Here is a 112,105-nt window from a genome sequence, read left to right as displayed (position 1 = left end):
GCGGAACGAGGGGTCCTCGCGAGCGAGGCGGTTGAGCGCGACGCCCATCTTCTCCTGGTCGGCCTTGGTCTTGGGTTCGACCGACAGCTCGATGACCGGCTCGGGGAATTCCATCCGCTCCAGGATGATCGGCGCGCTGATGGCGCAGAGCGTGTCACCGGTGGTGGTATCCTTCAAACCCGCCAGCGCGACGATGTCGCCGGCATAGGCCTCCTGGATGTCCTCGCGGCTGTTCGCATGCATCAGCAGCATGCGGCCGACCTTTTCCTTCTTGTCCTTCACCGAGTTCTGGACCTGGCTCGCCGCCTCCAGCTTGCCCGAATAGATGCGGGCGAAGGTCAGCGTGCCGACGAAGGGATCGTTCATGATCTTGAACGCCAGCGCCGAGAAGGGCTCGGTGTCCGAGGACGGACGCTCGTCCGGCGTCTCGCCGTCGAGCTTCACGCCCTTGATCGCCGGCACGTCGAGCGGCGACGGCAGATAGTCGACGACCGCGTCGAGCAGCGGCTGCACGCCCTTGTTCTTGAACGCGGAACCGCAGACGATCGGGACGAACGACATGCTCAGCGTACCCTTGCGGATCAGCTTCTTCAGGTCGGCGACCGACGGCTCGTTGCCCTCGAGATACGCTTCCATCAGCGCATCGTCCTGCTCCACGGCCATTTCGATCAGGTCGCTGCGATACTTCGCCGCCTTCTCGGCCATGTCGGCCGGGATGTCCTGATATTCGAACTTCGCGCCCAGCGACTCTTCGAGCCAGATGATCGCGCGGTTCTCGACCAGGTCGACCAGACCCTTGAAGCCGCCCTCGATGCCGATCGGCAGATACAGCACGGCTGGACGCGCGCCCAGACGCTCGATGATCGAGTCGACACAGAAATAGAAGTCGGCGCCGGTGCGGTCGAGCTTGTTGACGAAGCACATGCGCGGCACGCCATATTTGTCGGCCTGGCGCCACACGGTCTCCGACTGCGGCTCCACGCCGGCGACGCCGTCGAAGCACGCGACCGCGCCGTCGAGCACGCGGAGCGAACGCTCCACTTCGATCGTGAAGTCGACGTGGCCGGGCGTGTCGATGATGTTGATGCGATGCTCGAGGCCCTGGCCCTCATTGGCCTTCCAGAAGCACGTCGTCGCAGCCGACGTGATCGTGATCCCGCGCTCCTGCTCCTGCTCCATCCAGTCCATGGTGGCGGTGCCTTCGTGCACTTCGCCGATCTTGTACGACTTGCCGGTGTAATAGAGGATACGCTCGGTCGTGGTCGTCTTGCCGGCGTCGATATGCGCCATGATGCCGATGTTGCGATACTGTTCGAGCGGATGGCTGCGGGCCATGATCGGTGCTTCCTTAGCGATGTGGGGAGCAGGGCAATGACGCCCGCTCCCCACGATATAGGTGCAATTGCTGCCGGTGAAAAGCCGTCGGCGTCAGCTCCGGGGAACCATCGCCGACGCGGCCCTTACCAACGATAGTGCGAGAAGGCGCGGTTCGCTTCCGCCATGCGGTGCGTGTCTTCGCGCTTCTTCACCGCGTTGCCGCGGTTGTTGGCGGCGTCGAGCAGCTCGCCCGACAGACGCGCCGACATGGTGTTCTCCGAGCGGTTGCGCGCCGCGGTGATCAGCCAGCGGATCGCCAGCGCCTGGGCACGCTCGGGGCGCACCTCGACCGGCACCTGGTAGGTCGCACCGCCGACGCGGCGCGAACGGACCTCGATGCCCGGCTTGATGTTGTTGAGCGCGTCATGGAACACGCCGATCGGCTCGCGCTTGGCGCGGGCTTCGACGGTTTCCAGGGCACCATAGACGATCAGCTCGGCGACGGACTTCTTGCCGTCCATCATGACCGAATTCATGAACTTGGAGAGGACCTCATCACCGAACTTGGGATCCGGCAGGATGATGCGCTTCTCGGGGCGACGACGACGTGCCATTTCTTCTTCCTTCTAACTTCAGCCTTGGGTGGTCAGCAGCGTGACCGGCTTACTTCGGACGCTTGGCGCCGTACTTGGAGCGGGACTGCTTGCGATCCTTCACGCCCTGCGTGTCGAGAACGCCGCGCAGCACGTGGTAGCGCACGCCGGGAAGGTCGCGCACGCGGCCACCACGGATCAGGACCACCGAGTGCTCCTGCAGGTTGTGGCCTTCGCCCGGGATGTACGAAATGACTTCGCGCTGGTTGGTCAGGCGAACCTTGGCCACCTTGCGCAGTGCCGAGTTCGGCTTCTTCGGGGTCGTCGTATAGACGCGGGTGCAGACGCCACGCTTTTGCGGGTTCTGCTCCATCGCAGGGACCTTGGACTTGGCCTTCTGCGGCTCGCGGCCCTTGCGGACCAGCTGGTTGATCGTGGGCATTGAAGCCTTCACCTTTCAAGTGGTTACTTTGCTGGAGCCATCCAGAATACAAAAGGAGCCCAGGAGCGCACCATCGGGGGGCCCAAGGCTCGTTTTCATTCCAGCAATGTTCAAGCGTGCCTTCCGGAACCGGAGTCCCCGAAAACAGGCGCGCCCTATACGGAAGCCGTGCCGCCGGGTCAACCGCCCGACCTCCCCCTTCACATCGCGTGAAGAAGCCGCTTGCATCACCCCCGCCGTGGCGCTAATGCCCGCCACCGCACAGGGGTGTAGCTCAGCTGGTTAGAGCGTCGGTCTCCAAAACCGAAGGCCCTCGGTTCGAATCCGAGCTCCCCTGCCACTTCCCGATTGCAGTTATCCATCCGACGCCGGACGCCTTTGCGTTGCGGCGTTTTTCGCGTCTGGCTGCGCGGCGAGCCACAAGGCGATCCCCATGACGCCATCGGCTCGACTTGGGCGTTCGATCATGGTGACTGATGCCATGCCTTCTCCTGCCAATGCGATCCCCGCCGCGACCATCGTCATCATGCGACCCCGAGGCGACGGCCCACCCGAATTGCTGATGGTCGAACGCGCCGCCACCTTGGCCTTTGCCGGCGGCGCGATGGTCTTTCCCGGCGGGCGGGTCGATCCCGGCGACCATCGTCTCGCCGAGCGCGTCCCGGACCTTGTCCAAGACGAAGCCGCCGCCCGAGTCGCGGCGATCCGCGAGACGCTGGAGGAAACCGGTCTAGCGATCGGCTTCGGCGCCGATCCCGACTTGGTGGCGGTGATGCGCCAACGGCTCCATGCCGGTACGCCCTTCGACACGCTGCTGGACGACGCCGGGCTGGAACTCGATCTGTCGGTCCTGATCCCGTTCGCGCGCTGGCGGCCGGAGCCGACCGAGGAGCATGGCCTGTCACGCGTCTTCGACGCCCGCTTCTATCTCGCCACGCTTCCGGCCGATGCCCCCGCCCCAACCGTCGATCATAGCGAAAACGTCCGGCTGGTCTGGATCAGTGCCGCCGACCTGCTCGCCGAGGCCGATGCGGGGCGGGCCGCGATCATCTATCCGACCCGCCGCAATCTGGAGCGCCTGGCGCGCTTCGCCGATTTCGATGCGGCGGTGGCGGACGCGGCGCGGCACCCGGTGCGCGCCATCACCCCGCGAGTCGAGCAGCGCGACGGCCGTGCCTGGCTCTGCATTCCCGACGATGCCGGCTATCCGATCTGCGCCGAGCCCTTCGCGGCGGCGGTGCGCGGCTGATGCGGGCGCTGCGACGGATCGCGGGCGTCGTGATCCTGGGCGGCCTCCTGCTGTCACTGGCCTTCCTGCTCTGGGCAGCGTTGCGCGGGCGGCCCCAGGACCTGCCATGGACGCCGCTCGACCTCGGGGCGCCGGTCGGGCTGTTCACCGGTCGCAAGCTGACCGCGTTGACCGAAGACGCTCCGGCCTGTGGCGCGCTGCTCGATAAGGCGGGCGTGCGCTATACCGCATTGCCGCCCCGGTCCGATGGCGCCCAGTGCGGCTATGACAATGCGGTCCGCTTCACGGCGGGCGGCGCACGGCGGATCGCCCTGGCCCCGGCCGGACTCGGCACCTCCTGTCCGGTGGCGGCCGCTCTGGCGGTGTGGGAATGGAATATCGTGCAGCCTCAAGCGGAGGCGATATTGGGAAGCCGGGTGGTCGCAATCCGGCATTTCGGCAGCTATAGTTGCCGGCGTCTCTATGGCCGCGACCAGGGAAATTGGAGCGAACATGCCCGGGCCAATGCGGTCGACATCGCCGGCTTCCAACTGGCGGATGGCCGCTCGATCAGCGTGGTGAAAGACTGGAACGGTGATGCGCCTGCCGCCCGCTTCCTCCACGCGGTGCGCGACGGGGCGTGCGACCTGTTCGCGACCACCCTGTCACCGGACTATAATGCCGCGCACCGCGACCATCTCCATCTCGACCAGGCGGCGCACGGCGCACGGGGCTGGCGCGCCTGTCGCTGACGACGCGCCATTCGAGTAAGTGATCAGTTGGCGAGCGACTGGCCGCCCTCGACCTTTTCCACCCAATGCGGAAAGAAGCTCGGCTGACGGTTCGACCAGCCCGATGCGGTCGCCGCCGCCTCGCTGATCGATTGTAGCAGCGACCGGCGATTGTCGGGGTGAAGATGCGGCAGCGCCGCCGCCGCGCAGAACGCCGCCGGCAGCCAGGGACGCGACTCGGCCCCGATCAACCGCTCGTAGAGGAACCGCACCGCCGAGAAGGTCGTGAGTCGCCCCTGCCCCAGATCGAACGCGACGACCGTGACCAGTGGCGCGAGGAACGGCTCGACCGCCTCCAGGCCGCTATCGTCGGGCACCCGCTCGCGCAGTTCGGGGAGCGCGCGATAGAGCCGCGCCTGCGCCCGGATCGAGGCGGCCTCGACCACGTCGCGCGACCAGCGGCTCATCGCATCGTCGCGGTCCAGTCCGATATCCAGCGAGCGTCGGATGTAGCGCTGCGTCGCGGCTGGAAAGCTTGCGAACTCCTTCATTTCGGCCAGCGCCATCGCGCCTTCTGCCGGTCTGCTCCGAGATGCCATGATATCTACCCCGCCCAGCTACTGTCGCCAATCCGGAATAGCGCAAGTTGGTTAACAGCCCGCTTAACGGCATCCGACCGACGCCACGAAAACTGCGCAAAACATTGCCGCAACGCAACATCGGATGCGACGAGCTGCGTATCTGCGCAACCATCGCATCCGACGCTGTCACCAAAGGGCAACAATTCGGCTAAGGGCCGGCGGGATCAGGCGTTGTCCTGGTCCTTGCGCGCGCGTTCGCCGTCTTCGTCATAGCCGGAAGAGGGCACCGGCTCGCCGCCATGGGGTTCGGAAATGGCGACGGGGTCGCTGCCGTCCATCGTCTCGTCCAGGCCGTTGTCGAGACGGGCGTCGACGCTGTCGGGGTTCTTCTGCAAGCGCTTGGTGATCGACTTGTCCTGCCCCGCATCCTGACGGGGATCGCGGCCCTGGTTGCCCGCATCGGGGGCATCCGGCGCGACCGACAGGCTGTCGAGCGCGCGATCGTCGATGGCATTCATATCGGCTCTCCCACATGTCCGTTCCGCCAACAGAACGAGCGGTGTCGCGGCGCGTTCCTGCCGCCATGATCCAGATGAAGGCGAATGCGCCTCAGCCGAGCCGCTCGACCCGGACGCGTTGCTCGATCAGTTGCGCGGCGCCGAACACGGTCATGAAAGCGATGTCGGTGGCATCGCGGCCGATACAGATGCGCGCGGTCTCCGAGGGATCGGCCATGCCGGTCGCGTCGACCAGATGCCAGCCGCCATCCAGCCACAGCTCCGCCACCGCATGGAAGTCCGGCGGTGTCACGTCGGGCGCATAGGCAGCGACGCACCGCGCCGGGATCTCCGCGGCCCGGGCGAGCGTGACGAGCAGATGCGCATAATCGCGACACACCCCTTCCCGGCTGGCGAAGGTATCGAGCGCCGTCGTCGTGCCGGTGCTGCCGTTCGAACTGTAGCGAAGCGAGCGTGCGGTCCACTCGGCCAGTGCGGCGGCCAGGGGACCACCGCTCAAGCCCGCGAACTCGGACCGCACGAAACCCTCCAGCTTGTCGGAGGGGCAATAGCGGCTCGGCATCAGATAGCCGACCACCGCGCCCGGCAGGTGCCGCACGGCCGTCGGCGGCAGATGGTGGAGGGGGCGGACCAGGCGATCCACCACCACGGTCGCCGCATAGCGCGCGGTGAAGCGGCCGACCGCATGCGACCAGCAGCGCTGGCCGATCCCCTCCTCGCCCGGCACGGCGGCCAGCGGCAGGTCGGACCAGACGTCCAGCCGTTCGGCCTCGATCCACTGGTCGGGCAAGGCCGCCGCCGCGATCTGGAGCAGCACATCGGCCGGCTCGGGCAGGCCATAATCGAGATCGACGGTGATCGACAGGCGGACGGGCATGACGGGCTTTCGGGCGGAGGGCATGAAAAAAGCCCGGCGGATATGGTCCGCCGGGCCCGGATGGTTCGGTCCTGTCCGCGCGATCAGTCGCGCGAGCTGCCGAACAGACGCAGGATGAACATGAACATGTTGATGAAGTCGAGATAGAGGCTCAGCGCCGACATCACGACCACCTTGCCCTCATATTCGGTGCCGGCGACCTGGTAATAGAGGCTCTTGGTGCGCTGCGTGTCATAGGCGGTCAGACCCGCGAACAGCAGCACGCCGACGAAGCTGATCACCAGGCCCATCGGCCCCGACTGCAGGAACATGTTGATGACGCTCGCCACCAGCAGGCCGACCACGCCGATGATCAGGAAGGTGCCGAACGCCGACAGATCACGCTTCGTGGTATAGCCATAGAGGCTGAGCGCCGCGAAGCCCGCCGCCGTCGCGAAGAAGGCCTGCGCGATCGAGGTGCCCGAATAGACCAGGAAGATGGTCGACAGCGACACGCCCATCAGCACCGCGAAGCCCCAGAACAGGCCCTGCATCGTGCCCGTGGACATGCGGTTCTGCCCGAAGCTCATCGCGAAGACGATCGCCAGCGGCGCGAACATCACGACGTAGCGAAGGATGCCGCCGTTCACGAAGACCTGCGCGGCCAACGAGTCCCGGCCGCCCGCGGCGAACAGCATCGCGACGATGCCGCTCAGCAGCACGGCCGAGGCCATGTAGTTGTAGACGCGCAACATATAGCTGCGCAGGCCCGCGTCACGGGCCGCATCACCCGCGGACGCGAACGTCCTGCCGAACGGCGCGGCGTTGGGGCGTGGATCGGACCAATTCGCCATGGTGAATAAAACTCCCTCCCCGGCATGATGCCGGATAGGCCGTATATCGGCCCGAACGGTGCATGTTTCAAGCGCGGGACGATGACAGCGACCCGTCCGACGGGTTAAGGTGGCGCCATGATCCGGCTGTTCGTCGCCCTCCGCCCGCCGCTCGCGATCCGGGACTCGCTGGCCGATCTGATGGACCATGTGCCCGGCGCCCGCTGGCAGTCGGACGAGCAGTTGCACGTCACGCTGCGCTTCGTCGGCGAGGTCGACCGGCACCAGGGCGAGGACCTCGCCGCTGCGCTCGCCAGCCTTCATGCGCCCGCGCCGCAGGTCGCCCTGTCCGGCGTCGGCCAGTTCGGGCGCGGCGGGCGGGCGGATACGCTCTGGGCCGGGCTGGCCCCCGCCGCGCCGCTCGCGCATCTCGCCGCCAAGGTCGAGCAGGCCTGCCGCCGCGCCGGACTGCCGCCGGAGACCCGCGCCTATCGGCCGCACGTCACGGTCGCCCGCCTGCCCCGCTCGCTTGGTGGCGCGCCGGAGGTGGAGCGTTGGTGCCGCGACCATGCCGGGCTGGCGAGCGCGCCGTTCACGCTGCCGCACCTGATCCTCTACCAGAGCCATTTGGGGCATGAGGGCGCGATGTACGAACCGGTGGCGCGCTGGCCGCTGGAACCGGGACCGGACCCGGAACGATTGACCATGGAATCACAGGGAGAGCATTGATGTACAAGGGGATCGCACTGATCGGACTCGCCGTGGCGGCCGTATCCGCTTGTTCGCAGGATCGGACGGCGGTGGGCGAGGCGGTGCCGGGCGGCCGTACGGCGACCGCGAACCTGCGCACGGCGGCCGGCGGCGACGCGGGCCGGGCGACCGCGACGGAGGTGGCGGGCGGCCTGCGCGTGACGCTCGACTCCCAGGGCCTGCCGCCCGGCACGCATGGCGCGCATGTCCACACCACCGGGCGTTGCGACGCGCCCGACTTCACCACGGCGGGCGGCCATTGGAACCCGACCGCGATGAAGCATGGCAGCCAGAACCCGCAAGGGCCGCATGAGGGCGACCTGCCCAACCTCATCATCGGCACGGATGGTCGCGGCACGCTGGGCGTGACCGTGCCGGGCGCGACGCTGGACGGCCTGCTCGATACAGACGGCAGCGCGATCATCGTCCATGCCGCGCCCGACGACCTGAAGACCGACCCCTCCGGCAATAGCGGCGGCCGCGTCGCCTGCGGCGTGTTCATGCCGGCCTGAACCCAGCCGGGAGAGGCGCGGGGCCTCTCCCGGCTGGACTACAGCAACTCGCCCGCCGCCCGCGCCCGGTCCTCGCGCGTGCGCTCGGCGGCGGGCACGAGGCGGAAGGCGGCGATCGCGGCGGCCAGCGTGATCGGCGCGGAAGCCAGCAGCGATAGCATTCCGACCGACAGGCTCCCCGACAGGGTCGACACCCGCCCCGCCAGATAGGGCCCCAGCGCCAGCCCCAACAGCGTCGTGCCGATGAAGAAGGTCGCGGTCGCGGTGCCGCGCATCCGGGGCAATACCAAGTCCTGAGTCGTCGCCGCCGCCGCACCCAGCGCCACGCTGGCGGTGACCTGCGCGGCGAACAGCATCGGGTAGAGCAGCGCGGTCGAATCGGCGGTGAAGGCCAGCGCCAGGAACGGCAGCGGCACGACCGCACCGAAGATCACCACCATCAGCCGCCCCGCCGGATGGCGACGGCGCAGGCGATCCGCCGCGATCCCGCCCAGCGTCACGCCCAGGAAGCCGCCCAGCGCCCCGCTCGCCCCCAGGAAGAAGCCCGCCGTGGCCGGCGACGCCCCCAGCACCCGCAAGGCATAAGGGGCCGCCCAGAAGCTCGCCGCATAGGCAAGAAAGGCATTGAGGCCATACGCGACCACCGTCAGCACGAAGGCGGGCGTGCCGACGATCAGCGCGAAGGTCGGCGGATCGCGCCGGCGCAGCGCACAGGCCCAGGAAAAGACCGCATAGACGCCGATCCCGACGGCAGTCCATTGCGGCCAGGGCTCGCCGATCGCGATCAGCCCCGCGACGGCCGCCACCGTCAGTCCGGCGGCGAGCAGGTTGACCATCAGCGCGCGCATCCCCCCCGCCAAGGCGCCGATCAGCGTCAGCGGCGGGATGATCGTCACCAGTTCGGACAGGAAGGCGCGGAAGGGTGCGGGGTGCGGCGCGGGCGGCGGCAGCCCCTCGACCGCGCCGCGCACCGGCTCGCGCAAGGTCGCGATCCAGGCCGCGACCAGCAATCCCGGCACGCCCACCGCCAGGAACGCCGCCTGCCAGCCGACCAGTCCCCAGGGGCCGCCGCCCGGATAGGCGCGGTTCCAGCCCTGCACGATCAGCCCGCCGATGAAGAGCGAACAGCCACCGCCGACATAGAGGCCCGCCGAATAGATCGACAGCGCCGTGGCGCGCAGCCGCTTCGGGAACCAGTCGGAGATCAGCGAATAGGCGGAGGGGCTGGCCGTCGCCTCGCCGATGCCGACGCCGATCCGCGCCGCCGCCAGATGCCCGCCGCTACGCGACAGGCCGGACAGAGCGGTCATCGTCGACCAGAGCGCCAGGCCGATCACCATCAGCCGCCCCCGATGCCAATTGTCCGCCAGCCGGCCGAGCGGGATGCCGAACAGCGAATAGAAGACCCCGAAAGCGGTGCCGTAGAGGAAGCCCAGATCCTCGTCGCGCAGCCCCAGGTCGCGCTTGATGTCCTCCGCCAGGATCGAGATGATCTGCCGGTCGACGAAATTCAGAACATAGACCAGGAACAGGATGAACAGCACGTACCAGGCGTAGCGCGGAGCGGAGGCGGTGGCTGGCGGAACGCCGCCCGGATCGGCGGCTTCTGGTGCGTAGGCCATGCTCTCTCCCGCTCTGGTTCGTGCGGTCAGGCTATCAGAGGACGGCGGCCAATCAATGGTTTTCGTGTGTCGGGTATGGGCGCTCGATCGACATCGCCCGGCTTGTTGCTTCATTTGACCATGCCGTTCGTAGTTTCGGCATCCCGATACGTGGCAATCAGCCCTGCTTCATCCCGGCGGCGCCCCGCTCCAGCCGCGCCAGCAGGGCGGCGATGCTCGGCTCCGCGCCGGGCTCCTCGGGAACCGGCATTGGGACATGGCGTTTGCCGAAGGAGGACAGGTTGTTGTTCATGTCCACCGAACGCAAATAGGTGATCGCGTCCTCGCCCAATCGCGGCGGCTCGCTAGTGCGTAGGCTGGCGATCGGCAAGAGATCGACGGGGGCTTCCGCCGGATCGACGGCTGTGGCCGGCGCATGATCTGCGACCACCGCGCCTGTCCCCTCGTCCACCTCCGTCTCCCGACCGCCCTTGGCGGCGCAGAGTTGCGGCGGCGACGGCATCGGCACGGGTTGCAACGGCACGACGGGCAAGGCATCCGGGTCGAAGGCCGATAGCGGCTGATCGAGATCGCGCGGCAGCCTCCGTTCCTCCTCCGGAAACGGCTCCAGACCCGCACCCCACACGGCGGCACGCGCCCGCTTGCCCTTGCGCACCAGGGCGCCACCATGACCAAACAGCAGGTAGAGGCTGGACCAGACGAAGCCGGCCACCAGCAGCGCGGTGACGATCATCGCCAGACCCGTCAGCCCCCGCACCGTCCCCAGCACCGGTACCAGATCCGATGCGCCCGTCGGTTGCACTACCGCCGCCATCCACACCGGCGGCACCTCCGCCGCCACGGCCGCACCGATCAGCGACGCCAGGCCGGCCGCGATGAACGGCAGGGTGCGGATCAGGGGCGTGCGGTGGAAACGATGCATGGCAAACCTTTCGATGCCATGTCTTGCGGGAAATGGTAAATAAAAGTGAAACGGCAATGGTGGCAATCACCTGTGGCCAACGCCGCCGGTTGGGCCCGGCGGCGTTGATCCGTCCTGCAATTTGGATATATTATCTAGTTTATTCCGACACTTCCTCTTCGAGCGCCGACAGGATCGCCTGGTTGAAGGCCGGAATATCATTCGGATTGCGGCTGGTGATCAAATTGCCGTCGATCACCACTTCTTCATCAACGACCTCGCCACCGGCATTTTCCAGGTCGGTGCGAATCGAAGGATAGCTGGTGAGTCGCCGACCGTCGATCACATCCGCCTCGGCCAGCAACCAGGGGCCGTGGCAGATGGCGGCGACGATCTTGTCGTCCTCCATGAACTCCGCGACGATCTCCACCGCCCGCTCTTCCAGGCGCAGCTTGTCGGGGTTGCAGGTGCCGCCGGGAATGACCAGCGCGTCGTAATCGTCGGTGTCCACCTCGGCCAGCGTCAAGTCGGGCGTCGCCATCTCCGCCTTGTTGATGTCCTGCTCCATCCCCTGGATCGGATCGCGCTTGATCGAGGCGAGCGTGACGGTGGCGCCCGCCGCTTCCAGCGCCTTTTTCGGCTCGAACAACTCCACCGTCTCGAAGCCATCGGCCGCGATCATCAGGACGCGCGCGTTGGAAAGGTCGGCCATGTCATTACTCCTGTGGGGGAACCTGTCGCCGAGAACCCTCGCGGACCGCGCCCGTTCCGGAACGAAGGCGGGCGGACGCGCATTTGCCAAAGGGAACGAAGGAGATCCGGGTGGTTGCGCGCATCGTCTACTGTGATGATTCCAAATCCGGGATCACCCGCCGCAAGGTTCGCGACCAGTGGGAGTATCGCGATGCGGCGGGCGAGCGGATCACCGATGCGGACGAGATCGCCCGACTGAACGCGATCGGCCTGCCCCCCGCCTATGAGCGCGCCTGGTTCTGCCCCAAGGCGAATGGCCATATCCAGGCGATTGGCTGGGACGAGAAGGGCCGCAAGCAATATCGCTATCATGTCGACTTCCGCGCCGCGCAGGAGGCCGCCAAATATGATCGGTGTTGCGAGTTCGGCACCGCCCTGCCCCGCCTGCGCAAGCAGGTGGAGGCCGATCTGAAGCGCCGTGGGCTGTGCAAGGAGCGTGCGGTCGCCGCCGTTGTCCGCCTGCTCGACATCGGTCATCTGCGCGTCGGCAACGAGGCCTATGCCGAGGCCAACCAGTCGTTCGGTGCGACCACCCTGCGCAAACGCCATGGCACGGTGAAGGGATCGACGCTGAAGCTGCGCTACAAGGGCAAGTCGGGCAAGATGCGCGATGTCGCGATCACCGACCGCGCACTCGCCGCCACGGTGCGCCGGATGGAGGATCTGGACGACCAGCATCTGTTCGCCTGGATCGATGCCGAGGGGGAGGCGCATCCGGTCACCTCCTCCGATGTCAACGCCTATATCAAGGCGGCGACGGCCTGCGACTTCACCGCCAAGCATTTCCGCACCTGGGGCGCGAGCGTCGCGGCGTTCGAGGCGCTCGCAGAGGCCGAGGAGGATCTGAGCCTCAAGGCGATGCTGGAGCCGGTGGTCGAGCGGCTGGGCAATACGCCGGCCATCGCCCGCAAGAGCTATGTCCATCCGGCGCTGATCGCGCTGACCAAGACCGGCCAGGCCGCGTTCCGCCGGGCGTTGCGCCTGCCCCGCTCACGGGCCTATCTCAGCCGCACCGAACGCGGCCTGATCGCTTTCCTGGAGACGGGCACGCCACCGGCCGCCGCCTGACACCGTATCGCTGACGAGGTTTCCATGTCCAAATCCCCGCCTGCCAATGCGCAGGAGCCGATCTTCGACGCGGCGGCGCTGTCGACGCAGACGCACGGCCTGATCGCGGCCTCCACCGAATGGCTGCGCGAGCATTGGCTGCAGATCCTGATCGCCTTCGCCATCGGCACCGTGATCGTGCTGGCGTTGCATGCCGTGCGCCGGATCGGCGCGAAACTCTGCGACCGGCCGCATTGGGCCGCCGGCTGGGGCGTCGTGCTGGGCCGCACCGTGTCGCGCACCGGCAATATCTTCATCGTCATGCTCGCCGCCAAGCTGGTCGTCGGCTATGCTGGCGCGCCGGCCCAGGTCGAAAGCACGATCAACTTCCTCTTCACCATCGCCGCCGTCTTCCAGGCAGCGCTCTGGGCACGCGAGCTGATCCTGGGATCGATCGAGCACCGCACCTCCGCCGCCAATTACCAGGGCGAGGCCCTGTTGTCGGCGATGGGGCTGATCCGGCTGCTCGTCACCTTCGCGCTGTTCGCGATCGCCTTGGTCGTGGTGCTCGACAATCTCGGCGTCAACGTCACCGGCCTGGTCGCCGGCCTGGGCGTCGGCGGCATCGCCATCGGCCTGGCGGCGCAGGGCATCTTCGCCGATCTGTTCGCAGCATTGGCGATCATTTTCGACCGGCCCTTCCGGCGGGGCGACAAGGTCAATTACGACCAGACCAGCGGCGTGATCGAGGGGATCGGCCTCAAGTCCACCCGCATCCGCGCCTATACCGGTGAGCTTCGCATCATCTCCAACCGGCAATTGCTCGACAAGGAGATCCAGAACATCACGGTGCGCGATCATATCCGCATCGGCTTCACCATCGGCGTCGCCTATGAGACGCCACCCGATCTGCTGGAACGCGTTCCCGCGATCCTGCGCGAGATCGTCGAGGCGGAGGGCGGCACGGTCGCGCGCGCCGGCTTCGAGACGTTCGGGGCGAGTTCGATCGACCTGTCGCTGCTGTTCGACGTGCCCGGCGACGATTGGAACAAGGCGCATCCGATGCGCGACCGGATCGTGGTGTCGATCATGCGCCGATTCGCCCGTGAGGGAATCAGCATCCCCTATCCGACCCAGACCACCTATACAGCCGCGCCCGACGGCCGGATCGTCATGCCCTATCCGGAAGTCCAGCCCGTGCATGTCGAGAACGCCCCAAGTCGTTGAGCAGGCTTCGATGACAAATAGGCCATCCGCCACCTGACCGCCTTGCCGCAGCCATGATCGCGCCCTAACCGGCACGCTCATGCGCTCGGCGTATCTCCAGCCCGATCCCGATCGTCCGGACGCATCGCCGCGTCGCCGCGCGGGTGCGTTCATCCTGACGGTATTGGCGCATCTGCTGCTCCTGCTGCTGTTGCTCCGGCTCGCCCCCCCGCTGAGCGAGCGCAAGCCGGAAGAGCCGCCGACCAGCTTCTCGCTGCTCCCCGATCGCGGCGAAGCTCCCAAGCCGGCGGCGCAGGGCAAGACCGCCAAGGTCCAACCGCAAAAGAGCGGCGACTCCGCCAAGGTCGACACGCCCCGCCCCGTGGCGCAGGCCAAGCCCGTCGAAACGCCCGTGCCGCCCCCCTTTGCGCCGGGCGTGATCCCGAACAGCAAGGCGCTGTTCGACTCGTTCGACCTCGCCAAGGTCCAGGGGTCCGGCGGCGGCCGTACCGGCGACAATGACGGCGAGGCCGGCGACGGCAAGGACAGTCGCTCCGTCTACGGGCCAGGCGAGGGATCGGGCGGACAGCGGCTCTACAATGCCGAATGGTATCGCGAGCCCAGCAACAGCGAGCTGAACGGCTATCTGCCCGCCGACGCGCCGCCGACCGGCTGGGGCATGGTCGCCTGCCGGACGATCGAGGATTACCATGTCGACAATTGTCGATCGCTGGGTGAGTCTCCGCTCGGCTCCGGCTTCGCCCGCTCGCTGCGCCTTGCCGCGTGGCAGTTCCGCGTGCGCCCGCCGCGCCTGGGCGGCAAGCCGCTGATCGGCGCCTGGGTGCGTATCCGGATCGAATATACGCAGGGCAATGCGGTGCTGAAATAGCGGATCGGACGTCGCACTCCCGGTTTTAGAATATCGGGTTCGTCCGTGAGCGCGGCAAACCTGATGCTTTCCGCTACGACGCTCGATGGAATTGAATGAACGGTGCGCCGAGGCTTGCAGTCCCGGCAAAGCTCGTCCTAGAAGGAGCGCGCGCAGTGCAGCGCCCAACGACAGGACGAGCCATGGCGACGGTCACCCCCGCGCAGATGAAGGAGAGCATCGGCACGGAGCATGTCTCCGCCTGGGTGGAGGTCACCCAGGCGATGATCGACCGGTTCGCCGAAGCGACCGGCGACGACCAGTTCATCCATGTCGATCCGGTCCGCGCGGCCGAGACGCCGTTCGGCGGCACCATCGCCCATGGCTTCCTGACGCTGTCGATGATGCCGATGCTGTCCGCCCGCACCGACCTGCCCCGGCTGGAGGGTGCGCGGATGGGCGTGAACTATGGCGGCAACAGCGTCCGCTTCCTGTCCCCCGTCCGGTCCGGGGCGTGGGTGCGCGGACGCTTCCGCCTCGTCGACTTCATCGAGAAGCGGCCCGGCCAATATCAGCTCACCCACGCCTTCACCGTCGAGATCGAGGGGCAGGACAAGCCCGCGCTGATCGCCGAGTGGATCGGCCAGACCTTCACCTGATTTCGCTTTTCCTTCCCCCATAGCCTTGAGGATTGCCATCCATGCGCTCCGCCGTCATCGTCTCCACCGCTCGCACGCCGATCGGCCGCGCCTATCGCGGCGCGTTCAACGCCCTGCCCTCGCCGACGCTCGCCGCCCATGCGATCCGCGCAGCCGTCGAGCGCGCCGGCCTTTCTGGTGAGGACGTGGATGATGTCGTCTGGGGGGCCGCGCTCCAGCAGGGTTATCAGTCGCCCAATATCGCCCGCACGTCGTTGTTGCGCGCCGGACTGCCCACCACGGTCGCAGGCATGTCGGTCGACCGGCAATGCGCCAGCGGGCTGATGGCGATCGCCACCGCCGCCAAGCAGATCATGATCGATGGCATGGATGTCGCGATCGGCGGCGGCGTCGAGTCGATCAGCATGGTCCAGACCCCCAAGATGAACGTCGCACCCGATCCTGAGCTGCTGGCGATGCACCAGAACATCTACATGCCGATGCTCCAGACCGCCGAGGTGGTCGCGAAACGCTATGGCATCACGCGCGAGCAGATGGACGAATATGGCCTCCAGTCGCAGCGGCGCACGGCGGCGGCACAGGCGGCTGGCAAGTTCGACGACGAGATCGTGCCCGTCACCGCGACCATGGCGGTGGTGGACAAGGCGACCAAGGAGGTATCGCATCACGAGGTCACCCTCGCCAAGGATGAGGGCAATCGCGCCGATACGACGCTGGAGGGGCTGTCGGGCCTGAAGACGGTGATCGACGGCGGCACGATCACCGCCGGCAATGCCTCGCAGCTGTCGGACGGCGCATCCGCCTCGGTGCTGATGTCGGAAGAGGAAGCCGCGCGGCGTGGCCTCGCCCCGCTCGGTCGCTATGTCGGCATGGCGGTGGCGGGCACCGAGCCGGACGAGATGGGCATCGGCCCGGTCTTCGCCATTCCCAAGCTGCTGGCGCGCAACGGGCTCACGATGGACGATATCGGCCTGTGGGAGCTGAACGAGGCGTTCGCGGTGCAGGTCCTCTATTGCCGCGACAGGCTGGGCATTCCGAACGAGCTGCTCAACGTCAATGGCGGCGCGATTTCGATCGGCCATCCCTATGGCATGTCGGGCGCGCGCATGACCGGCCACGCGCTGATCGAGGGCAAGCGGCGCGGCGCGAAATATGTCGTGGTGACGATGTGCGTCGGCGGCGGCATGGGCGCAGCCGGGTTGTTCGAAGTGCTGTGATGTCGGCAATGTAGGTTTCGGAGCCCCGCCCGCACTGGCGGCCGGGGCTCTTTTCATGTGGGCCACGGCGACGCCTTGCTCTGCCGCAACCAACCCCCCGCCGCCACGTTTCCCCTTGCGAACGCATCAAAGGAGAGACGGACCATGGCCGACACCGACAGCCCGCAGGAAATCGCCGCGACCTTCATCGACAAGCTGAAGGCCAGCCCCTTCGTCATGCTCGGCCTGATGGACGGCCAGCATAGCGAGCCGATGACCGCGCAGCTCGATGACGACCAGCCCAACACGCTGTTCTTCTTCGCCGGCAAGGATAATCGCGCGGCCAAGGGCGGCGACGCGATGGCGCAGTTTGTCGGCAAGGGCCATGATTTCTTCGCCTGCATGGCGGGCACGCTCAGCCAGCAGAACGACCGCGCGCAGATCGATAAGCTGTGGAATAACCAGGTCGAGGCTTGGTTTCCCGGCGGCAAGGAAGACCCGAACCTGGCGCTGCTCCGCTTCGACATCGACTCGGCGGAATTGTGGGAGACCGACATCTCGCTGTCCGGTCGCGTGAAGATGCTGTTCGGCGGCACGATCCGGGGCGATGAGTCGTCCAGCCATGCGGTGGTCGGCTCGATCGCCTGATCGAAGGACTGACGCAAAAACAAAAAGGGGGCGGTGGTCGATGCCACCGCCCCCTTTTTTGGCTCAGCGGCCGCCGGCCGGATCAGCCATTGGCGGTCATGAAGTCCTCGCATACCGGCGCGATGCGGTTGCGCCACTTGGAACCGTTGAAGATGCCGTAATGGCCGACCCCCTCGGCCATCAGATACCGCTTCTTCTCGGCGGGCAGATTGGTCGCCAGCGTCAGCGCCGCGCGCGTCTGGCCCAGGCCGGAGATATCGTCGCGCTCGCCCTCGATCGCGAGCAGGCCGATATCGGTGATCGCGCCCGGATCGACGCGCTTGCCGCGGTGCAGATACTCGCCCTTGGGTAGGGCGTGACGCTGGAACACCGTCTCGATCGTCTGGAGATAGAATTCCGAGGTCATGTCGCAGACCGAGCGATATTCCTCGTAGAAGCGCTTGGTCGCCTCCGCGCTGTCGCCATCGCCCTGGACCAGATGCTTGAACAGCTCCCAATGGCTGATCAGGTGGTTGCCCAGGTTCATCGACATGAAGCCGGCAAGCTGGAGGAAGCCCGGATAGACCTGCCGCCCCGCGCCTGGATAGGTCATCGGCACGGTGACGATCACATTCTGGCGGAACCAGGCATGGGGCCGCTCGGTCGCCAGCGTGTTGACGGCGGTCGGCGCCTCGCGCGTGTCGACGGGGCCACCCATCATCGTCAGCGTCAGCGGGCGATTGGGATGCCGGTCCGCGCTCATCACCGCGGCGGCGGCATAGGCGGGCACCGAGGGCTGGCACACCGCCAGCATGTGCGAGCGCGGCGCGTCGTCCGTGCCCATCGCCGCCAGGAACTCGACCAGATAGTCGATATAATCGTCCAGGTCGAAGCGACCGTCGCTCAAAGGCACCAGCTTCACATCGCGCCAATCAGTGATGTGCACGTCGGCGAAGGGCAGCATCCGTTCCACCGTGCCGCGCAGCAGCGTGGCATAATGGCCCGACATGGGGGCGACGATCAGCAGCTTGGGGCCGCCCTCCACGCCTTCGCGGCGGAAGCGCTTGAGCTGGCCGAACGGCTTGCGCAGCACGATCTCCTCGACGACCGCCACGTCGCGGCCGTCGATCGTGGTATGGTCGAGGCCGAAGGCGGGCTTGCCGCGCGGTGCGGCGGCATGGGCGAAGACCTCCAGCGCCGATCCCACGATCGCGCCGCCGCCCAGATAGGCGAACGGGTTCGCCGGGTTCTGGAGCAGGCCCGCACCGAAATTGGCCATCGCGCTGGCACCCGCGAGCATGGAGCGCTGCATTTCGTAAGCGTCGTAGAGCATCGGGTATCCTTACCCCCATTTGGGTTGCCAAAGCCGTAACGCAATCTGACCGATTGGCAATGCGGCCGGCGGCGCGGTGATCATGCGGTGCCGCACAGGTCGTATAGACGTTTCCTGCCCGTTGAGCGGCCGGATAGCCACTGCTAGGCGGGGATCATGGCTAGAACTCCCCGCCCGCCCATCGGCTCCCCCGACCAGCGGGAGGATGCGGCGAAAGGCCCCGAGCGTCGCCGGCTGGGTGACCTGTCGATGGTCTGGCACCATGCCCGCCGCTATCCCGGCCGCATCGCCATCGCCGGCGCGGCGCTGGTCACCACCTCGGCGGCGACGGTCGGAATACCCTATGGCTTCAAGCGGGTGATCGATCGCGGCTTCGGCAACACGACCAGCGAGACGGCCTCCCTCGCCTCTTCCTTCCATTATCTGCTGATGATCGTCGCGGTGCTGGCGGTCGCCACCGCGATCCGCTTCTATTTCGTGTCGTGGATGGGCGAGCGGGTGGTGGCCGATATCCGGCTGGAGGTGCAGCGCAACCTGTTGCGCCTGTCGCCGCGCTTCTTCGAGGAGAACCGGCCGTCCGAGATCGCCTCGCGCCTCACCTCGGACACCGCGCTGATCGAGATGATCGTCGGCGGCACCGTGTCGATCGCGTTGCGCAACGCCTTCACCGGCGTCGGCGGGATGATCTATCTGTTCGTCATCTCGCCCAAGCTAGCCGGGCTGCTGTTGATCGGCATCCCGCTGATCGTGCTGCCGATGACTCTGCTCGGCCGCCGCGTCCGCAATCATTCGCGCACCTCGCAGGACCGGGTGGCGGAGGTCGGCACGCTGACCACCGAGGTGCTGGGCGCGATGCGAATCGTCCAAGCCTTCGGGCAGGAGGGGCGCGAGGCCGGCCGCTTCGGCACGGCGGTGGAGGCGACGTTCGACGCCGCGCGCCGGCGCAACGCGCTGCGCGCCGGCATGACCGCGATCGTCATCGCGCTGGTCTTCGGATCGATCACGCTGGTGCTGTGGGAGGGGGCGGTCGACGTCGCCGCCGGACGCCTGTCGGGCGGATCGATCGCTGCCTTCGTGCTGACCGGCGGCATCGTCGCCGGGGCGTTCGGCGCGCTGACCGAGGTTTACGGCGACCTGCTGCGCGGCGCGGGCGCGGCCAGCCGCCTGTCCGAACTGCTGCGCGAGGTGCCGGCGATCGCCGCGCCCGCCCGGCCGGTCGCGCTGCCCGTGCCCGCACGTGGAGGCCTGCGGTTCGAGGGCGTCGAGTTCCGCTACCCCACCCGGCCCGACATGGCGGCGCTGCACGACTTCACGCTCGACGTACGACCGGGCGAGACGGTGGCCGTGGTCGGCCCCTCCGGCGCGGGCAAGTCGACGCTGTTCCAGCTCGCCGAGCGCTTCTACGACCCGCTAGCCGGCCGAGTGCTGGTCGACGACGTGCCGCTGACCGAGGCCGATCCGGCGGAGCTGCGCGCGCGCATCGCCATGGTGCCGCAGGAGACGGTGATCTTCGCCGCCTCGGCCCGCGACAATCTCCGCTATGGCCGCTGGGACGCGGACGACGACGCGCTCTGGGCCGCCGCCGAGGCCGCCAACGCCGCCGAGTTCCTGCGCCGCCTGCCGGACGGTCTCGACACCTATCTGGGCGAGGGCGGCGCGCGCCTGTCGGGCGGGCAGCGCCAGCGGATCACCATCGCCCGCGCCCTGCTCCGCGACTCGCCGATCCTGCTGCTCGACGAGGCGACCAGCGCGCTCGACGCGGAGAGCGAACGGCTCGTGCAGCAGGCGCTGGAGCGACTGATGACGGAGCGGACCACCCTGGTCATCGCGCACCGGCTCGCGACGGTCCGCGCGGCGGGGCGGATCATCGTGATGGACGAAGGCCGCATCGTCGAACAGGGCACACATGGCGAGCTGATCGCGCAAAGCGGTCTCTACGCCCGTCTCGCCAGCCTGCAATTCCACGACGCCTGACGGCGTAGGGACCATCGCTCGGACGAGGACGCGGAGAAAATCCTCCCAGTGGTATGCGGGACCGTCGCAGAAATCGCCACCATGCCCCCGCAGACGCAGGAGCCCCGGGGTTACGGACACCCAAAAGGCGTTGCTTTGCCTGGCTCCAGGCTTCTGCATGCGCAGCAGCCCAGGCCTGTCCGGCCTGTTCGCCCGAGGTTTGGGAAAATCGCGCGGCACGCCGGCCTATCTGCCGCAGCCGGATGATGCTCCAGACGCGTGCTACATCAGGCTCGGCGCGCCACTAGCGCTTGCGTCCCTGGTGCCGGATATTGCCCGGCCGCCCCCGCCGCTTGAGCACGCGCGGCGCCTTGGCCTTGCCGCCCCGGTCATTCCGCCCGAGCGACGCCGCATAACCACCCCCGCCCCCGCCCGGCAGGTCGAAGCGCAACGCGCCCGACACCGGATTGGCATCCGCCAGCGTAAGCCGCAGCCTTTGCCCCAGAGCATAGACATCGCCGCTGCTCTCGCCGATCAGCCGCCGGCCGGCTTCGTCATAATGGAAATACTCGGCGCCGAGTTCGCGCACCGGCATCAACCCGTCGCCGCCGACGCCCTCCACCGTCGCGAAGAAGCCGAAGGCCTGCACGCCGGTGATCCGCGCATCGACCTCCTCGCCGACATGCTCGGAGAGGTAGGCGGCGACATAGCGGTCGATCGTGTCGCGCTCCGCCTCCATCGCCCGGCGTTCGAGCTGGCTGATCCCCTCGCCGATCCGTTCCATGTCCGCCGCCTCGGGCAGCAATCCGCCCTCGCCCAGCCCATAGGCGCCGACCAACGCCCGGTGGACGACCAGATCGGCATAGCGGCGGATCGGGGAGGTGAAATGCGCGTAGCTGCCCAGCGACAGGCCGAAATGGCCGTGATTGGCGGGCGCATAATAGGCCTGGGTCTGGGTGCGCAGCACCTGCTCCATCACCTGCGGGCGGAAAACCGCCGCGCCGATCCGATCGAGGACATGGTTGAACGTCGCCGGCCGGATCACCTGGCCCAGTGCGAAGGCGACGCCATAAGTCTCCAGATAATCCTTCAATGCGGAAAGCTTCTCGCGCGCGGGCGCTTCGTGGACACGGTACATGACCGGGGCCTTCTTCGCCTCCAGCGCCTTGGCGGCGGCGACGTTGGCGGCGATCATGTAATCCTCGATCAGCCGGTGCGCATCCAGCCGCGCACGCGGCGCGACCGAGAGGATGCGCCCCTTCTCGTCCAGCACCACCCGTCGTTCGGGCAGGTCGAGGTCGAGCGGCTCGCGCGCATCCCGCGCCTTGGCCAGCGCCCGCCAGCAGTCCCAGAGCGGCCGAAGCGCTGTATCGACCAAGCCGATGTCCCAATCGGCGGTGCCGGTGCCGTCGATCGCGGCCTGCGCCTCCTCATAGGCCATGTTCGCCGCGATCCGGACCAGCGCGCGGGTGAAGCGCCAGCCTTTCAGCGCCCCGCTCTTCGTCACCTGCAAGTGACAGGCGAGCGCCGCACGATCCTCGCCCTCCTTCAGCGAACACACGTCCGCCGACAGGATCTCGGGCAGCATCGGCACGACCCGGTCGGGGAAATAGACCGAATTGCCCCGCTTGCGCGCCTCCACGTCGAGCGGACTGGCCGGACGGACATAATAGCTGACATCGGCGATCGCGACGATCGCCTTCCACCCGCCCGCATTGGCCGGATCGTCGTCGGGCGCCGCCCAGACCGCGTCGTCATGGTCGCGCGCATCGGCGGGATCGATCGCGACGATCGGCAGGTGGCGCAGATCCTCGCGCCCCTCGCCCAGCGGCCGCGCCGCCGAGCGCGTCGCATCGTCCAGCACCGCGTCGGAGAAGACGTCGGGGATGCCGAGCTTGTGGATCGCGATCAGCGAGAAGCTGCGCGGCGCGAAGGGATCGCCCAATCGCTCGACCACGCGCACGGTGATGCGCGGCGGCCGGCCGGCGAGCTCGCACATCACCAAGTCGCCCGCCTGTGCGCCGCCCGCGTCGGACACGGGATATTCGCGCCGGTCCTTCTTCTCCACGCCGGTCAGCCACAGCCGGTCGCCCTCGCCGCGCAGCACGCCCAGCACCTGTTCGGACGATCGCGCCAGCACCTTCATCGGATGCGCGATCCAGCCCGAGCCTGCCTCCTCGGTGCGGGCCAGGATACGCTGGCCGATGCCCAGCGCCCCGCGCTTGCGCTCGCGCACCCGCAGGCGGGGGGCCGGCGTCTCCGCCTCCCACTGGTCCGGCACCGCCCAGACATTGCCGCCGTCATCGACATCGGCGATGCGCAGCACCGTCACCTTGGGCACCCCGCCCATGCGGTGGAAGGCACGGCCGCCCGCCCCGTCGATCAGCCCCTCATCGGCCATGTCCTTGAGCAGCGCCTTCAGCCCGATCTTCTGCTGGGCGGTCAGGCCGAAGGCGCGGGCGATCTCGCGCTTGCCCACGGGCATGTCGGCGGACTGGATGAAATCGAGTACCTGCTGCGCATCGGGCAGGCCGGGGGAAGGCTTTCGCATCCCCATCAGATAGGGATGCGGAGCCGCCGCGTCATCCGCCAAGGTCAGGTTGCGCGCTGGATCAGCTCGATCACCACGTCGCCGGGCTGGATTGCCTCCGCCTCCCGGTCCCAGATGCCGAAGGCGCGGTCGCCGCGATAGAGGCGCACCACCTGCGTGCCGACCAGGTCGCGCACGCCGCGGCCCAGTTCGTCGGGGCGCACCGGCCGCTCGCGCAGCTCGACCGATCCGCCGCGCGTCACCAGGTCGGCGACATAGTCGGCGACGTGCGGGCCATTGGTGCATTGCGCCAGCAACTGCCCGCCGAAGCTGACCGGATTGACGATGATGGACGCGCCGGCGTCGCGCGCCAGATCCTCATTCTCGATCTCGCCGATCGCCACCGCCACGCCGGCATGGGGCGACAGGCGACGGACGCTGAGCACGATCAGCACCGCCGTATCGTCGCGGCCCGGCGTCACGATCACCGACTGCGCCGTCTCCACCCGCGCGATCGACAGAACGTGGTTGTGCGTGGCGTCCCCCTCCACCGTGGCGATGCCGAGCTCCTCGGCCTGGCGCAGGCGGTCGGCGCGTTCGTCGATCACGACGATGCCGTCGGGCGCATGGCCCCGCTCCAGCAGTTCCGCCACCGCCGCGCTGCCCGACCGGCCATAGCCGCAGACCAGCACATGCCCCTTCAACTCGCGTCGGATCAGACCCATGCGCCACCTTTCCCAGCCTTGCCGCAGCATGAAGCTGTACGCGCTGCCGAGGAAAATGAGGAACACGAAGATACGGATCGGCGTGACGACGAAGGTATCGAACATCCGCGCCGATGCCGATACCGGCACGATATCGCCATAGCCGACCGTGGTGACGGTGATGACCGTGAAATAGACGATGTCGAGAAAGCCGATCGGGCCGCCGCTATTATCGCGCAGGCCGTCCCGGTCCAGCCAGTGACCGCCCAGCGCGATGCCGATCAGCACCAGCACCGCCGCCGCCCGGATGGCCAATGTCGCCGCCGGTCCCAGCTTGCCGGGGCGGTAAAAGCGCGGCCGCGCGACCTGCGCCGCCGCCCGCGCCGCCAGCCGCCCCGGCAGGGGCGCGGGACGGTGGTGGCGATGCGGCGGGTGCCTGGGCGCAAGGGACATGACGGCTCCGGCTCGGGTTCGGACCGCCAGCCTAGGCCGGCGGCGCGATCGAGGCCAGTGGCCGCCGTCCGGTCAGAACTCGCTCCATTCCTCCGCCGGCCGGACCATCGCGGGCAGCACTGCCGCCGGCAGCGGCTTGATGCCGGACGAAGGCAGGACGCGGGTCATCAACCCATCCATCCCCGCCGACTGGCCGCTGGTGCGGAAGCGGCTGGCCTGTTCGGACAGCTTGCCGACTTCGGAGGCCAGGCTGCGCGCGGCGGCGGAGGTCTGCTCGACCATCGCCGCATTCTGCTGGGTGGAGCGGTCCATCGCGGCGATCGCGGCGGAAACCTGGGTGATCGCGGCCGATTGCGCCTGGTTGTCGGTCGCCATCGTCGCCAGCAACTGGTGCACCTGCTGCACATCGTCGGTGATGTCGACCAGCGCGCCGTCCACCTTGGTCACCGCGCCCACCGCCGTGGCGATATCGGTCTGGGTCAGGGTCAGCTGGTCGCGCGCGCGCTTCGCCTCTTCCTCGGCGCGCATCGCCAGCGCGGACACCAGGTCGGCGACCACCGCGAAGCCGCGTCCGGCATCGCCCGCCCGGCCCGCCTCGACCGCCGCGTTCATCGCGAGGACGCGAGTCTGGAAGGCGATCTTGTCGAGCCCTTCGATCACCGAATCGATGCCCTTGGCGCTGTCCGACACGCGACCCATGGCCTGCACTGCCTCGTCCGCCACGGCGCGACCGCCCATGACCGTGGCGATCGTCTCGTCCGCCCGCTCCACCGTCCGGTTCGCCGAATGGACCGAGGCATGCAGCCGCTCGTCCATGGTACGGGCCGACGCGGCGGTCTGCTCCAGCGAGGCGGCATTGGTTTCGGTACGCCGCGCCAGATCCTCCGACGCCTGGGCGATCTCGGTCGAGCCGCTGCTGATCAGCCGGGCGCTCTCCGACACCGCGCCGATCATCGACCGCATATTGGTGATCGCGCCGTTCAGACTGTCCTTCAGCGCGGACAGGCCATCGGGGAAATCCTCGTTCAGCATCAGCGTCAGGTCGCCGGCTGCCATCGCGTCGGCGACGCGGGTGATCTGCTCCACCGCGCCGCGCTGCTGCTCTTCGAGCGACTTGGCGACATGGACGTCGATCAACGATCCACAAAAGCGGCGCGAGCGGCCATTCTGGTCGCGAATGACCCCGCCCATCGCGCGCACCCAGCGATAGCTGCCGTCACGCACCATGATACGGTAGGTCACGTCATAGGGGACACCGGTATCGACCGAAGTCGCGAACACCTGCCCCACGCGCTCCGCATCCTCGGGATGGAGCCGGCTGGACCATGATTCGGCGACGTTGGGAAAATCGCGCTCGTTCGTGAAACCCAGCATCTTGCGGAATTCGGCCGACCAGGTCCAGATCGTGTCGGGATGCAGCGCCTGCCCGTTGGGGAAGACCGCGTCCCATAAGCCAACCCCGCAGGTCGTCAGCAGCATGTCGTGCCATTCCAGCGCGCGCTGCCGATCCCTGCCGATAACCTGGATCATCCTATCATCCCATCTGACCAAATAGCTCCATTATAGGAGCCGACATGGTCATCCGGGGCGATGCCGCCGGTAAAACAGACCGGCGCGACGGCCGCCGCCGCCGCGCCGTCCGATCAATAGGCGCGGCCGATCAGCACCCGCTCCACCGCCGGTTCGCCGGTGAAGACGCACGGTCCCTCGTCGCAACCGGTCTGGCCCAGCGGCGCGTTGCGGATCGTCAGCTTCAGCGCCTTGATCCGCTCGACCACCGCGTCCAGGCCCGCGCCGGTCGGACGCGACCAGCGGACATCGACCCAACCCGGGTTCTTCACGCCCTCGGCGAAATGCGCCTCGACCGCCGCCCAATCGTCCAGCGGCACGATCTGCGCACGCAGGGCCTCGGTCGAGCGGGCGAGCAGCCCCGCCTGGATCTCCGCCAGCAGCGCCGCCGCCGTGTCGACCAGCTCGCCGCGCGGCATCACCCGGCTGTCGAGCTTGCCATCCTCGCGGTACAGACGGTCGCGGCGGATGACCGAGACATTGCCGCCGGCCACGTCGCGGCCGCCGACCTCGATCACGATCGGCGCGCCCTTCTTCACCCAGCTCCATCGCTTGGTCGCGGCCTTGGCGGGCTTCAGGTCGAGCAACGCACGGACCGGCTCGCCCAGCGTCGACAGAGCACCCAGTTGCTTCTGCAGGTCGCGGCAATAGTCGACGATCCCCTGGTCCTCGGGCTGGTCGCGCAGCATCGGCACGATCACCACCTGCCACGGCGCGATGCGCGGCGGCACGCACAGGCCGTCGTCGTCGCCGTGCACCATGATGACGCCGCCGATCATCCGCGTCGACACGCCCCAGCTGGTCGTGTTCGCCAGTTCCAGCTCGCCGCTGGCATTCTGGAAGCGGATATTCTGGGCCTGGGCGAAATTGGTGCCGAGGAAATGGCTGGTGCCGGCCTGCAGCGCCTTGCCGTCCTGCATCATCGCCTCGATCGAATAGGTCGCGACAGCGCCGGGGAAACGCTCATTCTCCGGCTTCTCGCCGGTGACGACGTGCATCGCCAGACAGGTCTCGGCGAATTCGCGATACACCTCCAGCATCTTCAACGTTTCCTCGCGCGCCTCCTCGGCGCTGGCATGGGCGGTATGGCCCTCCTGCCAGAGGAATTCGGCGGTGCGCAGGAACATGCGCGTCCGCATCTCCCAACGGACGACATTCGCCCATTGGTTGATCAGCACGGGCAGGTCGCGCCAGGACTGGACCCAGCGCGAAAAGGCGGTGCCGATCACCGTCTCCGACGTCGGCCGGACGACCAGCGGCTCCTCCAGCTTCGCGGTCGGATCGGGCATCAGCCCGCCCTTGCCGTCCGGCACCAGGCGATGATGCGTGACGACCGCCATCTCCTTGGCGAAGCCGTCGACATGCTCAGCCTCCTTCTCGAAATAGGAGAGCGGGATGAACAGCGGGAAATAGCAGTTCTCGTGCCCGGTCGCCTTGATCCGGTCGTCGAGCAGGCGCTGGATCCGCTCCCAGATGCCATAGCCCCAGGGGCGGATGACCATGCAGCCGCGCACACCGGATTCCTCGGCCAGGTCGGCCTCGGCGATGACGGATTGATACCAGGCGGCGAAATCCGCCTCGCGGGTGACGGGGAGCGCATGCTTCATGGTCGCGGCTGGTAGCGCGGCGGATGCCGCCCGTCACCCCTTCTGTGGACCGGCCGGGGTCGCCAAGCGGTCGCGCCGCCGCTACCGCCCCTTGCGTGACGCCCTCCTCCTCCCATCACGACGCCCTGTTGCCCGCGATCGGCCTGCGCCTGCTGTCGGTGCTGCTGTTCGCGGGCATGAATGCCAGCATCAAGCTGGCGCAACAGGGCGGCGCGGCGCTGGGCGAGATCCTGTTCTTCCGCCAGTTCGGCGCGGCGCTGCTGGTGACGACGGTGATCGCGGCCGGGCCGGGACTGGCGTCGATCCGCACCCGGCGGCTGGGCGCGCACGTCACCCGCGCGACCGTCGGCGTGATCAGCATGGCTTTCACCTTCGCGGCGCTGATCGCGCTGCCCCTGGCGGAGGCGACGACGATCGCCTTCACCGCACCGATCTTCGCCACGGTGATGGGCGCGCTCGTGCTCGGCGAGCCGACCGGCTGGAAACGCTGGGCGGCGGTGACGGCGGGCTTTGCGGGCGTGCTGATCGTGGTGCAGCCGGGCGGCCATGCCATTCCGCTGGTCGGCGGGCTGTACGGCCTGGTCGCCGCCTTCCTGACCGCGATCGTCTTCATCCTGCTGCGCCAGATCGGCCGGACGGAGAAGGCGCAGACCACGGTCTGGTGGTTCTCCGTGCTGTCGCTGCTGCCGCTGGGGATCGTCTTCGCGTTCGAGGTCCACGCCCTGCCCGCCCGCACCTGGGCGACGCTGGCGATGGTCGGACTGTTCGGCGGGGGCGCGCAGCTGGCCATGACCAGTTCGCTGCGGCGGGGCGCGGTGTCGCTGGTGGTGCCGTTCGACTATACGTCGCTGCTCTGGGCCAGCCTGCTCGGCTGGTGGCTGTTCGGCACCATCCCGCGGGAGACGACCTGGATCGGCGCGCCGATCATCATCCTGAGCGGCCTCTACATCGTGTGGCGAGAGCATGTCCGCCGCCGCGAACAGGCCACCGCCGCGATCACGCCCGACTGAGCCGGGCCGCCATCAGCAACCGCTTGCCGCGCAAATACATTTCCAGCCGCTGCGCCGCGATCAGCCCCAGGGCGAGCGCCATCAGCATGTCGGTGACCGCCCAGACATCGAGGTGCAGCCACCCCGCCCCGCCGCGCGCGCCCTGGCGCAGCAGCACGATGGCGAGGATGAACAGCATCGCCGCGGGCGACGAGGTCTGGCGGAGCGCATGGCTGTCCGGATCGACGCGGATCGTCATCATCCGCCCGCGCTGCCAGCCCAGCGCCGCGCCGATCGCCAGCGCGACCGCGCAATAGAACCAGCCGGCCCCCGATGGCGGCCGCTCCGCGAGCACGAACGCGACCAGCGCGGCATAGAAGGCCGGCAGCATCCACAGCCGCTCCAGCCGCAACAGCGTCTCGCGCCGCATCCGTCGCCAGCGCACGGCGAAGACGATCGCGATGATGATCCCGGTGATCGCATAGGTGATCAGCGTGGCGGGCGGCTGGTTCATGGGTCAGCGGCTCCAGAGCGTCGGATGCGCATCGACATAGCCGGCCACCGCATCGGCGATTCGCCGGTCGTCGGCGACCGTGGGATGGCTGTTGCATCCGCCGAAGCTCAGTCCCTTGAGCGTCGCGAAGCCGATATCGGCGATCCCCTGGGCGCGAAGCTGCTCGACCACCTTGCCCGCCTCCGCCGCGATCTCGCCATCCGCCTTGTCGGTCGCCCAGACAAAGATATGCGCGCGCGGATTGGCCGCGTGCAGATCGCGCAGAAAGGCCGCATAGCGCGTTTCATAATCACGGTGCAGCGCCGCACGGTCGGCCCAGGCCTCGCCCTGGTGCAGCGCTGTCGAGAAGTCGTTGGTGCCGAGCGCCACGACATAAAGCTGCGGTCGCCAGCCGCGATCGTCGGCGGCGTGGTCATGGTCGAACAGCGTATAGCGATAGGCAGCCGGCAGCGGGTCGGCGGCGAAGCCATTATAGTTGCGCACCACGCCGCGCCCGGAGATCGCGTTCACCCGGTAATCGGCATCGTAGCGGCGGCCGAGCTGCCCCGCGATCCCCTGCGACGTGTCGGTCGTGTCCCAAACCTGATCCGGCGTGCAGGTCTGGCCATCGGCGGTGTTGCCATAGCCGACCGTATGCGAATCCCCGATGAACTCGATCCTGCGCGCACGCGGCCGGACCGGCAGCGGGTGGCGCGCATAGACGCCGCCCAGCAAGGTCGCCCCCGCCTGGCTCTCGCTCCCCACCTCGACGCGCAGGCGGTGCTGCCCCTTGCCCAGACCGGTCAGGCGATAGAGGCCCGGCTTCGGCTTGACGAGCGTCGCCGCCGGCCGGCCGTCGACCAGGATGTGGAGGCGGACATCGCCCGGACCGATGCGGAGATCGGCGCTGTCGTCGGCAAAGCCGGCCTCGATATAGCTGCCCGGCCATTGCCGGCGGAGGACGTCGCCCTGGATCAGCCCGCGCCCGCCGACGTGCAGGGGTAGGGACGGTCCCTGTGGCGGACGATCCGCGGGGACCGGCTCGATCCGGACCGGGGCCGGCGCGGTGGCTCCCATTGTCAACATCGCCAATGCGGCCAGCGCCGTGCGATTCCCCTGTCGTGCCATCGTCCGCCCATCCATTTCCGCTCGTGGTCCGGCACGTTGGGGGCATGACGGGATCGGATCAATAGCTTCGGCCACGCTTTCTACCGCGATGAAAGATCGCCATTTGCTCATTCTCGGCTGGGTCGCGACCGCAACCGCCGTGGCCATGTACCTGTCCTATATCGACCAGATCCGCCTCAACCTCGCCGGCGACAGGGGGTCGGTCCTGCAACCCCTCGCCGCCGTCGTGAACTGTTCGCTCTGGGTGGCCTATGGCCTGCTGCGCGAGAAGCGGGACTGGCCGATCGTCTTCGCCAACGCACCGGGCGTGCTGCTCGGCGCGATCACGTTGGCGACCGCGCTCTAGGAACCTCAGATGCGGTGGGTGGGGCGCGGACCGAAGTCGAACCAGCCACGCCGCTCGCCGACCGGATAGGCGGGCCGCGCGGCGCTGGCGGCGCGGCTGGTCACCGGCGCGACGCGCTCGCGATGGCGGGGATCGGTGACGACCGCATCGTCGACGACGCGTGCGTGCTCCGCCACGACCGGCGTCGCGGTGCGCAGCCGCTCCTGCTCGCGTTCCAGCTCGGCATTGCGCGTCTCGGCGGCGGCGAGGCGTGCCTCGACATCCTTGCGGTGCACGGCATGGGCGTCGCGCTCGGCGGCGTAGCGCTGCTTCCATTTGCCGCCGCCTGGATGACTGGCGAGGCCGAGCAGCCAGCCCGCGACCAGTACCAGGCCGAGTACCGCAAATTGCGTGGGTGTGGTGAACAGCATCGCATCCCTCCTGTGGTGCGCCGACAACGAGCGGCGCGTCACCGGGTTGCGAGGTGCGCCGTTCACTTGCCCGCGAGCATCGAGTCCTTGATCGAACAGGCCGCCGGACCCAGGATGACGACGAACAGCACCGGCAGGATGAAGCAGATCAGCGGCACGGTCATGATCGCCGGCAGCCGTGCGGCCTTCTCCTCCGCGCGCATCATCCGCTCGTTGCGGAACTCCGCCGACAGCACGCGCAGCGCCGAGGCGAGCGGCGTGCCGTATTTCTCGGTCTGGATCATCGTCGTGGTGACGCCCTTCACCGCGTCCAGATCGACGCGCATCGCCAGATTCTCGAACGCCTGACGCCGGTCGCTGAGAAAGCCCAGCTCGATCCCGGTCAGGGTGAACTCCTCGCCCAGCTCCGGATAGGCGCGGCCCAGCTCGCGCGCCACGCGGTGGAAGGCGGCATCGACCGTCAGCCCCGCCTCCGCGCAGATCACCAGCAGGTCGAGCGCATCGGGCAGCCCCTTGCGGATCGCATGCGATCGCTTGGTGATCTTGTTCTTCAGGAAGATGTCGGGCGCCTTGTAGCTGGCGATCAGCGAGACGGCGACCAGCGCATATTTCTTGAGCGGCGACCATTCGGCGAAGCCGTCGGTGCCATAGACCCAGATGGTCATGAACCCGCCGATCAGGATCGGCAGCACCAGCCGGCCGAAGATCACCGCGACCGCCCATTCCTTCTTGCGGATGCCGGCCTGGAGCAGCTTGATCTGCGCGGCCTTGACCTGGCTGTCCTGCAACACCTTCATCGACGACAGGATGGTGCGCATCCGGTCGGCGGCGTCGTTGCGCTGGACCAGCTGGGCGCGCCGCTTGGTGGAGGCGGTGATGCCCGCCTTCAACTGTTCGCGCCGGTCGTTCAGCGCCTTGACCCGCTTGGTCATCGGATCGCGCACGGTGGTCGCGGCATAGAGCGCGACCATCACCGCGAAGGCGGCGATCCCGGACAGGATCGTCGCCACCCACAGCACGTCGACCCCCAGGATCGTCGGTCCGGCCGTTTGGCCCATCATCCGCCCCTCAAATCTCGAAACTGACCATCTTGGCCATGATGAAGCCGCCGATGCCCATCCACAGCAGGCCGCCCATGCCGACCACCATCAGCCGTTCGTCGGTGAAGAAGTTCGCCATATATTCGTGGTTGATGATCGAGATGAGCGTGAACACGATGAAAGGCAGCGCGCCGACGATATAGGCCGACGCCTTGGATTCCGACGACATGGCGCGGATCTTCAGCTTCATCTGCCCACGCTTGCGCAGCACGTCGGCGAGATTGGCGAGCGTCTCGGCCAGATTGCCGCCCGTCTCGCGCTGGATGGCGATGGTGATGACGAAGAACTGGAATTCCGGCGTGCCAAGCCGGTCCGCCGTCTCCTGCAACGCCGCGTCCATCGACCGGCCGATCTTCATCTTGTCGGACACGGCGCGGAACTCCTCGCCCACCGGCCCCTCGACCTCGGCACCGACCACGCCCATCGTCTCGCTGATCGGCAGGCCCGAGCGCAGGCCGCGCACCAGCAGGTCGATCGCATCGGGAAAGCGCAGCGTGAACTTCGCGACGCGCCGCGAAATCACGCGCCCGACGACGAAATGCGGCACGCCGCCGCCCACCACCATCATCGCGAACAGCGTCAACAGCAGCGGCGCGCCCTTCATCAGGAGCAGGAGCAGCGTCAGCAATCCCAGGCCGGCCGTCGCCAGGCCATATTGCCCGACCGTCCAGTCCTTGCCCGTCATCGCCAGCCGCTTGGCGAGCAGTGCCCGATTGGGCAGCAGCCGCCCGACCGCCACGTCCATCCGCGTGTCGCGCACGGCGGCGATGCCGCGAGTCTGTGCATCGACGACGACGTCCCCCCGCCCGTGCCGCTCGCGCAGCGCCGCGATCCGCCGCGTCTGCGCGCGCGAGGCCGACGGCCCGGAAAAGGCGAGCACCAGCATCGCCAGCACCAGCCCCGCGCCACCGGCGATCAGGATCAGCGGCAGCATCGTGTTCAGGCCTTCTTCGCCGGCCGCTTGGCGACCAGCGCGCCGAGCTTGCCGATCAGCGATCCCGATCCGCCTGCCCGCTTCAGCCCGACCCCCGCCGCCTCGCCATCGACCGTGGTCAGGATCGCGGTCATCAGGTCGCCGAGCGGCGCCACCGTCTTGCCGCCCTTGCCGACCTCGGCGATCGGCTTGCCGAGCTTCGCCGCCTGCGCGACCAGCTTCTGGTCATAGGGCAGGACATGGTCGAGCTTGCGTTCGATCGAGCCCTCGAAATCCTTGCGCGCGATCTCGGGCTGACCGTTCGCGATCATGCGGTTGCAGAGCAGATGGACCTGGGTCTGCGGCGCATGGGTCTTCAGCCAGGACAGCAGCCGGATCGTATCGCGCGCCGCCGCCAGCGTCAGTTCGGTGACGATCACCGCGATCGGCACATCGGCCATCAGGGTCGGATACTGCACCAGCATCGCACGCGGCAGGTCGACCACCGTCGTCTCGAACGCGGCGCGCATCTCCTCCTGCAACTGGCGGAAGACGGTGCCGTCCGTGGCGGGCGGCGCGTTGATCGGCGCTTCGGCGGACAGCACCGCCAGCTTTTCCGAGGCGCGCACCATCGCCCGCTCGATGAACAGCCCGTCGATGCGGCTGGGATTCTCCATCGCATCGGTCAGCCCGCGCCCCGGCTCCAGGTCGAGCGCCAGCGCGCCCGTGCCGAAATGCACGTCCAGGTCGAGCAGCGCCGTGCTGCGCCCCGCCTGTTCCGCCATCAGCCATGCCAGCGAGGCCGCGACGGTCGATGCGCCGACCCCGCCCCGCGCGCCGATCACCGCCACCGCGCAATGCGGCCGCTCGACCGCACCGTCGCTCGCCTTGGGCGCGTTCAGCATCGCCAGCGTCTGGGCAAGCGCGTCGCGAAGCATCTCTGGATGCAGCGGCTTGAGCAGATAATCGTGGATGCCGCTGGCCAGCAGGCCACGATACAGCCGCACATCGTTCACCTGCCCCAGCGCGATCACCACCGTGCCGGGCTCGCACACTTCGGCCAGGCCGTTGATGTCGTTCAGCGGATCGCCCGATCCGGTCAGGTCGACCAGCAGGACCTGCGGACTGGCGCTGACCGCCAGCGACTGGATCGCCGCGCGCAGGCCGCCGCCGAACACCTTGTCGGGCGACCAGCCCATCTCGCCAGCCACGATGCGCACGACATCGGCGGTCGCCTCGTCGCCGACGAAGCAGGAGAAGGGATCGCGGGCGCCGATCGTCCCGGGCTTCCAGGGCGCGTTCATCTCAATTGCCTCCCTTGGCGCTTTCCGTCTTGACCGTCGCGCCGCCGCCGCCGGTCAGCCCGGCCTTGCGATACTCGGCGACCGGCTTGGCGGCGCGCACCGGATCGGTCAGGCCGTCACCGGCCTTGCCCTGGACCAGGTCGCGCGGGTCGGCGATCATCGCGGCGAGATTGCTGTTCACCGAACAGCCGTAATCCGACGACGTATGCTGGTCGAAATTGATGCTGCCGTTGCGCGACCAGTCCGGACAGCCCGGCACGCTGGCCTGCGCACGGCTGACCACGACCCGCACCATGCCAGCCGGCACGGGGGTGCCCATCACCGGTCGCTCGGCGAGCAACAGGCCGAACCCGCCGACGACCTCGCTGACCGCCTCGCGGATCGCGGGCGCCTCACCCTCCGCCCCCTCGACCCACACGCGGTCGCCATAGCCCAGCTTCAGCGCCGTCAGCCAACCGGCCAGCCGACCGCGTTCGACGGGCGGCAGGTCGCCATAGCGGGTCGCCAGCTCGATCGGCAGGTCGGTGTGCGACACCACCGGCTGGTGGACCGATTCCACGCCCCGGTTCTGCGTCCCGCCGCATCCGGCAAGCGCGACCAGCGGGAGGAACAGGGCGGCGAGGGACAAACGCGAAGTCATCGACGCATCTCCGGGCATCAACGGGGGGAGCCGGCGGTCGGCACGGCGTTCGCCTGGGGGCGGGCGGGCGACAGCGTCGTCTGCGTTGCGGGTATGATGGCGGCCGGGCCGTTGGTCGGCACCGGGCGGCGCTGCGGCTCCTTCGACGCAGCCGCCAGGTCGCCGAGCAGCACGCGCTGCACGTCGGTCGGCGCGCGATAGCCATCGGTCGGCAGCGTGATCTGGTTCAGATTGTCGACCGGCTTCACCAGATAGGGGGTGATGACGATCACCAGCTCGCTCTCATTGCGCTGGAACTGGTTGGAGCGCAGCAGCGCCCCCAGGATCGGTACGTCGCCCAGGCCCGGCGTCTTGTCGTAGCTGTTGTTGTGGATGTTCGACAGCAGGCCGCTGATCATCATGCTCTGCCCGGACCCGAGCTCGACCGTGGTCTCGGTCCGCCGGGTGGTGATGCCCGGCACCCGCGTGCCGTTGAGCGTGACGGCGTTCGAATAATCGAGCTGCGACACTTCCGGCCGGACGCGCAGCGAGATGCGACCGTCCGCCAGCACGATCGGCGTATAGGACAGGCTGACGCCATATTGCTTGAACTCGACCGACACCGTGCCGAATCCTTGTGCGATCGGGATCGGCACCTCGCCGCCGGCGAGGAACGTGCCCGTCTCGCCGGAAATGGCGGTCAGGTTCGGATTGGCGAGCGTCGTCACCTGCCCGACCGTCTCACCCAGGTCGAGCGCGCTGATCACGTCCAGGCCCAGCAAATGCCCGAACATGTTGAGCGTGCTGCCCGAGGGGGCCGTGGCCGGGAGGCCGAACAGCGTGGAGCCGGGGCGCGCGCCATTGGCATCGACCGGCCCTGTGTTCGTCGGGGTGCCGGGAACCGTCGTGATCGTTCCCTGACGGCCGCTGCCGATCGAAAATTTGAAGCCGTTGTTGTTATTGGCCCGGCTGGTGATGTTGTTGCCGATACTCTTGATGAAGTTGCGGTTCACCTCGGCGATCCGCACCTGCAGGTTGACCTGGAGCGGCATGGCGCTGCGCAGCCGCGACAGCACCTTGGTGGCATCGCCGACATAGGCCTGGACCAGCCGCTCCGCCTCCGCCGCGTCGGCGGGTGCGGGCACGGTGCCGGTCAGCAGCACCAGCCCGTTCATCGGCGTCGCGACGATCTTCGCCTCGGGCATGGCCAGCGCCAGCATCGCGCCGATCGAGTCGAAATTGTTGCCGACCCGGACCGTGGAGGCATAGACCACGCCGCCGCCGCGCGCCGTGGCGGAGATGGTCGTCTCGCCGGGCTTTTTGCCGAAGATATAGAGCTGGGTCGGCGAGCGGACCTGGACGTCGGCGACCGAATCGTCCGCGACGAACAGGTCGCTCATCGGCCGCGACAGCGTGACCAGCCGGCCGCGCCCGGTATTGACCTGCACCACCCCGCCCGGAGCGGACACCGCCGCGCCATTCTGCGCCGCCAGCGGCATGCCACCCAGGCCGAGCGTCAGCGCCAGGCCGGCGGCCCCGGCCTTCCACAGCATCGAACGCGTCATCCTACTTTCCCCCGACCGGAACGGCGGTCACGGCATTGCCGCGCGCGATCCGCACCACCGGTCCTGCCGTCGATGCGGCCCCCGGATAATTGCTGCCCTGCGGCGCGGCGGGCGCCGACGACCCGCCCGGCCCCATGCCGCCCATGGCGTCGCCGCCGGCCGCCTTGCCGGGCACGCTGCGCCGCTGGAAGCGCGAGATGTCCGCGCCGCTGCTGAAGGTCGAGTCGCCGACCTGCGGCTGGCTGGCGAGGCGCATTAGCATCGCCTTTTCCAGATGCGGATCGTCCGACGTCTTGGCCGAGCCGGAGGCGATCGCCTCCTCCAGCTCGCCCGGCGTATCCGCCAGCGGCCGCAGCGACAGCGACAATGCGCCCACCGTCTGCGCCACCGCGATGCCCTCGGCGATCTTCGGCGTCGCCTCGACCGTCACGGTCGAGAAGGTGCGGACCTCGGTCTTGCCGTCCTCGCCCACCGTATTGTCGGTGCGCTGGTCGGTGGCGAGCACGCGCAGGTTGCGCACGATCGTCTCCGACACCTTGAGTGGCGGGCCGTCGCCACCACCCGGCACCGACTGGGTCAGCATCAGGTCGATCCGGTCGCCGGGGAAGATGAACCCCGCCACCGCCGACTGGGCCGACACCGGCACCGTCACCGCCCGCATCCCCGGCCCCAGCGCCGCCGCCAGGAAGCCGCGATCCCCCGGCTTGACCAGCGCGCCCTGGGTCACCGGCTGGCCGGCGGTGATGGCGTTGCGCACCACCGTGCCCTGCAGCGCCTTCAGGTCGGTCTTGGTCCGCAGGTAATAGGCGCCGTCGACCAGCTCCTTGGGCCAGGGCTGAAACTTCAGCGCGCTGGCATCCAGGATCGTGCCGACTGGCAGCGCGCGCGTGGCGACCAGCACCTCCGGCCCGTCGACCACCGGCGCGGCCGCGACCTGTCCCATCGCCGCCGCCTGCGGCGCGGCGCTGCCCGCGATCAGCGACCGCGCCAGGAAGGCGGTGATGCCGGCGACGACCAGCGCCCCCACCAACAATATCAGCTTGCGACTATCCATGGTCCTGCGTCTCGCGCCTTCCCGAAAAACGTCCGGTTGTTCGACGGTTAAGCATCAGCTCAATTGGTTAAGGATCGGTTCGCGAATAGCGATCAGGCCCGCGATCGCGATCGCCACGCCATAGGGCACCTCGATCCCGCGCCGGTCGCCACCCCCCTTGATCCGATGTTCGATCAGCATCGCCAGCGTCACCGCACCGCCCGCCAGCGACATCACGATCAGCATCGACAGGAACCGGTCGAGCGGCAGCCACAGGGCCAGCGCCGCGATCAGCTTGACGTCGCCGCCGCCCATCATCCCGAAGCGGAAGGCCTGGGCGAAGAGCAGGAATGCCCCGACCGCCAGCGCGACCTGGACCACCATGCCCGGCCATGGCGCGATCCCGTTCGCCCACCACCAGAGCGGCGCGAGCAGGGCGATGGCGATGCAGATCCGGTTGGCGATCTCCCGCGTCCGCGCATCCTGGATGCCCGCCGCCAGCAGCAGCGCCCCCAGCAGGATCACCAGGCCGATCCGCTCGCCCATTCCCATCATCCCCACCCCGCTCATGGTTGACGGGCTGTAGACGGAAGGGTTTAGGATTTCGTAACTGCACGGGTGACCAGCCTGCCCGACTCACCACCCCCGGCCACCGCCGCCACCGATCCCGGCCGCCTCTCCGTCTGGACCGCGCCGGACGGCTGGCCGCACCGCCGCTACGACCGCCGGGGTACGGGGCGTGGCCGGCTGCTGTTCCAGACCGGTCGTGCCGACATGATCGAGAAATATCGCCACACGCTCGACCATTTCCACGCCCAGGGCTGGGACGTGACCGCCTTCGACTGGCGCGGACAGGGCGGATCGGGCCGGCTGGCGGCGGGCGATGTCGGCCATGTCGAGGATTTCGGCCTGCTGGTCGACGACCTCGCCGCCTTCTGGCGCGACTGGCGGCGGGGCGACGGTCCGCATGTGCTGGTCGCGCATTCGATGGGCGGCTTCCTCTCGCTGCGCGCGCTGGTCGAGGGGCGGATCGACCCGGCCGCGCTGGTGCTGGTCGCGCCGATGCTGGCGCTGCGATCGCCGGTCGGGGGCCGGTTGGGCGGTCTGCTGGCCCGCTGGCAGGTCGGGCGCGGCGATCCGGCGCGCGCGGCGTGGCGGCGGCTGGAGGGCGAGCGCGCCGCCCGCGCCCGGCAGATGCGGCTGACCCACGACCTGACCCGGTTCGAGGCGCAACAGGCCTGGCGCGCCGCGCATCCCGACCTCTGCCTCGGCTCGCCGAGCTGGCAATGGGTAGCGCAGGCCTTCGCCCAGACCGCCGCGCTCCGTGCCGATCCCCGGCTGGATCAGCTGCGCACGCCCGTGCAGTTCGTGCTCGCCGATGACGATCGACTGGTCGACTCGCGCGCGGCGGTTCGAGTCGCGAACCGGATGCGGGCCGCCGAGCTGCTGCGCTTCGGGCCGGAATCGGCGCATGAGATCCTGCGCGAATTGCCACAGGTGCGCGACAAGGCCCTTGCGGCGATCGACGCCTTCCTCGATTCGCACGCACCATGACCTACGATATCGCGATCGTCGGGGCCGGCATTGCCGGGGCCAGCCTGGCCGCCGCGCTGGGTGACCGGGCCCGCGTCCTCTTGCTGGAGGCGGAGGACATGCCCGGTCGCCACGCGACGGGTCGCTCCGCCGCCTTCTGGTCGGAAACCTATGGCGGCCCGTTGATCCAGCCGCTGACCAGCGCCTCGCACGATGCGCTGTCGCCCTGGCTGCAACCGCTCGGCTCGCTCCATATCGGCCGCGCCGAGGATGCCCCGGCGATCGACCGCTTCCTGGCCGATTTCGCGGGCAGCGCGGTGACCCTGGCGCCGGTCGATCCGGCCGCGCATCTGGCGGGCCTGCGCCCCGACTGGACGCTGGGCGTGCTGGAGCCGAGCTGCGCCTATATCGATGTCGCCGGCTTCCATGCGCACAGCCTGGCGCAGGCGCGCAAGGCCGGCGCGACGATCGTCACCGATGCGGGGCTGCGAACGGCGACCCGGCGCGACGGCCGCTGGACGATCGATACCGGGGCCGGCCGGTTCGCGGCGGATGTGCTGGTCAATGCGGCCGGTGCCTGGGCCGATGTGGTGGCGGCGCGCTGCGGCGTGCGACCGATCGGCATCGCCCCCTATCGCCGGACCATGGTGCAGCTCCGCACCGATCCCCCCGCCCCGGCCGGCATTCCGATGATCGCCGACATCGCCGGCCGCTTCTACTTCAAGCCGGAGCCGGGCGGCCGTGTCTGGCTGTCGCCGCATGACGAGGTGCCGAGCGACCCCTGCGACGCCGCGCCGGAGGAGATGGACGTGGCGGTGGCGATCGACCGGTTCGAGGGCGCGGTCGACTGGCGCGTCGCCGGGGTCGAGCGTCGCTGGGCGGGCCTGCGCAGCTTCGCGCCCGATCGCCTGCCCGTCTATGGCATGGCGGAGGCCGGGTTCTTCTGGTGCGCGGGGCAAGGCGGCTTCGGCATCCAGACCGCGCCTGCCGCCGCCACGCTGGCAGCGGCGCTGGTGCTGGGTGAGGTGCCGGCGCTGCCCGGAGTCGATCCGGGCCGCTATGCGCCGGGGCGATTCGGCTGAGCGGCCCCATGCGAGGGAAAGGGTATCGTTTCGCCTGAATCCGTGCCCCAGCGAAGGCGGGGGAACGGACGGAGAGGAACGGCCCCCTACCCCCGCCGCCCCGCCACCAGCGCGGCGTCGCTGGCCAGCGTATCGGCGCGCTCGTTGTCGGGGTGGCCGGCATGGCCCTTCACCCATTTCCACTCGATCTGGTGCGGCTCGGCCGCCTGGAGCAGCGCCTGCCACAGCTCGGCATTCTTCACCGGCTTCTTGTCGGCGGTCTTCCAGCCGTTGCGCAGCCAGCCCTTGATCCACTTGGTCAGGCCGTCCATCACATAGCGGCTGTCGGTCGACAGCGTGACCTTGCACGGCCGGGTCAGGGCGTTGAGCGCCTGGATCGCCGCCATCAACTCCATGCGGTTGTTGGTGGTCAGCGGCTCGCCGCCCGACAATTCCTTCTCATGCGCGCCCGATCGGATGATCGCGCCCCAGCCGCCGGGGCCGGGATTGCCCTTGCACGCGCCGTCCGTGGCGATCTCGACCGGCGTCATGCGAAGGCTCCCATATTGGCTTCATACCAGTCGAGCCGGCGCAGATAGGCGAGCGGGTCCTTGCGCGTGACCAGCGCGTCGGCGGGCGTGTTGAGCCAGTCCCAGGCGCGGGTCAGCAGGAACCGGATGCACGCCCCCTGCGCCAGCACGGGCAAGGCGGCGCGCTCCGCCTCGGTCAAAGGATGTTCGGCGTCATAGCCGGCCGCTATCGCCCGCCCCACGGCGGGCGATAGCGGCGCGCCCTGCCCGTCGAACGCCCAGCTGCTGTGCGTCACCGCCAGGTCATAGGCGCGGATGTCGGTGCAGGCGAAATAGAAGTCGATCAGCCCGGTCACCTCCTCGCCCAGCATCAGGACATTGTCCGGGAACAGGTCCGCATGGATCGCCCCCGTCGCCAGTTCCCGTGGCCATGCCGACTCGACGACCGCCAGCGCGCAATCGACCCGGTCGTAGAGTCCGGTCGCGATCGTATCGAGCGAACGGCCGCATTGGTCGAGCAGCGGCCGCCATGCCGTCATGCCCAGCGCATTGGGCCGCGTGCCGGTGAAATCGGCCAGGTCGCGGTGCATCCGCCCCAGCGCCCGCGCCGCCGCCAGCGCCTGCCCCTCGGTAGGCTGGCTGAGCGAGACGCCGGGCAGGAACTCGATCAAACAGGCCGGCCGCCCCTCCAGCGTCTGGATCGCCACCCCGGCCCGGTCGGGCAGCGCGCGCGGCACCGGATGGCCGCGATCGGCGAGATGGTCGAGCATCGCCAGGAAGAAGGGCAGGTCGCCGGCCGAGACTCGCTTCTCGTAGAGGGTCAGGATGAAGCGCGCTTCAGTGGTGTCGAGCAGATAGTTGCTGTTCTCCACCCCCTCGGCGATGCCCTTGGCGGACACGAGCGCGCCATGGTCATAGCGGCGGAGGAACGCGCCGAGCGACTCGGCGGAGACATGGGTATAGACGGCCATGGCAGGACTCAGGCGTCGGGGTCGAGGCCGCGAGGCAGCTTGAACGCGATCGTCTCCCGGTTGGTCTCGACCTCCCGCTCGGTCACGGCATAGCGCAGCGACAGCCGGTCGACCAGTTCGCGGACCAGCAACTCGGGCGCGGAGGCCCCGGCGGTGATCCCCAGCGTGCCGACACCGTGCAGGAAGGTCCAGTCGAGTTCGTTGGCGCGCTGGATCAGCAGCGCCGGCGTCCCCTCGCGCTCCGCCACCTCGACCAGCCGGACCGAGTTGGACGAATTGGGCGCGCCGATCACCAGCATCGCGTCGCAGGCGGAGGCGATCGCCTTCACCGCCGCCTGGCGGTTGGAGGTGGCGTAGCAGATATCCTCGCCACGCGGCGCGGCGATCAGCGGGAAGCGGTCCTGCAAGGTCGCGACCACCGCCGCCGTGTCGTCGACCGACAGAGTCGTCTGGGTCAGGAAGGCGAGGTTGGTCGGGTCGAGGGGCGTGAACGCCTCGGCATCCGCGACCGTCTCGATCAGGCTCATCGTGCCCGGCGGCACCTGGCCGAAGGTGCCGATCACCTCCGGATGGCCGGCATGGCCGATGAAGATGATGTGGCGGCCGTCCTTCACCAGCCGCTCGGCCTGGCGATGCACCTTGGAGACGAGCGGGCAGGTCGCATCGAGATAGTCGAGGCCGCGATCCTGCGCCTCGGCCGGCACCGACTTGGGCACGCCGTGGGCCGAGAAGACGACGGGCGCATCGTCCGGCACCTCGTCCAGTTCCTCGACGAAGACCGCGCCCATCGCGCGCAGCCGGTCGACCACGAACTTGTTGTGGACGATCTCGTGCCGGACATAGACGGGCGCGCCGTGCTTCTCGATCGCCAGCTCGACGATGCGGATCGCGCGGTCGACACCGGCGCAGAAACCGCGCGGCGCGGCGATCAGCAGTTCGAGCGCGGGCTTGTCGCTCGAGACGGCGACGGGGGCGGCGACGGGTTCCGAAAGGGGGGCCTGCATGGCTCGCGCTCTACGCGATTGCTTGCGCGGGTCCAAGCCGCTTCCTATTGGGCGGAATTGCCGGCCGCCATTTGCGCGGCCCCGACCCCTGAGGTGCCGCGTTGTCCGTGAAGATCCTGCTCCCCACCCTCGCCGCGGCGACCTTGCTCGCCGGCTGTAAGACCACGGGCGAAATCGACGCCACCGGCGGCATCACCGCCGTCCGCACCGCCTGCCCGGTGGTCGGCGTGCCCGCCGCGACCGGCGACGTCACGCTGTTCGACCCGCCGACCAGCCAGGACGAGAACGCGATCGATCTGGTTGCGGTGATGACCCATGTGCGGGGCAGCTGCAACGACCAGGGCAACGACGTCGTCACCACCGTCACCTTCGACGTGCAGGCGCGCCGCATCCGCACCGACTCGGCGCGGACCGTCACCCTGCCCTATTTCATCGCCATCGTGCGCGGCGGCAACATGGTGGTCGCGAAGCGGATCGGCAGCGTCACGGTGCAGTTCGCGGCCGGCGAGGCGCGCGCGCAGGTCAGCGGTTCCGCCACCACCAGCATCGCCCGCAGCGCCGCCACCCTGCCGCAGGAGGTGCGCGACCAGTTGACCCGCCGCCGCAAAGCCGGCGACGAGGACGCCGCCACCGATCCGCTGTCCAAGCCCGAGGTCCGCAAGGCGGTGCTGTCCGCCAGCTTCGAGGCGCTGGTCGGCTTCCAGATGACCGACGCGCAACTCCGCTACAACGCGTCGCGCTGAGCCGCCTCCGGGCCGTGCACGCACGGCCCGTATGATTGTTCCCGCCGGACGGCCGCATCTCCCGTTGACAGGGGCGATGCGGCTGGCCAGAGCGACACCAACGTCGATGCCCCGTGCGGGAGAGCGCCCCTTTCAGGGCCGCCGAAGGAGCAACCGCCCCGGAATCTCTCAGGCACCAAGGACCGCATGGGGTCGCACGACACTCTGGAAAGCGTTGTCCTTTCAGGGCGACCACCGAAGGGGTAAGCCGACAACGGACGCTGATCGATGCGCCGGCGGCGAAAGCTCTCAGGTCCCGTGACAGAGGGGGTTCGAATTTCGTGCGGCCACGCGTGCCGCCGACTCGCCCTTTTTGGAGTACGGTCGAATGTCCGATGCGGAAACGCTGCTGAACGTCGAAGACGCCCCCGAGGATCAGGAAGAGCCGCAGCTACTGCCGCTCGATGCCTGGCACCGCGCCCATGGCGGGCGGATGGTGCCGTTCGCCGGCTATATCATGCCCGTCCAATATGAGGGCATCATGGCCGAGCATCTGTGGGTGCGCGAATCGGCCGGCCTGTTCGACGTCAGCCATATGGGCCAGCTGGTCCTGACCGGCGAAGGCGTCGACCGCGCGCTGGAGGCGGTGCTGCCCGGCGACATCCAGGGCCTGGGCGTGAACCGGATGCGCTATTCGCTGCTGCTCAACGACGAGGGCGGCGTGCTCGACGATCTGATGATCACGCGGCGGGCCAGCACCGACGAGGACGGCCAACCCGGCACCGAACTCTACATGGTCGTCAACGGCGCGACCAAATATGACGATATCGGCTATCTGCTCGAGTCACTGTCGGACGACATCACCATCAACCTGCAGGACGAACAGGCGCTGCTCGCGGCGCAGGGTCCGAAGGCCGTCGCCACCGTCGCGCGGCTGGTGCCGGGGGTCGATTCGCTGGTGTTCATGACCGCCGGCGCCTTCGACTGGAACGGCACGCCGCTTTGGGTCAGCCGCTCGGGCTATACCGGCGAGGACGGGCTGGAAATCTCGGTCCCGGCCGAGGCGGTCGCCGCCTTCGCCGATGCGCTGCTCGACCAGCCGGAAATCCGGCCGATCGGTCTCGGCGCGCGCGACTCGCTGCGGCTGGAGGCGGGCCTGCCGCTCTACGGCCACGACCTCGATCCGGAGACGACGCCGGTCATGGCCGATCTCGGCTTCGCGCTCGCCAAGAAGCGTCGCGAGGCGGCGGACTTCGCCGGGGCCGCGCGCATCCTCGCGGAGCGCGAGCGCGGCCCGGCGGTGCAACGCGTCGGCCTGCTCGTCACCGGTCGCCAGCCGGTGCGCGAAGGCGCGTCGGTGGTCGATGCCGATGGCGCGGTGATCGGCCGCGTCACCAGCGGCGGCTTCGCCCCGACGCTCGGCGGCGCGATCGCCATGGCCTATGTCCCGACCGACCTCGCCGCGCCCGGCACCGGCGTCCGCCTGGTCCAGCGCGGCAAGGTCCATGAGGCGGTGGTCGCCGCCATGCCCTTCGTCCCCCATCGCTATGTTCGTCAGGGAGCAAAATAATGCGTTACTTCACCGAGGATCATGAGTGGATCGACGTCGACGGCGCGATCGGCACCGTTGGCATCACCGACTATGCCCAGAGCCAGCTCGGCGACATCGTGTTCGTCGATGTCCCCGCCGAGGGCCGCCAGCTCAGCAAGGGCGACGAGGCGGCGGTGGTCGAGTCGGTCAAGGCCGCCTCCGACGTCTACACGCCCGTCTCCGGCACCGTGCTGGAGGGCAATGCCGCGCTCGCCGACCAGCCCGACCTGGTCAATTCGGACGCCGATGGCGAAGGCTGGTTCTTCCGCATCACCCTGTCCGACGAGAGCGAGCTGGAAGAGCTGATGGACGAAGGCGCCTACGAAGCGTTCGTCGCGAAGCTGTGATAGCACTCGCCCTCCTGCTCCTTACGCCGAGCGGTGAACCGGTTGGCTCGGAACAGCCCTTGGCTGTGCGTGCCGCCGAGCTCTCCCGCCGGCTGGAGGAGCTGGATGGGCGACTGGTGATGGTGCGCGGTTGGCTGACTTGCGGCGATTGGGGGTGCGATTTGCGCGCCCGACCTGCACCGGATCACCCAATCGCACCCCGTCCCTCAAGTGTGGCGATCGGCCCCAATGAACGACTTGGATCAGCACTCGCGGATTCCACCGGTCGCGAGGTCGTCATCGAAGGTCGCGTCACAACAATGTGTCGCCGTGAAATCTGCCTGGATCATGCACCTGAGCTGATGCCGATTCGGCTCCTCCGTGTCGTAGGTCTTCCTGCGGCCACTAAGGATCAATGATGCGCTACCTGCCGCTTACCCCCACCGACCGCGAGGCGATGCTCGCCGTCATCGGCGCGAATGCGATCGACGACCTGTTCGTCGACGTTCCCGCCGAGGCGCGCCTGTCCGGCCCGATCGCCGACCTGCCCGGCCATGCCTCCGAACTGGCGGTGGAGCGGCACATGACCGCGCTCGCGCGCCGCAACACGGTGGCGGGCGAGGTCCCCTTCTTCCTGGGCGCGGGCGCCTATCGCCACCATGTCCCCGCCAGCGTCGATCACCTGATCCAGCGCGGCGAGTTCCTGACCGCCTACACGCCCTATCAGCCGGAAATCGCGCAGGGCACGTTGCAGATGCTGTTCGAGTTCCAGACGCAGGTCGCACGCCTGCTGGGGACCGATGTCGCCAACGCCTCCATGTATGACGGGTCGACCGCCTGCTGGGAGGCGATCGGCATGGCGCGGCGCATCACCCGGCGTGGGCGTGCGATCCTGTCGGGCGGGCTGCACCCGCATTACGTCTCGGTCGCCAGGACGATGGCCAAGTACACCGGCGACCAGCTCGACACCGCGCTGCCGGTGCTGTCGGCCGAGGGCGATCTCGACGCGCTGATCGCGAAGATCGACGACGACACCTCCTGCGTCGTCGTTCAATATCCCGACATCCTCGGTCGAATCGCCGACCTGACGCCGCTGGCCCAGGCCTGCCATGCGAAGAAGGCGCTGCTGATCGCCGTCGTCACCGAGCCGGTGGCGCTGGGCGCGATCCGCAGCCCCGGCGAGATGGACGCCGACATCGTCGTCGGCGAGGGCCAGTCGCTGGGCGTCGGCCTGCAATTCGGCGGCCCCTATGTCGGGCTGTTCGGCTGCAAGGACAAATATGTCCGCCAGATGCCCGGCCGGTTGTGCGGCGAGACGGTGGATGCCGATGGCCGTCGCGGCTTCGTGCTGACGCTGTCGACGCGCGAGCAGCATATCCGCCGCGAAAAGGCGACGTCGAACATTTGCACCAATTCGGGACTGTGCGCGCTCGCCTTCTCGATCCACATGACGCTGCTCGGCGAAGCGGGCCTGCGCCGGCTCGCCGCGATCAACCATGCGGGCGCGGTCGCCGCGGCCGACCGGCTGGCGCAGGTGCCGGGCGTCGAGCTGGTCACCGACCGCTTCTTCAACGAGTTCACGCTGAAGCTGTCGAAGGAGGCCCGCCCCGTCGTCCGCACGCTGGCCGATCGCGGCGTCCTGGCGGGCGTGTCGCTCGGCCGCCTCTATCCGGGCGAGGGTGACCTGGCGAACGGCCTGATCGTCGCCGTCACCGAAACCACCACGGCGGAGGATGTAGACACCCTCGCCGCCGCGCTCCAGGAGGTACTGGCATGAGCATCAACCAGAGCGGCTGGCGCCCGACCGCGCCCCAGGCCGGCGGCGCCGACGCCCCGACCTTCACCGGCAACAAGGCGCTGATGCTGGAGGAGGCGCTGATCTTCGAGATCGGTGATACCGCGACGACCGGCGTCGACTTCACCGGCGTCGCCGCCGCGCCCGCAAGCGACCGGCTGGGTGGCCTTGCCCGTTCCGCGCCGATCGGCCTGCCCGGCCTCGCCGAGCCGGAGGCGGTGCGCCACTATACGCGCCTCAGCCGCCAGAATTACGCGATCGACCTGGGGCTTTTCCCGCTCGGCTCGTGCACGATGAAGCATAATCCGCGCCTCAACGAGAAGATGGCGCGGCTGCCCGGCTTCAGCGACGTCCATCCGCTTGCGCCCGTCGACACGGTGCAGGGCGCGCTGGAGGTGATCCATCAGCTCGCGCACTGGCTGGTGACGCTGACCGGCATGACCTCGGTGGCGATGAGCCCCAAGGCGGGTGCGCATGGCGAGCTGTGCGGCATCCTGGCGATCAAGGCGGCACTGGCGAAGCGCGGCGAGGGCCATCGCACGGTGATCCTGGTGCCCGAATCGGCGCATGGCACCAATCCCGCCACCGCCGCCTTTGCCGGCTTCTCGGTGGAGGACATTCCCGCCACCGTCGACGGCCGGGTCGACACCGCCGCGCTCATCGCCCGACTGGGGCCGGACGTGGCGGGCGTGATGATCACCAATCCCAATACCTGCGGCCTGTTCGAGCGCGACCTGAAGACCATCTCCGACGCGGTCCATGCGGCCGGCGGCTATGTCTATTGCGACGGCGCGAACTTCAACGCGATCGTCGGCCGGGTGCGGCCGGGCGATCTCGGCGTCGATGCGATGCACATCAACCTGCACAAGACCTTCTCGACCCCGCATGGCGGCGGCGGGCCGGGTTCGGGGCCGGTGGTGTTCTCCGAGGCGCTGACCCCCTTCGCGCCCCTGCCCTTCGTCGAGAAGACCGAGGCCGGCTTCCACCTGGTCGAGGAGGAGAATGCCGAGGATCATCATGCCGACAGCTTCGGCCGGATGGTCGCCTTCCACGGCCAGATGGGCATGTTCACCCGCGCGCTGACCTATATCCTCAGCCACGGTGCGGACGGCCTGCGCCAGGTCGCCGAGGATGCGGTGCTCAACGCCAATTACGTATTGCGCTCGCTGGAGGACACGCTCGACGCGCCCTTCGCCACGAGCGGGCCGTGCATGCATGAGGCGATCTTCTCCGACGCCGGCCTGGCCGAGGGCTTCTCGACGATCGACATCGCCAAGGCGCTGATCGACGAGGGTTTCCACCCGATGACCATGTACTTCCCGCTGGTCGTCCACGGCGCGATGCTGGTCGAGCCGACCGAGACCGAGTCGAAGGCGGCGCTGGACCAGTTCATCGGCGCGCTGCGCTCGGTGGCGGAGCGCGCCAAGGCGGGTGACCAGGCGCTGAAGACCGCGCCGCACTTCGCCCCCCGCGCCCGGCTCGACGAGACGCGCGCCGCGCGCAAGCCGATCCTGGTGTGGAAGGAGCCCGTACCGGTCGCCGCCGCGGCGGAGTGAAACTTGACGGAGGGGTGTCGCCGGTCGCCGACCCCAGCGATCGGCCACACCCCTCCGCCACCGCTTCATGGTGGTTCCCCTCCTTCTTGAGCAGGATGCCATCGGGTTTTCCCAAGCCGTCATTGCGAGCGCAGCGAAGCAATCCACAGCCGCGCGCGTGACGCTCTGGATTGCTTCGCTGCGCTCGCAATGACGATCCCACGTCCAGATCACGTCGTCGGGCTTCAAGGGGAGATGTACGGCGCTAAGCCGCCAGCCGCACCAGCCGGCGCTCCAGCAAGTCCATCGCTTCCGCCGCGAAGCTGGCGAGTTGCAATTGCCCCTGCCCCGACAGCGGCGGATGGGGCTGGTGATCGAAGACGCAGACGGTGCCGATCGCGGCCCCCTCCGCCGTCCGCAGCGGCGCCGCCGCGTAGAAGCGGATGCCCGGCATCGCGGTGACCAGCGCATGATCGGCGAATCGCGCATCCGCCCGCGCATCGGGCAGCACGGTCACGCCGTCGTTCAATATACTGTGCGTGCACAGCGACACCGCTCGCGGGATCTCGGCCTCCGCCACGCCGACCCGCGCCTTGTACCACTGGCGATGCGCATCGATGAAGGACAGCATCGCACAGGGCATGTCGAAGGTCGTGGCGACCCGCTCGATCAGCTCGTCGAAGTCCGGCTCGGCCGCGCTGTCCAGGATCGCATAGCTGCGCAGCGCCGCGAGGCGGCGTCGTTCGCTCGTCATTCCGTTGCCTCTCATCAACGGCTCCAGCGCCCGGCTATTGCCGGTGCGCACCGTTATTCCGTCATCTATATGGGGAGACCCTTAACGGGCCGTCGATCACTCCGCCGCGATCGCCGCCCGGTCGGTCTCGCTCCGGATCGCCGCCGCCTCGATCTCCGCCGCCTTCGCCTCGACCAGCGCGACGATATGGTCGACCATGCCCTCGTCCTGGACATGATGGTCGGTGACGCCCGACAGATAGACCATGTGGCGGCCATTGCCGCCGCCGGTGATGCCGATATCCGTCTCGCGCGCCTCGCCCGGCCCGTTGACGACGCAGCCCAGCACCGACAGCGACATGGGCGTGCGGATATGCTGGAGCCGTTCCTCCAGCACGCTGACCGTGCGGATCACGTCGAAGCCCTGGCGCGCGCAGCTGGGGCAGGACACGACGCGGACGCCGCGATTGCGGATGCCCAGCGACTTCAGGATCTCGAAGCCAACGCGCACTTCCTCTTCCGGCTCGGCGGAGAGCGAGACGCGGATCGTGTCGCCGATACCGTACCAGAGCAGGGAGCCGATGCCGATCGCCGACTTGACCGTGCCGCCGACGAAACCGCCCGCCTCGGTGATGCCCAGGTGGAGCGGACAGTCGACCCGTTCGGCGAGCTGCTGATAGGCGGCGACCGCCAGGAACAGGTCGGACGCCTTCACCGCCACCTTATATTCGTGGAAGTCATGGTCCTGGAGCAGCTTGATATGGTCGAGCGCCGATTCGACCAGCGCGTCCGGGCACGGCTCGCCATATTTTTCGAGCAGATGCTTTTCCAGGCTGCCGCCGTTCACGCCGATGCGGATCGCGCAGCCATTGGCCTTGGCGGCGCGCACCACCTCCGCGACGCGCTCGGGCGAGCCGATATTGCCGGGGTTGATGCGCAGGCAGGCCGCGCCCGCATCCGCTGCCTCCAGCGCGCGCTTATAGTGGAAATGGATGTCGGCGACGATCGGCACGCGCGCGGCGCGGGTGATCTGGCGCAGCGCGGCGGTGCTTTCGACATCGGGACAGGACACGCGGATGATGTCCGCCCCCGCCTCTTCGCAGCGGCGGATCTGGTCGATCGTGGCGACGGGATCGCTGGTCGGCGTGTTGGTCATCGTCTGCACGGTGACGGGCGCATCGCCGCCGACGGGAACGGTGCCGACCATGATCTGGCGGCTTTGACGGCGGTGGATATCGCGCCAGGGACGAATGGACATGGCCCCCATATACAGCGTGCGGGTTGCGGTTCAAAGACAAGCCTGTAGGGCGCAGGCGTGAGCGTAGCGAAATTCCCGCGACATTATGGCATGGATTGGCTGCGGATCGGCGCCTTCGCGCTGCTGATCCTCTACCATATTGCGATGGTGTTCGCGGACTGGAACTATCATGTGAAGTCCGCCCATGCCGAGGGCTGGATCGCGGTGCCGATGCTGCTGGTCAATGCCTGGCGGTTGAGCCTGTTGTTCGTCGTGTCCGGCTATGCCAGCCGCGCGCTGCTGGCGCGCAGCCGCTCGCCCGGCGACTTCGCCTGGGGGCGGAGCAAGCGGCTGGCGCTGCCGCTGGCCTTCGGCATCGCGGTGATCGTGCCGCCCCAACCCTGGGCCGAACTGGTCAGCAAGGCGGGCTACCGGGCCGGGTACTGGACCTTCTGGACGCACGACTATTTCCACTTCTCGACCATCGGCGGGCTCGACCTGCCGAGCTGGAACCATCTGTGGTTCATCGCCTATCTGTGGCTTTACACGCTGGCGCTGGCGCTGGTCATGGCCTGTCTGCGGCGTGTCCGGGTGCCGGGCCGGCTGCAAGGCGGGTTCGACGCGCTGTTCGGCCGCTGGCTGGGCGGGATCGGCGTCCTCGCCCTGCCCTTCGCCTGGTATGGCTTCATCCACGCCCGCTGGTTCGCGATGGCGGCGGAGACCCATGCGCTGTTCGGCGACGGCATCGCCCATATCAGCTATCTGCCCGCCTTCCTGTTCGGCTTCGCGCTGGCCGGATCGCCGGCGACGATGGCGGCGATCCGGCGCTGGTGGCCGCTTGGGGCCGCGATGGCGCTGGCGGGATACGGCTTCGTCGCCGGGGTCGAGCTGCGCTGGATCGGGCCGTTCGGTCCGTCCCTCTACGCGCGCTACGGCATCGCCCATGCCGCCGAGCAATGGGGCGCGATCGTCGCGCTGATCGGCCTCGCCACCCGCTTCCTCAACCGCGATCATCCGATCCGCGCGACGCTGACCGAGGCGGTATTTCCCTTCTACCTCGTCCACCAGACGATCATCGTGCTGGTCGCGCTCTGGCTGATGCCCGCCGGCCTGCCCTTCGCCGCCGAATTCGCGATCCTGGTCGCAGCCACGGTCGCCGGCTGCGCCGCCTTCTATTATGGCGGCCGGCGCATCCGCTGGCTGCGCCCGTTGATCGGGCTTCGTCTCCACCCCCGGCCGGTGCGTCCGGCCCTGCTCTAGGATCGATCCGTCATGACCATTCCTCTCCGCTGGAGCCTGATGATCCATGGCGGCGCCGGGCAGCTGGCGCGCGACGTGATCGACAACGCCTATGACGCCGCCGCCCGCGCCGCCCTGTCGCGCGCGCTGGACGCCGGAACCGCGATCCTGGCGGCGGGCGGCGCGGCGCTGGACGCGGTGGCGGCGGCGGTCGCGGTGCTGGAGGACGATCCCAGCTTCAATGCCGGGCGCGGCGCGGTCTTCACCTATGACGGAGCGATCGAGCTGGACGCGGCGATCATGGACGGGCGCGACCGACGCGCGGGCGCGGTGGCGGCGGTCAGCGCCACCCGCCACCCCGTCGCCCTGGCCCGCGCGGTGATGGAGCACAGCCCCCACGTTTTCCTCGCCGGACGCGGCGCCGACATCTTCTCGGCCGAGCAGGGACTGGAACAGGCCGATGCCGACTGGTTCGCCACGCCCGAACGCCGCGCGCAGCTCGACGCGATGAAGGCCAGGGCGAGCGGCGCCGGCTGGTTCGATGTCGACATGAAATATGGCACGGTCGGCGCGGTCGCCTGCGATGCGCAGGGCCATGTCGCCGCCGCCACCTCGACCGGCGGCGTCACCGGCAAGCGTTGGGGACGGATTGGCGACTCGCCGGTGATCGGGGCGGGCACCTATGCCGACGATCGATCCTGCGCCGTCTCCGCCACCGGTTCGGGCGAGTTCTTCATCCGCGAAAGCGTCGGCCATGAGATCGGCGCACGCATCCGCCTGCTCGGCGAAGAGGCGGGCGAGGCGACCGCAACCGTATTGGCCGGCGTCCGCGACCTGGGCGGCACCGGCGGCGTGATCGTCGCCACGCCCGATGGACAGGTGCTATGGCATTTCAATACAAGCGGAATGTTCCGCGGCCGCGCCGACTCCTCCGGCGCGCGACGGGTCGCGATCTACGGAGACGAAGCGTGATGAAGCGTATCGCGGCCCTGGCGACGGCCGCCCTGCTCGCCAGCCCGGCCGGCGCCTATTGGGAATATGGCCACCAGACCGTGGCGGCGATCGCCTGGGACAATGTGACGCCCCGCACCCGCGCCGCGATCACCCGCATCCTGGCGGCGCAAGCCAGGCTCGACACGCCCGAATGTCCGGCGCGGACCATCGAGGAGGCGAGCGTCTGGCCCGATTGCGTCAAGCCGCTGAAGGATGCCGAGGGCAAGTCGCGTTTCGGCTATGCCTATAGCTGGCACTATCAGAACGTCAGCATCTGCGCCGAATTCGACCTGCAACCCGCGTGCAAGGACGGCAATTGCGTCTCGACCCAGATCGATCGCCAGCGCCACATCCTGGCGGACCGCAAGGCCAGCACGCATGACCGGGTGCTGGCGCTCGCCTTCCTGGTCCATTTCGTCGGCGACCTGCACCAGCCGCTCCATGCCGGCGACAAGGGCGACAAGGGCGGCAACGACGCCAAGACGACCTATGGCGACTATGATCCGGCGCGGCTGAACCTGCATTCCGTCTGGGACGGGCTGCTGGCGGAGCGCGCCATCTCCACCCCGCCGCCGATCGTGAAGCGCTATTCGGCCGCGGTCCGCGCGCGCCTGTCGCAGGGCACCGTCACCGATTGGAGCCGCGAGAGCTGGAGCGTCGCGCGGCATGCCTATGAAGTGGCGATGCACGGCGATCCCTGCCGCCCGACGCCCGAACGCATGACCATGAGCGAGGCGGATATCGAGAGCCTGGTCCCCATCGCCCGCGAGGAAGTGGTGAAGGGCGGCCTGCGGCTGGCCCGGCTGCTCGATCAGTCGCTCGGCTGATCGCTAACGGCATCCACTGTCCGGGCGAGCGGACTCCGGAAGGTCCGCGCCGGATTGTCGCATGAGACAGGAAGGCACGCCTCGGTCCGGTCTGGACCGAGGCGTGCCTACCCGGCCGGTCAGTTCAGGACGATCGTCACCGCGCGACGGTTCTGTGCATAGGCGGCCTCGTCCGAGCCCAGCGCGATCGGGCGCTCGCTGCCATAGCTGATCGTCGTCATCCGGCTGGGGGCGACGCCCTTGGCGGCCAGATAGTTCTTCGTCGCATTGGCGCGGCGGTCGCCCAGCGCCAGATTATACTCGCGCGTGCCGCGCTCGTCGCAATGGCCCTCGATGGTGATGCGGACGTTCGGATTGCGCTGCAACCAATCGGCCTGGCTGTCGAGGATCGCACGCGCCTGCGGATCGATGTCATACTGGTCGAGCCCGAAATGGATCGTGTTCGACGTCACCGACCGCTGGAAGTCCGCATCGCTGCCCGGCACCACGCCATTGCCGATCGGACCGCCGGGGCCGGTCTGGCCCGTCGTGGCCGGCGTCTCGGTCGGCGCGGGCGGCAGCACCGCGGGGCGCTTCTTGGCGCAGGCGGCCAGCGTCAGCGCGGCGGTGCCGATCAGGATCGCGGTCTTCAATCGGGTCATGGCATTACTCCTTTCGAGTGTCTGAAATCGGTGGTCGCGGTCAGGGACGCAGCGGCCCCCAGGCCGGGTCCGACCCACCCAGCGGCGTCGGGATGCGCCGCTCGTTGACGCCGGTCAGGTCGACCATCCAGAGTTGCGCCGCGCCGCCAGCACCGCGTCCCGAGCGATAGAAGGTGATGACCCGGCCATTGGGCGACCAGCTCGGCCCCTCGTCCGACCAGCTGTTGGTCAGCAGCTTTTCGCCGCCGCCCGACGGGCTCATCACGCCGATGCGGAAATTACCGGCCAGCTTGGTGAAGGCGATCAGGTCGCCGCGCGGGCTCCATACCGGCGTCGCATAGCGGCCGCCGCCGAAGCTGATCCGCTGCTGGTTCGAGCCATCGGCATTCATCGTATAGATTTGCTGCCCGCCCGACCGGTCGCTCTCGAACACGATGCGCGATCCGTCCGGCGAATAGCTGCCGCCGGTGTCGATGCCGGGCGAGTTGGTCAGCCGCTGCGGCGTGCCGCCCTGCGACGACACCCGGTAGATGTCGGTATTGCCGCCCACCGCCATCGAGAAGAGGATCCAGCGGCCATCGGGCGAGAAGCGCGGCGCGAAGGTCAGGTTGGCATTCTGCACCACGCGGCGCGGCCGGCCCGACCCCAGGTCGTAGACATAGATGGACGGCCGGTCATTCTCGTAGCTCATATACACGATCGACTGCTGGTTGGGCGCGAAGCGCGGCGTCAGCACGATCGACTGGCCATTGGTCAGGAAGCGGTGATTGGCCCCGTCCTGGTCCATGATCGCCAGCCGCTTGACCCGCTTGCCCTTGGGTCCCGTCTCCGAGACATAGACGACGCGGCTGTCGAAATAGGGCTTCTCGCCGGTCAGGCGCGAATAGACGGTATCGGCGCACTTATGCCCGGCGCGCCGCCAGTCGGCGGGCGGCACCACGAAGCCCTGACGCACCAGCTCGCGCTGCGCCGACACGTCGTAGAGATAGCAGCCGACCGTCAGCGTGCCGTCGGCGTTGGCGCGGATATAGCCCTGGACCAGCGCCTGTGCGGACGTGCCCCGCCAATAGTCGAAGGCGGGCGCGGTCACTTCCGGAAAGCTCACCGCGCGAAGCTGCCCGGGCGACAACGGCGTGAACAGTCCCGAGTTGCGCAGGTCGTTGGCGACGATCTCCGACAATTGCCGGCCGAGCGTATCGGTCGCGCCGGCCGGCGTCTGCACCACGGCGGGCGTCGGCATGACGGGAATGGCGATCGGCGTCGGCTGCGACGTGCCGCCCTCGACATCGACGATCAGGCCACCGGCCTGGTCATCCGCGGGAAGCGACGCCTGGCCCGGCGCGGCCGTTTGCGGGGCCGGTGGCGGCGTTGGCGCGGCCGGCTCCTGCGCCATGGCGGCGGCGGCGCCGAGCAGCAGGGCGAGCGTCAGTGTCTTGCGGAACATGGTCATCCTCAACCCAGCAAATTGTAGCGGAGCGTGAAGTTGCTCCAGCCATTGGGCACGTCATAAAGCTCAGGGGGCAGGTCGCGCAAAGGCGAACAGCCGACGAAGGTGGCGATCGCCAGGTCGTCCACCCGCTCGACATAACGCCGATTCTCGTCGTCGACGCCGGTATGGCCGACGACGCGCGGACGCGACGCCAGGCTGCCGTCGCGGTTCAGGCGCAGGTTGATCGCGACGCGGATCCGCTCCGCGCCGGGGCCGGGCGAGACCTGGCGGTTGGCGCAGGGCTGGACCTGCCGCTTGATCGCCGAGCCGATGTTCGCCGCCGCCTGCGCGCCCATCTTGGCGGCCGGCGCCGCGGTGGACTTGGCGGGCGACGGCTTGTCGCTCAGGCCCTTCAGGAAATCGTCGCCCAGGCGCGATCCGCGCGGCTTGGTCGCGGTGGCGGTGGTCGACTTGCTCTCGCCCTTGGTCACGGCAGGCTTGGCGGCGGCGGCCGCTGGCTTGGCCTCCGGCTTCGCCTTGGCCGGTGCGGCGGCGGGTCTGGCCGGCGATGGCTTGGCGGCGGTCTTGGCGGGGGCCGGCTTGGCCTCCGCCTTGGGCTTGGGTTGCGGCTTCGCCGGCTCGGCCGCAGGCACCGGGCGTTTCGGCTGCGGCCGGGGCTTCGGCACCGGCTTGGGGGCCGGCGCAGGCTTCGGGGCCGGCGCGCGCACGGGTTCGGGCTTGGGCAGCGCGGGCTTGGGCGCGGGTGCCGGTTTCGGCGCCGGTTCGGGTGGGGCGGGTTCGGGCTCGGCGACGGGCTCGGCTTCCGGCGCGGCGGCGTCTTCCGGGGCGCCCTGATCGGGCGCGACCGAGGGTGCCGGCGGCTGGTTGGGCGTCGGCGAGGCCTGTTCCAGCGCGACGTCGGGCACCAGCGAAATGTCGATCGGCGGGTGACTGAGCTTCAGCGGATTGGGCGTGGCGAGAAAGCCGACCGAGAGCAGGCCGAAGAGCACGCCATGCCCCGCGACCGCCACTCCGAGCGCGATCTTCTCGCGGCGGTCCATCAGCCTTCCACCGTCACCAGCGCGACGCGGTTCAGGCCGGCGCGATTGAGTTCGCCCATCACCCGCATCACCTTGCCATAGCCCAGCGCCTTGTCCGCGCGCAGATAGACCTGGGGCGGCTCGGCCCCCTTGGCGGCGGCGCGGATCGCGTCGAGCCGCGCGGGCAGCGCCGCCTCCGCGATCTCATCGTCGCCGACATAGAGCCGCCCCTCGGCGTCCAGCGACACCGCGACCGGCTCCTGATCCTGGTCCAGCGCCTTGGCGCGCGTATCCGGAAGGTTCACCGGCACGCCCGTGGTCAGCAGCGGCGCGGTGACCATGAAGATGATCAGCAGCACCAGCATCACGTCGACGAGCGGCGTGACGTTGATCTCCGCCATCGGCGCGCGCCGGCCCTTGCGGCTGGAGGGCAGGTTCATCGCCATCGGATCAGCGCGCCCCGTCCAACTGGCGCGACAAGGTGGTGTGGAAGCCATCGGCGAAACGGTGGAGCGAGGCCTCGACCTTGTTCACGCCGTGGCTGAACCGGTTATAGGCGATCACCGCCGGGATGGCGGCGAACAGGCCGATGGCGGTCGCGAACAGCGCCTCGGCGATGCCCGGAGCCACCACCGCCAGCGACGAATTCTGCGCCGAGGCAATGCCGGTAAAGGCGCGCATGATGCCCCAGACGGTGCCGAACAGCCCAACGAACGGGGCGACCGAGCCGACCGTCGCCAGCACGTTCAGCCGGTCCGACAGCTTGTCGATCTCCAGCGCGGAGGCCGCGCCCATCGCGGTCGCCAGTCGTTCGCGCGTGCCGTCGCGGTCGATCGGCTCATGCGCGGTCGAACGCCGCCATTCCTGCACCCCGGCGGCGAAGACGCGGGCGCTGGGGATGTCGTGGCCGGCCTCCGCCTTGTGGAAGGCGTCGATATCGTCGGCCTTCCAGAAATCGCGCTCGAACCGTGCCATCTCGCGCCGGGTACGGCGCAGCCGGCCGACAAAGGCGATGATGATCGCCCAGGTCCAGACGCTGGCGGCCAGCAGCCCCAGCATCACCAGCTTCACGACCACATCGGCCTGAAGGAACAGCGCGACCGGCGACAATGTCGCCGCATCCATGTTGAACACCGGATTCATTTCGGGCCCCCTTGAGCCAGCAACTGGGTATAGATGTCGATCCAGCCACGCGGTTGGCGGCGCGGACGGCCGGTGGGCGAGACGAACGCAACGACCACCTTCGCTTGCGTGAGTAGAACCGCGTCGCGCCTGACTGTCTGATGAATGACGACGCGCGCGGGCGTCACTTCGACCAGGCGCGACACCACGACAAGCGCATCGTCGAGCCGCGCGGGCGCCAGATAGCGGATGTGCAGGTCGGCGACCGCATAGGCCCCCTCCCCCGCCTCATGGGCGGCGCGCTGGTCGATCCCGGCCTCGCGCAGCATGTCGGAGCGGGCGCGCTCCATATAGCGCAGGTAATTGGCGTGATAGACCACGCCCGACAGGTCGGTATCCTCATAATAGACGCGCAGCGGCAGGCGATGCTCGCCTCCCGTGAAATGCCCCGCCACTGGTTGATCCGGCCCGGTCATGCCCCAGCCGTTAACGCAACCTTTCCACGGGTGGAACCCCGGACCATGGTTGGCGCGGGCCGACGATCAAATTACCCTTGATGCCGATCAACACGGTCGAACAGGAGAGTCGCCATGGCCGAACGCCCCGTCAGCGGAGTCACGCCCTTCCTCGCCATCCGCGAGCGGCGCGGCGCTGAAGCCCTGGCCTTTTACGCGCGCGCCTTTGCCGCCCAGATCATGGAGCGCAACGTCGCCGAGGATGGCCAGCGGCTGATGCAGGCATCGTTGCGCATCAATGGCGGCTGGATCATGCTGTCCGACGAATTTCCCGAATGGCGCGGCCATGCCGAACCCGCGCCGCAGGGCGTGACGCTGCACCTGCAGGTCGACGATGCCGATCGTTGGGCCGAACGCGCCGTCGCGGCGGGGGCCATGCTCACCATGAAGGTCGGCGACCAGTTCTGGGGCGACCGGTACGGACAGGTGAGCGATCCGTTCGGCCATCGCTGGTCGATCGGATCGCCCATCCGGCGCTAACGCCGGTCAGGCGGCGCGCTTCTCCAGCGCGCCGGCCGCCTCGGTCATCAGTTCGGCGACGATATCGGCCAGCGGCTCCTCGCGCGTGACCATGCCGACGGACTGGCCGGCCATGACGCTGCCATGCTCGACATCGCCGTCGATCACCGCACGGCGCAGCGCGCCCGCCCAATAATGCTCGATCTGGAGCTGCGCCTCGGCCATCGCCACCGCGCCCTCGTCGAGCGACTGGGCGACCTCGCGCTGCTTGGCGGTGAACAGCTCGCCGCCGGCATTCTTCAGCGCGCGCACCGGGATGACCGGCAGGCGCGGGTCGATCTGCACCGACGCGACGGCATCCCGGGCCGAGGCGCGGATGAAGGCCCGCTTGAAATTGGGATGCGCCACCGACTCGGTCGCGCAGACGAAGCGCGTGCCGAGCTGGACGCCCGCCGCACCCATGTCGAGATAGCCGGCGATCGCCTCGCCCCGGCCGATCCCGCCCGCGACGAACACCGGCACCTGATCCGCGATCACCGGCAGCATCTCCTGCGCCAGCACGCTGGTCGAGACCGGGCCGATATGGCCGCCGGCCTCCATCCCCTCGATCACCAGCGCATCAACGCCCGATCGGATCAACTTCTTGGCGAGCGACAGGGCCGGCGCGAAGCAGATCACCTTCGCGCCCGTCTCCTTGATCGCCTCCAGCGCGCCCTTGGGCGGCAGGCCGCCGGCCAGCACGACATGGCCGACCCCGTGCCGGCCGCAGACCGCGATCAGTTCGAACAGGTCGGGGTGCATGGTGATCAGGTTGACGCCGAACGGCCTGTCCGTCAGCGCCTTCGTCCCCGCGATCTCGGCGTCGAGCAGCGCCGGGGTCATCGCCCCGCAGGCGATCACGCCGAAGCCGCCGGAATTGGACATTGCCGCGACCAGGTTGCGCTCGCTGACCCACGACATGGCCCCGGCCATGATCGCGACCTCGCTGCCGAGAAACGCCGCGCCGCGCGCCATGCGGCGCTGCAGCCGCTCCTGCCCGATCGTCAAGCCTCCACCTCGGCGTCGAGGCCATAGGCGGTGTGGAGGACGCGGACCGCCAGTTCGGTCTCGTCCTCATGGATCAGCACGCTGACCTTGATCTCCGAGGTGGAGATGGCCTGGATGTTGATGCCGCGCGCGCCCAAGGTCGTGAACATCGTCGAGGCGACGCCCGCATGGCTGCGCATCCCCACGCCCACCACCGAGATCTTGGCGACGCGCGTGTCGTGGCTGAGTTCGGTGAAGCCGATCGCGCCGCGCGCCTGGTTCAGCGCCTCCATCGACCGGGCGAGGTCGGACGAGGGGACCGTGAAGGTCACGTCGGTCGAGCCGTGATCATGCGCGATATTCTGGATGATCATGTCGACATTGATGTTGGCCGCCGCCAGCGGTTCGAAGATCGCCGCCACCGCGCCGGGCTTGTCCGGCACCGCGACCAGCGTGATCTTCGCCTCGTTCTTGTCGTGCGCGATGCCGGTGATCAGCTGGCGTTCCACGTCGTCAATCTCCTCTTCGCCCACGATCATCGTACCGGGCAGCGTGTCCGCCATCGGGGCATCGTCGCCGGTGAAGGACGACAAGACCTGGACGCGAACCTGTTCCTTCATCGCCAGACCCACCGAGCGGGTCTGGAGCACCTTAGCGCCGACCGAGGCGAGTTCGAGCATTTCCTCGTACGTCACCCGGTGCAGCTTGCGCGCGCGGGGGACGATGCGCGGGTCGGTGGTGTAGACGCCGTCGACATCGGTATAGATGTCGCACCGGTCGGCCTTCATCGCCGCCGCCACCGCGACCGCCGAGGTATCCGACCCGCCCCGCCCCAGCGTGGTGATGCGGTTGTCGGCCGACACGCCCTGAAAACCGGGGATCACCGCCACCTCGCCCTGCGCCAGGCTGGCGTCGAGGGCAGCGGTGTCGATCGTGCCGATCCGCGCCTTGGCATGGGCATCGTCGGTATGGATCGGCAATTGCCAGCCGAGCCAGGAACGCGCCGGCACGCCGATCGCCTGGAGCGCGATGGCGAGCAGTCCGCTCGTCACCTGCTCGCCCGACGAGACCACCGCGTCATATTCGCGCGGATCGTAGAGCGCCGAGGCCTCGCGGCAGAAACCGACCAGCCGATCCGTCTCGCCCGCCATCGCCGACACGACGACAGCGACCTGGTTGCCGGCGTCGACCTCGCGTTTGACGCGCGCGGCGACGCTCCGGATGCGCTCGATCCCGGCCATCGACGTGCCGCCGAACTTCATCACGATACGCGCCATGCTCGGTGCCATTCTCCTTGGGTGGAAGCGGCGGCCCTGATAGGTAGCGAAAATGCCCATGACAAGTGACGCCGCCGTCCCGGCACCCCAGAGCAGCTCGATCCTTCCCGCCGAAGCGGCCCATTTCGGCAGGCTGGCGGCCGAATGGTGGAACCCGAAGGGCTCGTCGGCGATGCTGCATCGGCTCAATCCGGTGCGGCTCGGCTATATCCGCGCCGCCATCGATTCGCACTGGGACGGCGATTCCACCAGCTTCACGCCGCTCGCGGGGAAGCGCACGCTCGATGTCGGGTGCGGCGCGGGCCTGTTGTGCGAGCCGCTGGCGCGGATGGGCGGTGCCGTCACCGGGCTGGACGCCGCGCCGGAGAATATCTCCGCCGCCGCCGCCCATGCTGCCGCCGGCGCCCTGTCGATCGACTATCGCACGGGCAGCGTCGAGCATCTGACCGGCGAGCGCTTCGACCTGGTCACCTGCCTGGAGGTGATCGAGCATGTCGCCCGCCCCGCCGCGTTCGTCGCCGGGCTGGCCGGCGCGCTCGCGCCGGGGGGGCTGATGATCCTCTCCACCCCCAACCGCACCGCCCTGTCCCGCTTCGCCCTGGTCGATGCGGCGGAGGCGGTCGGCGCGATCCCGCGCGGCACGCACGACTGGGACAAGTTCCTGACGCCCGACGAACTGACCACCTTGCTGGCGAGCGAGGGGCTGGCGGTGCGCGATGTCACCGGCCTGACCTTCTCCCCCATGCATGGGTTCGCGCTGGGGTCGTCCACGTCGCTCGACTATCTGGTCACCGTCACCCACGCCTGACCGGGCGGGCGCGTCAGGCCTCGGTCGGCGCGCCGGCATCCTCGTCGTTACGCTCGGCGGCACGTTCCAGCCCCGCCTTCACCACGGCGGTGAAGGGATCGGCCAGCGCCAGCCCCAGGATGCCGAACAGCGCGCTCGCCATGATCTGCGTGCCGAGCGTCAGCGCCGGCGGCAGGTCGACGGTGCGCTTGGCGACCATCGGCACGACGACATAGCCGTCCAGGGTCTGCACGATCAGATAGGTGCCGATCGCCCAGAAGCCGGTATGCGTCCCCGCGCTGAATCCCACCGCGACCATCAGCACGCCGGTGATGATCGCACCGATATTGGGGATGAAGGCCAGGATGCCGGCGATGATGCCAAGCAGCATCGCCATCGGCACGCCGCCGACGCCCAGCGCGATGCCGGTCATCACCCCCTCGAACGCCATGCCGAGCAGGCGGCCGGCCAGCAGCTTGCGGAGCGTCCGGCCCATATGCTCCAGCGTGCGGCCGAATTCGGCGCGCATGTCGCTCGGCACCAGCCATTGCACGCCGCGGCCATAGCCCTGCGGATCGATCGCCAGGAACAGGCCGATGATCATCATCATGAACAGGCTGGTGATCGCCCCCACCGCCGTGCCCAGCCAGCTGGTCAGCCGCCCGATCGACCCCGCCGCCTGGCGGAGCAGCCCGCTGACGTCGGACGCGCCGGGCATCAGCCCCTGCGACGACAGCCAGCCAGTGACCTTCAGCGCCTGCGCCTCCAGCGTCGAGCGGAGTTGCAGCACCTGCTGCGTCACCTGCATCCCGGTCAGGTAGAAGGTGCCGAGCAGGAAGGCGAGCACCAGCAGCACCACGATCAGCAAGCGCCAGCCGCGCCCAATCGGCATCACCCGGCCGAGCAGCCGCACCCCGCCGTCCAGCAGGGTCGCGAAGACGATGCCGGCGAAGATCACCAGGATGGGCTGGATCAGCAGGACGACGAGCGCGATGCCCACCGCCATGCCCAGCCAGATCGCGGCCCGGCGGATCTCGCGCCGGGTGCCGGGATCGCGCAGCTCGACCGGGCTGGACCCGCCGCTTGGCGAGGAATTGGCGGGCTGCGCGTCGGCCATGTTATTTCCCCGTTTGCGTCGGATGCAGCGAGGTGCCGGCGCGACCGCTGCGCAGCGCCCCCCACCAGGTCAGCGGGTTGAGCGTCGAGTCGCCGTCCAGGCTGAAGGTGATGAACTCGGCGCGGCCGCCGATATTCTCGTACGGCACCGGACCGCCCAGCCCCTGCTCGCTCGACGGATAGCGGCTGTCGGCCGACCGGTCGCGATTGTCGCCCATCAGGAAGACGTGATCGGCGGGAATGGTGATCGGGCCATAATCGTCGCCCGGGCTCCAGCCCAGCTCGACCGTGTCGTAGCGGCGGCCATTGGGCAGCGTCTCGGTCACGATCGGCAGGTGGCAGACCGCGCTGCCGGCCGGCCGGGTCAGCAGCGCGCCGGGATATTCGGCGGGGGAACAGGGGCTGTTCGTGTCGACCGGAATATCCTCGTAATGCAGCGGCCCGCGCTGCACCGCCTTGCCGTTCAGGTAGAGGACGCCGCCCTTCACCTGCAACCGGTCGCCCGGCAGGCCGACGACGCGCTTGATGTAATCGGTGTGCGTGCCGGGCGGGGTGACGATCACCACGTCGCCGCGATCGGGCAGCGATCCGAACACCCGGCCGTGAATGAACGGGATCGGCACGCCCCAGCTGTCGACCGGCTCGCGCAGCACGACGCTGCGGAAGATCGCGACCGGATTGGGGATGGTCGGCGAGACATAGGACCAGCCATAGGCGAATTTCGACACCACCAGCCGGTCGCCGACCTGAAGGCCCGGCAGCATCGATTCCGACGGAATGTAGAAGGGCTTGGCGATGAAGCTGTGGAAGCCCAGCACGATCAGCACCAGCCAGAAGATGCCCTTCACCTCGGCCCACCAGTCGGTGCCCTTGCGCTTGACCGGGGGCGCGGCGGAGGTGGCGGGATCGCGAACCCCGCCATCCCTGGGGCCGCCCTGGGGGTTGCTGCCGTCCAACACCGCGTCCTTCATTCGATTGCGTCCGGAAAAGCCTCGATCACGACCAGGGCCTGCGCCCAGGGATGATCGTCGGTCATGGTAAGGTGGATGCGTGCGCCGTGGCCCGGCGGGGTCAAGGCGTCAAGCCTCGCCTTGGCGCCGCCGGTCAGCGCCAGCGTCGGCGCGCCCGAGGGGGCGTTGACGACGCCGATGTCGCGCATGAACACGCCGTCGCGAAAGCCGGTGCCGACCGCCTTGGAAAAGGCCTCCTTGGCGGCGAAGCGCTTGGCCAGCGTGCCGGCACGCGTGAACGGCCGCCGGGCGGCGCGGGCCAGTTCGACGGTGGTGAAGACGCGCTGTTCGAACCGCTCGCCGAACCGGTCGAGCGATGCCTGGATCCGGTCGATATTGCACAGGTCGGAGCCCAGGCCGATGATCATGCGACCGGCCCGCTCACCGGGCCGCGTCCATCTCGCGCCGCATCCGCCGCACCGCCTGGCCCAGGCCGGTGAACAGCGCCTCGCCGATCAGGAAATGACCGATATTGAGTTCGCGCACCTGCGGGATCGCGGCGATCGGGCCGACATTGTCATAGGTCAGGCCATGGCCGGCATGGACCTCGATGCCGTTCTTGGCGGCGAGGGCGGCGGCGTCGGTCAGGCGACGCAGTTCCTCCGCGCAGCTGCCCGGCTCGACGCCATGCAGCTCGGCATAGCGGCCGGTATGGAGTTCGACGACCGGCGCGCCGAGCTGGATCGCCGCCGCGATCTGGCGCGGGTCGGGTTCGATGAACAGCGACACGCGGATGCCCGCCTCGCGCAGCCGGCCGACCAGCGGCGCCAGCCGCTCCATCTGCCCGGCGGCATCGATCCCGCCCTCGGTCGTCCGCTCCTCGCGCTTTTCCGGCACGATGCAGGCGGCGTGCGGCCGGTGACGCAGGGCGACGGCCAGCATCTCGTCGGTCGCCGCCATCTCAAAGTTGAGCGGGATGGTCAGCGCCTCCGCCAGCCGGGCGATGTCGTCGTCGGTGATGTGCCGGCGATCCTCGCGCAGATGCGCGGTGATGCCATCCGCCCCCGCCTCGGCCGCCATCTCGGCGGCGCGCACCGGATCGGGATAGCCCGCCCCGCGCGCATTGCGGACGGTGGCGACATGGTCGATGTTGACGCCCAGGCGCAGGTCGTGGGCCACCGATCAGGCCGCCGCCCGGCTGCCGGGCTTGATCGCGGGGATCGCCGCCAGTTCGGGCGGCAGGCTGTCGGCGGCATAGCTCGGCACGTCGAGCCGGATCAGCGGGAAGAAGGGGACGCCCAGGTCGACTCTGCCGTTCGACCGATCGACCAGCGATGCCGCCGCGATCACCGTGCCGCCGGCGCGGCCGATCGCCGCGATCGCCTCGCGCGAGGAGAGACCGGTGGTCACCACATCCTCCATCATCAACACCGCCTGACTGGGGTTCAGGCGAAAGCCGCGGCGCAGTTCGAAGGTCCCCTCGGGCCGCTCGACGAACATCGCGTCGACGCCCAGCGCGCGCGCCATCTCATGCCCGGCGATCACCCCGCCCATGGCCGGCGAGACGACCGCCGTGATCCGCGACCGCAGTTCGGCCGGGATGCGCGCGGCCAGCGCCTCGGTCAGGCGCGCTCCGCGACGGGGGTCCATCAGCACCCGCGCGCATTGCAGGTAGCGAGGACTGCGCAATCCCGAAGACAGGATGAAATGCCCCTCCAGCAACGCTTCCGCCGCGCGGAATTCGGCAAGCACTTCGTCTTCGGTCATGGTCGCTCCTGCTGAATGGCGCGCAGATAAGACCGCGACGGGCGCGTGGCAACGCATCGTCGCAGTGCAGCAACGATTTAGCCGGCCACGCGGGTTGAGGCTGGGCGACCCCCGTCGTATAGCCATGCCCAATGGGTGAGGTTTGCCGACACGGCAAAAACCGTGATGAACGGGGAAAAACAATAAGATGGGCACATCCGGGTTGAAGCGAACGGCGATCGCGGCGGGCCTGTCGCTCGCGGCCATGGGACTTGGAGCCGGGGCGATCGCCGCCCCCACGCCCACCCCGCAACAGGCGGCGGCTCCGGCCGGGGTCAGCAACACCGCACCGACCACGGCGGCGGCGACCCCACCGGCCGCGCCGTCCAGCCCGATGCTCGCGATCGACGGCGCGCCGGGCGCGGTGGCCCAGCCCGGCATCGGCCAGCCGTCGAACGGCGTGTTCGGCCTCCAGCCCCAGGTGACCCGCAACGGCGAGTTCGCGCACTGGATGCACAATGCGATCCTGTTCCCGGTCATCACCATCATCTCGCTATTCGTGCTGGCGCTGCTGATCTGGGTCGTGATCCGCTACCGCGCGCAGGCGAACCCGATCCCCTCCAAGACCAGCCACAACACCACGATCGAGGTCATCTGGACACTGCTGCCGGTGGCGATCCTGGTGCTGATCGCGCTGCCGTCGATCGGCCTGCTCCAGGCGCAGTTCAAGCCGGCCCCGGCGGGCGCGGTGACGCTGAAGGCGATCGGCAACCAATGGTATTGGAGCTACCAATATCCGGACCATGGCGGGATCGAGATCACCGCCAACATGCTGAAGGAAAAGAACCAGGCCGGGGCGGGCGAGCGCGCGCGCACCGATCGCGACGGCCCCCGCCTGCTCGCCACCGACAATCGCGTGGTGCTGCCGGTCGGCGTGCCGATCCGCCTGATCACCACCGCCAACGACGTGATCCACAGCTGGGCGGTCCCCGCCTTCTGGATCAAGCTGGACGCGGTGCCGGGCCGGCTGAACGAGACCAGCTTCACGATCGAGAAGCCGGGCCTGTATTTCGGCCAATGCTCCGAACTGTGCGGCGCGCGCCACGCCTATATGCCGATCGCGGTCGAGGCGGTGACGCCGGCGCAGTTCGCCGCCTGGATTCGCGCCAAGGGCGGCACCATGCCGACGCCGGGCGCCGCATCCGACAAGGTGATCCCGCAGCCGGGCGCGGACGGCTCCGCCGCCAAGGCCGAGGAGGGTGCCGCGATGGCCAATGCCGCCGGCCCGGTCGAGAACGCCGCCACCGCCGCTCCCGCCACCACCCAAGGCGCGTCGGGCAATCCCTCCGCCGCCGGCAACGCTGGACAGTAAGATGACCGATACCGCTCTCCATCCTTCGGCGTTCCAGGCGCATGGCGACCATGCCCATCATCACGATGCCGACCACAAGCCGGGCTTCTTCGCCCGCTGGTTCATGTCCACCAACCACAAGGACATCGGCACGCTCTACCTGATCTTCGCGATCGTCGCGGGGATCATCGGCGGCGCGGTGTCCGGCCTGATGCGCGCCGAACTGGCGCATCCGGGCATCCAGTATCTCCAGGGCTGGGCCTCGCTGCTGCACGGCGGCGAGGCATCGTTCGACGAGTCGCTGCACCTGTGGAACGTGATGATCACCGCGCACGGCCTGATCATGGTGTTCTTCATGGTGATGCCGGCGATGATCGGCGGGTTCGGCAACTGGTTCGTGCCGATCATGATCGGCGCGCCGGACATGGCCTTTCCGCGCATGAACAACATCAGCTTCTGGCTGCTGGTCCCCGCCTTCACGCTGCTCCTCGCCTCGCCCTTCTTCGGCGGCGCGGGCAATGGCTGGACGCTCTATGCGCCGCTGTCCACCTATGGCGAGCCGGGGCCGTCGACCGACATGGCGATCCTGGCGCTGCACCTGGCGGGCGCGTCGTCGATCCTGGGCGCGATCAACTTCATCACCACCATCTTCAACATGCGCGCGCCGGGCATGACGCTCCACAAGATGCCGCTGTTCGTCTGGTCGGTGCTGGTCACCGCCTTCCTGCTGCTGCTGGCGCTGCCGGTGCTGGCGGCCGCGATCACCATGTTGCTGACCGATCGCAATTTCGGCACCACCTTCTTCGACCCGGCCGGTGGCGGCGACCCGATCCTCTACCAGCATCTCTTCTGGTTCTTCGGCCATCCCGAAGTGTACATCATGATCCTGCCGGGCTTCGGCATCGTCAGCCAGATCATCGCGACGTTCAGCCGCAAGCCGGTGTTCGGCTATCTCGGCATGGCCTATGCCATGGTCGCGATCGGCGTGGTCGGCTTCGTGGTGTGGGCGCACCATATGTTCACCACCGGCCTCAGCGTGAACACCAAGATGTACTTCACCGCCGCGACCATGGTGATCGCGGTGCCGACCGGCATCAAGATCTTCTCCTGGATCGCGACGATGTGGGGCGGCTCGATGCGCTTCCCGACGCCGATGACCTGGGCGATCGGTTTCATCTTCATGTTCACGGTCGGCGGCGTGACCGGCGTGGTGCTCGCCAATGGCGGCATCGACGACTATATGCAGGACACCTATTACGTCGTCGCCCACTTCCACTATGTGCTGTCGCTGGGCGCGGTCTTCTCGCTGTTCGCCGGTTTCTATTACTGGTTCCCGAAGATGTCCGGGCGCATGTACAACGAGTTCCTCGGCCAGCTGCACTTCGTGGTCTTCTTCATCGGCGTGAACGTGATGTTCTTCCCGATGCATTTCCTGGGCCTGCAAGGGATGCCGCGTCGCTATCCGGATTATCCGGACGCCTTCGCGCATTGGAACACGGTGGCGTCGGTCGGTTATATGATCATGGCGGCGGGCATGGTGATCTTCTTCATCAACCTGGTCTATTCGCTGCTGGCCGGTCCCAAGGCCGCCGACAATCCCTGGGGCGAAGGCGCGACGACGCTGGAATGGACGCTGTCCAGCCCACCGCCCTATCACCAGTTCGAGACGCTGCCGCGGATCGACTGAGCCTCCGATCCGACATCCCTGAAGACAGAAACGCCCCGGAGGAGACTCCGGGGCGTTTTTCCATGCGCGACGATTAACCTAAATGCATTCGCACTTGCGGAATCACCAGTCGCGATCCGCGCTGCGTTGCAACAAAATGGGGGTATCAAGGTTAAGGACGCACTTGGACGAACTTGAGCGCGAAACGAAGCCTAGCGACGGAGTTGCTCGATGACCCCTTTCCGCCTGACACTTGGCGCAGCCCTGCTGACCATCGCCGCCAGCGCCCATGCCGGCCCGACCCAGGACGCCGCACGCCCCATCCATGAGGCTGGCCTGGAACTGGCGACGCTGGCACCGGAGGGGTCGACCGCATTGATCATGCTGGTCGGCATCGGCTTGACCATTGTCACCCGCCGCAACCGGCGCAGCGTGCGGTCCGTCCAGTCCTGACCGTCGCGTCGATGGGATGACGGGAGCAGGCCGGTCGCCGAGACGACCCGCCCGCCCCACGCCCTCACTCCTGGTCTTCGGCTCCGACCAGCCGACGCGCGGCCCGGTAGAGGCCATCGACCGGCACCTCGATCCAGTCCGGCCGGTTAGCCGCCTCATAGCCGACCTCGTAAGCGGCCTTTGCCACCAACAGCAGGTCGAGCAGCGCCGGATCGACCGCCACGTCGCGCGCCTGGCGATAGGCCTGCAGGAAGACGCTGCGCGCGTCGTGGCAGAAGCGGACATAGCGCCGTTCCGCCCGGAGCGCCTCGGTATCCGGCCCCGGCGGGCGCGACCGGTCGGCGACGGCCGTCGCATAGTCGAACGAGCGCAGGATGCCGGCGACATCCCGTAGCGCCAGGTCCTTGGCCCGGCGTTCGGCGAGCGGCTTGGCGGGCTGCCCCTCGAAATCGATGATCATCACATCGCCGCCGGTGACCAACACCTGCCCCAGATGCAGGTCGCCATGGATCCGGGTGCGCGGCGCACCGACCGCGCCTGCCGCCGCCGCCTCGATCCGCTCGGCCACCGCCGCCCCGTGCGTGGCGAGCCATTCGGCCGCTTCGCCGGTCACGCCCGCCGCTGCGATCTGCGACAGCGCGCGTTCGACATCGGCGCGCACGTCCGCCGCCAGCCGGGTCGCGCCCGCTTCGTCCATCACCTCTGGGGCGAAGGCCGGATCGTCGCTCGGCCGTGCCAGCACCGCATGCATCTCCGCCAACCGCCGTCCCAGCGTCTCGGCAAAGTTCGCGTAATTGGCATAGGTCGCGCTGTCATCGGTAGCCAGCCGTTCGAGCATCCCGAGCGTCCAACTCCACGCATCGCCCTGGTTATGCACGAAGCGCTGCGCCAGCATCAGCAGCGTGTCGTCGCCGACGCGTCGCACCTCGCCCAGCACCGGCGGCACCGCCTCGAAGCCGCCCGCGACCAGATGGCGCACCATCTCCGCATCGGGATGGATGCCCGCCTCCAGCCGGCGCAACAGCTTGAGCACCACCGACTGGCCGAGCACCATCGAGCTGTTCGACTGTTCGGCGGTCAGCCAATCCAGTTCCGCATCCTCGGGCAGGTCGAGCCCGTCGGCCGAGAAGGCCAGAGCCCCCTCGCCCTCGCCGGCGACGACATTGCCCTGCATCGCCGCGATCACCGAGCGGGCGAAGTCCGACATGGCGAAACCATCGGTCAGCAACCCGACCTGCCGCCCGCGCCGGACGCGGGCCAGCGCCAGCCCGGCGGCGAAGCGGCTCTGCACCTCGCCCTCCCATGCGATGCCGAACGGCAGGGCATAGCGGGACAGGCCCTTGTCGGTCTCGACCTCCACCTCGGCGAGCAGCAGGTCGGCGACCTCCGGCATCGGATCGAGCCGGGTCAGCCGCACCGCCTGCACCGTCTCGTCCTTCGCACCGAACCAGCGGCGTTGCGCGACATAGGCGGGCAGCACGTCGCGCTCCAGCACCGCGCGGTTCGAGCCGACCACGATATCCGCAAAGGCCGGACGCAGCACGAAGGTGAAGCGCTCCGCCTCCATCGGCGCGGGCGGCGTCGCCCAGGACGGCGCGTCCGCCTGCGACGACAGCGCGAACCACAGGAAGCCATAAGGCGGCAGCGTCAGCACATAAGGTATCTGGCCGATCGCCGGGAAGGGCGTGCCGCCGGTCAGCTCGATCGGCGTGCGGCCCTCGAAATCGGCCAGTTCCAACTCTAGCGCCTGGGCGGTGCGGCTGAGGTTGAAGACGCACAGGATCGCGTCTTCGCCATATTCGCGGACATAGGCCAGGATCTTGCGATTGGCCGGCCGCAGGAAGCGTTGCGTCCCGCGCCCGAACGCCTGATGCTCGCGCCGGACCGCCAGCATCCGCTTGACCGCGTTGAGCAGGGAGTGGCGGTCGCGTTCCGCCGCCTCCACGTTCACCGCCTCATAGCCGTAGAGCGGGTCCTGGATCACCGGCAGCGTCAGGTCGGGCGGGTCGCAGCGGCTGAACCCGCCATTGCGATCGGGCGACCATTGCATCGGCGTGCGGACGCCGTCGCGGTCGCCGAGATGGATATTGTCGCCCATCCCGATCTCGTCGCCATAATAGAGCACCGGCGTGCCCGGCATGGTGAGGAGCAGCGCATTCATCAGCTCGATGCGCCGCCGGTCCCGCTCCATCAGGGGCGCCAGGCGACGGCGGATGCCCAGGTTGATCCGCGCGCGCCGGTCGGCGGCGTACGTGTTCCACAGATAGTCGCGCTCGGCGTCCGTCACCATTTCGAGCGTCAATTCGTCATGATTGCGCAGGAAGATCGCCCATTGGCATTTCGCCGGAATATCGGGCGTCTGGCGCATGATATCGGTGATCGGGAAGCGATCCTCCTGCGCCACCGCCATGTACATGCGCGGCATCAGCGGGAAGTGGAACGCCATGTGGCATTCGTCGCCGCGCTCGCCATCACCGAAATATTGCTGGGTGTCCTCGGGCCACATATTGGCCTCCGCCAGCAACATCCGGTCGGGATATTCGGCGTCCAGCGTCCGCCGGATGACCTTCAGGACCTCGTGCGTCTCCTGGAGATTCTCGTTCGAGGTGCCGTCGCGCTCGATCAGATAGGGGATGGCGTCGAGCCGCAGCCCGTCCACGCCCATGTCGAGCCAGAAGCGCATGACCGACAGCACTTCCTCGATCACCGCCGGATTGTCGAAGTTGAGATCGGGCTGGTGCGAGTAGAAGCGGTGCCAGAAATAGGCCCCCGCCTCCTCGTCCCAGGTCCAGTTCGACTTCTCGGTATCGAGGAAGATGATCCGCGTGCCGGAATAGAGCGTGTTGTCGTCCGACCAGACGTAGAAATTCCGCTCCGGACTGCCCGGCGGGGCACGGCGCGCGGCCTGGAACCAGGGATGCTGGTCGGAGGTGTGGTTGATGACCAGCTCGAACACGACGCGGATGCCGCGTTCGTGCGCCGCCGCGATGAAGGCGCGGGCATCCTCCATCGTGCCGTAATCCGGCGAAACGTCGCGATATTCGGCGATGTCATAGCCGTCGTCGCGCCGCGGCGAGGGGAAGAAGGGCAGCAGCCAGATACAGGTCACGCCGAGATCGGCGATATAGTCCAGCTTCTGGATCAGTCCCTTGAAGTCGCCGATCCCGTCATTGTTCGAATCGTAGAAGGACTTGATATGGACCTGGTAGATCACCGCATCCTTGTACCAGAGCGGATCGGTCATCGTGTCGGGCGCGTCACTCATCATTGATCCCTCGTCAGGCGCCAGATGCGGAAAGGTTGATCGGGTTCGATCCGGATGAACTGGTCGCGACCATACCAGCGGAAGCGATAGCCCTCCGCCAGATCCTCCACCGCGACGCTGCTGTTATCGTCCAGGCCCAGCTCCCAGAGCGGCACCTGAAATGTACATTCGTGGCCCTGATGCGGATCGAGATTGACCATCACGCAGATGATCCCCTGCCCGTCCGGGTCCGGCTTGCCGTACCAGATGATATTGTCGTTGCCCGCCACGAAGAAGCGGGTGTTGAGATGCGTCTGCAACGCCGGATAGCGGCGGCGAAGGCGGTTGAGCATCGCGATGTCGAGGATGATATTGCCCGGCGCGTTCCAGTCGCGCAGCTTGACGATATACTTCTCGCTGTCGTTATATTCTTCCTTGCCGGGGATCGGATCGGCCTCGCACAGTTCGAACCCCGAATAGACGCCGAACAGTCCCGACAGGGTCGCCGCCAGCACCGCGCGGATACGGAAGCCCGGCCGACGGGAAGTCTGGAGATAGACCGGATTGATGTCCGGCGTGTTGACGAAGAAATGCGGGCGATAGAATTCCTTGGGCGCTTCCGTCGTCAGCTCGGTGATGTAGCTTTCCAGCTCCGCCTTGGTGTCGCGCCATGTGAAATAGGTATAGCTTTGCGAGAAGCCGACCTTGGCCAGTCGGTACATCATCGTCGGCCGGGTGAACGCCTCCGCCAGGAAGATCACGTCCGGATGGCGCGCCCGCACATCGGCGATCATCCACTCCCAGAAGGGCAAGGGCTTGGTGTGCGGATTGTCGACCCGGAAGGTCTTCACCCCATGTTCGACCCAGAGGAGCACCACATCGCGCAGCGCCGCCCACAGGCCGGGCACCGCGTCCGGCCCGTAAAAGTCGACATTGACGATGTCCTGATATTTTTTCGGCGGATTCTCCGCATATTTCATCGATCCGTCGGGCCGCCAGGCGAACCAGCCGGGATGCTCGGTCAGCCAGGGATGGTCGGGCGAGGCCTGGATGGCGAAGTCGAGCGCGATCTCCAGTCCATGCGTCCGCGCCGCCTCGACCAGCCGGGCAAAGGCCTCGAAGCCGCCCAGTTCGGGATGGATCGCATCATGCCCGCCCTCTGCCGCGCCGATCGCATAGGGGCTGCCGGGATCGCCCTCTCCGGCGGTCAGGCTGTTGTTCGGCCCCTTGCGGTTGGTGCGCCCGATCGGGTGGACCGGCGGGAAGTAGAGCGTGTCGAACCCCATGTCTCGGATCTGCGGCAGGCGGCCGATCACATCGTCGAACGTCCCGTGCCGCGCCGGATCGGTCGTGATCGAACGCGGGAACAGCTCGTACCAGGAGGAGAAGCGCGCCGCGATCCGCTCCGCATCGACCAGTTGCCGGGCCGAACGCAGCGCGAAGGGCCGTGCATCCGCCGTCGCCATCGCCGCCGCCAGATCGTCCGACAGCAACAGGTCGGACGCGCCTTCGCCCGCCGCGTCGATCCGGGTCACCCACTCGCGCAGTGCCGGCTGCCGCGCAGACGCCGCCTCGATCAGGTTGCGCCCCTCCTGGCGATCGACATCATGGGCGACCCCGGCGTCCAGCTTCTTGCGGAAGTCGCGCCGGAACCCGCCGAACACGTCCAGCCAGCCCTCGACCGCATATTCATGCCGGCCGAGCCGGTCGGGCGTAAAGCTGGCGGTCCAGACATCGGTCGGCAGCGCGGTCATCGGCACGCGCCGCCATTCCGCCTCATCGCAGGGCCGCCAGAGCAGCTCGACCGCGAGCTGTTCATGGCCATCGGTGAACACCGTCGCCTCGACCGTGATCTCCTCTCCGACGACGCGGCGGACGGGATAGTCGCCGCCCTCCACGCTGGGGCTGAGTGACTCGACCACCAGCCGGGGTGTCGCTGCGGCCTGTTCGGCGGTGGCGGGCGGTGGCAGACGGACCGGGTCGGTCGAGGACATAGGCATAGAGGCGTCGGCCATGGAGGCTCCGGTCGATGCGAGAAACAGGTAGACAGGCCCGAGATATCAGGCAGGCTTGGTCGTCGCCTTGCCCCGGCGCGGCTTGGTCGCCTTGGCGGCGGGCTGCGCATTGGCGGGGGCCAGCGGTTCGGCGGCGGTGGTCTGGGCGGGATGATCGGCCGGTTCCGGATCGAGCGGGGCGGCCGGCGTTTCGGTCATCGGTGTCGGCGTGGCCGGCGAGTCTGCCGGTTCCTCCGGCAGCGCGTCCGTCACGGAACCACCATCCGAGTCATGCTCGCTTGCCGCCTGGTGCCAGTGATCGTCATGCCGGCCGTGCGCGCCGCCTTCCTTCTCCCACAACTCGTAGGCGCGGCGGCTGATCTTTTCGTGGCGCTCGTCGGTCATTCGATCCCTCCTTGAACATCGGCGACGGAACGTCCGCGCCGACATTGTTCATGCCACGCGACACCGCTGGCTCAACGGAAAACCGCCGGCACGCGCTTCCGGTTGCATCGGGGAACGTCCGAAATCCGCGTGGGGCCGCACCCCCGCGCAAGATCAACGACTTAGATCTTGGCGGTGGCGGTGACCGGAGGGGTCTGCTGATGCTGGATCACCGTCCAATCCTCATGGCCGCGTCGGCGATAGGTGGAGGTGCAATGCGCCTCATAGGCATCCTCGCCATCCTTGGACGCACGCACCTGATAGGCGATGACGATCATCCCTTCCTGCGGCCGGGCGACGCGGCGTTCGGTGAACGAGACATCGGTCCAGCGCGGTGTCGCCGATACCGCGGCGACCGCTTCCTCGCCACTCATCACGAAAGGCGGCGTCGGCACGACCATCAGGCACTCGTCATCGATCGACTCGCGATAATGTTCGGGGGTCGCCGTCCACAGGCTTTCCTCGAAGGTCCAGATGCGTGCGTCGTCCATCGTCCGTCTCCCAAGGTCCGGCCGCAGGAGCGCTCGACCGCCGCGATCGTTCCCCCGGGACGGCCGACTTGCCATTTCCACGGCGACATCCCATCTTGAAAAGGCGTCGACCGAGCCTGACGCAAGCCGCCACCCCCTCGCGCCTTTCTTTTTGGCGCCCGTTGGGGTAAGGCGACGCATCTTCACGACAAAGGGTTTGTATTTGGCCAAGGAAGAACTGCTCGAGATGCGCGGTCGCGTGGTGGAACTCCTCCCCAACGCGATGTTCCGCGTGCAGCTCGAGAACGACCATGAGATTTTGGGGCATACCGCCGGCAAGATGCGCAAGAACCGCATCCGCGTGCTGGTGGGCGACGAGGTGCTCGTCGAACTGACCCCCTATGACCTCACCAAGGGTCGCATCACCTATCGCTTCATGCCCGGCCGCGGCGGCCCCGGGCCGTCCTGATCGCCGATGGCGCGCCTGTCGCGCCGTTGACGCCGACCATGACCGATCCGATCGAACCGGCGAACGTGCATCCCGCGCCCGTCGCCATGCTCGTGCTCGCCTCCACCTCGCCGCGCCGGCTCGAACTGCTCGGCCGGCTGGGTGTCGTGCCCGATCGCCTCGCCGCACCCGATATCGACGAGACGCCGTTGCCGTGTGAGGCCGCCCGCGATTATGCGCAGCGCCTCGCGCTGGGCAAGGCGCGTGCGGTTGCGCGGGGCGCGGACGAGATCGTGCTGGCCGGCGATACGACGATCGCGGTCGGCCCGCGCATCCTCGGCAAGCCGGAGGATGAAGCCGATTTGCGCCGCATGTTGCGGCTGTTGTCCGGGCGGCGGCACCACTGCCTGTCGGCGGTGTGCGTGATCGGGCCTGACGGGCGGGAGCGCGTCCGCCTGTCCGACTCCATCGTCGCCTTCCGCCCCCTCGCCTCGGCCGAGATCGACGCCTATGTCGACAGTGGCGAGGGCATGGGCAAGGCGGGCGGCTATGCCATCCAGGGCCGCGCCGAAGCCTTTGTCCGCTTCCTCCATGGCAGCCATAGCGGCGTCGTCGGCCTGCCGCTGATGGAAACCCGCGCGCTGTTGCGCGCCGCCGGCCTGCCGCTTGCCTGAATGGCTCTACGAGGCCGGGATCGGTGAATCCCGCGCCGCGCTGGTCGAGGACGACCGCATCCTGGAGGCGCTGATCGAGCCGGAGGATAGCGGCCCGCGCCTGGGCAGCGTGATGCCGGCCCGGCTCACCCATTTGCTGCCCGGTCGCCAGGGGCGCCTGATACTGGCGAACGGTCAGGCCGCGTTGATCGCCGCCGTCCCTGCCGCCCTGTCCGCCGGGCGCATGCTGACCGTCGAGATCGTGCGCGAGGCGCTGCCCGAGATCGGCCGTCCCAAGCCGGCGCGCGCGATCGTTACCGACCGGGCCGAACAGGCCGGTCCCGACCTGCTTGCCCGCATCACCGCGACCGGCCACCCGGTCCGCACGCTCCACCCGCACCAGCCGGATGCGCTGGAGGCGGCGGGCTGGTCCGAACTGCTCGAGGAAGCGCAGACCGGCGATATCGACTTTGCAGAGGCCATGCCCGGCGGCGCACTGGTGATGACGCCGACCCCGGCCATGACGCTGTTCGACGTGGACGGTCCGCCTCCGCTCGAAGCCCTGGCCATCGCGGCGGCCGAGGCGGTGGCCGATGCGATCCGCCGGCACGGTATCGGCGGGTCGGTCGGCATCGACTTCCCCACGATCGAGGGCAAGGCCGCCCGACAGGCGGTGACGGCGGCGATCGACCGCATCCTGCCGCCGCCGTTCGAGCGGACGGCGATGAACGGCTTCGGCTTCGTCCAGATCGTTCGGCCCCGCCCCCGCGCCTCGCTGCCCGAGCGGCTGCGCGCCGATCCGGTCGCGGCTGGCGCCCGCGCCGCACTGCGGACGCTGGAACGCGTGCCGCCGGGAAGCATGAACCGCCACCGCCTGCCCGCGCCGGTGCTTGCCTATCTCGACGCCCGTCCGCACTGGGTGGCCGAGCTTGCCCGCCGCACCGGCATGACCCCTTTGCTGGAGAGCCTGTAATGGCCGAACCGACCTGCCCGATCTGCGGCGAGCCCGCGCATCCCGACCACCGTCCCTTCTGCTCGGCGCGTCACCGCGACCGCGACCTGCTGCAATGGCTCAACGAAAGCTATCGCCTGCCCGATCAAAATTCTTCGAAACAAGGGCTGGACAGCGACGACGGCTCCTACTAGAGACGCGCTTCCGCTACGCGGGCCCAAGTAGCTCAGTTGGTAGAGCATGCGACTGAAAATCGCAGTGTCGGTGGTTCGATCCCGCCCTTGGGCACCATTCCCCCCTGGTTGCAGACTGAGTTTGCTGGGGACACCCATAAAACATCTATAAACTTCGCTTGGCGAATGCCTGGCTATATTACGGCATGGTCGGTTCAGGCCGGACGAACCCTGATCAAGTTCAGGTCGCGTGCCGCCTGACCTTGGTCCGGCACCGGAGCAGATGGGTGATTCGTCCCCGTCAGCCCACCACGTCCAGTTGCGCCGATTGCGGCGTATCCGACGCCATCACCCGGTTCCGCCCATTCTCCTTGGCGCGGTAGAGCGCGGCATCGGCCGCCGCCTGCATCGCCGAGGTCGAGCGATAACCCGGCCAGGTCGCCACGCCGATGCTGATCGTCACCCGCAGGCCCGACGCACAGGCGTCATAGCGTGCCGCCTCGATTGCGCCGCGCACCCGCTCGCAGACCATCCGCGCCTCGGCCGCGTCGGCATCCGGCATCAGCAGCGCGAATTCCTCACCCCCCAGCCGCGCGACCAGATCGCCGTCGCGGACCGAATCGCGCATGACCGCCGCCACCCGGCGCAATGTGGCGTCACCGACCGCATGCGAATGCCGATCGTTGATCCGCTTGAAGTGATCGATGTCGAGGATCGCCAGCGACCAGGGCCGGCCATGTTCCGCATAGCTCGCCAGTTGCTCCGCCAGTTCGTCCTCGTATCGGCGGCGATTGGGCAGTTCGGTCAGCGCATCCTCATGCGCCATGCGCCGCAGCGTGCGCGCCTGATTGGCGAGCTGGGCGAGCAGCGCATCCTTTTCCTCGGTGGCCAGCATCAGCATCTCGCCTTGGCGGCGGATATCGGCGGTCCGCTCCTCGATCAGCAGGCTGAGATGCCGGGCACGACGATGCAGGTTCACGACCCGCCAGCGATAGGCCAGGCCGGCCAGCCCCACCAACAGGACGACCAGCGCCAGCCGGAAGTCGGAACGCTGCCAGAAGGACGGCTCGATCACGAAGTGCAGGACCTGGTCCCGCGCGCTCCACGGACCGCCGCCGTTGGAGGCGCTGACATGCAGCGCATAGCGACCGGGCGGCAGCGCGGTATAGTCGACGATCCGCTCGCCCCCGCGGTCGATCCAGTCATTCTCATAGCCCACCAGCCTGGTGCGGTAGCGGATGCTTTGCGGGGACAGGAAGCTCAGACCGCCATAGGCGATCGACACGCGCCGCGTCTTGGCCGGGATCGACACCCTACCCGCATTGTCGGCGAAGGGCGCGGGCTCGCCATCGACCAATACCCCCTCGATCACGAGCGGTGGCGGCGTGCGGACGCGCAATTGCGCCTCGCGTTCCGGCCGGACGGCGGCGGCGCCCTCGGCGGTGGCGAACCAGATCGAGCCGTCCCGGCGCAGCAATGTCGTCGGCCCGGACGCGCCATTGCCCTGCGCGCTGGCCATGCCGTCCAGACGGTCGAACCGATCCACCTGGATCGTCCGGCGCTTGCCGTCCGCGACGGCCATCAACGCCGCATAGTCGATGCGCAACACGCCGCTATTGCTGCCCAGCCACGCCGCCCCGCGTCGGTCCAGCACCATCTGGAAGACGGTGTCGACCGGCAGTCCCTGATCGCGTCCGACATGGGCGAGCCGACCATCGGCATAGCGATAGCGGAACAGGCCGCGATCGGTGCTGATCCACATGACGCTCTGGCCGGGATCTTCGAACAGCGCCAGGGCGCTGCTGGCGTCGGCCATTTTCCCGATGTCGATCCGGCGGGGGATGCCGTTGGGCGGCCACAGCGTCAGGTCGCTGATCGTGCCGATCCACAAGCCATGGCGGGTGTCGGCGATCGCGTAGATCATCGTCTGCGGCAGTCCCGGCAGCGTCGGCTGCCGCACCCGCCCCTGCCCGTCGATCGCGACGATCCCGCGCCGCGTGCCGGCCCACAAACCACCGCCACGCCGGGCCGCCAGCGTCCGGATGCGGACGTCCCTGATCCCCTCCGCCTTGCCGTATCGCGCGACGATCCGGTTATCGTGCACCCGGAAGATGCCGTCGCCCAAGGTCCCGACCCAGACATCGCCATCGGGTTGCGCCGACAGGCTCAGGACCGATGGCGAGTTGTCGCCCGGCACCCCCGCCTGAACGATGGGGATATGGGTGATCCCGCCATCGGGCGCGACGCGATCCAGGCCCCGGCTGCTACCCACCCATAGGCTGTGGTCGCCCGATTCCACCAGCGCGCGGACATAGTTGCCCGACAGCCCGTTTTCTTGGCGCAGATTGGTGAACAATGCCTGGCGCAAGCGGTAGAGCCCGCCGTTCAGGCCGACCCAGATGCTGCCCTCGCGATCCTGGAACACGGACGCGACCCGCCCCTCCGGCAGGCCCTGGGTCGGGGTGATCCATTCGGATTGCCCACGGGCCAGGTGCAACACACCGAGGTTCTCGGTGCCCAGCCACAGGCCACCCCATCGATCCGCCGTCATCGCGCTGAAGCGGTTGGTGCCCGGCAGCCGGTAGATCAGGCGGGCCGCGTCGCCCTGCACCTGCCGCAATTCCCCACCGGCCAGCAGGAAAAGCTGCTTCCGCTGATCGACAAAGGGCAGCACCGCCCCGGCCGGCAAACCGAACGGCTTGGACAAGCGATGCATCCGGCCGTCGGGCGTCCGTTCGATCAGGCCGTCGACGCCGCCGATCCACAGCCGGTCCCGCGCATCGATCGCCATCGCCAGGATCGAAAGCGGCGGCCCACCGGCAGGGGATTCGAGGCGCCGGAACCGGCCGTCCGGCGACAACATGCCCAATCCGCCGCGCATGAAGCCGATCCAGAGCCGCCCCTTGCCATCCTGCGCCAGCGCCAGGATCGTCGCGTGCGGCAGCCCGTCACGGGCGCCCCAGAACCGCCACCGGCCCGCCGAGTCCCGACGCCCCAAATTGCCGCGCGTGTCACCCATCCACAAATTGCCCTGCCGGTCGGACAGGATGCTGGTCACGCCATTGTCGGGCAGCGGCGGGTTGCTGTCGCGCGAGAAGGTGGTGAAACGCGTACCGTTATACCGCGTCAGCCCCTCCCAGGTGGCGAGCCACAAATAGCCTTCGCGGGTCTGGACGATGTTCTGCACGCTGTTGTGCGGCAGCCCTTCGTTGGTGGTCCAGCGGTCATAGGCGAAATCCTTGACCATGGGCGGCTGGCCGGGTGGGTGGGCCCGCACGGGATGCTGACCGGCCAAGGATGCGAACAACAATGCACCGACAATGGCGACGATATGCCCCCATTCCCGACCGAGAGCCTTCGCCAGCATCATGATGCCCGTGTCGTCCCCCACTCGTTTCGTACGAGACAATATGCGTGCATCACTTAATATATGCAAAACAAGCCTAAACGACCATGGCTGGGACCGGTTCCACCGCTACGACTTGCTTTCGACGGACCGCAAGGTCGCCGAATCCAGATGCCATCGAAGTTGCGATGCGCTGGCGCCATCCACGCCGTTGACCCGGCGCACAACATACTGGCCTACGAAACGCTGCCGCGCACCATCCCCCGACACCGCTTCCACGGTCACCGGCACCGTCTGGTAGATCGAACCGGCCGCGCCCTCGCTCGACGGCAAGGCACCGATCGTCACGCGGGTCGAGCGCGTCTGCGCGAACCCCTTGCTGAAATCGGCATAACGCTGCCCCGGCCGGCCATCATCGCCCCAGGCCTGCCATGCGGTGGAATAGTCCCGCGCGTTCAGGGCCGAATAATAGCGTCGGACGACATTCGCCGCGGCTTCCCCGCCCTTCGGATCGGGCCCGCAGCCCTTCATCGGCGATCCGTTCCCGTCGAACAGCGCGCAGGACCGGGCAATCTCATCCTCGATCAGCGCACAGCTATTGGCGGCATTGCAGGGCGGGTGAGTCGCGGGCGAGACATCGCGGCAGATCGCGACCCGTTGCGCGGCGGCGGTCGCACCGATCTCCTCGGCGCAGGATAACAGGCCGGTCCTTGCCGGCCGGATCGGGGTCGCGCGGGCGGTCGGCCTCGGCTTCGGCACGGGCGAAGGGGTGGATGTCGCCGCCGCCGGGGCCTCGGCGGAACGCTCGGGCGCGCTACAACCGGCCAGCGCCACCGCCACGACCAGCATCGGGGCGATCCGTACGCCTATCCCCATCCATCCACCTCCCGATGATCGGTCATGCCGGTCGGGCCGGCACGCCAGACCCTGTCTTATTTGCCCGCGACGCCGCGTCCCGCCACCGTTTCATAGGCGGACAATTCGTCGCCGATCGCGACCTTGGCGGCGAGGTCGTCGGCCCGCGCCTTGTCCTGCGCGGCGCGCTTGGGATTGTCCGGGTCGCCGTCCGGGTCCGCTGCGCCGACATTGGGGCTGTCGGGCATATAGAGGATCGGCTTTTCGTTGCGGTCGTCGGCCATCATCTTCTCCTTGCTCGGGCAGTCAACGCGCCATGGCGAGGCTGGTGCCGATGAGGAGGGCGTCGCTGCGACGATGCGAGCCGGATGCCGGATAAAGCAAAGGCCGGCACAATGGCCGGCCCTCGCGGAAAATAATGGTCGGGAAGAGAGGATTCGAACCTCCGGCCCCTGCCTCCCGAAGACAGTGCTCTACCAGGCTGAGCTACTCCCCGACGGAGTTCCGATCGTCATTCAGTGCCCTTGTGAGGCGCTTCGGGAGCCGACCGGATTGGCTTGGAGGCGCGCCTATATCCAGCGCCTCCGACCCATGCAACAGATTTCTTCGCCGATCAGTCGAACCCGGTCAAAAAACGCGTCGCGTAGAAGACCGCCGCGCCGATCGCGCCCGCCGCCGGCAGGGTGATGAACCAGGCGATGACGATGTTCGACGCCACGTTCCACCGCACCGCCGACAGCCGCCGCGACGCGCCGACGCCGACGATCGCGCCGGTGATGGTGTGGGTGGAGGAGACGGGGATGCCGCCCAGCGTCGCCATGAACAGGGTGATCGCGCCGCCCGTCTCCGCGCAGAACCCTTGCGCGGGGGTCAGCCGGGTGATCTTCGACCCCATGGTGTGGACGATCCGCCAGCCGCCCGACAGCGTGCCCAGCGCCATCGCCGCCTGGCAGCTCAACACCACCCAGAAGGGGACGGAGAACTCGCCGCCCAGATAGCCCTGGCTGTAGAGCAGCACGGCGATGATCCCCATCGTCTTCTGCGCGTCATTGCCGCCATGGCCCAGCGAATAGAGCGCGGCGGAGACGAGCTGGAGCTTGCGGAACCGCTTGTCGACGCCCAGCGGCGTCAGCCGGATGCTGGTCCAGGCCACCGCCAACACCAGCATCAGCGCCAGGATCAGGCCGATGGCGGGCGAGGCGAAGATGGCGATGACGGTCTTGATCACCCCGCCCCACACCACGGCGGCCGATCCCGCCTTGGCCATGCCCGCGCCCAGCAGGCCGCCGATCAGCGCGTGGCTGGACGAGGAGGGAATGCCCTTCACCCAGGTGATGACGTTCCAGGCGATCGCGCCCGACAGCGCGCCGAAGATCACCACCGGATCGATGATCTTGGCATCGACGATGCCCTTGCCCACCGTCTGGGCGACGTGCAGCCCGAACACGGCGAAGGCGATGAAGTTGAAGAAGGCGGCCCACAGCACCGCATATTGCGGCTTGAGCACGCGGGTGGACACGACCGTCGCGATCGAGTTCGCGGCATCGTGCAGGCCGTTCAGGAAATCGAACAGCAGCGCCACGCCGATCAGCGCGACGAGGATCGGAAGCGAGACGGTCATCAGGCGTGATCGATGACGAGACCCTGGATCTCGTTCGCCACATCCTCGAACCGGTCGATGATGCGTTCCAGGTGGCTGTAGATTTCGCGGCCGATCACGAACTGCATGGGCTGGTCCTGCCGGGCCTGGAACAGCGCCTTCAACCCCTGGTCATGGATCGAATCGCCCTGCCCCTCTATCTCGATCAGCCGCGCGGTCAGCATGTTGAGCCGCTCGCTGTTGCGGTTGAGCGAGCGGAGCAGCGGGATCGCCTCCTGGGTCAGCCGCGCCGCCTCGACCGCGATGCCGGCCATCGCCACCATCTGCGGCTCGAACCGGGTCACGCCATAGAGCGCGATGGTGTTCGCGGTCTGGTTCATCTGGTCGATGGCATCGTCCATCACCCCGATCAGGTCGGTGATCGCCGACCGGTCGAACGGCGTCACGAACACGCGGCGCACATCCTGCAGCACGTCGCGGGTGATGTCGTCCGCCTCATGCTCGCGCGCGACGATCTCGGCGACCTCCGCCTCGATCGGTCCGTCACCGCTCAGCAGCCGCTGCAACGCGCCCGCGCCGGCGACCAGGGTCGCGGCATGGGCCTCGAACTGATCGAAGAACTTGCCCTGTTTGGGCATCAACGACTGAAACCAGCCAAGCATTCGGATTCGCCTCCACGTCCCATGCCACAGCGGCATGGGTCCTGAGTTATCGCGCCCACTGGCCCATGCGGCCGCACGAATCCAGCCGGAAACCGGTCTGGGTCAGCGCGGACGCAGGCCAAATCGCCGGAACAGACCCCGTTTTGCCAGCGATTCGAACATCTCGCCAGGGCCTTCCGGGTCCAGCACCTCATTGTCCGCCAGCCACTGCTCGACCTCGGACAGGTTCGGGACGGCATAGGGGCGCAGCGTCTTGCCGACCCCGCGCAAATGCTCGATCGCCCCGATCAGCGAGCCTTTCTCCGCGATGGCGGCGGTCACCACCTCGGGCGCCACGCCCAGATGCTCGGCCAGCAGATCGTCGCGGATCTCGGTGATCCGCGCCCGGTCCCGCTCGGTCGTCGCCTCGATCGCCAGGTCGCATTCGGTATCGAGCCGAAGCGAGCGGTTGTTGACGTTGCTCGACCCCAGGCGAAAGACGTTGTCGTCCGCGATCAGGATCTTGGCATGGACATAGATGGGCGTGCCGCCATCGGTATAGGGATGGTACATGCGCAGCCGGCGATGTTTGTCGCGGCGACGCAGCGCCTCCATCAGCCGCCCGCGCGCCGTATCCATCGCCAGCGGCTCCAGCCAGCCCTGCGCGGTCAGCGGATTGATGACGACGATCTCCGGCCCATCCGGCTCGTCCAGCCGCCGCGCGATCGCCTCGGCGATGCGGCGCGAGGCGAAATACTGGCTTTCGATATACAGGTGCTGCCGCGCCCCCGCGATCTGCGCCAGGAACAGCGCCTCGCTCTCATGCACCGGCGACTGGTCGTCCATCTCGGGCACCGTGCGCGCGATACCGACATCGATCCCCTCGAAATCGACGCGCAGCCCCTCCGGCCAGCAGGGGCCGGACGGCTTCATCGGCTCCATCGGCTGGCCGCCCGCCGCATCCCAGCGCTGACGGAACAGCTCGCCCAGCGCCCCCGCCACCGGCCCCTGCACCGCGTTGATCGCGTCATGCCATGGCTTGTAGTGCCGCCGCGTGGTCGGCCGCCGGCGATAGGGGCTCTGGTCGAGATGCTCGCGCGTGTCCCAGCGGTCGCCGGTCATGTCGATGCCGCCGCAAAAGGCCAGGCAATCGTCGATGATGACGATCTTCTGGTGGTGCGAGGCGGCGGTCGGGTGATGCCCGTCCAGCTTGGTATGGATGCGCGGATGCTTCATCCAGCGCAGCACGGTGAAGATGGTGGTGCCCCGTCCCAGCGACTTGATCGCGCCGACGTCCCAGCGCAGCAGGTGCACCTCCAGCTCGGGATTGCGCTCGACCAGATGGTGGATGAACGCCCCGACCGGCGCCGGCCCCTCGGTCGCCTGGTGATCCAGGACGATGCGCGCGTCGAAATCCCAGCCGATCAGCAGGATGCGCCGCTTCGCCTGGAGCATCGCCTGACGCGCCACGCGGAAATATTCATCGGCATCGACGATCACCGTCATCCGATCGGCGCGTTCGATGCGCCAGCAATCCTGCCCCGGCTTCATGGCGTCCTTTCCGACCGTGATCCCGCCCGCGCTCCTGCCGCATCGTGGCGTTCCGCGCAAATGTTCGCACGGACAGTTGGTTGCGCTTATGGAGCAGGAGTCATGAGCGAGGAGCGGCCACGCAAGATCATCCATGTCGACATGGACGCCTTCTATGCGTCGGTCGAGCAGCGGGACGATCCCGCCCTGCGGGGGCGGCCGGTGGCGGTCGGCGGATCGCGGGCGCGCGGCGTGGTCGCGGCGGCCAGCTATGAGGCGCGGGCCTTCGGCGTGCGGTCGGCCATGCCCTCGTCCTCCGCGGTGCGGCGCTGTCCCGACCTGATCTTCGTGCGGCCGCGCTTCGAGGTGTACCATGCGGTCTCACAACAGATCCGCGCCATCTTCCGCGACTATACCGATGCGATCGAGCCGCTGTCGCTCGACGAGGCCTATCTCGACGTGTCGGAGGATCGCCACGGACTGGGCTCGGCGAGCGCGATCGCGGAGGATATCCGTCGCCGGATCAAGGCGGATACCGGCCTCACCGCCTCGGCCGGGGTCAGCTACAACAAGTTCATCGCCAAGCTGGCGTCGGACCAGAACAAGCCCGACGGCCTGTGCGTCATCCCGCCGCACAAGGGGGCCGCCTTTGTCGCGGGACTGCCGGTCAAGCGCTTCCACGGCGTCGGGCCGGTCACCGCGCGGCGGATGGAGGCGCTGGGCATCCTGACCGGGGCCGATCTGCGCGACCGGTCGCTCGAGATGCTCCAGCGGCATTTCGGCAGCTATGCGAGCTATCTCTACCAGGCCGCCCGGGGGGAGGATCACCGCCCGGTGCGCGCGCATCGCGAGGCCAAGTCGATCGGCGCGGAGCGGACCTTCGAACGCGACCTGAGCACGCGGGAGGAGCTTCACGTGCAGCTCGCCCGCGTGGCGGAGGCCGCCTGGGCGCGGGTCGAGCGGCACGAGGCGCATGGCCGCACCGTCACGCTGAAGCTGCGCCGGGCGGATTTCTCCACCATCACCCGCGCCCGGTCCAGCCGGACGCCCGTCGCCGACCAGGCGGGTTTCCTGGCGATCGGCCGGACCTTGCTCGACGCGCAGCTCCCGGTGCCGGGGGGTATCCGACTGCTCGGCCTGACCCTGTCGGCGCTGACTCCGGCCGGACTGGCGGAGCCGGACCCGGTCCAGCCCAGCCTGTTCTGACTGCCGGCGATCAGGCGGCGGCGAAGGCCGCGCCGCGCCGGCGCAGCGCATAGCCCGCCAGACCGAAGCCGATCAGCGTCAGCGCCCAGGTCGCCGGCTCGGGCACCATCGGGGTATAGCTGAAATCGTCGCCGACCCGTCCGGCGAGCACGTCGAAGCCGGTGATGACGCCGGTGAACCGGCTGCCCAGGCCGCCATAATCGGCCGTGTTGATCGTCACCGGGCTGCACGAGGGATCGGTCACCTGCCCCGCCACGGCGACGAACCCGTCGGTCCCGCCACCGGCCACGCAGGCCCGGCCGTTGCCGGACACGCCGTAGCGGACCGGCTCGAACCGGAAGCCGACGCCTTGATCGTCCGACGACAGGATGATCGGTGAGTTTGCATAACCGAAGGCGACATTCGCACCGTCCACGACCGACACGACGAATCGGATCGTCGCGCCCGAGAAAGCGGAGGTGATCGGCCCCTGGTTACCGTAACCGGTGATCATCGTCCCCGCGCCCCGTGCCTGGAAGACATAGGTCAGCTCCGTCGCCGCCTGCGCCTGTCCGGCCACCAGCAGTGCCGCCAAGATGGCCAGCCCCTTCACCAACGCCTTCATCACCCTGCCTCCACACGAATTTTTCCGAGCATCTATGGTAAAGCGGAAGTGAAATACAGGCTATACCGCCGGCTGATCCGACAACAGAGGCGATCGGTCCGATCCGGATTGCATCGTCACGGCCGGGGCAGGGTCAGCACCGCTTCGGCCCCCAGGCCATGCCCGGCGGAGCGCAGGTCCAGCGTCCCCTCCATCGCCGCCATGGCATTGGCGCACCAGTGCAAGCCCAGGCCGCCACGCCGGTCGGCCCGGGTCGAATAGCCCCGCCGGAACAAGGCCACCTCGCTGCCCGGCGCGAAGCCCACGCCGTCGTCGCGGATCGTGATCGTCACCCGCGCCTCGTCGCCCCCGGCGGTCACCGAGATGCGACCGCTTGCCATGCCGCCCGCAACGATGGCGTCGACGGCATTGCCGATGAGATTGGCCAGCAGTTGCGACAGCAGCAGCCGATTGGCGCGGACCATCACCGGCCCGGCCGGCAGGCTCAGCGCGATCGAGGCCGTCGGGGCATAATGCACGATCGACGCCTGGCGCGCGGCCAGCTCGACGATGTCGCACGGTTCCAGCGGGGGGCGTTCATGCGCCTGGGCCTGTTGCGCGCCGATCACCTCCAGCACATGCGCCAGCGCGTCGCGCCCGGCCGCCGCATCCGCCGCGATCCGCGCCCGGTCGCGCGCGTCCGCCTCCAGCGCGGCGGCCATGAAGGCGGCCAGCCGCTGCCGTCGCTCGGGCGGCAGGTCGGGCAGCGCCAGTTCCGCCACGGCGCGGTCGAGCGTCGCCCGCTCCGCGCCCGGCCGCGCGCCGGTCGACCGACTGAGGATGGTGCTGACCGGATTGAGCGCGTTCCGGACATTGTGCATCACCGCCACCGCGCTCTCCGACCGGCCAAGCGCGAAGCCCTGCGCCTCGATCCGCTCGTGCAGGTCGCGCAACTGGCCGAGCATCGCGTTGAGGCTGGTGGTCAGCGCCCCGATCTCGTCGCGGCGACCATCGTCGTCGATCGGGGTCAGCACCGAGGACAGGCGGACATGCTGCATGTGCCGCTCCACGCGCGCGAGCGGATCGAGGACATGGCGCGCGATGGCGCGGCGCAGGACCAGCAGCAGGCCGAGCAGCAGCAGCGTCGCCCCGACCGCCGACAGCAACAGCATCCGCCGCCCCAGCATCGCCATGTCGCGCGGCAGGTCGAAGCGGGCGACAGCGACCGTCCGCCCGTCCGGCCCGGTCAGCGGAAGCTGCACGCCGACCGTACGCCACGACCAGTCACGCACGCCGGTCCCGGCTGCGGCCGGCACCAGGCGCACCGTCGCGCGGATCGGGCCGGCCCAGCGTTCGGGATCGACCGGCCGCATCAGCAGGAGCGCCGCCCCCTGCCCTCGCGGTCGCACCATGCCGATCGCCACCAGCCTGCCGTCGCTCACCGCGAAACCGCCCGTGACCGTCGTGCCGCTGGGTCCCCGCAGGATCGAACGGTCCCGCAGCACGCCCGCCAGCCGGACGCGGGCGGCAGCGTCGCCCGCCTGCGCCAACCACCGGCCATCGGGCGCGATCCGCGCCATCGCCTCGCCCGGCGACAGACGGGGACGCGCGCCGCTTACGGCCAGGTCATGCGCGTCATGTTCGACATCGCTGGCACTGTCCTCGATTTCCGCGTGCAGTCGGGCGATGTCGCGGGTCAGGCCCCGCGCCTCCAGCGTGTCGAAACTGGGGGTGATGATCGCCGCCAGCAGCAGCGTGATCGCCAGCGCTCCGACCAGCCCGGACACGCTCAGCAGCCAGACCAGCCGGCGGCCGAGCGACCGGGGTCCGCCGCCCCGCCGCCTCAACCGACGGTCCCCGTCGCCTCCCACGCCGCACCCTGCGGGTCGATCAGCCCGGCCAGCGCCATCTCGCGCGCATGGGTCGCCGGCACCGGCAGCGAGAAATAATAGCCCTGGAGATAGGCCGCGCCGGCGATGCGCAGCGCCTGCGCCTGCGCATCCGTCTCCACGCCCTCGCCGATCACCTCCAGCCCCAGCGCGCGGCCGAGATGGATGATCGAATGGACGATCGCCGCCGATTCGCGCTCACGCCCCATGCCGTCGATGAAGCTGCGATCGATCTTCAGGCAGTCGAGCGCGAAGGTGCGGATATTGTAGAGGCTGGAATAGCCGGTGCCGAAATCGTCCAGGGCGATGCGGAACCCCATCTGGCGCAAGCGATAGAGCGTCTCCGCCGAACGCTCGGCATCCTGGAAGATCGCCGATTCGGTTATCTCGATCTGCACCCGCGATGGCGCCACCCCGGCCCGCTCGACGCTCTCCATGACATGGCCGACGAAATTCTGCCGGCGGAACTGGCGCGGCGAGAAGTTGATCGAGACATATTGGTCGGGCCACGCCTTGGCCTCGGCCAGCGCCTTCGCCAGCACCCAGTCGCCCAGATCGTGGATCAGGTTCGATTCCTCGGCGATCGGGATGAAGATGCCCGGGCTCAGCCGGCCGTAATCCTCCGTATCCCAGCGCAGCAGCGCCTCGAACCCGGCGATCGCCATCGTGTCGCGCGCGACGATCGGTTGATAGACCAGGCTCAGTTCGCCGCGGGCGATCGCCTCGTCCAGCCCGCCCTCGACCCGGCGGCGGAAGCGGATGCTCTCGTCCATCTCCTCGTCGAAGACGCGCACCTGGCCGCGCCCGGCGCGCTTGGCGTCGTTCAGCGCCAGGTCGGCGCGACGCAGCAGGTCGACGGGATCGCGCGGGCCATCCTCCGCCGCCAGCTTCAGTCCGGCCGAGCTGCCGCCCTTCACCGAATGGCCGAACACGTCGAAGCTGATTCCGCAGGCTGCGATCACCCGCTCGCAGGCCATCACCGCCGCCGCCTCGCCGGGCGTGTCGAACAGGATGCCGAATTCGTCGCCGCCCAGCCGCGCGACCAGCGCGCCCTCCGGCGCGGTCTCGTGCAGCGTCGCATAAACGAGCTGGATCAGCCGATCGCCCGCCAGATGGCCCAGCGTGTCGTTGACCAGCTTGAACCGGTCGAGATCGAACATCGCGATCGCGAACAGGCCCGGCTGGCGCGCCCGGTCGCCCAGCGCGCGCAGGAAGGCGAGACGGTTGGGCGCGTCGGTCAGCGAATCGTGCATCGCCATGTGCAGCGCGCGGCTCTCGTTCGCGGCGAGTTCGGCGGTGCGATCCTCCAGCAGCGCGACCTGCCGGGCCAGGTCCGCCCGCGTCGCGGCGAGCAGCCGGTCGACCCGCCAGCGTTCGCCCAGCGCCGTGGCGGTGTGGACGATCTCGGCCACGTCGAACGGCTTGGCGATGTAGAACAGCTTGTCGACCGGCCCGGCCTGTCGCGCGATATCGAGCGGCGCATGGTCGGAATAGCCGGTGACGATCACGATGTTGATATCGGGGTCGAGCGAGCGGATGCGCGCCGCCGTCTCCCGCCCGTCGATCCCGGGCGGCATCCGTATGTCGAGGAAGACGACCGCGAACGGTGCGTTCGCCGCCAGTCCCGCCGCGACGGCGAGAACGGCGTCGCCGCCCTGGTCGACATGGGTCAGGTCGAAGCGGGGCGGCGGCACGGGCGGCGCATCGTCCGTGCCGAACAGATCCTGCGCCATCGCCCCCAGCGCCGCCGCGCCGCCGTCGGCCACGGCCGCGAAGCTGCGCCGATAGCTGTCGTGCATCGCCGGCTCGTCGTCGACGACCAGGATCCGCACGATCTCCGGCTGGTCAGGCTCTGCCATGGTGCCATGCTCTCCCAAAAGGCCTGAAGGCCGGGTAAGCAGCGCCAGTTAAGCCCCCATGAACGATGTTTGCAGTTGTTCGCCAAGGGCTTGCGCCCCCAGCACGATCGCGCCGAGCGGCCCGGCATTGCCGCCCAGGGCCGGCGGCACCACGAAAGTGTCCGCATCCGCTACTTCCGGCAAGGCGACATAGCCGGCCAGCGACTTGCTCATCGCGGCGCGGACGCGGGGGAAGAGATGGTCGGTGCCGACCATCACGCCGCCGCCCATCACGATCCGGCGCGGAACGCCAGTCAGCACCAGGGCGTGGAGCAACTGGCCCAGCGCATGGGCGACCAGGTCCCAGGCCGGATGATCGGCGGGCAGGTCGGGTCCGGGGATGCCGGTGCGGGCCTGGATCGCCGGTCCCGCCGCCAGTCCCTCCAGGCAGGCGCCGTGATAGGGGCAGCAGCCGATCCAGTCGTCGCCGGGCACGCGCACCGGGCGGATATGGCCGAACTCGCTATGCGTCAGCCCGTCGACCGGCTTGCCGCCGGCGATCAGGCCGACGCCGATGCCCGTGCCGACCGTGGCATAGGCGATGTCGGGCAGCCCCTTGGCCGCACCCCAGCGAGCCTCGGCCAGCGCCGCGCCGACCACGTCGGTATGGAAGCCGGTCGGCACCCCCGCCTTGCGCCGCAACCGCGCCGCCACGTCCTGGTTTGCCCAGCCGGGCTTGGGCGTGGAGGTGATATGCCCATAGTCGCCGGCATGGGGATCGATCGACACCGGACCGAAGCTGGCGATGCCCAGCGCGCTGAACCCGCTCCACCGCTCCAGCACCGCCTCGATCGCGCTCAGCGTCTCCTCCGGCCGGGTGGTCGGCAGCTGGACCCGGTCCTCGATCTCGTCCGGACCGCGCGCCAGAATGCAGATGCATTTGGTGCCGCCCAATTCGACGCCCGCCACCAAGGGCTTGTTCTGCCGTTCCGTCACGCCGCTCTCCCCGTATGCAATGCTTTGCGAGCGGTTACTCGACCGTGACCGATTTGGCGAGGTTTCTTGGCTGGTCGACGTCCGTGCCCTTGGCGACGGCGACGTGATAGGCGAGCAGCTGCACCGGCACCGCATAGACGATCGGCGCGATCAACGGGTGGACCTTGGGCATGGTGATCGTCGCCAGGCATCCCTGCCCCGCCGCCGCCACGCCGTCATAGTCGGAGATCAGCACGACCTTGCCGCCGCGCGCCTGCACCTCCTGCATGTTGCTGACGGTCTTCTCGAACAAAGGACCGGAGGGAGCGATGACGATCACCGGCACATGTTCGTCGATCAGGGCGATCGGCCCGTGCTTCATCTCGCCAGCGGCATAGCCCTCGGCATGGATGTAGCTGATCTCCTTCAGCTTCAGCGCGCCTTCCAGCGCCAGCGGATAGTCGGTGCCGCGGCCCAGATAGAGCACGTCGCGCGCGCCCGCGACCGCGCCGGCCATCGCCTCGATCGACTCGTCATAGGCGAGCGCGCCGTTGATCGCGGCCGGGGCCTCGGCGAGATGGCGGACGATCTCGCGCTCCTCGGCCTCGTTGAGCCTGCCCTTCGCCTTGGCGAGATTGGCGGCGAGCGCCGCCAGCACCGCGAGCTGGCAGGAAAAGGCCTTGGTGGAGGCGACGCCGATTTCCGGCCCGGCATGGGTCGGCAACAGCAGGTCCGCCTCGCGCGCCATCGAGCTGGTCGGTACGTTGACCACCGCCGCGATCGTCTGCCCCTCGCTCTTGGCGTGGCGCAGGGCGGCCAGCGTGTCGGCGGTCTCGCCCGACTGGCTGATGACGATCATCAGCCCGCCCGGCTCCATCACCGGCGCGCGGTAGCGAAATTCGGAGGCGACATCGATGTCGACCGGCACGCGCGCGAACTGCTCGAACCAGTATTTGGCGACCATGCCGGCATAATAGCTGGTGCCGCAGGCGACGATGGTGACGCGACGGATCGTGGACAGGTCGAAATCGGGGATGGGCAGCACGACCTTGCCCTCCATCCGCTGGAGGTAGGAGCGCAGCGTCTGCGCGACGACGATCGGCTGCTCGTAGATCTCCTTCTGCATGAAGTGGCGGTGATTGCCCTTGTCGATCAGCGCGCCGGTGACGCCGGAGATGGTGACCGGCCGATCGACCGCATGGTTGTCGCGGTCATAGACCTGCGCGCCATCGCGGGTGCAGACCACCCAGTCGCCCTCGTCCAGATAGGCGATGCGCTGGGTCAGCGGGGCGAGCGCCAGCGCGTCCGAGCCCAGATAGGTCTCGCCCTCGCCGTAACCGACCACCAGGGGCGAGCCGAGCCGCGCGCCGATCAGCAGGTCCGGCTGGTCCTTGAACAGGAAGGCGAGCGCGAACGCCCCGTGCAGGCGCGGCAGCACGGTGCGCACCGCCGCCACCGGGTCCAGTCCCGCCTCCACCTGCTCGCTGACCAGATGCGCGACGACCTCGGAGTCGGTCTCGCTGGTGAAGACGCGGCCGCGGGCGATCAGCTCCTCGCGCAGCGGCTTGAAATTCTCGATGATGCCGTTGTGGACGACCGCGACATGGTCGGTGGCATGGGGATGCGCGTTGTTGGTGGTCGGCCCGCCATGCGTCGCCCAGCGGGTATGCGCGATGCCGGTGGTGCCGGGCAGCGGATGCGCGGCCAGCTCGCGGGCCAGATTGACCAGCTTGCCCGAGGCGCGACGCCGCTCGATCGCGCCGTCATGATCGGTGGCGATGCCCGCCGAGTCATAGCCGCGATATTCCAGCCGCTTCAGTCCGTCGAGCAGCCGGTCGGCCACGGCGTCTGCGCCGACGATCCCCACAATTCCACACATGCGATTGAAACTCCTGGAAACCTGATATTATCGGGCGACCTTGCGCGCCTTCAAGGCCTCGGCCCGCTCGCGGAAGCGGGCGGCCCAGCCGGGCTTGGTCTGGCGCTCGGCGCGGACCAGCGCCAGCGCGTCCGCCTCGACATCGCTGGTCACCACCGATCCCGCCCCGACGATCGCGCCGTCGCCGATCGTCACCGGTGCGACCAGCGCCGAATTGGAGCCGATGAACGCCCCCGCCCCGATCACCGTGCGATATTTGAAGAAGCCGTCGTAATTGCAGGTGATGGTGCCCGCACCGATATTGCTGCCCGCGCCGATCTCCGCATCGCCCAGATAGGTCAGGTGGTTGGCCTTGGCCCCCTCGCCCAGCGTCGCCTTCTTGATCTCGACGAAATTGCCGACCTTGGACTTGGCGCCCAGCACCGCGCCGGGCCGCAGCCGCGCATAGGGGCCGACCTCCGCACCCGGACCGACCTCCGCGCCCTCGATATGGCTGAAGCCATGGATCGTCGCGCCGTCCGCCACCCGCACGCCGGGCCCGAAGAAGACATGGGGCTCGATCGTCACGTCGCGGCCGACCACCGTGTCGTGCGCGAACCACACCGTCTCCGGCGCGATCAGCGTCGCCCCCTCCGCCATGGCGCGGACGCGCCGCGCCGCCTGCCACGCCGCCTCGACGCCGGCCAGTTCGGCGCGGCTGTTGATCCCGGCCACTTCGTCGGCACCCGTCTCGATCACCACCGCGCGGCGCCCCTCGGCGATGGCCAGGCCGACCACGTCGGGCAGGTAATATTCGCCCGCCGCATTGTCGTTGCCGACCGCCGCCAGCAGTCGCCACAGATCGGCGGTCCGCACCGCGGTGACGCCGCTGTTGCAGAGCGTCACCGCGCGTTCCTCGGGCGAGGCGTCCTTATATTCGACGATCCGCTCCATCGTCCCGTCGGCCGCCGCGATCACGCGGCCATAGGCGGCCGGATCGGCGGGCCGGAAGCCGAGCACCGCCACCGCCGGCGCATCCTCGGCCTGCAACCGCGCCGCCAGTCGCGCGACCGTCCCGGCGGCGAGCAGCGGCGTATCGCCGAAACAGACGATGGCGATACCGTCGAAATCCGCCAGTGCGTCCCTGGCCTGGAGCGCGGCATGGGCGGTGCCGAGCTGCTCCTGCTGCCACGCGATGGCGACGCCGCGATCCTGGACCGCCGCCTCGACCTGCTCGCCCGACGCGCCGACGATCACCACCTGCCGCGCGACGCCCGCCGTCGACAGGCTGTCGAGCAGGTGCATCAGCATCGGCCGACCGGCCAGCGGGTGCAGCACCTTGTGCAGGTCGGACTTCATCCGCGTGCCCTTGCCGGCGGCCAGGATGATCGCGGCAAGCGGAGCGGAAGCGGCGGTCTGGTCAGTCATGCGGGTCCGGTGCCATGAAGTTCTTGCCAATACCATAGCGCGGCTGGCACCGGCGCGGTCATGGACAGTAATTCATCCAGTCGTTTTCCCTGGTCCATCGTCGGCTTCGACATGGACGGGACCCTGCTCGACACGTCGGGTGATCTCGCCGCCGCCGTCAACCATGCGCTGGACAGCGCGAGACGGCCGACGCTTCCCGTCGATCGGATCACGCCGATGATCGGCGGCGGCGCGCGGCACATGCTGGCGCAGGGCATGGCCGCGACCGGCGGCTGCACCGATGCCGAGCTGGACGTGCTGCACCGCCGCCTGCTCGACTATTACGAGGCGAACATGGTGGTGCACACCCGGCCCTATCCGGGTGCGCTGGCGGCGCTCGACGCGCTGGCCGCGAAGAGCGTGACGCTGGCGGTGGTGACCAACAAGCTGGAAGGATATGCGACCCGCATCCTCGGCGAACTGGGCCTGACCGATCGCTTCGCCTGCCTGATCGGCGGCGACAGCCTGGGGCCGGGCATGGGCAAGCCGTCGCCCGCGCCCATCCGCGCGATGATGGAGCGATGCGGCGGCGGCCCGGCGGCGTTCGTCGGCGACTCGATCTATGACGTGAAGGCGGCGCAGGCGGCGGGCGTGCCGGTGGTGGCGTGCAGCTTCGGCTTTCTCGACCGGCCGGTCGCCGATCTCGGCGCCGATGCGGTGATCCATGGCTATGCGGAGCTGCTGCCGGTGCTGGAAGGGCTCGCGCCCCGCTGAGCCGGCCCGAGCCTCGCCCCCTAAAGAGCGCGCCTCTGTCACACGGTTCGGCTAATCCGGCGGCGATGCGACGCGAATCACCTTTCCGCCTGGGCTGGGCGATCGTTCTGGCGGGGGCCACGGCCATCGCGGTGGCGCTGGTCGATGGCCGTTGGGAGGGGCTGATCGTCACCCTGGTCGGTACGATCGGCGCGGTGCTGGTCGCGCGGATCGACGAGGACGGCGCCCCCGCCGTGGCCATCGCGCCGACCATCGAACCGGGGATCGGCGAGGTGCTGGACGCGGTGGCCGAGCCGGTGCTGCTGGTGCGCGGCGGCCGCATCATCCTGGCCAATGCCGCGGCCCGTACGCTACTGGGCGATCATGTCGTCGGCGAGGATGCCCGCGTCGCGCTGCGCCACCCCGCCGCCGCCGAGGCGCTGGCCGCGCCCGAGGGGCGGCAGGTCGAGCTGGTCGGCATCGGCGCGCGCGATCGACGCTGGGAGATGCGCGTTTCCCCCACCGCCAGCGGCGGGCGCGTGGTCGAGCTGATCGACCATAGCGAGGGTGCGGCGACCGAGCGGATGCGCGTCGATTTCGTCGCCAATGCCAGCCACGAACTGCGCACCCCGCTCGCCTCCATCCTGGGTTTCGCGGAGACGCTGGAGGAGGCGGGCGACGATCCCGAGCTCCGGTCCCGCTTCCTGCGGATCATGATGGCCGAGGCGCGGCGGATGCAGCGGCTGGTCGAGGACCTGCTGTCGCTGTCGCGGATCGAGGCGGACAAATACCGGCTACCCGACCGGCCGATCGACATCGCGCAACTGATGGACGAGATCTGTGCGGAGCTGCGCCGCACCGGCACCGCGCGCGTCGGCGACATCACCTGCCAGGCGCTGTCCGGCCTGCCGCCGGTGCTGGGCGACCGCGCGCAGCTGTCGCAGATGCTGCACAATCTGATCGGCAATGCGATGAAATATGGCCGCGCCGGCACGCCGGTCGACGTGCGGCTGGAGCCGGGCACCGGTGGCGGCGTCCGCCTGACCGTGACCGATCAGGGCGAGGGCATCGCGCCCGAGCATCTGCCGCGCCTGACCGAGCGATTCTATCGCGTCGACACCGGGCGCAGCCGGTCGCTGGGCGGCACCGGCCTGGGCCTGGCGATCGTCAAGCATGTGGTGGAGCGGCATCGCGGCCAGCTCGACATCACCAGCCGGGTCGGCATCGGCACGACCTTCGCCGTCACCCTGCCCGCGACCGCAGCGCCCGCCCCGGGCCCGGTACCGGGTGCGGTGTCATCAAAGAGTAACGAAAACGTCACACAGGGTTAGAGGGAAGCGCGCTAGAGACTCGGGCGACTTCCCCTGGGGACCCGATGTTTCGCCTTCTTCCACTCGCGCCGTTGCTGGCGCTGGCCGCGTGCCATGACCAGGCCAATGGCGGCGGCGCGGGGGCACGCGACCAGATTCGCGTGGTGGGGTCGTCGACCGTCTATCCGTTCACGACGATGATCGCCGAGCAACTGGTCGCCACCGACCCCGATGCCCGCGCGCCGGTGATCGAGGCGACCGGCACGGGTGCCGGCATGAAGCTGTTCTGCGCCGGCATCGGCGCGGCCTATCCCGATGTCGAGGATGCGTCGCGGCGGATGCATGCCGGCGAATATCGCGATTGCGCGGCGCACGGCGTCGGCAAGATCCTGGAGGTGCAGATCGGCATCGACGGCATCGCCTTCGCCGAGGCCAAGAACGGCCCGAAACTGGCGCTGACCCCGACCGACCTCTACCTGGCGCTGGCCGCCGCGCCGCGCGGGCGCCCCAACAGGGCGCGTACCTGGGCGGACGTGAACCCCCGCCTGCCCGCCGTGCCGATCCAGGTCTATGGCCCGCCCGCGACCAGCGGCACGCGCGATGCGCTGGCCGACCTGATCCTGGCCAAGGGCTGCGACGCGGTCGATCCCGTGGCGCGCCGGCTCGCCACCCGCGATCCGGAGGCGCATCGCGCCCGCTGCTCCCGCGTCCGCGAGGACGGCGCCTATATCGATGCGGGGGAGAACGACAATCTGATCGTCCAGAAGCTGCAATCCAACCCGAACGCGATCGGCATCTTCGGCTACAGCTATCTGGAGGAGAACCGGGATACGGTGGACGGCGTCCCGATCGACGGCGTCGCCCCCACCTATGACGCGATCGCCAGCGGCCGCTATCCGGGCGCGCGGGCGCTCTACATCTACGTCAAGCAGGCGCATGTCGACGCCATCCCCGGCCTGCGCGCGTTCCTCGACCTCTATGCCGCCAATTGGGGTCCGCGGGGACCGCTGGTCGCGCGCGGGCTGATCGCCGCGCCGCCGGCCGTGCGCGCGCGCTCGGCCGCGATCATCGCGCACCAGATCCCGATCGATCCGGCGACGCTGTCGTGAAGCCGCTGGCGCTGCTCTTCGTCGTCGCGGGCCTGGCGCTGATCGGCTGGCTGACCGCACGGGCGCGCGCCGACCGCTTCCTGCACGCGGCCACGCGGTCCAGCTCGCTGCCCGGCCATCACGGCTGGTATGTCGCGCTGTGGATGCTGGTGCCGCCGCTGGTCTTCCTCGCCGTCTGGGCGACCGTCGCGCCGGCGCTGGTCACCGACGCGGTGCTGGCGACCCCGGCCGCCGCCGCCCTGCCGCCGCAGGGCTTCGCCCGCGCGACCATCCTGTCCGAGGCCCGGGCGCTGGGCGCGGGTCGCGCCTATGGCGCGTTCCACCCCCTCGCCGCGACGCTGGCCCCCGCCTATGCCGCCGCGCAGACCCGGTTCGACTGGATCGCGACCGGGCTGGCGCTGGCGCTGGCCTTTGCCGGGGGGGCCTTCGCCTTCGTCCGCATCCGGCCGGGCTTCGCGGCGCGGACGCGGGTCGAGCGGATCGTGATGGCGGCGCTGCTCGCCGCCTCGCTGATCGCGATCCTGACGACGATCGGCATCGTCGCCTCGCTCCTCTACGAGTCCGCCCGCTTCTTCGCGATCGTGCCGATCACCGATTTCCTGTTCGGCACCCATTGGAGCCCGCAGGTCGTCGACCCGCGCGATCCGGGCGCGAGCCTGGGCGCGCTGCCGCTGTTCTGGGGCACCTTCTTCATCGGCGCGGTGATCGCGATGGCGGTCGCCATCCCCTTCGGCCTGATGAGCGCCATCTATCTCACCCAATATGCCCGTCCCGCGACGCGCCGCTGGATGAAGCCGATGCTGGAGATGCTCGCCGGCGTGCCGACCGTCGTCTACGGCTACTTCGCCGCGCTGACCGTCGCGCCGGCCGTGCGGTCGCTGGGCGTGGCGCTCGGCATCCACCGGGCATCCTCCGAAAGCGCGCTGGCGGCCGGGCTGGTCATGGGGGTGATGATCATCCCCTTCGTCTCCTCCATGGCCGATGACAGCCTGGCCGCCGTGCCCGGCACGATGCGCGACGGCAGCCTGGCGATGGGCGCCACCGTGTCGGAGACGATCCACAAGGTCCTGCTCCCCGCCGCGCTGCCCGGCGTGGTCGGCGGCATCCTGCTCGCGATCAGCCGCGCGATCGGCGAGACGATGATCGTCGTGATGGCCGCGTCGGGCGTCGCGACGCTGACCGCCAACCCCTTCGCCTCCGCCACCACCGTCACCCGGCAGATCGTCGACCTGCTGACCGGCGAGGCGGCGTTCGACAGCGCCAAGACGCTCGCCGCCTTCGCGCTGGGGCTGACGCTGTTCGTCGTCACCCTGCTCCTCAACATCGTCGCGCTCAGCGTCGTGAAGACCTATCGGGAGGCCTATGAATAGGCCGCGCCTCGCCGAGCGGCCCGTCCCGGTGCCGGAGGACACGCGCACGCCGACGGACTGGGCGACGCCGGCCATGCAGGCGCGCCTGCGCCGCCGCTATGCCGCCGAGCGCCGATTCCGCCGGCTGGGACTGGCGGCGGTGGCGCTGTCGGCGGGGTTCCTGCTGTTCCTGCTCGCCACCATGCTGGCGCAGGGGTCGAGCGGCTTCACCGAGACGCGGCTGCGCGTACCAGTCGATCTCGCCGCCGCGCGCCTGACCATCACCCCGGCGCAATTGTCCGAACGTCGCGCCGATCTGGCGCTGGCCGGCGCGGGGCTGCAGGCGGTGGTCGAGAATGCCGCCAGCCGCCGCTACGGCGCCCCCGCCCTGCTGTCGGGCGGCGCCTGGCTGCGCGTGCGCGACGCGATCAAGGCCGATCCCGCCCTGCTCCACCGGACCGCGACCTTCGACCTGCCGGTGTCGAGCGCGCTCGACCTCGCCGCCAAGGGCAAGGGCACGCCCCAGGCGACCGCACTGGTCGCCCGGCTGCGCGCGCAGGGGGTGCTCGGCCGCCATCTCAACCTCGCCTTCCTGACCGACGCCGATTCGACCGATCCGACCCGGATCGGCATCTGGGGCGCGTTCCTCGGCTCGCTGCTGACGCTGGTCGTGACCCTGGCGCTCGCCTTTCCGATCGGCCTGCTGTCCGCCCTCTATCTGGAGGAATATGCGCCGCGGAACCGCTGGACCGACCTGATCGAGGTGTCGATCAACAATCTGGCGGCGGTGCCCTCGATCATCTTCGGCCTGCTGGGACTGGCGGTTTTCCTCGGCACCTTCGGCCTGCCGCGCTCCGCGCCGATCGTCGGCGGGCTGACGCTGGCGCTGATGACCATGCCGGTGATCGTCATCGCCGGGCGCAACGCGATCAAGGCGGTGCCGCCCTCGATCCGCGACGGCGCGCTGGCGATCGGCGCGTCGCCGGTGCAGGTCGTCTTCCACCATGTCCTGCCGCTGGCGCTGCCCGGCATCCTGACCGGCACGATCATCGGCATGGCGCGCGCGCTGGGCGAGACCGCGCCGCTGCTGATGATCGGGATGCGCGCCTTCATCGCCGCGCCGCCCTCGGGCCTGACCAGCCCGGCGACCGTGCTGCCGGTGCAGATCTTCCTCTGGTCCGACCAGGTCGATCGCGGCTTCGTCGAGAAGACCTCGGCGGCGATCATCGTGCTGCTGGCCTTCCTGCTCGCGATGAACGGGCTGGCCATCTACCTCCGCAACCGTTTCGAGACCCGCTGGTGACCCCTTCCCCCTCCTCCCCGGCCAAGATGACGGCGCGCGACGTATGCGTGGCCTATGGCGACAAGACCGCGATCGACCATGTCTCGATCGATATCGAGCAGGACCGGGTGATCGCCTTCATCGGCCCGTCCGGCTGCGGCAAGTCGACCTTCCTGCGCACGCTCAACCGGATGAACGACACCATCCCGTCCGCCCGCGTCTCGGGCGACATCCGGCTGGACGGGCAGGACATCTATGCGCCCGAAATGGACGTGGTGCAGCTGCGCGCGCGGGTCGGCATGGTGTTCCAGAAGCCCAATCCCTTCCCCAAGTCGATCTACGAGAATGTCGCCTATGGCCCGCGCATCCACGGGCTGGCGCGCGGCAAGACGGAGCTGGACGCGACGGTCGAACGCTCGCTGACCCGCGCCGGCCTGTGGAACGAGGTGAAGGACCGACTGTCGGATTCGGGCACGGCGCTGTCGGGCGGGCAGCAGCAGCGGCTGTGCATCGCGCGCGCCATCGCCGTCGATCCGGAGGTGATCCTGATGGACGAGCCGTGCAGCGCGCTCGACCCGATCGCCACCGCCAAGATCGAGGAGCTGATCCACGAGCTGCGCGGCCGCTACGCCATCGCGATCGTCACGCACAACATGCAGCAGGCGGCGCGGGTCAGCCAGCGCACCGCCTTCTTCCACCTGGGGACATTGGTCGAATATGGCGCGACCTCGGACATCTTCACCAATCCGCGCCAGGAGCGGACCAAGGATTACATCACCGGCCGCTACGGCTGAGTGAGGAGCCGCGATGAACGAACATACCGTCAAGGCCTTCGACGCCGATATCGTCCAGCTGCGCGGGCTGATCAGCCAGATGGGCGGGTTGGCCGAGGAAGCGATCGCCGAATCGCTCAAGGCCCTGCAACGCAGCGACCTGGCCCGTGCCGAGGAGATCCGCGCCGCCGACAAGGCGATCGACGCGATCGCCGCCGAGGTCGAGCAGCTCGCCGTCCAGATCATCGCGCTGCGCGCACCGATGGCGGTCGACCTGCGCGAGGTGGTGGCGGCGCTGAAGATCGCCAGCGTGGTCGAGCGGATCGGCGACTATGCCAAGAACATCGCAAAACGCGTGCCGCTGATCGATGGCGAGCACCGGATCGAGCCGGTGTCGATCCTGCCCGCCATGGGCCGGATGGCCGCCGACATGGTGCGCGGCGCGCTCGACGCCTTTGCCGCGCGCGACATCCAGGCGGCGGTGCGGGTGCGCGAGAGCGACGTGGCGCTCGATGATTTCTACGACAGCATCTTCCGGACGCTGGTCACCTTCATGGTCGAGAATCCGAAGACGATCACCCAGGTCGCGCACCTGCTGTTCGTCGCCAAGAACCTGGAGCGGATCGGCGACCATGCGACCAACGTCGCGGAGATGGTCTATTTCGCCGCGACCGGCACCCGCATGGCCGAGCGCGATCGTGGCAACAGAGAAGGAGAAGCGACATGGCGCGCGTGAAGATGCTGCTGGTCGAGGATGATGCGGCGCTGGCCGAGCTGCTCCGCTATCATTTCGGCCGCGAGGATTTCGAGGTGGCGCATACCCCCGACGGGGAAGAGGCGCTGCTGCTGGCGCGCGAACAGGCGCCCGACATCGTGCTGCTCGACTGGATGGTCGAGGGGCTGTCGGGGATCGAGGTCTGCCGCCGCCTGCGCCGCGCGCCCGAGACGCAGAACGTGCCGATCATCATGCTCACCGCGCGCGGCGAGGAGGAGGACCGGGTGCGCGGGCTGGAGACGGGCGCGGACGATTATGTCACCAAGCCCTTCTCGCCGCGCGAGCTGGTCGCGCGGGTCGGCGCGGTGCTGCGCCGCGTGCGGCCGGCGCTGGCGGGCGAGGCGCTGACCTATGCCGATATCGAGATGGACACGGTCGGCCACAAGGTACGGCGCGGCGGCGAGACGGTGCCGCTCGGCCCCACCGAATTCCGGCTGCTCAAGCATTTCCTGGAGCATCCCGGCTGGGTCTTCTCGCGCGAGCGGCTGCTCGACGCGGTCTGGGGCCATGACAGCGATATCGAGAGCCGGACGGTCGACGTGCATATCCGCCGCCTGCGCAAGGCGATCAACATCGGCGACCGGCCGGACATCATCCGCACCGTCCGGTCCGCGGGCTATGCGCTCGACGCGGACGGCTGAGCGCATCATCTTCCTCGTCCGTCCCATCGGAACCAGCGACCGCCTTGCCGCGTAACGGCTTGCGAATCCTGCGGAAGGCGACCGGTTTCGGTCGCCGGCCTTGCCGCCGCGGCGCGCGATCGTCAGAAGCCGTCGGGAACCCGCCCGATCTGGCGTGGTTTCGATAGGGCCGCTCCGGCGGCAATACGGGAGATAGATCAACATGACGGATTTCGCCGATCTGGTGGATGGATATCAGCGCTTTCGGACCGCCGACTGGCGGCGTCAGCGCGAGCGTTGGGCCAAGCTGAAGGACGGTCAGGAGCCGCGGGTGATGGTCATCGCCTGCTCCGACAGCCGTGTCGAACCCGCGCAGATCTTCGATACGCTGCCGGGCGAGATGTTCGTCGTCCGCAACGTCGCCAATCTGGTGCCGCCCTGCGAGACCGGTGGCGGTCATCACGGCGTGTCGGCCGCGCTGGAATTCGCGGTGACGCAGCTCAAGGTGTCGGAGATCGTCGTGCTGGGCCATGGCCGCTGCGGCGGTTGCAAGGCGGCGCTGGCCGGCACGTTCGACGATGCCGAGCCGGGCAAGGGTGGCTTCATCTCCGACTGGGTGCACCTGCTCGACGATGCGCGCGACAAGGTCCGCTCGGAATTTCCCGATGCGGACTCCGAGGATGCACGCCGCGCGATGGAGCGCGAGTCGGTCCGCACCTCGCTCGCCAACCTGCGCACCTTCCCCTTCGTGCAGGAGGCCGAGGCCGCCGGTCGGCTGAAGCTGCACGGCGCGGTCTTCGCGATCGGCGACGGACAGTTGCACGTCATGGATGCGGACGGCGAGTTCCAGCCCGCCAAGCCGCGCGTCGAAGCGGAAGCATCGGCCTGATCCAGGGGTGACGGTCGCCGATCCGGCGGACCGTCACCACCCGCCCCGCTCCGGCCCCGATCGCCACGCCTCCGGTTGCGGACAGGGTGGAGGGATCGAGCCGGAGCCATGCCGGCCGACAGGCGCTCGGCAGCCAACGGTCGGCGACGACCACATCCACCCGCGCACACGCCGCGACCAGCGCCGCCTTCGGCGGGTGATAGGCGCTCCGCACCATCAACACGCGCAGCCGCGCCGCCCCCTGCCCCGCATCGGCCATGCACAGATCGGCGTTGCAGCGCGCGCCGCCTTCGTCGGACAGCAGGTCCGGTTCGGCGACGCCGGCATTGGTGGCGAGCAGGTCGCGCATATAGTCCCCGGTGCGGTCGCGCAGCATCGCGACGCGACCATCGGCCAGCCGGACGGCGGCATGGCGCCCGTCGCCGCTGACGATCAGGTCGGGCGGCGGCGTCGACCACGCCCATAGTGCGCCCGCCAGCAGCGGCGCGACGCCCCAACGTCGCCAGCGCGTCCGCCACAAGGCCAACCACAGCCCCCCGGCGATCATCAGCGCGAATGCGCCCGACGGCATGGACGGCCAGGCGGCGGTCGCGCCGGGCAGGCTGGCGACGAACCGCGCGCCGCCGAGCAGCAGCCCGATCGCCTGGCCGGTCAGCCACCAGGCCGGCCCGCCCAGCCCGATCGCATCCAGCAGCAGCGCCAGCAGTTCGAGCGGCATGATGAGGAAGGTGGTCAGCGGGATCGCGACGATATTGGCCAGCGCGCCGTACAGCCCCGCCTTGTGGAAGTGATAGACCGCGATCCCCATCAGCGCCGCCTCCACCGCGATGCCGGTGGCGAGCAGCAGGACCAGGTGGCGACCCAGCCGTCCGATTCGTGCTTTCTCGCGCGGCTCGGCGAAGCGGCGCAGTGCGGGATGATCGTGCAAGGCCACGATCGCGACGATCGCCGCGAAGGAGAGCTGGAAGCTGGGGCCGACCAGCGCCTCGGGCCAGAGCAGCAGCACCAGCATCGCGCCCCCCGCCACCAGCCGGAGCGTCATCGCCCGCCGGCCGAGCGCCAGCGCGGCGAGCACCAGCAGCGCCGCGACGCAGCTTCGGATCGTCGGCACCTCCGCCCCGGTCAGCCAAGTATAGAAGATCGCCGCCGCCGCGCCCGCGCCCCCCGCGACCAGGGGCAGGCGGACCCGCAGCGCCAGCCACGGCACCAGCGCCAGCAGCCGCAGGACCAGCAGCATCGTCGCGCCCACCACGGCGGTGATGTGGAGGCCGCTGACCGACAGCAGATGCGCCAGCCCGGCGGTGCGCATCGCCTCCGAATCCTCCTGCCCGATCGCTCCCATGTCGCCGGTGACCAACGCCGCCGCGATCCCGCCCTCGCTGCCCGGCAATTGCCGGACGATATGACCGGTCAGCGCGGCCCGGAGCGGCGGCGCGGTCCGGCCGGGGAGCAATATCTCGACCGGCGCGAAGCCCCGCCCGGTCGCGCCGATCCCGGTGAACCAGGCGGCGCGCGCATAGTCATAGGCCCCCGGCACCGCGGCCTCGGGCGGTGGCAGCAGCCGCGCGCGCAGGCGGAGGCGCGCCGCCACCGCCAGCCCGGCCGGCACGTCCGCCTCCGCCAGGTTGATCCGCAGCCGGGGCGGCAGCGGCCGCCGGCCGCCCGAGGCCACCAGCCCCGGCCCCGTCGGACGCAGCGTCAGCCGCACCAGTCCGCGCGCCGGCAGCGGCTCGATCCGCTCGACCCCGGCATCGAAGCGCAGGATCATCGGTGCGCGCAGCACCGGGGCCGCCACCCGTCCGGCCCGGCTCCAGGCCAGCGTCACGCCCGCCGTTACCAGCATCCCGCCCAGCGCCACCGCCAGCCATCCGCGCCCGCCCCGCCACAGGGCCAGCGCCCCCAGCCCCACTGCCAGTCCGATCCAGGCGACGGCGCGCCACGCGGCGGGGTCCGGCAGCACGAACCACAATGCCACGCCCAGACCCAGCATCACCGGCAGCCAGAGCGGCAACTGGTCCCGCTCCGCCTCCAGCCGCCGTTCGATCCCCTCGCCGATTCGGCGGGCGGCATCGCGCAGATCCGCCGGGATTTGTCGCGGCGTGGGGGCCATGCTAGGGGCGGCGGCGGCTGACCTGGCCATCGATCATCCAGTCTGGGAGCATGTGCGCTTGGGCGCAACCACCGATCAGGGCGGCACGCCGTCCGCCACACCATCGACCGCCGCCGCCCCCGTCACGGGCAGCGCCGTCGTCACCCGTTTCGCACCGTCGCCGACCGGGTTCCTCCATCTCGGCGGTGCGCGCACCGCGCTGTTCAACTGGCTGTTCGCCCGCCATCACGGCGGCAAGTTCCTGTTGCGTATCGAGGATACCGACCGTGTCCGCTCCACCCAGCCGGCGATCGACGCGATCCTGGCGGGCATGCGCTGGCTCGGCCTGGATTGGGACGGCGATGCCGTGTTCCAGTTCGCGCGGGCAAATCGCCATGCGGAGGTCGCCCAGGCGATGATCGCCAACGGTTCCGCCTATAAATGCTATATGACGGCAGACGAGATCACGGCGATGCGCGCGGAGGCGGAGGCGGCGAAGAAGCCCCTGCGCATCCGCAGCCCGTGGCGCGACCGGACCGACGGCCCCGCCGACCAGCCCTTCGTCGTCCGCCTGCGCGCGCCGCAAACCGGCGCGGTGACGATCGACGACCAGGTGCAGGGCAGCGTGACCGTGCAGAATGCCGAGCTGGACGATCTGGTCCTGCTCCGCTCCGACGGCACGCCGACCTATATGCTGGCGGTGGTGGTCGACGACCACGACATGGGCGTGACCCATGTCATCCGCGGCGACGACCATCTCAACAACGCGTTCCGCCAGTTGCCCATCTATCGCGCGATGGGCTGGCCCGAGCCGATCTATGCGCACATCCCACTGATCCATGGCTCGGACGGGGCGAAGCTGTCGAAGCGGCACGGCGCGGTCGGGATCGAGGCCTATCGCGACGAACTGGGCATCCTGCCCGAGGCGCTGGACAATTACCTGCTCCGCCTGGGCTGGGGCCATGGCGATGCCGAGATCATCGCGCGCGCGGATGCGGTCCGCTGGTTCGACCTGGCGGCGGTGGGCAAGAGCCCGTCGCGCTTCGACCTGAAGAAGCTGGAGCATCTGAACGGCCACTATATCCGCGAGGCCGAGGATGCGCGACTGGCGGCCCTGGTCGCGGAACGACTGGGGGGAGCCGACGTTGCCCTGCTGACCGCCGCGATGCCGGCGCTCAAGCCACGGGCGGCGAACCTCAACGAATTGGCGGAAGGGGCGAAGTTTCTGTTCACGTCGCGCCCGCTGCCGATCGATGCCGCCGCCGAGCCGTTGCTCGCCGGCGACGCCCCCCGCATCCTGGCGGCCGTTCATGGGGCGCTTGACGCGCTCGACGGCTGGGATACGGACGCACTGGAAGCCGTGGTGCGGCAGGTGGCCGAGGCCGAGGGCGTCAAGCTCGGCCAGGTCGCGCAACCCCTGCGCGCCGCGTTGACCGGGCGAAAGACCTCGCCCGGCATCTTCGACGTGCTCGCCCTTTTAGGGCGCCAGGAAAGCCTGGGTCGGATCGCCGACCGCATGGCGGATTGAGATCTCAGAGAGGACGATCATGACTGACGCAGCGAAGCTATCCCTTGACGGCAAGGATTTCGAATATCCGGTGCTGACGGGCACGATCGGCCCGGACGTGGTCGACATCCGCAAGATGTACGGCCAGACCGGCGCCTTCACCTATGACCCCGGCTTCACCTCGACCGCGTCCTGCCAGTCGACGCTGACCTATATCGACGGCGACGAGGGCGTGCTGCTCCACCGCGGCTATGCGATCGGCGAGCTGGCCGAACAGTCCAGCTTCATGGAGGTCGCCTATCTGCTCCTGAACGGCGACCTGCCGACCAAGGACGAACTGGCCGCGTTCAGCACCACCATCACCCGCCACACCATGGTGCACGAGCAGCTGGCGGCGTTCTTCCGCGGCTTCCGTCGCGATGCGCACCCGATGGCGATCATGTGCGGCGTGGTCGGCGCGCTATCGGCCTTCTACCATGACTCGACCGACATCCACGATCCGGTGCAGCGCACCATCGCCTCGCACCGCCTGATCGCCAAGATCCCGACGATCGCCGCGATGGCCTATAAGTACAGCGTCGGCCAGCCCTTCGTCTATCCCGACAACTCGCTGTCCTACACGGGCAATTTCCTGCGCATGACATTCGGCGTGCCGGCCGAGCCCTATGTGGTGAACCCGGTCGTCGAAAAGGCGATGGACCGGATCTTCATCCTCCATGCCGATCATGAGCAGAATGCCTCGACCTCGACCGTGCGTCTCGCCGGTTCGTCGGGCGCCAACCCCTTCGCCTGCATCGCGGCCGGCATCGCCTGCCTCTGGGGTCCGGCGCATGGCGGCGCGAACGAGGCGGCGCTCAACATGCTGCGCGAGATCGGCACGCCGGATCGCATTCCTGAATTCATCGCCCGCGCCAAGGACAAGAACGATCCGTTCCGCCTGATGGGCTTCGGCCACCGCGTCTACAAGAACTACGACCCGCGCGCGACGGTGATGCAGAAGACCGTGCGCGAGGTGTTCGAGTCGCTCAAGGTCAGCGACCCGGTGTTCGAGACGGCGCTGCGGCTGGAAGAGATCGCGCTCAGCGATCCTTATTTCGCCGAGAAGAAGCTGTTCCCGAACGTCGACTTCTATTCGGGCATCATCCTGTCGGCGATCGGCTTCCCGACCGAGATGTTCACCGTGCTGTTCGCGCTCGCCCGCACCGTCGGCTGGGTCGCGCAGTGGAACGAGATGATCACCGATCCCGACCAGAAGATCGGCCGCCCGCGCCAGCTCTATACCGGCCCGGCGCAGCGTTCCTATGTCGGCCTCGACCAGCGCTGATCGTTCGGCGCTGATCCGGCCATGAAGACCCTGCGTCCGATCCTGCTGCTCCTCGGCCTGGCCTTGGCCTTGATGGGGATGCTGTGGATCGGCCAGGGGCTGGGCTATGTCCATTGGCCCCGGTCGAGCCCGATGCTCGACCAGACGCAATGGGCCGATTACGGCGCCGCGCTGGCGGTAGCAGGGCTGATCCTGCTGCTGGTCGCGCGGCGACTGCCCCGGCGGTGAGGGCCGGGCGCCGCTAGGTTCGATCGTCGTGACGCTGGGTCGCACCGGCCGGCAGCCGATGTCATCGCTATAGCACTGAACCGCCGGAGTAACCGGCCCCGCCCCTAGCCGATCGGCAAGGCCAGCGTGAACAGCGCCCCCTCGCCCGGTGCGCTCGTCACGGTCAGGTCGCCACCCATCGCCCGCGCCAGGCGGCGGGCGATGAACAGGCCGAGACCGTTGCCGCCCGGCTCGCTGGGGTCGATTCGCTCGAATTTCTCGAAGATGCGCGCCTGATCCTTTTCGGCGATGCCCTTGCCATGGTCGGCAACGGTCACGCAGGCGCGGTCGTTGATCATCATCGCGGTCACGAACACCCGCTCGCCCTGGGGCGAATAGCGGATCGCGTTGCCGATCAGGTTGACGACGATCTGGAGGCAGCGGCGGAAATCGCCCAGCCCGGCCGCATGTTCGTCCTGGTCCGGGCGGTCGAGGATCACCCCGGCATGGTCGGCGCGCACCGCGAGCAGGCCGGCGGCGCGGCGGGCGACATCGGCCAGGTCGATCGGCTCGATCTCCGGCGTGAAATCGGGCCGCTCGATCGCCTGTAGGTCGACCAGATCGTCGACCAGGTCCAGCAGGTGCCGGCCGGCGGTGGCGATGTCGGCCGCATAATCGGCATAGTCGCGCGCGATCGGCCCATCGGCCTCCGCCTGGATCGAATCGGCATTGGCGACGATCCGTGCGAGCGGCCGGCGCAGCGCCCGGTCCAGCCCGGTGGTGAAGCCGTCCGACAGCCCCTCCACCGGTGAAGCGGCCATGGCGACCGGCTCGGCAATGCCCGACAGTCCGGCGAACCCGCCCATCTGGTCGACCCGCACCTCGGCCGACAGCATCAGCGCCGCGCCACCGGGATGCAGTTTCGCGGGCTGCGCACGCAGGGGCCGCCGCCGCGCCAGCGCATCCATGATCGGCATCACGCCGTCCGGCCCCTCGTCGAAGCCGAACAGGCTGGTCAGCGGCCGGCCGAGCATGGTGAAGGCCTCCCCCCCGCCCGCGATCCCGGCGCCGGGCGCGATATAGGTCAGGCGCAGCGACGCATCCGTCTCCCAGCCCCAGGCCCCGGCCGGCACGACCGGCGGCACCGGGTTCGGCGCGGCGCGCCAGGCGGGTGTCTCCGACCAGCCACTGATCGCCAGATGGCCGTCGGGCTGCGCCCTCACCCAGAGTTCCAGGTCCTGCTCGCCATCGGCGATCGACACCCGGCGCTGGACCGCGACCTGCAGCCGAACCGCCAGCCGGGCGAGCATCGCGATGGACGGCACCGCGAGCGACTGGCGCAGCGCGCCGCCCGCCCGGCCGTTCAACCCGAGGATCGCGGGGTCGGCGGACAGCAACAGCCCCTCCGCATCGACCCGCGCATGACTGACGGGACTGACGGCGATGCGCATCGCGATCACCGCCACGCCCCCTCGCCGTCGCGGCCGCGCGGCCGCGTCGGCGAGGCCGACGCCAGTGCGGCTATGGCCCGGCGGAAGTCGTCCGGCAGCGCCAGCGGCGCCAGGGCCACGCGCGCCGCCGCCGGCGATACCGCGGCGATGGCGTCGAGTTGATCGGCGAGGGATTCGATATCCCGGGCCGGGTCGGCATCGGCGAGCGCCAGCCCGATCCGGGCGATGACCGGGCGGTCCAGCTCCAGCGCGCGCAGCGCCAGCCACAAGCGGTCGTCGTCCGGCTCCAGCGTCATGGCCCGCACCTGCCCGAACGACAGGCGCAGGCCATGGGCGATCACCGCGATGAACAGCCCGAGCCGACGATCGCCCAGCGCGTCGAGCAGCAGGATGGCACGCTCCGCGATCCGCGCATCGACCGCGCGGGCGAGCGCCATCGCCGCGTCCTCCGCCCCGTCTCCCGCAAATGGTGTCGCCAGCCGTCGTTCGGCGGCGGCGACCAGCGCCTGGTCGATCTCGGCATCGTCGCCATCCCGGATCGCCGCCGCCACCGACCAGACCAGGGCCGGTCGCAAGGCGGGCGGCAGGTCGGCCTCCGTCATTTGCGCCTGTTCCAGCGCGGCGCGACGCCGGCTGTCGGCGGCGAGCAGCGCCTGCGCCGCCTGCGCCACCCCGGGATCGACGGAGGTGGCGAGCTGCACCAGCAGGCTGGGGATGTCCGGCGATCCGACCGCGATCGGCAGCGCCTGCCCGATCAGGTCCTGGCGAACACGGGCGATCACCTCCGCGATCAGCGCGTCGTCGCGCAGCGTCCCCGCCCGCACCACCCGATCGAACGTCCGGCCATGGTCCGTGAGGATCGCCGCGCCCCGCTCCCCGACCTGTCCGGCGACCTGATGCCGCAGGTCATTCGCGATCGCCGCGACCATCGCCCGCAGCATCTGGTGCAAGGTCAGCCGGGTGCGATCCCCCAGTCGGGCGGCATCGGGAAGGAACAGGTCGTCGACCGATGCACGCAGGATCCGGTCGGCCCGCGTCCCGGCTTCGGCCGCGCGAACGGCAAGCGCATCCGGGGACCATGTCCCACGGGCGTTCACGTCTGGACCTGACGACATTGTCGCTGATAAGTAACCGGAATGAAGTTAATGACGGTTTAAGCAGGGCGGCGCAGGGCCTCCACTGCAGCCGCCAGCGTTGATGCGGCATACGCGACTGTCAACGCCACACCTGAGAGAGGTGTCCCAATTAGGGTCGATCCGGCCAGCAAGAGCAGATAGGCGGGCGGGCCGCCCCACCAGGGGCGGCGGCGCGAACGCTGGATCGCGCGTTCGCCCAAACCGCCCAGATACAAGAGCATCAGGGCGCCGACCAGGCCGACCGCCTGCCCCTGCGCCATGCCCAAGGTCAGGCCGAGCGCGACCGTCGCCAGCGCCGGCACGACGGCGATGCCGATGGTCTGCGCCCGCACCAGCGCCGCCTCGTCGCGCAGGATCGCCAGCGTCCGCCCCAGCCCCAGCAACAGGCATCCGACCAACGCCACGATCAAACCGGAACGGGTCGATCCGGCGAGCGTCAGCGCCGCCCCCACCGCCCCCAGC

At 68.9% G+C, this 112,105-nt stretch carries 107 protein-coding genes, 3 tRNA genes, 2 pseudogenes and 1 riboswitch (1 of these 113 cut by a window edge); of the genes and pseudogenes, 48 read left to right on the top strand and 64 right to left on the bottom strand.

What is annotated here, in order from left to right:
- From fusA to rpsL, 3 genes are all read right to left on the bottom strand, one after another.
- Positions 1-1,335: the 5' portion of an elongation factor G gene (fusA, locus tag BRX43_RS06855; protein WP_125994110.1), read on the bottom strand. 762 nt of this gene lie to the left of the window's left edge; only the first 1,335 of its 2,097 coding nucleotides appear in the window; the start codon lies at positions 1,333-1,335; its stop codon lies off the left edge, out of view.
- 125 nt (positions 1,336-1,460) lie between these two features.
- Complete coding sequence (gene rpsG / locus BRX43_RS06850) at positions 1,461-1,931, bottom strand: 30S ribosomal protein S7 (protein WP_125994109.1); 471 nt, start codon at positions 1,929-1,931, stop codon at positions 1,461-1,463.
- A 49-nt stretch (positions 1,932-1,980) separates the two neighbouring features.
- Entirely contained in the window at positions 1,981-2,352 is a 372-nt protein-coding gene (rpsL, locus tag BRX43_RS06845) for a 30S ribosomal protein S12 (RefSeq protein ID WP_019831557.1), read from the bottom strand.
- A gap of 263 nt (positions 2,353-2,615) precedes the next feature.
- Between rpsL and BRX43_RS06840 the strand changes: the two genes are divergently transcribed.
- The 3 genes from BRX43_RS06840 (at position 2,616) to BRX43_RS06830 (ending at position 4,332) form a co-directional block, all read left to right on the top strand.
- Positions 2,616-2,692, top strand: a tRNA-Trp gene (locus tag BRX43_RS06840).
- Positions 2,693-2,818: 126 nt separating this feature from the next.
- Complete coding sequence (locus tag BRX43_RS06835; protein ID WP_241214823.1) at positions 2,819-3,601, top strand: NUDIX domain-containing protein; 783 nt, start codon at positions 2,819-2,821, stop codon at positions 3,599-3,601.
- Positions 3,601-4,332, top strand: a complete 732-nt coding sequence (locus tag BRX43_RS06830; RefSeq protein ID WP_125994108.1) for an extensin family protein — start codon at positions 3,601-3,603, stop codon at positions 4,330-4,332. The genes BRX43_RS06835 and BRX43_RS06830 overlap by 1 nt, the downstream gene beginning before the upstream one ends.
- A 23-nt stretch (positions 4,333-4,355) precedes the next feature.
- Here the strand turns inward: BRX43_RS06830 and BRX43_RS06825 are convergent, their stop codons facing one another.
- The 4 genes from BRX43_RS06825 to BRX43_RS06810 form a co-directional block, all read right to left on the bottom strand.
- The gene (locus BRX43_RS06825) at positions 4,356-4,910 is read right to left on the bottom strand and encodes a hypothetical protein (protein WP_125994107.1); all 555 of its coding nucleotides are present in this window, start codon (positions 4,908-4,910) and stop codon (positions 4,356-4,358) included.
- A gap of 206 nt (positions 4,911-5,116) precedes the next feature.
- A complete protein-coding gene (locus BRX43_RS06820) occupies positions 5,117-5,410 on the bottom strand; it encodes a hypothetical protein (RefSeq protein ID WP_125994106.1) in 294 nt (97 codons plus the stop codon).
- A gap of 91 nt (positions 5,411-5,501) precedes the next feature.
- Positions 5,502-6,311 carry a transglutaminase family protein gene (locus tag BRX43_RS06815; RefSeq protein ID WP_241214822.1) on the bottom strand — a complete coding sequence of 270 codons (810 nt, stop codon included), beginning with the start codon at positions 6,309-6,311 and terminating at the stop codon, positions 5,502-5,504.
- A gap of 59 nt (positions 6,312-6,370) precedes the next feature.
- On the bottom strand, positions 6,371-7,120 hold the full coding sequence (locus BRX43_RS06810; RefSeq protein ID WP_125994105.1) for a Bax inhibitor-1/YccA family protein: 750 nt from the start codon (positions 7,118-7,120) through the stop codon (positions 6,371-6,373).
- Positions 7,121-7,237: 117 nt separating this feature from the next.
- On the opposite strand from BRX43_RS06810, the gene thpR reads away from it, so the two are divergent.
- Together thpR and BRX43_RS06800 are read left to right on the top strand one after the other, a co-directional pair.
- On the top strand, positions 7,238-7,828 hold the full coding sequence (gene thpR, locus BRX43_RS06805; RefSeq protein ID WP_125994104.1) for an RNA 2',3'-cyclic phosphodiesterase: 591 nt from the start codon (positions 7,238-7,240) through the stop codon (positions 7,826-7,828).
- Positions 7,828-8,361, top strand: coding sequence for a superoxide dismutase family protein (locus tag BRX43_RS06800; protein ID WP_125994103.1), 534 nt, complete (start codon positions 7,828-7,830; stop codon positions 8,359-8,361). The genes thpR and BRX43_RS06800 overlap by 1 nt, the downstream gene beginning before the upstream one ends.
- Before the next feature lie 38 nt (positions 8,362-8,399).
- Here BRX43_RS06800 and BRX43_RS06795 read toward each other — a convergent pair whose 3' ends face one another.
- The 3 genes from BRX43_RS06795 to BRX43_RS06785 all read right to left on the bottom strand — a co-directional run bounded on the left by BRX43_RS06795 (position 8,400) and on the right by BRX43_RS06785 (position 11,596).
- Positions 8,400-9,983 (bottom strand): MFS transporter, encoded by a 1,584-nt coding sequence (locus tag BRX43_RS06795; RefSeq protein WP_125994102.1) that lies wholly within the window; start codon positions 9,981-9,983, stop codon positions 8,400-8,402.
- Positions 9,984-10,140: 157 nt separating this feature from the next.
- Positions 10,141-10,905 (bottom strand): hypothetical protein, encoded by a 765-nt coding sequence (locus BRX43_RS06790; protein ID WP_125994101.1) that lies wholly within the window; start codon positions 10,903-10,905, stop codon positions 10,141-10,143.
- Between the two features lie 139 nt (positions 10,906-11,044).
- Positions 11,045-11,596, bottom strand: a complete 552-nt coding sequence (locus tag BRX43_RS06785) for a type 1 glutamine amidotransferase domain-containing protein (protein ID WP_125994100.1) — start codon at positions 11,594-11,596, stop codon at positions 11,045-11,047.
- Positions 11,597-11,706: 110 nt separating this feature from the next.
- On the opposite strand from BRX43_RS06785, the gene BRX43_RS06780 reads away from it, so the two are divergent.
- The 6 genes from BRX43_RS06780 to BRX43_RS06755 all read left to right on the top strand — a co-directional run bounded on the left by BRX43_RS06780 (position 11,707) and on the right by BRX43_RS06755 (position 17,261).
- Complete coding sequence (locus BRX43_RS06780; protein WP_125994099.1) at positions 11,707-12,705, top strand: DNA topoisomerase IB; 999 nt, start codon at positions 11,707-11,709, stop codon at positions 12,703-12,705.
- A 24-nt stretch (positions 12,706-12,729) separates the two neighbouring features.
- A complete protein-coding gene (locus tag BRX43_RS06775) occupies positions 12,730-13,911 on the top strand; it encodes a mechanosensitive ion channel family protein (RefSeq protein ID WP_125994098.1) in 1,182 nt (393 codons plus the stop codon).
- A 79-nt stretch (positions 13,912-13,990) separates the two neighbouring features.
- A complete protein-coding gene (locus tag BRX43_RS06770) occupies positions 13,991-14,779 on the top strand; it encodes a hypothetical protein (protein WP_125994097.1) in 789 nt (262 codons plus the stop codon).
- Positions 14,780-14,961: 182 nt separating this feature from the next.
- Complete coding sequence (locus tag BRX43_RS06765; RefSeq protein ID WP_125994096.1) at positions 14,962-15,417, top strand: MaoC family dehydratase; 456 nt, start codon at positions 14,962-14,964, stop codon at positions 15,415-15,417.
- Between the two features lie 41 nt (positions 15,418-15,458).
- Positions 15,459-16,634, top strand: coding sequence for an acetyl-CoA C-acyltransferase (locus BRX43_RS06760; protein WP_125994095.1), 1,176 nt, complete (start codon positions 15,459-15,461; stop codon positions 16,632-16,634).
- A gap of 144 nt (positions 16,635-16,778) precedes the next feature.
- Entirely contained in the window at positions 16,779-17,261 is a 483-nt protein-coding gene (locus BRX43_RS06755; protein ID WP_125994094.1) for a pyridoxamine 5'-phosphate oxidase family protein, read from the top strand.
- Between the two features lie 82 nt (positions 17,262-17,343).
- Here the strand turns inward: BRX43_RS06755 and phaZ are convergent, their stop codons facing one another.
- On the bottom strand, positions 17,344-18,573 hold the full coding sequence (gene phaZ, locus BRX43_RS06750; RefSeq protein WP_125994093.1) for a polyhydroxyalkanoate depolymerase: 1,230 nt from the start codon (positions 18,571-18,573) through the stop codon (positions 17,344-17,346).
- A 156-nt stretch (positions 18,574-18,729) separates the two neighbouring features.
- Here phaZ and BRX43_RS06745 point away from each other — a divergent pair, with 156 nt between their 5' ends.
- Positions 18,730-20,547: an ABC transporter transmembrane domain-containing protein gene (locus tag BRX43_RS06745; protein WP_125994092.1), complete on the top strand. Its 1,818-nt coding sequence runs from the start codon at positions 18,730-18,732 to the stop codon at positions 20,545-20,547.
- 283 nt (positions 20,548-20,830) lie between these two features.
- On the opposite strand, the gene BRX43_RS06740 is transcribed toward BRX43_RS06745, so the two are convergent.
- The 4 genes from BRX43_RS06740 to BRX43_RS06725 all read right to left on the bottom strand — a co-directional run bounded on the left by BRX43_RS06740 (position 20,831) and on the right by BRX43_RS06725 (position 27,389).
- Positions 20,831-23,077, bottom strand: coding sequence for a VacB/RNase II family 3'-5' exoribonuclease (locus BRX43_RS06740; RefSeq protein WP_125994091.1), 2,247 nt, complete (start codon positions 23,075-23,077; stop codon positions 20,831-20,833).
- A gap of 44 nt (positions 23,078-23,121) precedes the next feature.
- Positions 23,122-24,213 carry a potassium channel family protein gene (locus tag BRX43_RS06735; protein WP_125994090.1) on the bottom strand — a complete coding sequence of 364 codons (1,092 nt, stop codon included), beginning with the start codon at positions 24,211-24,213 and terminating at the stop codon, positions 23,122-23,124.
- A gap of 72 nt (positions 24,214-24,285) precedes the next feature.
- Positions 24,286-25,743 (bottom strand): PAS domain-containing methyl-accepting chemotaxis protein, encoded by a 1,458-nt coding sequence (locus BRX43_RS06730; RefSeq protein WP_125994089.1) that lies wholly within the window; start codon positions 25,741-25,743, stop codon positions 24,286-24,288.
- Between the two features lie 113 nt (positions 25,744-25,856).
- On the bottom strand, positions 25,857-27,389 hold the full coding sequence (locus tag BRX43_RS06725) for an aminoacyl--tRNA ligase-related protein (RefSeq protein ID WP_125994088.1): 1,533 nt from the start codon (positions 27,387-27,389) through the stop codon (positions 25,857-25,859).
- 95 nt (positions 27,390-27,484) lie between these two features.
- On the opposite strand from BRX43_RS06725, the gene BRX43_RS06720 reads away from it, so the two are divergent.
- On the top strand, positions 27,485-28,399 hold the full coding sequence (locus BRX43_RS06720) for a DMT family transporter (protein ID WP_241214821.1): 915 nt from the start codon (positions 27,485-27,487) through the stop codon (positions 28,397-28,399).
- On the opposite strand, the gene BRX43_RS06715 is transcribed toward BRX43_RS06720, so the two are convergent.
- Positions 28,386-28,892 carry a CcdC protein domain-containing protein gene (locus BRX43_RS06715; protein ID WP_125994086.1) on the bottom strand — a complete coding sequence of 169 codons (507 nt, stop codon included), beginning with the start codon at positions 28,890-28,892 and terminating at the stop codon, positions 28,386-28,388. The two genes, BRX43_RS06720 and BRX43_RS06715, sit on opposite strands and share 14 nt — an antisense overlap.
- A gap of 3 nt (positions 28,893-28,895) precedes the next feature.
- Positions 28,896-29,999, bottom strand: a complete 1,104-nt coding sequence (locus BRX43_RS06710; RefSeq protein WP_164523551.1) for an SGNH/GDSL hydrolase family protein — start codon at positions 29,997-29,999, stop codon at positions 28,896-28,898.
- An 88-nt stretch (positions 30,000-30,087) separates the two neighbouring features.
- On the opposite strand from BRX43_RS06710, the gene BRX43_RS06705 reads away from it, so the two are divergent.
- Positions 30,088-30,345 (top strand): SemiSWEET family transporter, encoded by a 258-nt coding sequence (locus tag BRX43_RS06705; protein WP_125994084.1) that lies wholly within the window; start codon positions 30,088-30,090, stop codon positions 30,343-30,345.
- Between the two features lie 5 nt (positions 30,346-30,350).
- Here BRX43_RS06705 and BRX43_RS06700 read toward each other — a convergent pair whose 3' ends face one another.
- The 8 genes from BRX43_RS06700 to BRX43_RS06665 form a co-directional block, all read right to left on the bottom strand.
- The gene (locus BRX43_RS06700; RefSeq protein ID WP_125994083.1) at positions 30,351-30,755 is read right to left on the bottom strand and encodes a hypothetical protein; all 405 of its coding nucleotides are present in this window, start codon (positions 30,753-30,755) and stop codon (positions 30,351-30,353) included.
- Between the two features lie 62 nt (positions 30,756-30,817).
- Positions 30,818-31,816, bottom strand: a complete 999-nt coding sequence (locus BRX43_RS06695) for a type II secretion system F family protein (protein ID WP_206433131.1) — start codon at positions 31,814-31,816, stop codon at positions 30,818-30,820.
- A gap of 7 nt (positions 31,817-31,823) precedes the next feature.
- A complete protein-coding gene (locus BRX43_RS06690; protein WP_125994082.1) occupies positions 31,824-32,789 on the bottom strand; it encodes a type II secretion system F family protein in 966 nt (321 codons plus the stop codon).
- A gap of 5 nt (positions 32,790-32,794) precedes the next feature.
- Complete coding sequence (locus tag BRX43_RS06685; RefSeq protein ID WP_125994081.1) at positions 32,795-34,072, bottom strand: P-loop NTPase; 1,278 nt, start codon at positions 34,070-34,072, stop codon at positions 32,795-32,797.
- 1 nt (position 34,073) lies between these two features.
- Positions 34,074-34,712: a CpaD family pilus assembly protein gene (locus BRX43_RS06680; protein ID WP_125994080.1), complete on the bottom strand. Its 639-nt coding sequence runs from the start codon at positions 34,710-34,712 to the stop codon at positions 34,074-34,076.
- 17 nt (positions 34,713-34,729) lie between these two features.
- Positions 34,730-36,190 (bottom strand): type II and III secretion system protein family protein, encoded by a 1,461-nt coding sequence (locus BRX43_RS06675; protein ID WP_241214825.1) that lies wholly within the window; start codon positions 36,188-36,190, stop codon positions 34,730-34,732.
- A gap of 67 nt (positions 36,191-36,257) precedes the next feature.
- Entirely contained in the window at positions 36,258-37,310 is a 1,053-nt protein-coding gene (gene cpaB / locus BRX43_RS06670) for a Flp pilus assembly protein CpaB (protein WP_125994078.1), read from the bottom strand.
- Positions 37,311-37,364: 54 nt separating this feature from the next.
- Positions 37,365-37,859: a prepilin peptidase gene (locus BRX43_RS06665; protein WP_241214820.1), complete on the bottom strand. Its 495-nt coding sequence runs from the start codon at positions 37,857-37,859 to the stop codon at positions 37,365-37,367.
- 48 nt (positions 37,860-37,907) lie between these two features.
- Here BRX43_RS06665 and BRX43_RS06660 point away from each other — a divergent pair, with 48 nt between their 5' ends.
- Positions 37,908-38,843 (top strand): alpha/beta hydrolase, encoded by a 936-nt coding sequence (locus BRX43_RS06660; RefSeq protein WP_241214819.1) that lies wholly within the window; start codon positions 37,908-37,910, stop codon positions 38,841-38,843.
- Entirely contained in the window at positions 38,840-39,904 is a 1,065-nt protein-coding gene (locus tag BRX43_RS06655) for an FAD-dependent oxidoreductase (protein WP_125994077.1), read from the top strand. Before BRX43_RS06660 ends, BRX43_RS06655 begins: the two co-directional genes overlap by 4 nt.
- Positions 39,905-39,990: 86 nt before the next feature.
- Here the strand turns inward: BRX43_RS06655 and rnhA are convergent, their stop codons facing one another.
- From rnhA to ispH, 3 genes are read right to left on the bottom strand one after another with little or no spacing between them, the layout of a single operon-like run.
- On the bottom strand, positions 39,991-40,434 hold the full coding sequence (gene rnhA, locus BRX43_RS06650; protein ID WP_125994076.1) for a ribonuclease HI: 444 nt from the start codon (positions 40,432-40,434) through the stop codon (positions 39,991-39,993).
- Positions 40,431-41,384, bottom strand: coding sequence for a homoserine kinase (gene thrB / locus BRX43_RS06645; RefSeq protein ID WP_125994075.1), 954 nt, complete (start codon positions 41,382-41,384; stop codon positions 40,431-40,433). Before thrB ends, rnhA begins: the two co-directional genes overlap by 4 nt.
- A gap of 8 nt (positions 41,385-41,392) precedes the next feature.
- Entirely contained in the window at positions 41,393-42,388 is a 996-nt protein-coding gene (ispH, locus tag BRX43_RS06640) for a 4-hydroxy-3-methylbut-2-enyl diphosphate reductase (protein ID WP_125994074.1), read from the bottom strand.
- 107 nt (positions 42,389-42,495) lie between these two features.
- Here ispH and BRX43_RS06635 point away from each other — a divergent pair, with 107 nt between their 5' ends.
- From BRX43_RS06635 to BRX43_RS21155, 6 genes are all read left to right on the top strand, one after another.
- The gene (locus BRX43_RS06635; protein WP_241214818.1) at positions 42,496-43,131 is read left to right on the top strand and encodes a hypothetical protein; all 636 of its coding nucleotides are present in this window, start codon (positions 42,496-42,498) and stop codon (positions 43,129-43,131) included.
- Positions 43,132-43,237: 106 nt separating this feature from the next.
- A riboswitch (glycine riboswitch) is annotated at positions 43,238-43,326 on the top strand.
- A gap of 172 nt (positions 43,327-43,498) precedes the next feature.
- Positions 43,499-44,680, top strand: a complete 1,182-nt coding sequence (gcvT, locus tag BRX43_RS06630) for a glycine cleavage system aminomethyltransferase GcvT (protein ID WP_125994073.1) — start codon at positions 43,499-43,501, stop codon at positions 44,678-44,680.
- Complete coding sequence (gene gcvH, locus BRX43_RS06625; RefSeq protein WP_125994072.1) at positions 44,677-45,048, top strand: glycine cleavage system protein GcvH; 372 nt, start codon at positions 44,677-44,679, stop codon at positions 45,046-45,048. The genes gcvT and gcvH overlap by 4 nt, the downstream gene beginning before the upstream one ends.
- Before the next feature lie 397 nt (positions 45,049-45,445).
- Complete coding sequence (gene gcvPA, locus BRX43_RS06620; RefSeq protein WP_125994071.1) at positions 45,446-46,804, top strand: aminomethyl-transferring glycine dehydrogenase subunit GcvPA; 1,359 nt, start codon at positions 45,446-45,448, stop codon at positions 46,802-46,804.
- Positions 46,801-48,378, top strand: a complete 1,578-nt coding sequence (gene gcvPB / locus BRX43_RS06615; protein ID WP_125994070.1) for an aminomethyl-transferring glycine dehydrogenase subunit GcvPB — start codon at positions 46,801-46,803, stop codon at positions 48,376-48,378. Before gcvPA ends, gcvPB begins: the two co-directional genes overlap by 4 nt.
- A gap of 67 nt (positions 48,379-48,445) precedes the next feature.
- Positions 48,446-48,571, top strand: a complete 126-nt coding sequence (locus BRX43_RS21155) for a hypothetical protein (protein WP_277600158.1) — start codon at positions 48,446-48,448, stop codon at positions 48,569-48,571.
- Positions 48,572-48,622: 51 nt separating this feature from the next.
- Here the strand turns inward: BRX43_RS21155 and BRX43_RS06610 are convergent, their stop codons facing one another.
- Together BRX43_RS06610 and ispG are read right to left on the bottom strand one after the other, a co-directional pair.
- Positions 48,623-49,111, bottom strand: coding sequence for a GAF domain-containing protein (locus BRX43_RS06610; RefSeq protein ID WP_164523550.1), 489 nt, complete (start codon positions 49,109-49,111; stop codon positions 48,623-48,625).
- 96 nt (positions 49,112-49,207) lie between these two features.
- Positions 49,208-50,347 carry a flavodoxin-dependent (E)-4-hydroxy-3-methylbut-2-enyl-diphosphate synthase gene (ispG, locus tag BRX43_RS06605; RefSeq protein WP_125994068.1) on the bottom strand — a complete coding sequence of 380 codons (1,140 nt, stop codon included), beginning with the start codon at positions 50,345-50,347 and terminating at the stop codon, positions 49,208-49,210.
- A gap of 57 nt (positions 50,348-50,404) precedes the next feature.
- Here ispG and BRX43_RS06600 point away from each other — a divergent pair, with 57 nt between their 5' ends.
- From BRX43_RS06600 to BRX43_RS06590, 3 genes are read left to right on the top strand one after another with little or no spacing between them, the layout of a single operon-like run.
- Positions 50,405-51,586, top strand: a complete 1,182-nt coding sequence (locus tag BRX43_RS06600; protein ID WP_125994067.1) for an acyltransferase family protein — start codon at positions 50,405-50,407, stop codon at positions 51,584-51,586.
- Between the two features lie 12 nt (positions 51,587-51,598).
- Positions 51,599-52,537, top strand: coding sequence for an isoaspartyl peptidase/L-asparaginase (locus BRX43_RS06595; protein ID WP_125994066.1), 939 nt, complete (start codon positions 51,599-51,601; stop codon positions 52,535-52,537).
- Positions 52,537-53,385: a S1/P1 nuclease gene (locus BRX43_RS06590; protein ID WP_125994065.1), complete on the top strand. Its 849-nt coding sequence runs from the start codon at positions 52,537-52,539 to the stop codon at positions 53,383-53,385. Before BRX43_RS06595 ends, BRX43_RS06590 begins: the two co-directional genes overlap by 1 nt.
- A gap of 119 nt (positions 53,386-53,504) precedes the next feature.
- Here the strand turns inward: BRX43_RS06590 and pal are convergent, their stop codons facing one another.
- The 6 genes from pal to ybgC are packed head-to-tail and all read right to left on the bottom strand — an operon-like array spanning position 53,505 to position 58,093.
- A complete protein-coding gene (gene pal, locus BRX43_RS06585; RefSeq protein WP_125994064.1) occupies positions 53,505-54,026 on the bottom strand; it encodes a peptidoglycan-associated lipoprotein Pal in 522 nt (173 codons plus the stop codon).
- Between the two features lie 40 nt (positions 54,027-54,066).
- Positions 54,067-55,470: a Tol-Pal system beta propeller repeat protein TolB gene (gene tolB / locus BRX43_RS06580; RefSeq protein WP_125994063.1), complete on the bottom strand. Its 1,404-nt coding sequence runs from the start codon at positions 55,468-55,470 to the stop codon at positions 54,067-54,069.
- 8 nt (positions 55,471-55,478) lie between these two features.
- On the bottom strand, positions 55,479-56,516 hold the full coding sequence (locus BRX43_RS06575) for a cell envelope biogenesis protein TolA (RefSeq protein WP_125994062.1): 1,038 nt from the start codon (positions 56,514-56,516) through the stop codon (positions 55,479-55,481).
- Entirely contained in the window at positions 56,516-56,941 is a 426-nt protein-coding gene (gene tolR, locus BRX43_RS06570) for a protein TolR (RefSeq protein ID WP_125994061.1), read from the bottom strand. Before tolR ends, BRX43_RS06575 begins: the two co-directional genes overlap by 1 nt.
- 4 nt (positions 56,942-56,945) lie before the next feature.
- Positions 56,946-57,638: a protein TolQ gene (gene tolQ, locus BRX43_RS06565; RefSeq protein ID WP_125994060.1), complete on the bottom strand. Its 693-nt coding sequence runs from the start codon at positions 57,636-57,638 to the stop codon at positions 56,946-56,948.
- Positions 57,635-58,093: a tol-pal system-associated acyl-CoA thioesterase gene (gene ybgC, locus BRX43_RS06560; RefSeq protein ID WP_125994059.1), complete on the bottom strand. Its 459-nt coding sequence runs from the start codon at positions 58,091-58,093 to the stop codon at positions 57,635-57,637. Before ybgC ends, tolQ begins: the two co-directional genes overlap by 4 nt.
- 114 nt (positions 58,094-58,207) lie before the next feature.
- On the opposite strand from ybgC, the gene BRX43_RS06555 reads away from it, so the two are divergent.
- Positions 58,208-58,612 carry a VOC family protein gene (locus BRX43_RS06555; RefSeq protein WP_125994058.1) on the top strand — a complete coding sequence of 135 codons (405 nt, stop codon included), beginning with the start codon at positions 58,208-58,210 and terminating at the stop codon, positions 58,610-58,612.
- 6 nt (positions 58,613-58,618) lie between these two features.
- Here BRX43_RS06555 and BRX43_RS06550 read toward each other — a convergent pair whose 3' ends face one another.
- Both BRX43_RS06550 and BRX43_RS06545 read right to left on the bottom strand, forming a co-directional pair.
- Positions 58,619-59,605 (bottom strand): nitronate monooxygenase, encoded by a 987-nt coding sequence (locus BRX43_RS06550; protein WP_206433134.1) that lies wholly within the window; start codon positions 59,603-59,605, stop codon positions 58,619-58,621.
- Positions 59,606-59,634: 29 nt separating this feature from the next.
- Entirely contained in the window at positions 59,635-60,894 is a 1,260-nt protein-coding gene (locus tag BRX43_RS06545) for an aspartate kinase (protein ID WP_125994056.1), read from the bottom strand.
- Between the two features lie 58 nt (positions 60,895-60,952).
- Here BRX43_RS06545 and ubiG point away from each other — a divergent pair, with 58 nt between their 5' ends.
- A complete protein-coding gene (ubiG, locus tag BRX43_RS06540; RefSeq protein ID WP_125994055.1) occupies positions 60,953-61,702 on the top strand; it encodes a bifunctional 2-polyprenyl-6-hydroxyphenol methylase/3-demethylubiquinol 3-O-methyltransferase UbiG in 750 nt (249 codons plus the stop codon).
- Positions 61,703-61,715: 13 nt separating this feature from the next.
- Here ubiG and BRX43_RS06535 read toward each other — a convergent pair whose 3' ends face one another.
- Genes BRX43_RS06535 through pyrE form a run of 5 tightly spaced genes read right to left on the bottom strand, consistent with a single transcriptional unit; the run spans position 61,716 to position 65,514 of the window.
- Positions 61,716-62,798: an AI-2E family transporter gene (locus BRX43_RS06535; protein WP_125994054.1), complete on the bottom strand. Its 1,083-nt coding sequence runs from the start codon at positions 62,796-62,798 to the stop codon at positions 61,716-61,718.
- A gap of 1 nt (position 62,799) precedes the next feature.
- A complete protein-coding gene (lepB, locus tag BRX43_RS06530; RefSeq protein ID WP_125994053.1) occupies positions 62,800-63,768 on the bottom strand; it encodes a signal peptidase I in 969 nt (322 codons plus the stop codon).
- Positions 63,765-64,175, bottom strand: coding sequence for a holo-ACP synthase (acpS, locus tag BRX43_RS06525; RefSeq protein ID WP_125994052.1), 411 nt, complete (start codon positions 64,173-64,175; stop codon positions 63,765-63,767). Before acpS ends, lepB begins: the two co-directional genes overlap by 4 nt.
- A gap of 13 nt (positions 64,176-64,188) precedes the next feature.
- A complete protein-coding gene (locus tag BRX43_RS06520; RefSeq protein ID WP_125994051.1) occupies positions 64,189-64,926 on the bottom strand; it encodes a pyridoxine 5'-phosphate synthase in 738 nt (245 codons plus the stop codon).
- A gap of 3 nt (positions 64,927-64,929) precedes the next feature.
- The gene (gene pyrE / locus BRX43_RS06515) at positions 64,930-65,514 is read right to left on the bottom strand and encodes an orotate phosphoribosyltransferase (protein WP_125994050.1); all 585 of its coding nucleotides are present in this window, start codon (positions 65,512-65,514) and stop codon (positions 64,930-64,932) included.
- 187 nt (positions 65,515-65,701) lie between these two features.
- Here pyrE and coxB point away from each other — a divergent pair, with 187 nt between their 5' ends.
- The 3 genes from coxB to BRX43_RS06500 all read left to right on the top strand — a co-directional run bounded on the left by coxB (position 65,702) and on the right by BRX43_RS06500 (position 68,963).
- Entirely contained in the window at positions 65,702-66,865 is a 1,164-nt protein-coding gene (gene coxB, locus BRX43_RS06510; RefSeq protein ID WP_125994049.1) for a cytochrome c oxidase subunit II, read from the top strand.
- Position 66,866: 1 nt separating this feature from the next.
- Positions 66,867-68,531: a cytochrome c oxidase subunit I gene (ctaD, locus tag BRX43_RS06505; RefSeq protein ID WP_125994048.1), complete on the top strand. Its 1,665-nt coding sequence runs from the start codon at positions 66,867-66,869 to the stop codon at positions 68,529-68,531.
- Positions 68,532-68,741: 210 nt separating this feature from the next.
- On the top strand, positions 68,742-68,963 hold the full coding sequence (locus BRX43_RS06500) for a PEP-CTERM sorting domain-containing protein (RefSeq protein WP_125994047.1): 222 nt from the start codon (positions 68,742-68,744) through the stop codon (positions 68,961-68,963).
- Positions 68,964-69,027: 64 nt separating this feature from the next.
- Here BRX43_RS06500 and treS read toward each other — a convergent pair whose 3' ends face one another.
- From treS to BRX43_RS06480, 4 genes are all read right to left on the bottom strand, one after another.
- The gene (gene treS, locus BRX43_RS06495; RefSeq protein WP_241214817.1) at positions 69,028-72,228 is read right to left on the bottom strand and encodes a maltose alpha-D-glucosyltransferase; all 3,201 of its coding nucleotides are present in this window, start codon (positions 72,226-72,228) and stop codon (positions 69,028-69,030) included.
- On the bottom strand, positions 72,228-74,222 hold the full coding sequence (locus BRX43_RS06490) for an alpha-1,4-glucan--maltose-1-phosphate maltosyltransferase (protein ID WP_206433130.1): 1,995 nt from the start codon (positions 74,220-74,222) through the stop codon (positions 72,228-72,230). Before BRX43_RS06490 ends, treS begins: the two co-directional genes overlap by 1 nt.
- 45 nt (positions 74,223-74,267) lie before the next feature.
- Positions 74,268-74,606, bottom strand: coding sequence for a DUF2934 domain-containing protein (locus tag BRX43_RS06485; RefSeq protein WP_125994045.1), 339 nt, complete (start codon positions 74,604-74,606; stop codon positions 74,268-74,270).
- Between the two features lie 161 nt (positions 74,607-74,767).
- Positions 74,768-75,136 (bottom strand): DUF4440 domain-containing protein, encoded by a 369-nt coding sequence (locus BRX43_RS06480; RefSeq protein ID WP_125994044.1) that lies wholly within the window; start codon positions 75,134-75,136, stop codon positions 74,768-74,770.
- Between the two features lie 202 nt (positions 75,137-75,338).
- On the opposite strand from BRX43_RS06480, the gene infA reads away from it, so the two are divergent.
- The 5 genes from infA (at position 75,339) to BRX43_RS06455 (ending at position 77,459) form a co-directional block, all read left to right on the top strand.
- Complete coding sequence (gene infA, locus BRX43_RS06475) at positions 75,339-75,584, top strand: translation initiation factor IF-1 (protein WP_055844981.1); 246 nt, start codon at positions 75,339-75,341, stop codon at positions 75,582-75,584.
- A gap of 38 nt (positions 75,585-75,622) precedes the next feature.
- Positions 75,623-76,237: a nucleoside triphosphate pyrophosphatase gene (locus BRX43_RS06470; RefSeq protein ID WP_241214816.1), complete on the top strand. Its 615-nt coding sequence runs from the start codon at positions 75,623-75,625 to the stop codon at positions 76,235-76,237.
- On the top strand, positions 76,230-77,189 hold the full coding sequence (locus tag BRX43_RS06465; RefSeq protein WP_125994043.1) for a ribonuclease: 960 nt from the start codon (positions 76,230-76,232) through the stop codon (positions 77,187-77,189). The genes BRX43_RS06470 and BRX43_RS06465 overlap by 8 nt, the downstream gene beginning before the upstream one ends.
- Entirely contained in the window at positions 77,189-77,362 is a 174-nt protein-coding gene (yacG, locus tag BRX43_RS06460) for a DNA gyrase inhibitor YacG (protein ID WP_125994042.1), read from the top strand. Before BRX43_RS06465 ends, yacG begins: the two co-directional genes overlap by 1 nt.
- Positions 77,363-77,383: 21 nt before the next feature.
- Positions 77,384-77,459 (top strand) — tRNA-Phe (locus BRX43_RS06455).
- Between the two features lie 183 nt (positions 77,460-77,642).
- Here the strand turns inward: BRX43_RS06455 and BRX43_RS06450 are convergent.
- From BRX43_RS06450 to BRX43_RS06420, 7 genes and pseudogenes are all read right to left on the bottom strand, one after another.
- Positions 77,643-80,588, bottom strand: coding sequence for a diguanylate cyclase (locus BRX43_RS06450; RefSeq protein ID WP_206433129.1), 2,946 nt, complete (start codon positions 80,586-80,588; stop codon positions 77,643-77,645).
- Positions 80,589-80,816: 228 nt separating this feature from the next.
- Positions 80,817-81,563, bottom strand: coding sequence for a hypothetical protein (locus BRX43_RS06445; protein ID WP_241214815.1), 747 nt, complete (start codon positions 81,561-81,563; stop codon positions 80,817-80,819).
- A 56-nt stretch (positions 81,564-81,619) separates the two neighbouring features.
- Entirely contained in the window at positions 81,620-81,826 is a 207-nt protein-coding gene (locus tag BRX43_RS06440) for a hypothetical protein (protein ID WP_125994040.1), read from the bottom strand.
- Between the two features lie 135 nt (positions 81,827-81,961).
- Positions 81,962-82,038, bottom strand: a tRNA-Pro gene (locus BRX43_RS06435).
- A gap of 117 nt (positions 82,039-82,155) precedes the next feature.
- Positions 82,156-83,163 (bottom strand): inorganic phosphate transporter, encoded by a 1,008-nt coding sequence (locus BRX43_RS06430; protein ID WP_125994039.1) that lies wholly within the window; start codon positions 83,161-83,163, stop codon positions 82,156-82,158.
- A pseudogene (locus BRX43_RS06425) lies at positions 83,163-83,804 on the bottom strand (DUF47 family protein); the annotation flags it as partial. The pseudogene BRX43_RS06425 and the gene BRX43_RS06430, both read right to left, overlap by 1 nt.
- 102 nt (positions 83,805-83,906) lie before the next feature.
- The gene (locus BRX43_RS06420) at positions 83,907-85,334 is read right to left on the bottom strand and encodes a phospholipase D-like domain-containing protein (protein ID WP_125994037.1); all 1,428 of its coding nucleotides are present in this window, start codon (positions 85,332-85,334) and stop codon (positions 83,907-83,909) included.
- A 102-nt stretch (positions 85,335-85,436) separates the two neighbouring features.
- Here BRX43_RS06420 and dinB point away from each other — a divergent pair, with 102 nt between their 5' ends.
- Complete coding sequence (gene dinB / locus BRX43_RS06415; protein WP_125994036.1) at positions 85,437-86,519, top strand: DNA polymerase IV; 1,083 nt, start codon at positions 85,437-85,439, stop codon at positions 86,517-86,519.
- 10 nt (positions 86,520-86,529) lie between these two features.
- Here the strand turns inward: dinB and BRX43_RS06410 are convergent, their stop codons facing one another.
- The 6 genes from BRX43_RS06410 to glmU all read right to left on the bottom strand — a co-directional run bounded on the left by BRX43_RS06410 (position 86,530) and on the right by glmU (position 95,090).
- On the bottom strand, positions 86,530-87,123 hold the full coding sequence (locus BRX43_RS06410) for a PEPxxWA-CTERM sorting domain-containing protein (RefSeq protein WP_125994153.1): 594 nt from the start codon (positions 87,121-87,123) through the stop codon (positions 86,530-86,532).
- A gap of 116 nt (positions 87,124-87,239) precedes the next feature.
- Entirely contained in the window at positions 87,240-88,949 is a 1,710-nt protein-coding gene (locus tag BRX43_RS06405; protein ID WP_241214814.1) for an ATP-binding protein, read from the bottom strand.
- Entirely contained in the window at positions 88,946-90,850 is a 1,905-nt protein-coding gene (locus BRX43_RS06400; protein WP_241214813.1) for an EAL domain-containing protein, read from the bottom strand. Before BRX43_RS06400 ends, BRX43_RS06405 begins: the two co-directional genes overlap by 4 nt.
- A gap of 48 nt (positions 90,851-90,898) precedes the next feature.
- Positions 90,899-91,825: an ROK family protein gene (locus BRX43_RS06395; RefSeq protein ID WP_241214812.1), complete on the bottom strand. Its 927-nt coding sequence runs from the start codon at positions 91,823-91,825 to the stop codon at positions 90,899-90,901.
- A 34-nt stretch (positions 91,826-91,859) separates the two neighbouring features.
- Entirely contained in the window at positions 91,860-93,683 is a 1,824-nt protein-coding gene (gene glmS / locus BRX43_RS06390) for a glutamine--fructose-6-phosphate transaminase (isomerizing) (protein WP_125994033.1), read from the bottom strand.
- Positions 93,684-93,710: 27 nt separating this feature from the next.
- Complete coding sequence (gene glmU / locus BRX43_RS06385; protein WP_125994032.1) at positions 93,711-95,090, bottom strand: bifunctional UDP-N-acetylglucosamine diphosphorylase/glucosamine-1-phosphate N-acetyltransferase GlmU; 1,380 nt, start codon at positions 95,088-95,090, stop codon at positions 93,711-93,713.
- 60 nt (positions 95,091-95,150) lie between these two features.
- Here glmU and BRX43_RS06380 point away from each other — a divergent pair, with 60 nt between their 5' ends.
- The 9 genes from BRX43_RS06380 (at position 95,151) to BRX43_RS06340 (ending at position 103,929) form a co-directional block, all read left to right on the top strand.
- On the top strand, positions 95,151-95,843 hold the full coding sequence (locus BRX43_RS06380) for an HAD-IA family hydrolase (RefSeq protein ID WP_125994031.1): 693 nt from the start codon (positions 95,151-95,153) through the stop codon (positions 95,841-95,843).
- Positions 95,844-95,908: 65 nt separating this feature from the next.
- Positions 95,909-97,153, top strand: coding sequence for an ATP-binding protein (locus tag BRX43_RS06375; RefSeq protein ID WP_125994030.1), 1,245 nt, complete (start codon positions 95,909-95,911; stop codon positions 97,151-97,153).
- Between the two features lie 44 nt (positions 97,154-97,197).
- On the top strand, positions 97,198-98,241 hold the full coding sequence (locus BRX43_RS06370) for a substrate-binding domain-containing protein (RefSeq protein WP_125994029.1): 1,044 nt from the start codon (positions 97,198-97,200) through the stop codon (positions 98,239-98,241).
- Positions 98,238-99,611, top strand: a complete 1,374-nt coding sequence (gene pstC / locus BRX43_RS06365; protein WP_125994028.1) for a phosphate ABC transporter permease subunit PstC — start codon at positions 98,238-98,240, stop codon at positions 99,609-99,611. The genes BRX43_RS06370 and pstC overlap by 4 nt, the downstream gene beginning before the upstream one ends.
- Entirely contained in the window at positions 99,604-100,893 is a 1,290-nt protein-coding gene (gene pstA / locus BRX43_RS06360; protein ID WP_125994027.1) for a phosphate ABC transporter permease PstA, read from the top strand. Before pstC ends, pstA begins: the two co-directional genes overlap by 8 nt.
- Positions 100,894-100,919: 26 nt before the next feature.
- Positions 100,920-101,666 carry a phosphate ABC transporter ATP-binding protein PstB gene (gene pstB, locus BRX43_RS06355; protein WP_125994151.1) on the top strand — a complete coding sequence of 249 codons (747 nt, stop codon included), beginning with the start codon at positions 100,920-100,922 and terminating at the stop codon, positions 101,664-101,666.
- A 13-nt stretch (positions 101,667-101,679) separates the two neighbouring features.
- The gene (phoU, locus tag BRX43_RS06350) at positions 101,680-102,381 is read left to right on the top strand and encodes a phosphate signaling complex protein PhoU (RefSeq protein ID WP_125994026.1); all 702 of its coding nucleotides are present in this window, start codon (positions 101,680-101,682) and stop codon (positions 102,379-102,381) included.
- Complete coding sequence (gene phoB / locus BRX43_RS06345) at positions 102,369-103,061, top strand: phosphate regulon transcriptional regulator PhoB (RefSeq protein WP_125994025.1); 693 nt, start codon at positions 102,369-102,371, stop codon at positions 103,059-103,061. The genes phoU and phoB overlap by 13 nt, the downstream gene beginning before the upstream one ends.
- A 202-nt stretch (positions 103,062-103,263) precedes the next feature.
- Positions 103,264-103,929 (top strand): carbonic anhydrase, encoded by a 666-nt coding sequence (locus tag BRX43_RS06340; RefSeq protein ID WP_125994024.1) that lies wholly within the window; start codon positions 103,264-103,266, stop codon positions 103,927-103,929.
- Here BRX43_RS06340 and BRX43_RS06335 read toward each other — a convergent pair.
- Positions 103,865-106,039, bottom strand: coding sequence for a ComEC/Rec2 family competence protein (locus BRX43_RS06335; RefSeq protein WP_206433128.1), 2,175 nt, complete (start codon positions 106,037-106,039; stop codon positions 103,865-103,867). The genes BRX43_RS06340 and BRX43_RS06335 overlap by 65 nt on opposite strands.
- On the opposite strand from BRX43_RS06335, the gene gltX reads away from it, so the two are divergent.
- Genes gltX through BRX43_RS06320 form a run of 3 tightly spaced genes read left to right on the top strand, consistent with a single transcriptional unit; the run spans position 106,038 to position 109,077 of the window.
- Complete coding sequence (gltX, locus tag BRX43_RS06330) at positions 106,038-107,546, top strand: glutamate--tRNA ligase (protein WP_125994149.1); 1,509 nt, start codon at positions 106,038-106,040, stop codon at positions 107,544-107,546. The genes BRX43_RS06335 and gltX overlap by 2 nt on opposite strands.
- Before the next feature lie 19 nt (positions 107,547-107,565).
- The gene (locus BRX43_RS06325; protein WP_125994023.1) at positions 107,566-108,849 is read left to right on the top strand and encodes a citrate synthase; all 1,284 of its coding nucleotides are present in this window, start codon (positions 107,566-107,568) and stop codon (positions 108,847-108,849) included.
- A gap of 21 nt (positions 108,850-108,870) precedes the next feature.
- Positions 108,871-109,077: a hypothetical protein gene (locus BRX43_RS06320; RefSeq protein ID WP_125994022.1), complete on the top strand. Its 207-nt coding sequence runs from the start codon at positions 108,871-108,873 to the stop codon at positions 109,075-109,077.
- A gap of 104 nt (positions 109,078-109,181) precedes the next feature.
- Here BRX43_RS06320 and BRX43_RS06315 read toward each other — a convergent pair whose 3' ends face one another.
- The 3 genes and pseudogenes from BRX43_RS06315 to BRX43_RS20235 form a co-directional block, all read right to left on the bottom strand.
- Positions 109,182-110,522, bottom strand: a complete 1,341-nt coding sequence (locus BRX43_RS06315; RefSeq protein WP_346962852.1) for a HAMP domain-containing sensor histidine kinase — start codon at positions 110,520-110,522, stop codon at positions 109,182-109,184.
- Complete coding sequence (locus BRX43_RS06310; RefSeq protein WP_125994021.1) at positions 110,513-111,604, bottom strand: hypothetical protein; 1,092 nt, start codon at positions 111,602-111,604, stop codon at positions 110,513-110,515. Before BRX43_RS06310 ends, BRX43_RS06315 begins: the two co-directional genes overlap by 10 nt.
- 56 nt (positions 111,605-111,660) lie before the next feature.
- Positions 111,661-112,105, bottom strand: a pseudogene (locus BRX43_RS20235) (hypothetical protein); the annotation flags it as partial.

It is taken from the genome of Sphingomonas sp. S-NIH.Pt15_0812, from assembly GCF_003951315.1.
In the GTDB taxonomy this organism is placed as follows: domain Bacteria; phylum Pseudomonadota; class Alphaproteobacteria; order Sphingomonadales; family Sphingomonadaceae; genus Sphingomonas.
The sequence above is the reverse complement of the archived record's forward strand: the minus strand, read 5'-3'. Positions and strand labels throughout refer to the sequence as shown.

Bases quoted from the DNA above. Each gene is read 5' to 3' on its own strand.
- rpsG (WP_125994109.1), bottom strand. From the start codon at position 1,931: ATGGCACGTCGTCGTCGCCCCGAGAAGCGCATCATCCTGCCGGATCCC.
- rpsL (WP_019831557.1), bottom strand. From the start codon at position 2,352: ATGCCCACGATCAACCAGCTGGTCCGCAAGGGCCGCGAGCCGCAGAAG.
- BRX43_RS06835 (WP_241214823.1), top strand. From the start codon at position 2,819: ATGGTGACTGATGCCATGCCTTCTCCTGCCAATGCGATCCCCGCCGCG.
- BRX43_RS06830 (WP_125994108.1), top strand. From the start codon at position 3,601: ATGCGGGCGCTGCGACGGATCGCGGGCGTCGTGATCCTGGGCGGCCTC.
- BRX43_RS06825 (WP_125994107.1), bottom strand. From the start codon at position 4,910: ATGGCATCTCGGAGCAGACCGGCAGAAGGCGCGATGGCGCTGGCCGAA.
- BRX43_RS06820 (WP_125994106.1), bottom strand. From the start codon at position 5,410: ATGAATGCCATCGACGATCGCGCGCTCGACAGCCTGTCGGTCGCGCCG.
- BRX43_RS06815 (WP_241214822.1), bottom strand. From the start codon at position 6,311: ATGCCCTCCGCCCGAAAGCCCGTCATGCCCGTCCGCCTGTCGATCACC.
- BRX43_RS06810 (WP_125994105.1), bottom strand. From the start codon at position 7,120: ATGGCGAATTGGTCCGATCCACGCCCCAACGCCGCGCCGTTCGGCAGG.
- thpR (WP_125994104.1), top strand. From the start codon at position 7,238: ATGATCCGGCTGTTCGTCGCCCTCCGCCCGCCGCTCGCGATCCGGGAC.
- BRX43_RS06800 (WP_125994103.1), top strand. From the start codon at position 7,828: ATGTACAAGGGGATCGCACTGATCGGACTCGCCGTGGCGGCCGTATCC.
- BRX43_RS06795 (WP_125994102.1), bottom strand. From the start codon at position 9,983: ATGGCCTACGCACCAGAAGCCGCCGATCCGGGCGGCGTTCCGCCAGCC.
- BRX43_RS06790 (WP_125994101.1), bottom strand. From the start codon at position 10,905: ATGCATCGTTTCCACCGCACGCCCCTGATCCGCACCCTGCCGTTCATC.
- BRX43_RS06785 (WP_125994100.1), bottom strand. From the start codon at position 11,596: ATGGCCGACCTTTCCAACGCGCGCGTCCTGATGATCGCGGCCGATGGC.
- BRX43_RS06775 (WP_125994098.1), top strand. From the start codon at position 12,730: ATGTCCAAATCCCCGCCTGCCAATGCGCAGGAGCCGATCTTCGACGCG.
- BRX43_RS06770 (WP_125994097.1), top strand. From the start codon at position 13,991: ATGCGCTCGGCGTATCTCCAGCCCGATCCCGATCGTCCGGACGCATCG.
- BRX43_RS06765 (WP_125994096.1), top strand. From the start codon at position 14,962: ATGGCGACGGTCACCCCCGCGCAGATGAAGGAGAGCATCGGCACGGAG.
- BRX43_RS06760 (WP_125994095.1), top strand. From the start codon at position 15,459: ATGCGCTCCGCCGTCATCGTCTCCACCGCTCGCACGCCGATCGGCCGC.
- BRX43_RS06755 (WP_125994094.1), top strand. From the start codon at position 16,779: ATGGCCGACACCGACAGCCCGCAGGAAATCGCCGCGACCTTCATCGAC.
- phaZ (WP_125994093.1), bottom strand. From the start codon at position 18,573: ATGCTCTACGACGCTTACGAAATGCAGCGCTCCATGCTCGCGGGTGCC.
- BRX43_RS06745 (WP_125994092.1), top strand. From the start codon at position 18,730: ATGGCTAGAACTCCCCGCCCGCCCATCGGCTCCCCCGACCAGCGGGAG.
- BRX43_RS06740 (WP_125994091.1), bottom strand. From the start codon at position 23,077: ATGCGAAAGCCTTCCCCCGGCCTGCCCGATGCGCAGCAGGTACTCGAT.
- BRX43_RS06735 (WP_125994090.1), bottom strand. From the start codon at position 24,213: ATGTCCCTTGCGCCCAGGCACCCGCCGCATCGCCACCACCGTCCCGCG.
- BRX43_RS06730 (WP_125994089.1), bottom strand. From the start codon at position 25,743: ATGATCCAGGTTATCGGCAGGGATCGGCAGCGCGCGCTGGAATGGCAC.
- BRX43_RS06725 (WP_125994088.1), bottom strand. From the start codon at position 27,389: ATGAAGCATGCGCTCCCCGTCACCCGCGAGGCGGATTTCGCCGCCTGG.
- BRX43_RS06715 (WP_125994086.1), bottom strand. From the start codon at position 28,892: ATGAACCAGCCGCCCGCCACGCTGATCACCTATGCGATCACCGGGATC.
- BRX43_RS06710 (WP_164523551.1), bottom strand. From the start codon at position 29,999: ATGGCACGACAGGGGAATCGCACGGCGCTGGCCGCATTGGCGATGTTG.
- BRX43_RS06705 (WP_125994084.1), top strand. From the start codon at position 30,088: ATGAAAGATCGCCATTTGCTCATTCTCGGCTGGGTCGCGACCGCAACC.
- BRX43_RS06700 (WP_125994083.1), bottom strand. From the start codon at position 30,755: ATGCTGTTCACCACACCCACGCAATTTGCGGTACTCGGCCTGGTACTG.
- BRX43_RS06695 (WP_206433131.1), bottom strand. From the start codon at position 31,816: ATGATGGGCCAAACGGCCGGACCGACGATCCTGGGGGTCGACGTGCTG.
- BRX43_RS06690 (WP_125994082.1), bottom strand. From the start codon at position 32,789: ATGCTGCCGCTGATCCTGATCGCCGGTGGCGCGGGGCTGGTGCTGGCG.
- BRX43_RS06685 (WP_125994081.1), bottom strand. From the start codon at position 34,072: ATGAACGCGCCCTGGAAGCCCGGGACGATCGGCGCCCGCGATCCCTTC.
- BRX43_RS06680 (WP_125994080.1), bottom strand. From the start codon at position 34,712: ATGACTTCGCGTTTGTCCCTCGCCGCCCTGTTCCTCCCGCTGGTCGCG.
- BRX43_RS06675 (WP_241214825.1), bottom strand. From the start codon at position 36,190: ATGCCGCTGGCGGCGCAGAATGGCGCGGCGGTGTCCGCTCCGGGCGGG.
- cpaB (WP_125994078.1), bottom strand. From the start codon at position 37,310: ATGGATAGTCGCAAGCTGATATTGTTGGTGGGGGCGCTGGTCGTCGCC.
- BRX43_RS06665 (WP_241214820.1), bottom strand. From the start codon at position 37,859: ATGAGCGGGGTGGGGATGATGGGAATGGGCGAGCGGATCGGCCTGGTG.
- BRX43_RS06655 (WP_125994077.1), top strand. From the start codon at position 38,840: ATGACCTACGATATCGCGATCGTCGGGGCCGGCATTGCCGGGGCCAGC.
- rnhA (WP_125994076.1), bottom strand. From the start codon at position 40,434: ATGACGCCGGTCGAGATCGCCACGGACGGCGCGTGCAAGGGCAATCCC.
- thrB (WP_125994075.1), bottom strand. From the start codon at position 41,384: ATGGCCGTCTATACCCATGTCTCCGCCGAGTCGCTCGGCGCGTTCCTC.
- ispH (WP_125994074.1), bottom strand. From the start codon at position 42,388: ATGCAGGCCCCCCTTTCGGAACCCGTCGCCGCCCCCGTCGCCGTCTCG.
- gcvT (WP_125994073.1), top strand. From the start codon at position 43,499: ATGTCCGATGCGGAAACGCTGCTGAACGTCGAAGACGCCCCCGAGGAT.
- gcvPA (WP_125994071.1), top strand. From the start codon at position 45,446: ATGCGCTACCTGCCGCTTACCCCCACCGACCGCGAGGCGATGCTCGCC.
- gcvPB (WP_125994070.1), top strand. From the start codon at position 46,801: ATGAGCATCAACCAGAGCGGCTGGCGCCCGACCGCGCCCCAGGCCGGC.
- BRX43_RS21155 (WP_277600158.1), top strand. From the start codon at position 48,446: ATGGTGGTTCCCCTCCTTCTTGAGCAGGATGCCATCGGGTTTTCCCAA.
- BRX43_RS06610 (WP_164523550.1), bottom strand. From the start codon at position 49,111: ATGACGAGCGAACGACGCCGCCTCGCGGCGCTGCGCAGCTATGCGATC.
- ispG (WP_125994068.1), bottom strand. From the start codon at position 50,347: ATGTCCATTCGTCCCTGGCGCGATATCCACCGCCGTCAAAGCCGCCAG.
- BRX43_RS06595 (WP_125994066.1), top strand. From the start codon at position 51,599: ATGACCATTCCTCTCCGCTGGAGCCTGATGATCCATGGCGGCGCCGGG.
- BRX43_RS06590 (WP_125994065.1), top strand. From the start codon at position 52,537: ATGAAGCGTATCGCGGCCCTGGCGACGGCCGCCCTGCTCGCCAGCCCG.
- pal (WP_125994064.1), bottom strand. From the start codon at position 54,026: ATGACCCGATTGAAGACCGCGATCCTGATCGGCACCGCCGCGCTGACG.
- tolB (WP_125994063.1), bottom strand. From the start codon at position 55,470: ATGTTCCGCAAGACACTGACGCTCGCCCTGCTGCTCGGCGCCGCCGCC.
- BRX43_RS06575 (WP_125994062.1), bottom strand. From the start codon at position 56,516: ATGGACCGCCGCGAGAAGATCGCGCTCGGAGTGGCGGTCGCGGGGCAT.
- tolR (WP_125994061.1), bottom strand. From the start codon at position 56,941: ATGGCGATGAACCTGCCCTCCAGCCGCAAGGGCCGGCGCGCGCCGATG.
- tolQ (WP_125994060.1), bottom strand. From the start codon at position 57,638: ATGAATCCGGTGTTCAACATGGATGCGGCGACATTGTCGCCGGTCGCG.
- ybgC (WP_125994059.1), bottom strand. From the start codon at position 58,093: ATGACCGGGCCGGATCAACCAGTGGCGGGGCATTTCACGGGAGGCGAG.
- BRX43_RS06555 (WP_125994058.1), top strand. From the start codon at position 58,208: ATGGCCGAACGCCCCGTCAGCGGAGTCACGCCCTTCCTCGCCATCCGC.
- BRX43_RS06550 (WP_206433134.1), bottom strand. From the start codon at position 59,605: ATGGCGCGCGGCGCGGCGTTTCTCGGCAGCGAGGTCGCGATCATGGCC.
- BRX43_RS06545 (WP_125994056.1), bottom strand. From the start codon at position 60,894: ATGGCGCGTATCGTGATGAAGTTCGGCGGCACGTCGATGGCCGGGATC.
- ubiG (WP_125994055.1), top strand. From the start codon at position 60,953: ATGACAAGTGACGCCGCCGTCCCGGCACCCCAGAGCAGCTCGATCCTT.
- BRX43_RS06535 (WP_125994054.1), bottom strand. From the start codon at position 62,798: ATGGCCGACGCGCAGCCCGCCAATTCCTCGCCAAGCGGCGGGTCCAGC.
- lepB (WP_125994053.1), bottom strand. From the start codon at position 63,768: ATGAAGGACGCGGTGTTGGACGGCAGCAACCCCCAGGGCGGCCCCAGG.
- acpS (WP_125994052.1), bottom strand. From the start codon at position 64,175: ATGATCATCGGCCTGGGCTCCGACCTGTGCAATATCGACCGGATCCAG.
- pyrE (WP_125994050.1), bottom strand. From the start codon at position 65,514: ATGACCGAAGACGAAGTGCTTGCCGAATTCCGCGCGGCGGAAGCGTTG.
- coxB (WP_125994049.1), top strand. From the start codon at position 65,702: ATGGGCACATCCGGGTTGAAGCGAACGGCGATCGCGGCGGGCCTGTCG.
- ctaD (WP_125994048.1), top strand. From the start codon at position 66,867: ATGACCGATACCGCTCTCCATCCTTCGGCGTTCCAGGCGCATGGCGAC.
- BRX43_RS06500 (WP_125994047.1), top strand. From the start codon at position 68,742: ATGACCCCTTTCCGCCTGACACTTGGCGCAGCCCTGCTGACCATCGCC.
- treS (WP_241214817.1), bottom strand. From the start codon at position 72,228: ATGAGTGACGCGCCCGACACGATGACCGATCCGCTCTGGTACAAGGAT.
- BRX43_RS06490 (WP_206433130.1), bottom strand. From the start codon at position 74,222: ATGGCCGACGCCTCTATGCCTATGTCCTCGACCGACCCGGTCCGTCTG.
- BRX43_RS06485 (WP_125994045.1), bottom strand. From the start codon at position 74,606: ATGACCGACGAGCGCCACGAAAAGATCAGCCGCCGCGCCTACGAGTTG.
- BRX43_RS06480 (WP_125994044.1), bottom strand. From the start codon at position 75,136: ATGGACGACGCACGCATCTGGACCTTCGAGGAAAGCCTGTGGACGGCG.
- BRX43_RS06470 (WP_241214816.1), top strand. From the start codon at position 75,623: ATGACCGATCCGATCGAACCGGCGAACGTGCATCCCGCGCCCGTCGCC.
- yacG (WP_125994042.1), top strand. From the start codon at position 77,189: ATGGCCGAACCGACCTGCCCGATCTGCGGCGAGCCCGCGCATCCCGAC.
- BRX43_RS06450 (WP_206433129.1), bottom strand. From the start codon at position 80,588: ATGGTCAAGGATTTCGCCTATGACCGCTGGACCACCAACGAAGGGCTG.
- BRX43_RS06445 (WP_241214815.1), bottom strand. From the start codon at position 81,563: ATGGGGATAGGCGTACGGATCGCCCCGATGCTGGTCGTGGCGGTGGCG.
- BRX43_RS06440 (WP_125994040.1), bottom strand. From the start codon at position 81,826: ATGGCCGACGACCGCAACGAAAAGCCGATCCTCTATATGCCCGACAGC.
- BRX43_RS06430 (WP_125994039.1), bottom strand. From the start codon at position 83,163: ATGACCGTCTCGCTTCCGATCCTCGTCGCGCTGATCGGCGTGGCGCTG.
- BRX43_RS06420 (WP_125994037.1), bottom strand. From the start codon at position 85,334: ATGAAGCCGGGGCAGGATTGCTGGCGCATCGAACGCGCCGATCGGATG.
- dinB (WP_125994036.1), top strand. From the start codon at position 85,437: ATGAGCGAGGAGCGGCCACGCAAGATCATCCATGTCGACATGGACGCC.
- BRX43_RS06410 (WP_125994153.1), bottom strand. From the start codon at position 87,123: ATGAAGGCGTTGGTGAAGGGGCTGGCCATCTTGGCGGCACTGCTGGTG.
- BRX43_RS06400 (WP_241214813.1), bottom strand. From the start codon at position 90,850: ATGGCAGAGCCTGACCAGCCGGAGATCGTGCGGATCCTGGTCGTCGAC.
- glmS (WP_125994033.1), bottom strand. From the start codon at position 93,683: ATGTGTGGAATTGTGGGGATCGTCGGCGCAGACGCCGTGGCCGACCGG.
- glmU (WP_125994032.1), bottom strand. From the start codon at position 95,090: ATGACTGACCAGACCGCCGCTTCCGCTCCGCTTGCCGCGATCATCCTG.
- BRX43_RS06380 (WP_125994031.1), top strand. From the start codon at position 95,151: ATGGACAGTAATTCATCCAGTCGTTTTCCCTGGTCCATCGTCGGCTTC.
- BRX43_RS06375 (WP_125994030.1), top strand. From the start codon at position 95,909: ATGCGACGCGAATCACCTTTCCGCCTGGGCTGGGCGATCGTTCTGGCG.
- BRX43_RS06370 (WP_125994029.1), top strand. From the start codon at position 97,198: ATGTTTCGCCTTCTTCCACTCGCGCCGTTGCTGGCGCTGGCCGCGTGC.
- pstA (WP_125994027.1), top strand. From the start codon at position 99,604: ATGAATAGGCCGCGCCTCGCCGAGCGGCCCGTCCCGGTGCCGGAGGAC.
- pstB (WP_125994151.1), top strand. From the start codon at position 100,920: ATGACGGCGCGCGACGTATGCGTGGCCTATGGCGACAAGACCGCGATC.
- phoU (WP_125994026.1), top strand. From the start codon at position 101,680: ATGAACGAACATACCGTCAAGGCCTTCGACGCCGATATCGTCCAGCTG.
- phoB (WP_125994025.1), top strand. From the start codon at position 102,369: ATGGCGCGCGTGAAGATGCTGCTGGTCGAGGATGATGCGGCGCTGGCC.
- BRX43_RS06340 (WP_125994024.1), top strand. From the start codon at position 103,264: ATGACGGATTTCGCCGATCTGGTGGATGGATATCAGCGCTTTCGGACC.
- gltX (WP_125994149.1), top strand. From the start codon at position 106,038: ATGCTAGGGGCGGCGGCGGCTGACCTGGCCATCGATCATCCAGTCTGG.
- BRX43_RS06335 (WP_206433128.1), bottom strand. From the start codon at position 106,039: ATGGCCCCCACGCCGCGACAAATCCCGGCGGATCTGCGCGATGCCGCC.
- BRX43_RS06325 (WP_125994023.1), top strand. From the start codon at position 107,566: ATGACTGACGCAGCGAAGCTATCCCTTGACGGCAAGGATTTCGAATAT.
- BRX43_RS06320 (WP_125994022.1), top strand. From the start codon at position 108,871: ATGAAGACCCTGCGTCCGATCCTGCTGCTCCTCGGCCTGGCCTTGGCC.